General features: G+C 53.1%; 108 protein-coding genes and 1 other RNA gene (2 of these 109 cut by a window edge). 38 read left to right on the plus strand and 71 right to left on the minus strand.

Features of this window, described 5'->3' with window-relative positions; genetic code table 11:
* From C1N64_RS17735 to C1N64_RS17760, 6 genes are all read right to left on the minus strand, one after another.
* On the minus strand, positions 1-97 hold the beginning of the coding sequence (locus C1N64_RS17735; protein ID WP_033740849.1) for an ABC transporter ATP-binding protein. The gene continues 890 nt to the left of window position 1, outside the view; only the first 97 of its 987 coding nucleotides appear in the window; it begins with the start codon at positions 95-97; its stop codon lies beyond the left edge, outside the window.
* On the minus strand, positions 94-909 hold the full coding sequence (locus C1N64_RS17740; RefSeq protein ID WP_054633348.1) for an ABC transporter permease: 816 nt from the start codon (positions 907-909) through the stop codon (positions 94-96). The genes C1N64_RS17735 and C1N64_RS17740 overlap by 4 nt, the downstream gene beginning before the upstream one ends.
* Positions 906-1,787: an ABC transporter permease gene (locus C1N64_RS17745; protein WP_033740851.1), complete on the minus strand. Its 882-nt coding sequence runs from the start codon at positions 1,785-1,787 to the stop codon at positions 906-908. The genes C1N64_RS17740 and C1N64_RS17745 overlap by 4 nt, the downstream gene beginning before the upstream one ends.
* A complete protein-coding gene (locus C1N64_RS17750; RefSeq protein ID WP_039339928.1) occupies positions 1,787-2,809 on the minus strand; it encodes an ABC transporter substrate-binding protein in 1,023 nt (340 codons plus the stop codon). The genes C1N64_RS17745 and C1N64_RS17750 overlap by 1 nt, the downstream gene beginning before the upstream one ends.
* On the minus strand, positions 2,793-3,818 hold the full coding sequence (locus tag C1N64_RS17755) for a substrate-binding domain-containing protein (protein ID WP_394515045.1): 1,026 nt from the start codon (positions 3,816-3,818) through the stop codon (positions 2,793-2,795). Before C1N64_RS17755 ends, C1N64_RS17750 begins: the two co-directional genes overlap by 17 nt.
* A 124-nt stretch (positions 3,819-3,942) precedes the next feature.
* Positions 3,943-4,548 carry a DsrE family protein gene (locus tag C1N64_RS17760; RefSeq protein WP_006120453.1) on the minus strand — a complete coding sequence of 202 codons (606 nt, stop codon included), beginning with the start codon at positions 4,546-4,548 and terminating at the stop codon, positions 3,943-3,945.
* A 745-nt stretch (positions 4,549-5,293) separates the two neighbouring features.
* Here C1N64_RS17760 and C1N64_RS17765 point away from each other — a divergent pair.
* Both C1N64_RS17765 and arsC read left to right on the plus strand, forming a co-directional pair.
* Positions 5,294-6,757, plus strand: a complete 1,464-nt coding sequence (locus tag C1N64_RS17765) for a beta-barrel assembly-enhancing protease (RefSeq protein WP_394515046.1) — start codon at positions 5,294-5,296, stop codon at positions 6,755-6,757.
* A gap of 5 nt (positions 6,758-6,762) precedes the next feature.
* Entirely contained in the window at positions 6,763-7,110 is a 348-nt protein-coding gene (gene arsC, locus C1N64_RS17770; RefSeq protein ID WP_006120455.1) for an arsenate reductase (glutaredoxin), read from the plus strand.
* Here the strand turns inward: arsC and hda are convergent.
* The 3 genes from hda to upp all read right to left on the minus strand — a co-directional run bounded on the left by hda (position 7,107) and on the right by upp (position 9,981).
* The gene (gene hda / locus C1N64_RS17775) at positions 7,107-7,814 is read right to left on the minus strand and encodes a DnaA inactivator Hda (RefSeq protein ID WP_033740991.1); all 708 of its coding nucleotides are present in this window, start codon (positions 7,812-7,814) and stop codon (positions 7,107-7,109) included. The genes arsC and hda overlap by 4 nt on opposite strands.
* Positions 7,815-7,908: 94 nt before the next feature.
* Complete coding sequence (gene uraA, locus C1N64_RS17780; RefSeq protein ID WP_039339935.1) at positions 7,909-9,198, minus strand: uracil permease; 1,290 nt, start codon at positions 9,196-9,198, stop codon at positions 7,909-7,911.
* 156 nt (positions 9,199-9,354) lie between these two features.
* A complete protein-coding gene (gene upp, locus C1N64_RS17785; protein WP_013026702.1) occupies positions 9,355-9,981 on the minus strand; it encodes a uracil phosphoribosyltransferase in 627 nt (208 codons plus the stop codon).
* Positions 9,982-10,200: 219 nt separating this feature from the next.
* Here upp and purM point away from each other — a divergent pair, with 219 nt between their 5' ends.
* Together purM and purN are read left to right on the plus strand one after the other, a co-directional pair.
* Complete coding sequence (purM, locus tag C1N64_RS17790; RefSeq protein WP_394515047.1) at positions 10,201-11,241, plus strand: phosphoribosylformylglycinamidine cyclo-ligase; 1,041 nt, start codon at positions 10,201-10,203, stop codon at positions 11,239-11,241.
* Entirely contained in the window at positions 11,238-11,876 is a 639-nt protein-coding gene (gene purN, locus C1N64_RS17795; protein WP_006120462.1) for a phosphoribosylglycinamide formyltransferase, read from the plus strand. The genes purM and purN overlap by 4 nt, the downstream gene beginning before the upstream one ends.
* Before the next feature lie 28 nt (positions 11,877-11,904).
* Here purN and pstB read toward each other — a convergent pair whose 3' ends face one another.
* Genes pstB through C1N64_RS17810 form a run of 3 tightly spaced genes read right to left on the minus strand, consistent with a single transcriptional unit; the run spans position 11,905 to position 16,412 of the window.
* A complete protein-coding gene (gene pstB / locus C1N64_RS17800) occupies positions 11,905-12,672 on the minus strand; it encodes a phosphate ABC transporter ATP-binding protein PstB (protein WP_033740860.1) in 768 nt (255 codons plus the stop codon).
* Positions 12,673-12,684: 12 nt separating this feature from the next.
* Complete coding sequence (pstA, locus tag C1N64_RS17805) at positions 12,685-14,319, minus strand: phosphate ABC transporter permease PstA (RefSeq protein ID WP_375096649.1); 1,635 nt, start codon at positions 14,317-14,319, stop codon at positions 12,685-12,687.
* Positions 14,316-16,412: an ABC transporter permease subunit gene (locus tag C1N64_RS17810; protein ID WP_394515048.1), complete on the minus strand. Its 2,097-nt coding sequence runs from the start codon at positions 16,410-16,412 to the stop codon at positions 14,316-14,318. The genes pstA and C1N64_RS17810 overlap by 4 nt, the downstream gene beginning before the upstream one ends.
* Before the next feature lie 154 nt (positions 16,413-16,566).
* Between C1N64_RS17810 and ppk1 the strand changes: the two genes are divergently transcribed.
* From ppk1 to mgtE, 5 genes are all read left to right on the plus strand, one after another.
* On the plus strand, positions 16,567-18,627 hold the full coding sequence (gene ppk1, locus C1N64_RS17815; protein WP_006120467.1) for a polyphosphate kinase 1: 2,061 nt from the start codon (positions 16,567-16,569) through the stop codon (positions 18,625-18,627).
* A 5-nt stretch (positions 18,628-18,632) separates the two neighbouring features.
* Complete coding sequence (gene ppx, locus C1N64_RS17820; RefSeq protein WP_033740864.1) at positions 18,633-20,156, plus strand: exopolyphosphatase; 1,524 nt, start codon at positions 18,633-18,635, stop codon at positions 20,154-20,156.
* 2 nt (positions 20,157-20,158) lie between these two features.
* Entirely contained in the window at positions 20,159-20,797 is a 639-nt protein-coding gene (tehB, locus tag C1N64_RS17825; RefSeq protein ID WP_071988775.1) for a tellurite resistance methyltransferase TehB, read from the plus strand.
* A gap of 97 nt (positions 20,798-20,894) precedes the next feature.
* Positions 20,895-21,080 carry a YfgG family protein gene (locus C1N64_RS17830; protein WP_006120471.1) on the plus strand — a complete coding sequence of 62 codons (186 nt, stop codon included), beginning with the start codon at positions 20,895-20,897 and terminating at the stop codon, positions 21,078-21,080.
* 124 nt (positions 21,081-21,204) lie between these two features.
* On the plus strand, positions 21,205-22,638 hold the full coding sequence (mgtE, locus tag C1N64_RS17835; RefSeq protein WP_033740865.1) for a magnesium transporter: 1,434 nt from the start codon (positions 21,205-21,207) through the stop codon (positions 22,636-22,638).
* On the opposite strand, the gene C1N64_RS17840 is transcribed toward mgtE, so the two are convergent.
* Together C1N64_RS17840 and C1N64_RS17845 are read right to left on the minus strand one after the other, a co-directional pair.
* Positions 22,635-23,144 carry a helix-turn-helix transcriptional regulator gene (locus tag C1N64_RS17840; RefSeq protein WP_033740868.1) on the minus strand — a complete coding sequence of 170 codons (510 nt, stop codon included), beginning with the start codon at positions 23,142-23,144 and terminating at the stop codon, positions 22,635-22,637. The genes mgtE and C1N64_RS17840 overlap by 4 nt on opposite strands.
* Position 23,145: 1 nt before the next feature.
* Positions 23,146-23,409 carry a hypothetical protein gene (locus tag C1N64_RS17845; RefSeq protein WP_133745432.1) on the minus strand — a complete coding sequence of 88 codons (264 nt, stop codon included), beginning with the start codon at positions 23,407-23,409 and terminating at the stop codon, positions 23,146-23,148.
* A gap of 187 nt (positions 23,410-23,596) precedes the next feature.
* Here C1N64_RS17845 and C1N64_RS17850 point away from each other — a divergent pair, with 187 nt between their 5' ends.
* Positions 23,597-23,776 carry a hypothetical protein gene (locus C1N64_RS17850; protein WP_033740871.1) on the plus strand — a complete coding sequence of 60 codons (180 nt, stop codon included), beginning with the start codon at positions 23,597-23,599 and terminating at the stop codon, positions 23,774-23,776.
* A gap of 98 nt (positions 23,777-23,874) precedes the next feature.
* On the opposite strand, the gene C1N64_RS17855 is transcribed toward C1N64_RS17850, so the two are convergent.
* Positions 23,875-24,648, minus strand: coding sequence for a DUF3750 domain-containing protein (locus C1N64_RS17855; RefSeq protein WP_054633337.1), 774 nt, complete (start codon positions 24,646-24,648; stop codon positions 23,875-23,877).
* An 86-nt stretch (positions 24,649-24,734) separates the two neighbouring features.
* On the minus strand, positions 24,735-25,049 hold the full coding sequence (locus C1N64_RS17860) for a hypothetical protein (protein WP_133745433.1): 315 nt from the start codon (positions 25,047-25,049) through the stop codon (positions 24,735-24,737).
* A 499-nt stretch (positions 25,050-25,548) separates the two neighbouring features.
* Here C1N64_RS17860 and C1N64_RS17865 point away from each other — a divergent pair, with 499 nt between their 5' ends.
* The gene (locus C1N64_RS17865; protein ID WP_033740876.1) at positions 25,549-26,568 is read left to right on the plus strand and encodes an alpha/beta hydrolase; all 1,020 of its coding nucleotides are present in this window, start codon (positions 25,549-25,551) and stop codon (positions 26,566-26,568) included.
* A gap of 264 nt (positions 26,569-26,832) precedes the next feature.
* On the opposite strand, the gene guaA is transcribed toward C1N64_RS17865, so the two are convergent.
* Both guaA and guaB read right to left on the minus strand, forming a co-directional pair.
* Complete coding sequence (guaA, locus tag C1N64_RS17870) at positions 26,833-28,413, minus strand: glutamine-hydrolyzing GMP synthase (protein ID WP_006120616.1); 1,581 nt, start codon at positions 28,411-28,413, stop codon at positions 26,833-26,835.
* 72 nt (positions 28,414-28,485) lie between these two features.
* Positions 28,486-29,952, minus strand: a complete 1,467-nt coding sequence (guaB, locus tag C1N64_RS17875) for an IMP dehydrogenase (RefSeq protein WP_033740877.1) — start codon at positions 29,950-29,952, stop codon at positions 28,486-28,488.
* Positions 29,953-30,120: 168 nt separating this feature from the next.
* Between guaB and xseA the strand changes: the two genes are divergently transcribed.
* From xseA to C1N64_RS17890, 3 genes are read left to right on the plus strand one after another with little or no spacing between them, the layout of a single operon-like run.
* A complete protein-coding gene (gene xseA / locus C1N64_RS17880) occupies positions 30,121-31,494 on the plus strand; it encodes an exodeoxyribonuclease VII large subunit (protein WP_033740995.1) in 1,374 nt (457 codons plus the stop codon).
* Positions 31,495-31,534: 40 nt separating this feature from the next.
* Complete coding sequence (locus C1N64_RS17885) at positions 31,535-32,548, plus strand: M4 family metallopeptidase (RefSeq protein WP_033740879.1); 1,014 nt, start codon at positions 31,535-31,537, stop codon at positions 32,546-32,548.
* Positions 32,545-32,877, plus strand: a complete 333-nt coding sequence (locus C1N64_RS17890; protein WP_033740881.1) for a protealysin inhibitor emfourin — start codon at positions 32,545-32,547, stop codon at positions 32,875-32,877. The genes C1N64_RS17885 and C1N64_RS17890 overlap by 4 nt, the downstream gene beginning before the upstream one ends.
* 138 nt (positions 32,878-33,015) lie before the next feature.
* Here the strand turns inward: C1N64_RS17890 and C1N64_RS17895 are convergent, their stop codons facing one another.
* The 12 genes from C1N64_RS17895 to C1N64_RS17950 form a co-directional block, all read right to left on the minus strand.
* Entirely contained in the window at positions 33,016-35,457 is a 2,442-nt protein-coding gene (locus tag C1N64_RS17895; protein ID WP_033740882.1) for a glucose/quinate/shikimate family membrane-bound PQQ-dependent dehydrogenase, read from the minus strand.
* 596 nt (positions 35,458-36,053) lie between these two features.
* Entirely contained in the window at positions 36,054-37,538 is a 1,485-nt protein-coding gene (der, locus tag C1N64_RS17900) for a ribosome biogenesis GTPase Der (RefSeq protein WP_006120621.1), read from the minus strand.
* 174 nt (positions 37,539-37,712) lie between these two features.
* Entirely contained in the window at positions 37,713-38,894 is a 1,182-nt protein-coding gene (gene bamB, locus C1N64_RS17905; RefSeq protein WP_006120622.1) for an outer membrane protein assembly factor BamB, read from the minus strand.
* A 19-nt stretch (positions 38,895-38,913) separates the two neighbouring features.
* Positions 38,914-39,531 (minus strand): YfgM family protein, encoded by a 618-nt coding sequence (locus C1N64_RS17910; protein WP_006120623.1) that lies wholly within the window; start codon positions 39,529-39,531, stop codon positions 38,914-38,916.
* A 38-nt stretch (positions 39,532-39,569) separates the two neighbouring features.
* Positions 39,570-40,844 carry a histidine--tRNA ligase gene (gene hisS, locus C1N64_RS17915; protein ID WP_006120624.1) on the minus strand — a complete coding sequence of 425 codons (1,275 nt, stop codon included), beginning with the start codon at positions 40,842-40,844 and terminating at the stop codon, positions 39,570-39,572.
* A gap of 105 nt (positions 40,845-40,949) precedes the next feature.
* The gene (gene ispG, locus C1N64_RS17920; protein WP_033740886.1) at positions 40,950-42,071 is read right to left on the minus strand and encodes a flavodoxin-dependent (E)-4-hydroxy-3-methylbut-2-enyl-diphosphate synthase; all 1,122 of its coding nucleotides are present in this window, start codon (positions 42,069-42,071) and stop codon (positions 40,950-40,952) included.
* 39 nt (positions 42,072-42,110) lie between these two features.
* On the minus strand, positions 42,111-43,127 hold the full coding sequence (gene rodZ / locus C1N64_RS17925) for a cytoskeleton protein RodZ (RefSeq protein WP_039339986.1): 1,017 nt from the start codon (positions 43,125-43,127) through the stop codon (positions 42,111-42,113).
* Complete coding sequence (gene pilW / locus C1N64_RS17930; RefSeq protein ID WP_033740890.1) at positions 43,117-43,848, minus strand: type IV pilus biogenesis/stability protein PilW; 732 nt, start codon at positions 43,846-43,848, stop codon at positions 43,117-43,119. The genes rodZ and pilW overlap by 11 nt, the downstream gene beginning before the upstream one ends.
* Positions 43,849-43,929: 81 nt before the next feature.
* Complete coding sequence (locus C1N64_RS17935) at positions 43,930-45,099, minus strand: bifunctional tRNA (adenosine(37)-C2)-methyltransferase TrmG/ribosomal RNA large subunit methyltransferase RlmN (protein ID WP_033740892.1); 1,170 nt, start codon at positions 45,097-45,099, stop codon at positions 43,930-43,932.
* Positions 45,100-45,273: 174 nt separating this feature from the next.
* A complete protein-coding gene (ndk, locus tag C1N64_RS17940) occupies positions 45,274-45,705 on the minus strand; it encodes a nucleoside-diphosphate kinase (protein WP_003848684.1) in 432 nt (143 codons plus the stop codon).
* A gap of 176 nt (positions 45,706-45,881) precedes the next feature.
* Positions 45,882-48,206 carry a peptidoglycan glycosyltransferase PbpC gene (gene pbpC / locus C1N64_RS17945; RefSeq protein WP_394515049.1) on the minus strand — a complete coding sequence of 775 codons (2,325 nt, stop codon included), beginning with the start codon at positions 48,204-48,206 and terminating at the stop codon, positions 45,882-45,884.
* A gap of 12 nt (positions 48,207-48,218) precedes the next feature.
* Positions 48,219-53,114: an alpha-2-macroglobulin family protein gene (locus C1N64_RS17950; protein ID WP_394515050.1), complete on the minus strand. Its 4,896-nt coding sequence runs from the start codon at positions 53,112-53,114 to the stop codon at positions 48,219-48,221.
* Between the two features lie 145 nt (positions 53,115-53,259).
* Here C1N64_RS17950 and sseA point away from each other — a divergent pair, with 145 nt between their 5' ends.
* The gene (sseA, locus tag C1N64_RS17955) at positions 53,260-54,102 is read left to right on the plus strand and encodes a 3-mercaptopyruvate sulfurtransferase (RefSeq protein ID WP_185199099.1); all 843 of its coding nucleotides are present in this window, start codon (positions 53,260-53,262) and stop codon (positions 54,100-54,102) included.
* A gap of 35 nt (positions 54,103-54,137) precedes the next feature.
* Here the strand turns inward: sseA and sseB are convergent, their stop codons facing one another.
* From sseB to trmJ, 5 genes are all read right to left on the minus strand, one after another.
* Positions 54,138-54,902: an enhanced serine sensitivity protein SseB gene (gene sseB / locus C1N64_RS17960; protein WP_394515517.1), complete on the minus strand. Its 765-nt coding sequence runs from the start codon at positions 54,900-54,902 to the stop codon at positions 54,138-54,140.
* A gap of 52 nt (positions 54,903-54,954) precedes the next feature.
* Entirely contained in the window at positions 54,955-56,241 is a 1,287-nt protein-coding gene (gene pepB / locus C1N64_RS17965) for an aminopeptidase PepB (RefSeq protein ID WP_006120635.1), read from the minus strand.
* A 123-nt stretch (positions 56,242-56,364) separates the two neighbouring features.
* Positions 56,365-57,525 carry an IscS subfamily cysteine desulfurase gene (locus tag C1N64_RS17970; RefSeq protein WP_006120636.1) on the minus strand — a complete coding sequence of 387 codons (1,161 nt, stop codon included), beginning with the start codon at positions 57,523-57,525 and terminating at the stop codon, positions 56,365-56,367.
* A gap of 89 nt (positions 57,526-57,614) precedes the next feature.
* Positions 57,615-58,112 carry a Fe-S cluster assembly transcriptional regulator IscR gene (iscR, locus tag C1N64_RS17975; RefSeq protein WP_375093542.1) on the minus strand — a complete coding sequence of 166 codons (498 nt, stop codon included), beginning with the start codon at positions 58,110-58,112 and terminating at the stop codon, positions 57,615-57,617.
* Positions 58,113-58,245: 133 nt separating this feature from the next.
* Positions 58,246-58,995: a tRNA (cytosine(32)/uridine(32)-2'-O)-methyltransferase TrmJ gene (gene trmJ / locus C1N64_RS17980; protein ID WP_006120638.1), complete on the minus strand. Its 750-nt coding sequence runs from the start codon at positions 58,993-58,995 to the stop codon at positions 58,246-58,248.
* Between the two features lie 119 nt (positions 58,996-59,114).
* On the opposite strand from trmJ, the gene suhB reads away from it, so the two are divergent.
* Positions 59,115-59,918 carry an inositol-1-monophosphatase gene (gene suhB / locus C1N64_RS17985; RefSeq protein ID WP_006120639.1) on the plus strand — a complete coding sequence of 268 codons (804 nt, stop codon included), beginning with the start codon at positions 59,115-59,117 and terminating at the stop codon, positions 59,916-59,918.
* A 46-nt stretch (positions 59,919-59,964) separates the two neighbouring features.
* Here suhB and C1N64_RS17990 read toward each other — a convergent pair whose 3' ends face one another.
* From C1N64_RS17990 to C1N64_RS18000, 3 genes are all read right to left on the minus strand, one after another.
* A complete protein-coding gene (locus tag C1N64_RS17990) occupies positions 59,965-60,978 on the minus strand; it encodes a TIGR04086 family membrane protein (protein ID WP_367143767.1) in 1,014 nt (337 codons plus the stop codon).
* Between the two features lie 190 nt (positions 60,979-61,168).
* Positions 61,169-62,149 (minus strand): nickel/cobalt transporter, encoded by a 981-nt coding sequence (locus tag C1N64_RS17995; RefSeq protein ID WP_039340000.1) that lies wholly within the window; start codon positions 62,147-62,149, stop codon positions 61,169-61,171.
* Positions 62,140-62,766, minus strand: coding sequence for a DUF1007 family protein (locus C1N64_RS18000; RefSeq protein WP_006120642.1), 627 nt, complete (start codon positions 62,764-62,766; stop codon positions 62,140-62,142). The genes C1N64_RS17995 and C1N64_RS18000 overlap by 10 nt, the downstream gene beginning before the upstream one ends.
* Before the next feature lie 155 nt (positions 62,767-62,921).
* Here C1N64_RS18000 and csiE point away from each other — a divergent pair, with 155 nt between their 5' ends.
* On the plus strand, positions 62,922-64,190 hold the full coding sequence (gene csiE, locus C1N64_RS18005; protein ID WP_375093545.1) for a stationary phase inducible protein CsiE: 1,269 nt from the start codon (positions 62,922-62,924) through the stop codon (positions 64,188-64,190).
* Here csiE and C1N64_RS18010 read toward each other — a convergent pair.
* On the minus strand, positions 64,172-65,320 hold the full coding sequence (locus tag C1N64_RS18010; protein ID WP_110268117.1) for a 3-phenylpropionate MFS transporter: 1,149 nt from the start codon (positions 65,318-65,320) through the stop codon (positions 64,172-64,174). The two genes, csiE and C1N64_RS18010, sit on opposite strands and share 19 nt — an antisense overlap.
* Before the next feature lie 127 nt (positions 65,321-65,447).
* Positions 65,448-66,701, minus strand: coding sequence for a serine hydroxymethyltransferase (glyA, locus tag C1N64_RS18015; protein WP_033740908.1), 1,254 nt, complete (start codon positions 66,699-66,701; stop codon positions 65,448-65,450).
* 324 nt (positions 66,702-67,025) lie between these two features.
* Here glyA and hmpA point away from each other — a divergent pair, with 324 nt between their 5' ends.
* A complete protein-coding gene (hmpA, locus tag C1N64_RS18020) occupies positions 67,026-68,210 on the plus strand; it encodes an NO-inducible flavohemoprotein (protein WP_375093548.1) in 1,185 nt (394 codons plus the stop codon).
* Positions 68,211-68,254: 44 nt separating this feature from the next.
* Here hmpA and glnB read toward each other — a convergent pair whose 3' ends face one another.
* From glnB to purL, 6 genes are all read right to left on the minus strand, one after another.
* A complete protein-coding gene (glnB, locus tag C1N64_RS18025; RefSeq protein ID WP_003848647.1) occupies positions 68,255-68,593 on the minus strand; it encodes a nitrogen regulatory protein P-II in 339 nt (112 codons plus the stop codon).
* A gap of 90 nt (positions 68,594-68,683) precedes the next feature.
* Positions 68,684-70,018 carry a two-component system response regulator GlrR gene (gene glrR / locus C1N64_RS18030; protein WP_006120648.1) on the minus strand — a complete coding sequence of 445 codons (1,335 nt, stop codon included), beginning with the start codon at positions 70,016-70,018 and terminating at the stop codon, positions 68,684-68,686.
* Positions 70,018-70,689: a two-component system QseEF-associated lipoprotein QseG gene (qseG, locus tag C1N64_RS18035; RefSeq protein ID WP_033740913.1), complete on the minus strand. Its 672-nt coding sequence runs from the start codon at positions 70,687-70,689 to the stop codon at positions 70,018-70,020. Before qseG ends, glrR begins: the two co-directional genes overlap by 1 nt.
* 3 nt (positions 70,690-70,692) lie before the next feature.
* Positions 70,693-72,120, minus strand: a complete 1,428-nt coding sequence (locus C1N64_RS18040; RefSeq protein WP_185199095.1) for a sensor histidine kinase — start codon at positions 72,118-72,120, stop codon at positions 70,693-70,695.
* Positions 72,121-72,343: 223 nt separating this feature from the next.
* On the minus strand, positions 72,344-72,634 hold the full coding sequence (locus tag C1N64_RS18045) for a hypothetical protein (RefSeq protein ID WP_164482465.1): 291 nt from the start codon (positions 72,632-72,634) through the stop codon (positions 72,344-72,346).
* Positions 72,635-72,686: 52 nt separating this feature from the next.
* Complete coding sequence (gene purL / locus C1N64_RS18050) at positions 72,687-76,577, minus strand: phosphoribosylformylglycinamidine synthase (RefSeq protein ID WP_058701199.1); 3,891 nt, start codon at positions 76,575-76,577, stop codon at positions 72,687-72,689.
* Positions 76,578-76,847: 270 nt separating this feature from the next.
* On the opposite strand from purL, the gene mltF reads away from it, so the two are divergent.
* Positions 76,848-78,305 (plus strand): membrane-bound lytic murein transglycosylase MltF, encoded by a 1,458-nt coding sequence (gene mltF, locus C1N64_RS18055; RefSeq protein WP_054633320.1) that lies wholly within the window; start codon positions 76,848-76,850, stop codon positions 78,303-78,305.
* Here the strand turns inward: mltF and tadA are convergent.
* Together tadA and yfhb are read right to left on the minus strand one after the other, a co-directional pair.
* Positions 78,302-78,796, minus strand: coding sequence for a tRNA adenosine(34) deaminase TadA (gene tadA / locus C1N64_RS18060; protein WP_006120653.1), 495 nt, complete (start codon positions 78,794-78,796; stop codon positions 78,302-78,304). The two genes, mltF and tadA, sit on opposite strands and share 4 nt — an antisense overlap.
* Positions 78,797-78,868: 72 nt before the next feature.
* Positions 78,869-79,507 (minus strand): phosphatidylglycerophosphatase C, encoded by a 639-nt coding sequence (yfhb, locus tag C1N64_RS18065; protein ID WP_006120654.1) that lies wholly within the window; start codon positions 79,505-79,507, stop codon positions 78,869-78,871.
* A gap of 155 nt (positions 79,508-79,662) precedes the next feature.
* On the opposite strand from yfhb, the gene C1N64_RS18070 reads away from it, so the two are divergent.
* Positions 79,663-80,502, plus strand: a complete 840-nt coding sequence (locus C1N64_RS18070; RefSeq protein WP_006120655.1) for a MurR/RpiR family transcriptional regulator — start codon at positions 79,663-79,665, stop codon at positions 80,500-80,502.
* A gap of 113 nt (positions 80,503-80,615) precedes the next feature.
* Here the strand turns inward: C1N64_RS18070 and C1N64_RS18075 are convergent, their stop codons facing one another.
* A complete protein-coding gene (locus tag C1N64_RS18075; protein ID WP_375096664.1) occupies positions 80,616-80,993 on the minus strand; it encodes a hypothetical protein in 378 nt (125 codons plus the stop codon).
* 513 nt (positions 80,994-81,506) lie between these two features.
* On the opposite strand from C1N64_RS18075, the gene C1N64_RS18080 reads away from it, so the two are divergent.
* Positions 81,507-81,755: a YfhL family 4Fe-4S dicluster ferredoxin gene (locus C1N64_RS18080; RefSeq protein WP_033741000.1), complete on the plus strand. Its 249-nt coding sequence runs from the start codon at positions 81,507-81,509 to the stop codon at positions 81,753-81,755.
* On the opposite strand, the gene acpS is transcribed toward C1N64_RS18080, so the two are convergent.
* From acpS to rpoE, 11 genes are all read right to left on the minus strand, one after another.
* On the minus strand, positions 81,752-82,132 hold the full coding sequence (gene acpS, locus C1N64_RS18085; protein WP_006120525.1) for a holo-ACP synthase: 381 nt from the start codon (positions 82,130-82,132) through the stop codon (positions 81,752-81,754). The genes C1N64_RS18080 and acpS overlap by 4 nt on opposite strands.
* Positions 82,132-82,863 (minus strand): pyridoxine 5'-phosphate synthase, encoded by a 732-nt coding sequence (pdxJ, locus tag C1N64_RS18090; RefSeq protein ID WP_205955576.1) that lies wholly within the window; start codon positions 82,861-82,863, stop codon positions 82,132-82,134. Before pdxJ ends, acpS begins: the two co-directional genes overlap by 1 nt.
* 72 nt (positions 82,864-82,935) lie before the next feature.
* Positions 82,936-83,667, minus strand: coding sequence for a DNA repair protein RecO (gene recO, locus C1N64_RS18095; protein WP_039340024.1), 732 nt, complete (start codon positions 83,665-83,667; stop codon positions 82,936-82,938).
* A 4-nt stretch (positions 83,668-83,671) separates the two neighbouring features.
* The gene (gene era / locus C1N64_RS18100; protein WP_394515051.1) at positions 83,672-84,577 is read right to left on the minus strand and encodes a GTPase Era; all 906 of its coding nucleotides are present in this window, start codon (positions 84,575-84,577) and stop codon (positions 83,672-83,674) included.
* Positions 84,578-84,625: 48 nt separating this feature from the next.
* Positions 84,626-85,306 carry a ribonuclease III gene (rnc, locus tag C1N64_RS18105; RefSeq protein WP_006120517.1) on the minus strand — a complete coding sequence of 227 codons (681 nt, stop codon included), beginning with the start codon at positions 85,304-85,306 and terminating at the stop codon, positions 84,626-84,628.
* A 130-nt stretch (positions 85,307-85,436) separates the two neighbouring features.
* Positions 85,437-86,411 (minus strand): signal peptidase I, encoded by a 975-nt coding sequence (gene lepB, locus C1N64_RS18110; RefSeq protein ID WP_006120515.1) that lies wholly within the window; start codon positions 86,409-86,411, stop codon positions 85,437-85,439.
* 9 nt (positions 86,412-86,420) lie between these two features.
* A complete protein-coding gene (gene lepA, locus C1N64_RS18115) occupies positions 86,421-88,220 on the minus strand; it encodes a translation elongation factor 4 (protein WP_039340027.1) in 1,800 nt (599 codons plus the stop codon).
* Positions 88,221-88,439: 219 nt separating this feature from the next.
* Complete coding sequence (rseC, locus tag C1N64_RS18120) at positions 88,440-88,904, minus strand: SoxR-reducing system protein RseC (protein WP_394515052.1); 465 nt, start codon at positions 88,902-88,904, stop codon at positions 88,440-88,442.
* Positions 88,901-89,857: a sigma-E factor regulatory protein RseB gene (rseB, locus tag C1N64_RS18125; RefSeq protein ID WP_006120511.1), complete on the minus strand. Its 957-nt coding sequence runs from the start codon at positions 89,855-89,857 to the stop codon at positions 88,901-88,903. The genes rseC and rseB overlap by 4 nt, the downstream gene beginning before the upstream one ends.
* Positions 89,857-90,510 carry an anti-sigma-E factor RseA gene (gene rseA / locus C1N64_RS18130; RefSeq protein ID WP_033740931.1) on the minus strand — a complete coding sequence of 218 codons (654 nt, stop codon included), beginning with the start codon at positions 90,508-90,510 and terminating at the stop codon, positions 89,857-89,859. The genes rseB and rseA overlap by 1 nt, the downstream gene beginning before the upstream one ends.
* 26 nt (positions 90,511-90,536) lie before the next feature.
* Positions 90,537-91,115, minus strand: coding sequence for an RNA polymerase sigma factor RpoE (rpoE, locus tag C1N64_RS18135; protein ID WP_006120509.1), 579 nt, complete (start codon positions 91,113-91,115; stop codon positions 90,537-90,539).
* A 360-nt stretch (positions 91,116-91,475) separates the two neighbouring features.
* Here rpoE and nadB point away from each other — a divergent pair, with 360 nt between their 5' ends.
* Positions 91,476-93,137, plus strand: a complete 1,662-nt coding sequence (gene nadB / locus C1N64_RS18140) for an L-aspartate oxidase (RefSeq protein ID WP_394515053.1) — start codon at positions 91,476-91,478, stop codon at positions 93,135-93,137.
* On the opposite strand, the gene C1N64_RS18145 is transcribed toward nadB, so the two are convergent.
* Complete coding sequence (locus C1N64_RS18145; protein ID WP_394515054.1) at positions 93,122-93,871, minus strand: tRNA(1)(Val) (adenine(37)-N(6))-methyltransferase TrmN; 750 nt, start codon at positions 93,869-93,871, stop codon at positions 93,122-93,124. The two genes, nadB and C1N64_RS18145, sit on opposite strands and share 16 nt — an antisense overlap.
* A gap of 167 nt (positions 93,872-94,038) precedes the next feature.
* On the opposite strand from C1N64_RS18145, the gene srmB reads away from it, so the two are divergent.
* On the plus strand, positions 94,039-95,367 hold the full coding sequence (gene srmB / locus C1N64_RS18150; RefSeq protein ID WP_033740936.1) for an ATP-dependent RNA helicase SrmB: 1,329 nt from the start codon (positions 94,039-94,041) through the stop codon (positions 95,365-95,367).
* 208 nt (positions 95,368-95,575) lie between these two features.
* Here srmB and grcA read toward each other — a convergent pair whose 3' ends face one another.
* Positions 95,576-95,959 carry an autonomous glycyl radical cofactor GrcA gene (gene grcA, locus C1N64_RS18155; RefSeq protein WP_058707688.1) on the minus strand — a complete coding sequence of 128 codons (384 nt, stop codon included), beginning with the start codon at positions 95,957-95,959 and terminating at the stop codon, positions 95,576-95,578.
* A 257-nt stretch (positions 95,960-96,216) separates the two neighbouring features.
* Between grcA and ung the strand changes: the two genes are divergently transcribed.
* Entirely contained in the window at positions 96,217-96,906 is a 690-nt protein-coding gene (ung, locus tag C1N64_RS18160) for a uracil-DNA glycosylase (RefSeq protein ID WP_054633312.1), read from the plus strand.
* A 47-nt stretch (positions 96,907-96,953) separates the two neighbouring features.
* Here the strand turns inward: ung and grpE are convergent, their stop codons facing one another.
* A complete protein-coding gene (grpE, locus tag C1N64_RS18165) occupies positions 96,954-97,535 on the minus strand; it encodes a nucleotide exchange factor GrpE (RefSeq protein ID WP_164482471.1) in 582 nt (193 codons plus the stop codon).
* Between the two features lie 122 nt (positions 97,536-97,657).
* On the opposite strand from grpE, the gene nadK reads away from it, so the two are divergent.
* The 3 genes from nadK (at position 97,658) to bamE (ending at position 100,816) form a co-directional block, all read left to right on the plus strand.
* Positions 97,658-98,536, plus strand: a complete 879-nt coding sequence (nadK, locus tag C1N64_RS18170; RefSeq protein ID WP_006120497.1) for an NAD(+) kinase — start codon at positions 97,658-97,660, stop codon at positions 98,534-98,536.
* Positions 98,537-98,620: 84 nt separating this feature from the next.
* Positions 98,621-100,282: a DNA repair protein RecN gene (recN, locus tag C1N64_RS18175; protein WP_394515055.1), complete on the plus strand. Its 1,662-nt coding sequence runs from the start codon at positions 98,621-98,623 to the stop codon at positions 100,280-100,282.
* Between the two features lie 186 nt (positions 100,283-100,468).
* Positions 100,469-100,816, plus strand: coding sequence for an outer membrane protein assembly factor BamE (gene bamE / locus C1N64_RS18180; RefSeq protein ID WP_033740942.1), 348 nt, complete (start codon positions 100,469-100,471; stop codon positions 100,814-100,816).
* A gap of 97 nt (positions 100,817-100,913) precedes the next feature.
* Here bamE and C1N64_RS18185 read toward each other — a convergent pair whose 3' ends face one another.
* A complete protein-coding gene (locus tag C1N64_RS18185) occupies positions 100,914-101,207 on the minus strand; it encodes an RnfH family protein (protein WP_006120493.1) in 294 nt (97 codons plus the stop codon).
* Positions 101,200-101,634: a type II toxin-antitoxin system RatA family toxin gene (locus tag C1N64_RS18190; protein ID WP_006120491.1), complete on the minus strand. Its 435-nt coding sequence runs from the start codon at positions 101,632-101,634 to the stop codon at positions 101,200-101,202. Before C1N64_RS18190 ends, C1N64_RS18185 begins: the two co-directional genes overlap by 8 nt.
* Positions 101,635-101,792: 158 nt before the next feature.
* On the opposite strand from C1N64_RS18190, the gene smpB reads away from it, so the two are divergent.
* The 6 genes from smpB to C1N64_RS18220 all read left to right on the plus strand — a co-directional run bounded on the left by smpB (position 101,793) and on the right by C1N64_RS18220 (position 106,972).
* Positions 101,793-102,275 (plus strand): SsrA-binding protein SmpB, encoded by a 483-nt coding sequence (gene smpB / locus C1N64_RS18195; protein WP_033740943.1) that lies wholly within the window; start codon positions 101,793-101,795, stop codon positions 102,273-102,275.
* Between the two features lie 43 nt (positions 102,276-102,318).
* Positions 102,319-102,681, plus strand: a transfer-messenger RNA (tmRNA) gene (gene ssrA, locus C1N64_RS18200).
* Positions 102,682-102,857: 176 nt separating this feature from the next.
* Complete coding sequence (locus C1N64_RS18205; RefSeq protein WP_394515056.1) at positions 102,858-104,075, plus strand: integrase arm-type DNA-binding domain-containing protein; 1,218 nt, start codon at positions 102,858-102,860, stop codon at positions 104,073-104,075.
* Between the two features lie 261 nt (positions 104,076-104,336).
* Complete coding sequence (locus C1N64_RS18210; RefSeq protein WP_394515057.1) at positions 104,337-104,603, plus strand: type II toxin-antitoxin system HigB family toxin; 267 nt, start codon at positions 104,337-104,339, stop codon at positions 104,601-104,603.
* The gene (locus tag C1N64_RS18215) at positions 104,596-105,825 is read left to right on the plus strand and encodes an ImmA/IrrE family metallo-endopeptidase (protein WP_394515058.1); all 1,230 of its coding nucleotides are present in this window, start codon (positions 104,596-104,598) and stop codon (positions 105,823-105,825) included. The genes C1N64_RS18210 and C1N64_RS18215 overlap by 8 nt, the downstream gene beginning before the upstream one ends.
* Before the next feature lie 13 nt (positions 105,826-105,838).
* On the plus strand, positions 105,839-106,972 hold the full coding sequence (locus C1N64_RS18220) for a beta family protein (protein ID WP_394515059.1): 1,134 nt from the start codon (positions 105,839-105,841) through the stop codon (positions 106,970-106,972).
* 239 nt (positions 106,973-107,211) lie between these two features.
* Here C1N64_RS18220 and C1N64_RS18225 read toward each other — a convergent pair whose 3' ends face one another.
* From C1N64_RS18225 to C1N64_RS18240, 4 genes are all read right to left on the minus strand, one after another.
* Positions 107,212-107,409 carry a hypothetical protein gene (locus C1N64_RS18225; protein WP_394515060.1) on the minus strand — a complete coding sequence of 66 codons (198 nt, stop codon included), beginning with the start codon at positions 107,407-107,409 and terminating at the stop codon, positions 107,212-107,214.
* A 29-nt stretch (positions 107,410-107,438) separates the two neighbouring features.
* The gene (locus tag C1N64_RS18230) at positions 107,439-109,094 is read right to left on the minus strand and encodes a patatin-like phospholipase family protein (RefSeq protein WP_394515061.1); all 1,656 of its coding nucleotides are present in this window, start codon (positions 109,092-109,094) and stop codon (positions 107,439-107,441) included.
* A gap of 139 nt (positions 109,095-109,233) precedes the next feature.
* Positions 109,234-110,430, minus strand: a complete 1,197-nt coding sequence (locus C1N64_RS18235) for a hypothetical protein (protein ID WP_394515062.1) — start codon at positions 110,428-110,430, stop codon at positions 109,234-109,236.
* Positions 110,423-110,824, minus strand: coding sequence for a hypothetical protein (locus C1N64_RS18240; RefSeq protein ID WP_394515063.1), 402 nt, complete (start codon positions 110,822-110,824; stop codon positions 110,423-110,425). The genes C1N64_RS18235 and C1N64_RS18240 overlap by 8 nt, the downstream gene beginning before the upstream one ends.
* A 164-nt stretch (positions 110,825-110,988) precedes the next feature.
* On the opposite strand from C1N64_RS18240, the gene C1N64_RS18245 reads away from it, so the two are divergent.
* The 4 genes from C1N64_RS18245 (at position 110,989) to C1N64_RS18260 (ending at position 113,858) form a co-directional block, all read left to right on the plus strand.
* Entirely contained in the window at positions 110,989-111,423 is a 435-nt protein-coding gene (locus tag C1N64_RS18245; protein ID WP_394515064.1) for a hypothetical protein, read from the plus strand.
* Positions 111,392-112,630 (plus strand): relaxase/mobilization nuclease domain-containing protein, encoded by a 1,239-nt coding sequence (locus tag C1N64_RS18250; protein ID WP_394515065.1) that lies wholly within the window; start codon positions 111,392-111,394, stop codon positions 112,628-112,630. Before C1N64_RS18245 ends, C1N64_RS18250 begins: the two co-directional genes overlap by 32 nt.
* A 225-nt stretch (positions 112,631-112,855) precedes the next feature.
* Positions 112,856-113,497 (plus strand): DUF4755 domain-containing protein, encoded by a 642-nt coding sequence (locus C1N64_RS18255; protein ID WP_394515066.1) that lies wholly within the window; start codon positions 112,856-112,858, stop codon positions 113,495-113,497.
* Between the two features lie 28 nt (positions 113,498-113,525).
* Positions 113,526-113,858 carry a hypothetical protein gene (locus C1N64_RS18260; protein WP_394515067.1) on the plus strand — a complete coding sequence of 111 codons (333 nt, stop codon included), beginning with the start codon at positions 113,526-113,528 and terminating at the stop codon, positions 113,856-113,858.
* A 238-nt stretch (positions 113,859-114,096) separates the two neighbouring features.
* Here C1N64_RS18260 and C1N64_RS18265 read toward each other — a convergent pair whose 3' ends face one another.
* Positions 114,097-114,912: a serine protease gene (locus C1N64_RS18265; protein ID WP_394515068.1), complete on the minus strand. Its 816-nt coding sequence runs from the start codon at positions 114,910-114,912 to the stop codon at positions 114,097-114,099.
* 61 nt (positions 114,913-114,973) lie between these two features.
* Here C1N64_RS18265 and C1N64_RS18270 point away from each other — a divergent pair, with 61 nt between their 5' ends.
* Positions 114,974-115,321, plus strand: a complete 348-nt coding sequence (locus C1N64_RS18270) for a hypothetical protein (protein WP_394515069.1) — start codon at positions 114,974-114,976, stop codon at positions 115,319-115,321.
* Between the two features lies 1 nt (position 115,322).
* Here C1N64_RS18270 and C1N64_RS18275 read toward each other — a convergent pair whose 3' ends face one another.
* Positions 115,323-115,343 carry the end of a DUF4225 domain-containing protein gene (locus tag C1N64_RS18275; RefSeq protein ID WP_394515070.1) on the minus strand. It continues 768 nt past the right edge of the window, so only the last 21 of its 789 coding nucleotides appear in the window; its start codon lies off the right edge, out of view; the stop codon is at positions 115,323-115,325.

Genomic DNA, 115,343 nt, shown 5'->3' on the forward strand with positions numbered 1-115,343 from the left:
CAGCGTGCACGCTGAGATCCAGAGGATGCAGCGCCTGGTGATGCGCAAAACGGCGCGCGCAGCCGCGCAACGTAACGTTAACAGCATCGTTATTCATGCCTTTTCCTCGCTGAGTGGCTGACGTGACTGACGTTCAAGCCAGTGATTACAGGCGTTAAGCATCAGCAGCAGGGGTAAAATCATTAAAATGAAGATCAAGGTGTACGCCGAGCCGACTTCCAGCCGCATGGAGGCATAGCTGTCGGCCAGGCCCACAGGCAGCGTTTTGGTCAGCGGTGTATGTAACATCCAGGTAATATTGAATTCGCCGACCGACAGCGTTGTCACCATAAAAGCCCCGGCAAGAATGCCGTTACGGCAGTTGGGAACCACCACGGTGAAAAAACGCTGCCAGAAGCCTGCCCCCAGGCTGGCGGCTGCCTCTTCCAGTCGGGGCAACTGGATAGCCTGCATCACGGCCAGAACCGGGCGAATCATAAACGGCAGCGTAAACAGCACATGGCCAATCAGGATAAAGACCCAACTGTCGCGCAGGCCGGAAAACTGGCCGTACAGCAGGATAATCCCCAGCGCCGTCGCCAGGCCCGGTAGCGCCACGGGCAGCATCAGGCACTCTTCAATACGTGACGACCAGCGCGATGGCGACTTGAGTAATCCCCAGGCGGCGGGCACGCCGACAACCATCGTGACAAGCAAACAGCTCACCGCGATCATCAGCGACAGCCAAAACGTGTCGCTGTACATGTCCCACACCTGTTCAACCCACTTCAACGTCAGCCCGCTACGCAGGCCGACAAAGTAGTTTTGCGTGACGCCCGCCAGCATGGATAACACCACCGGCACAATCATGAACAGGGCGGTCAGCGTCGTGATCGCGATTTGCAGCCAGAACAGTCCACGCCGTTTCATGAGGTCTTCTCCTCCCGGGATTGGGTCAGTACACGTGCCAGCATCAATCCCAGCCAGGCCACCGCGCCCATGACCACCGACAGCGCCGCCGCCGTGGCGAAGTTGGCATAGTTAGTAAACTCGCCGTAAATCGTGAGTGGCAGTACGCTCAGGTCGGTGCCCAGCGTAAAGGCGGTGCCGAATGCGCCCATACTGGTGGCAAAACACAGTGCACCGCTGGAGAGCAGTGCCGGTTTCAGACCCGGCACAATCACGTCACAAATAATGCGCCACTGGCTGGCGCCCAATGAGCGAGCGGCCTCCTCCAGCGAACGATCCAGTTTTTCACTGGCGGCGACCAGCGTGACAATGGCGCGGGGCAGTGAAAAGTAGAGATAGCCAATAAACAGCCCCGTAAGCGAGTAGGCCAGCGTCCAGCGTTCATGAACCAGTTGCATACTGATCTGCGCCAGCACGCCCTGCCGTCCCGCCAGCATCACCACTAAAAACCCGACCACCACGCCGGGGAACGCCAGGGGGAACGTGAGCAATGCCAGTAAGGTACCGCGCCCGGCGAAGCGCTGGCGAGCCAGAAAACAGCCCACCACGCTGGCAATCGCCAGCGTGACCAGTGTGACCGCCAGCGACAACAGGACGGTGTTAAACAGGCTTTGCAGATACTGGGGCTGGGTAATCACTGTCCAGTAACCACTGTGCCGGGTGCTGCGATCCGGCGTCATGCCCATCTGTAATAAACGGGCAAAAGGCAACAGCCAGAAGGCGGCAAAAAACAGTAAGGCCGGCAGCAGCATCCATGGCCAGTTGGCCCCCTGCTCACGTCGGCGAGACCGGTGGCGCGAGGCCACCGGTAAACCGCTGCGGGCATTCGACAAGGCCATTACCGAATCTCACTCAAATAACGGGCAGAGAAGGCTTTCTGTGCATCAGCCATCTGCTGGTAGTCAACAGTATGGGCGCGCGCGTAATCGCTGTCGGGCAGGAAGCGCTTTTTAGCCTCTGCGGACATCGCAGAAGGCCGCACCGGGCGCAGATAGGCGTTAGCCCAAATCGCCTGCCCTTTATCCGACAGCACGTAGTCCATCACTTTCTTGCCATTGGCAGCATGAGGGGCGTTTTTTACCAGACTGATGACGTAAGGCACCGTCACCGTGCCTTCCTGAGGAATGACAAAGACGACGTTGGCGTGATCTTTATACTTCGCGCGATAGGCATTGAAGTCGTAATCCAGCAAAATCGGGATTTCGCCAGAGATAAGGCGGGCATAGGCGGTTTGTTTAGGCACAATCGGCTTGTTGGCCTGCAGCTTTTTGAACCACGTCAGCGCGGGGGTAAAATCCTGCATCGTGCCCCCTTTCGCCTGGTTCACCGCCACGGCGGCGACATAGCCGACAAACGCACTGGCGGGATCCAGATAACCCACCATGCCTTTGTATTCTGGCTTCAGCAGGTCGTCCCAGGACGTCGGCACCGGCGCGCCGCCCAGGGCATCGACGTTAACCATAAACCCCATGGTGCCAGAGTGCAGCGCGACCCACTTACCCTGCGGGTCTTTCATCCCTGCCGGAACCTGATCCCAGTTGGCGGGTTTGTAGTCGGTCACCACGCCTGCCTGTGCCGCCTGAATCCCAAAACTGACACCGTAATACACCACATCGGCGACGGGGTTATTTTTTTCGGCGACGAGCTGCGCCAGGGCCTGGCCGGAGTTTTTATTATCCTGCGGCACGACAATACCGGTGTCTTTTTTGATCGCCTGGAGCTGTGTCGCCCAGTCCGCCCATTCCGGTGGGCAGTTGTAGCAAATCGCATTCTCCTCGGCCTGCGCCAGCGGGCTGGATAATGCACAGGCGGTAAGCAACGCCGCGCTGGCAAACAGCGCAATTTTATTGTGTGTAGACATGATGTTTTCCTGATGTTGAAGAATGAAAAATTGCTGCGATGCTCTCGCCTGAACGCAGGTGGTGGTCCAGTAAGCGCGAAGCCTCAGCAGACGAATCGAGAAGCATATCGATGGCGCAGGCACCCAACCGCTCGCTGGGCTGCACCACGCTGGCCAGTGAAGGCGAAAGCTGTTCACCGATGGCAATACCATCGAAGCCCATAACAGACAGCTGTTGCGGTACGTTAATGCCTGCACGCGCGGCCGCCCCCATCAGGCTGATGGCCAGGAGGTCGTTACTGCAAATTACGGCGGTCAGCGGATCGCTGCCCGTCATCAACGGTAAAAAGGGATCGAACAGGGCGTGAATGTGGCTGGGCATATCAACCAGCGCGCTGGGCGTAAAGCCTGCCTGCTGCATCGCATCGCAATAGCCGAGGTAGCGCTGACGTGCACGGTCAGACTGCAACATCGGCCCTGCCGCCATGACAATATGCCGATGGCCCAGCGCGATCAGGTGCGCAGTGGCTTCTGCCATTGCCCGGCGGTTATCCACACAGACGCTGCGCCAGGCGGTGTTCTGCGGCATGTTATGCGCCAGAATGAAAGGCATGCGGGCTTCAGCCAGGGTGGGTAATACGGCGCTGCTGTCAGCATCTGACACGGTCAGGACCATCCCTGCTACGCGCTGACGCAGCATGTGTTCAACGATCGCCGCCTCACGTTCTGGCTGATAATCCGTTGTCGCGACCAGCAGGCCATAACCCGCCAGCCGGGCCTGGTGCTCCATCGCCTGAAGCTGTAACGCAAACACCGGGTTACTGAGTGATGGCAGCAGTACGCCCAGAGTGGTCGAACTCTGGGTACGGAGCTGGCGTGCAATATGGTTGGGGCGAAAACCCAGTGCTTCCGAGGCATCCAGCACCTTTTTCAGCGTGCCGGGTTTAAGCAGATGGGGATCGGAAAAGGCACGTGCGGCGGTGGCGCGCGAAACCCCAGCCCGTTCTGCCACACGAATTAAGTCACTCATTTCACCCTCGTCAGTCGCCAATGAGATCGATCTCATTGGCGCTTACACTAAAGGCGTTTTATGACATGCACATCGCGGAAAGATGACGTTAAGGTGACAGCGGCGCGCACCGCCATCGCGAGACTTACAGCATCAAAAAGGCATAACCCTGGTTTTGCAGCGTGGCAACGGTGGTGCCGCTGGAGATCGTGTGGGTGACGCGCGTATCAATCCAGTCACGCTCGAAATGGTGAAACGCCACTGACTGATCGCAAATGGACACTTTCACGCCCGCCTTTTCCAGTGCGCTAATTAACTGGAGGTTAGGATTATCCACCCCGTATGCTTTATGAAACTGTTCATTATTCAGTGCGGCGGGAACGGCATCACTGTTAATTGACACGACGAAATTCAGTTTATCTAACGGTACACCCGCGGCGTAATAGAGATTCGTGACGCGTGCCACGCGCTCCAGCCCCAGATTAGGCCGACGAATATCGCCTTCACTGCGATTAATTTGAAAAACAATTTTATTACTGAGATCCGCTACCGTGCCGGGTTTATACGCGGGTGTATCCACATAATGTATTTTTCCATAGCCCTGAATGGCCGGAGTGCTCCAGTAATCACTGGGTTCTGTTTTACTGGCAAATTTACCGCTGACCTTGTCGACTAATACTGGCAACTGCATAACATTCCCGCCAATAAATCCCGCTACCGCCGCTACCACAATAAAGGCTGCTGGTCGCATCACTCACTCTCCTGCTGTTTAAATCTGATGTATACCGTGCTACCGCAACGTCGGCGGCTCCTGAAGATGACGGCGGCTTATCTATATCACAGTGGTACAGCGCGGAGAGCAGCTGAAATTCTTAATAGCATTTTGTCGGGACGGCCATAAAATAAAAACGGAGCGTGATAAAAAGTATTTTTTATCGACCGTGTTTTTCCTTTCTTATTTAAGATGGTTCATAAAGCGTGTCACGGTTCCTGATTGGATAACGCGATTTCCTGGCGCTTCCTTGCCAGCCATAAATAGCCTGTCGGCAATAAAGGCATTTTCACCATCAATATTTTTAATTTACCTTTCTGATAATCGTTACGGTACAGGGCCTTTTTTTCAGAGAATACCTGGGAAAATGGCCAGTATGTTCAGTTTTTTTGTTGCTTTTCAGCGCGTCCGCCTTGTGGCTACCCGGCCCGCATGTCAGTCCGCGTGTATCTTTGTATTCGGCCCTTGCGTTTATGCCAACGTTGTCGGCCATTTTCATCCGGACAGGCTGTTATTCAGGCGCTTTGCAGATCATTGTACCGTCAAATTTTTTCGTCAGGTTTGAAGCATTATCACAATCCTGCCGCGCAGTGCGCGCGACAACGTCATTTCATTCTTCATGCCCTGTGGTTAAGATACGCAGGACGCCTCGCTATTCGTGGGTAAAACAGAACATATTAGCGGCTTACCTGTCCCATTCAGGGATTCATTACAGGATTCAGGCATGTTGAACCGGTTAAAAAAAACGCTGATTGCTGCGCTACTCCCTGCACTCACGTTATCCTGTCCGCTGACCTCGCAGGCGGATATCAGCGACTCCCTGCCGGATATGGGCACGACCGCAGGCTCTACGCTGTCGATTAATCAGGAGTTGCAGATGGGGGATTTCTATGTGCGGCAACTACGTGCCAGCGCCCCGCTGATTAACGATCCCCTGCTAAATCAGTACATCAATCAGCTCGGTCAACGGCTGGTTTCTCACGCGGACGCGGTTAAAACGCCTTTCCACTTTTTCCTGATTCAAAATGATGAACTTAACGCCTTTGCGTTTTTTGGTGGCAATGTGGTGTTGCACGCCGCGCTATTCCGCTTCACCGATACTGAAAGCCAGCTGGCCTCGGTGATGGCGCACGAGATCTCCCACGTGACGCAGCGCCATCTGGCGCGGGCGATGGAAGATCAAAAGCGCAATGCCCCGCTGACCTGGGTAGGGGCTTTGGGATCGATCCTGCTGGCGATGGCCAGCCCACAGGCGGGCATGGCCGCCTTAACCGGTACACTGGCGGGTACCCAGCAGGGCATCATCAGTTTTACGCAGAATAACGAACAGGAAGCCGACCGCATTGGTATTCAGGTTTTGCAGCGCGCGGGCTTTAACCCGCAGGCCATGCCGGACTTTCTGCAAAAACTGGCCGATCAGAGCCGGTTTTCTTCCAAACCGCCTGAAATTCTGCTGACTCACCCCTTACCAGACAGCCGTCTCGCCGATGCGCGCAACCGGGCAAACCAGATGCGCGCGGTGGTAGTCCAGTCTTCTCAGGACTTTTATCTGGCAAAGGTGCGCACGTTGGGCATGTATCCGACCGGCCGTAATCAACTGACCGATGAGTTACTGAACCAGTATGCCAACGGTAATGCACGCGAGCAGCTGGCTTCCCGGTACGGTAAGGCGGTGCAGTTTTTGCAGGCCAAAAACTATGGCGAAGCCAAAAGGATTGTGACGCCACTTTTGGCTAAGCAGCGTGAGAACGTCTGGCTGCTTGACCTGATGACGGATATTGATATCGGCCTGAATCAGCCACAGCAGGCCATTGCACTGTTGACCGCGACGCAGGCGGCTAAAACCAGCCCGGTCGTTCAGCTCAACCTGGCGAACGCTTATGTTGAAGCGAAGCAACCCGCCAATGCCAGCCGCATTCTGAACCGCTATACATGGACACACAAAGATGACACCAACGGATGGGATTTGCTGGCTCAGGCTTCAGCACAGCAGGGCCATACCGACGAAGAGCTGTTTGCCCGTGCCGAAAGTCTGGCCTTAAATGGTCAGATCGCTCAGGCCATCAGTGCCCTGAGCCAGGCCAGTGCCCAGGTGCCGCTGGGGAGCCTGAAACAGGCGCGTTATGATGCGCGCATCGATCAGTTGCGCCAGTTGCAGCAACGCTTTAAGCAATATCAGAAAGGATAAGCAGTATGGTGACGCTTTATCATAATCCCCGTTGCAGTAAGAGTCGGGAAACTCTGGCACTGCTGGAGCAGCGTGGCATCCAGCCGGTGATTGTGCGCTATCTGGAGACGCCGCCCGACAAAGCGACGTTGCAGATTCTGCTGCAGAAACTGGGCATGGAGAGCGCGCGTCAGTTGATGCGCCGCAACGAACCGACCTATACCGCCCTGGCGCTGGATCAGGCAGCGTTAAGCGAAAGCGCTTTGCTGGACGCGATGGTGGAAAATCCCATTCTGATTGAGCGGCCCATTGTGATCAATGGCGATCGGGCCCGCTTAGGCCGTCCGCCCGAGGCGGTACTGGCGATTCTTTAAAGTCCAAGCGTTTCTTTAACAAACGGGATCGTGAGTTTGCGTTGCGCACTGATAGAGGCGCTATCCAGACGATCCAGCGTATCAAACAGCGTGCGCATCTCCCGATCCAGCCGCTTCAGTAAAAACCGGCCGACGTCTTCAGGCAGTTCGAACCCACGCAGTCCGGCGCGAAGCTGTAAAGCCTGTAACTTATCTTCATCGGAGAGCGGCTGCAGACGGTAGATTTGCCCCCAGTCGAGCCGTGATGCCAGATCGGGTAAATGCAGGTTCAGCTGACGCGGGGGACGATCGCCGGTAATAAAGAGCCGGGTATTGCCGGTTTCCAGGATGCGGTTATAGAGATTAAAAATCGCCATTTCCCAGGCTTCTTCTCCCGCGATGCATTCGATATTGTCGATGCAAACCAGCGGCAGTTGTTCCATGCCGTCCAGCACCTCTGGAACAAACCAGGTGCGCTTATCCAGCGGTACATAGCCCACGGCTTCACCACGCGCGGACATTTCAGCGCAGGCAGCGTGCAGCAGATGGCTGCGCCCTCCTCCTTCGCGAGACCAGAAGTAGAGATAGCTGCCATGTTGTTGGCTTAGCGCCCCCTTGATCGCAGCGATCAGCGAGGGGTTTTCCCCCGGCCAGAAGCTGGCAAAGGTTTCGTTGTCAGGTAGATAGAGTGGCAATGACAATTGTGCCGGCGTGTTCAGAAGCACCTCAGCAAGCGAACAGGCAAAAATCGGGGGCAGTCTATCATAGTTTTTGCGAAGAGATGAATCGGGCGTCCCTGCCCGCGTCTTCAGGGCTTCATCATGACGATGTGTCGCGTGTCTCTTCTGCATCAAGCACCACTTCTTCCGGGCGCAGCAGGGAAATGACGCGGAAAATCAACGCCAGCGCAACGCCAACCAGCGTCGCCAGCGCCATCCCTTTCAGCTCGGCGGCACCGATGTGCACTTTCGCGCCGCTGACGCCAATGATCAGGATCACGGAGGTCAGAATCAGGTTTTGCGCTTTGTTGTAGTCCACTTTAGATTCGATCAGGACACGAATACCGGAGGCACCGATGACGCCGTACAGCAGCAAGGAGACGCCGCCCATGACCGGCACCGGGATCGCCTGTATAGCCGCTGCCAGTTTACCCACGCAGGAGAGCAAAATCGCGAAAATGGCCGCGCCGCCAATCACCCAGGTGCTGTACACGCGGGTAATGGCCATTACGCCGATGTTTTCACCATAGGTGGTGTTTGGCGTGGATCCAAAGAAACCCGAAATGACGGTCGATAAACCGTTGGCGAACATGGAACGATGCAGGCCGGGATCACGGACCAGATCACGCTTAACAATATTGGCCGTGACCACCAGGTGGCCCACATGTTCGGCGATCACCACCAGCGCGGCGGGCAGGATCGTTAACATCGCCACCCATTCAAAACGCGGCGTATAAAACGTCGGTAATGCAAACCACGGCGCACTTTCCACGCCGCGCCAGTCCACAATGCCCATAAAAGCGGAAAGCGCGTAGCCCACCAGCACGCCGATCAAAATCGGGATAATGGCCATAAAGCCACGAAATAACACCGAGCCAAAAACGGTGACGGCCAGGGTGACCAGCGAAATCAGCACGGTTGTCCCGTCAGGCGCATGACCTTCAGCAGGGAGCAGGCCTGCCATGTTTGCTGCGACGCCCGCCAGCTCCAGACCAATGACCGCCACAATAGCGCCCATTGCTGCAGGCGGAAACATCACATCCAGCCAGCCGGTACCGGCTTTTTTGACGATCAACGCGACCAGACAGAACAGCACGCCGCAGAGAATAAATCCCCCCAGCGCCACTTCGTAACCCAGCGGCAGCAGGAGTAAAACAGGTGAAATAAAGGCAAAACTGGATCCCAGATAAGCGGGGATCTTACCTTTACAGATAAACAGATACAGCAGCGTCCCGACACCGTTAAACAGCAGTACCGTAGCCGGGTTGATATGAAAGAGGATGGGTACCAGCACCGTTGCGCCGAACATGGCGAACAGATGTTGCAGGCTGAGCGGAATCGTTTGCAGTAATGGCGGCCGTTCGCTAACGCCGATAGCGCGACGAGTCATTAAAAGTCCCCTTGAGTTGATAGTCTGTTTTTGGTCAAAAAAAAGCCGACTCTCTGGTCGGCTGATGAAGGTTATTGGCTGTTGCGAAAAAAAGCGGCTCGGCCTGCGCCTGCAGGCTGACAGCAAGGTGCTGCATGAAGCCGCCTGAACAGGTCACTATTTGGTGCCGAAAATCTTATCGCCCGCGTCACCCAGGCCCGGAATGATGTAACCCTTGTCGTTCAGGCCCTGGTCCACGGAGGCGGTGTACAGCTCCACGTCCGGGTGCGCTTTCTCCAGTGCGGCAATGCCTTCTGGCGCAGCGACCAGCACCAGCACTTTAATGCTGCTGCAGCCGGCTTTTTTCAGGAGATCGATAGTGGCGATCATGGAGCCGCCCGTCGCCAGCATCGGATCGACCACCAGCGCCAGGCGCTCTTCAATGTTGGACACCAGCTTCTGGAAATAAGGTACAGGCTCCAGCGTTTCTTCGTCACGGTACACGCCTACCACGCTGATGCGCGCGCTGGGCACGTGCTCCAGTACGCCTTCCATCATGCCCAGGCCGGCACGCAGGATGGGCACAACGGTGATTTTTTTGCCTTTAATTTGATCAACCTGAACCGGGCCATTCCAGCCCTCAATGGTGACCTTTTCGGTTTCCAGATCGGCCGTGGCTTCATAGGTCAGCAGACTGCCCACTTCAGAGGCCAGCTCACGGAAACGCTTCGTACTGATATCATGCTCACGCATCAGTCCCAGTTTATGTTTGACCAGCGGGTGTTTAACTTCCACGATCTTCATTGTTGTTCTCCCGGAGTGAGTTGAGCTAAAAAAAAATCGCGGGATTATACCGCCTTTTTAGCATCGCGCCACATGTGCTTGCGCAATCCACCGCATAAAATAAGGATTGATGAAAATTGTCGGGGACGCAATCTGAGACTCGCAAACGTTTGCCTGCGCTGATAGAATTGCCGCGCTTTATATTAAACCACCAACCGCAACTCGCGTGGGGACCTCGCAGTGACCGATAAGACCTCTCTCAGCTACAAAGACGCCGGTGTTGATATTGATGCTGGTAACGCTCTGGTTGACCGTATTAAAAGCGTAGTGAAAAAGACGCGTCGCCCGGAAGTCATGGGTGGACTAGGCGGCTTCGGTGCGCTTTGTGCGCTGCCGCAAAAATACCGTGAGCCTGTGCTGGTCTCCGGCACCGATGGCGTGGGCACCAAGCTGCGTCTGGCGATGGATCTCAAACGTCACGATGCCATTGGTATCGATCTGGTTGCTATGTGTGTTAACGACCTGGTGGTACAGGGCGCGGAGCCTCTCTTCTTCCTGGATTACTACGCGACCGGCAAGCTGGATGTGGACACCGCATCGGCGGTCATCACCGGTATCGCCGAAGGTTGTCTGCAGTCAGGCTGTGCGCTGGTGGGCGGCGAAACCGCTGAAATGCCGGGCATGTATCATGGCGAAGATTACGATGTCGCGGGCTTTTGCGTCGGTGTGGTTGAAAAGTCAGAAATCATTGACGGTAGCAAGGTTCAGGACGGTGATGTGCTGATCGCCCTGGGCTCAAGCGGCCCGCACTCGAATGGCTATTCCCTGGTGCGTAAGATTCTGGAAGTCAGCGGCACCGATCCGTTGGTTGAGCAACTGGAAGGAAAACCGCTGGCCGATCACTTACTGGCGCCGACGCGCATTTACGTCAAAAACATCCTCAGCCTGATTGAGCAGGTGGATGTGCACGCGATTGCTCATCTCACCGGCGGCGGTTTCTGGGAAAACATTCCGCGTGTCCTGCCCGACAATACTCAGGCGGTGATTGACGAGAAAAGCTGGCAGTGGCCTGCGGTGTTCGGCTGGATGCAGCAGGCGGGCAATGTCAGTCGTCATGAGATGTATCGCACCTTCAACTGCGGCGTGGGCATGATCATCGCGCTGAGCCCGGCTGACGCGGATAAGGCCGTTGACCTGATGCGTGCTGCCGGGGAAAACGCCTGGAAAATTGGTGTGATTAACGCCTCAGACTCGGAAGAGCGTGTGGTTATTCATTCATGAAAAAGCTGGTTGTACTGATTTCGGGTAACGGAAGTAACCTTCAGTCCATCCTCGACGCCTGTGCAAACGGGCGTATTCACGGCAGCGTCGCTGCCGTGTTCAGTAACAAAGCCTCCGCCTATGGTTTAGTTCGCGCGCAGGAGGCCGGGATCCCGGCAAAAGCGCTGGATGCACGTGACTTTAACGATCGCGACAGTTTTGATCGGCAGCTGATGCGTGAGATCGATGCGTATGCACCGGATCTGGTGGTGCTGGCGGGTTATATGCGCATTCTGAGTCCGGGCTTCGTGGCGCATTACTCTGACCGTCTGCTGAACATTCATCCGTCGCTGCTGCCGAAATATCCCGGTCTGCATACGCACCGCCAGGCGCTGGAAAACGGCGATAAGGAGCACGGTACATCCGTGCACTTCGTGACCGATGAACTGGATGGTGGCCCGGTCATTTTGCAGGCCAGGGTGCCGGTGTTTGCTGAAGACAGCGAGGCCGAGATTACCGAACGCGTTCAGCATCAGGAACATGCCATCTACCCACTGGTAATTAACTGGTTTACCGAAGGCCGACTGACCATGCGTGAGGGAAAAGCCTGGCTGGATGGTCATCCCTTACCCGCTCAGGGCTACGCCCACGATTAATGCTCAGGGAGCCAGGCTCCCTGCCCTTTCAACCGTAACGCCCGGTGATGTAATCTTCCGTCCGGCGCACCTGTGGTGTGGTGAAAATCCTGTCTGTGGTGTCAAACTCCACCAGCGATCCCTGATGCATAAAGGCTGTGTAATCCGACACACGTGAAGCCTGCTGCATGTTGTGGGTGACCAGCACCAGCGTGAAATGCTGCCTGAGCGTACTCATCAGTTCTTCGATCACCAGGGTAGAAATCGGGTCCAGCGCGGATGTTGGCTCATCAAGTAACAGGACGTCCGGCTCAATCGCAATAGCGCGGGCGATAACCAGCCTTTGTTGTTGCCCCGTGGAAAGCGTCAGCGCATTCTGTGCCAGCTGATCTTTCACCTCGCCCCACAGCGCCGCCGCCCGGAGTGCCCGTTCACAGGCTTCATTCAGTACGCGCTTATCGCGCACCCCTTGCAGCCGCAGTCCGTACACCACATTTTCGTAAACCGATTTAGGAAACGGATTGGGCCGCTGAAACACCATCCCGACCCGGCGACGCAGCGCAGAGACATCCTGAGCAGGTCGCATAATCGACTGCTGATCCAGCAGAATGTCCCCTTCAATGCGGCAGCGATCAATCACGTCGTTCATACGATTAAAGCAGCGCAGCAGCGTTGATTTGCCGCAGCCGGACGGGCCAATCAATGCGGTGATGCGATTTTTGGGCAATTGCAGCGAGACATCCTGAAGCACCTGGCGCTCACCGTACCAGAGCGACAGATGATCAACGGTTAGCGCAATATCAGTTTCGGGCATCATAGTCATCGTCAGTTATTGAGTCATCAGGCGATAGCGTTCACGCAGGCGGTGACGCAGGCCCATAGCTAACAGGTTCAGCAACAGAATAATGAGCACCAGAAGCAGCGCCGTGGCGAAAACCAGAGGCCGGTCGGCTTCGGTATTAGGGCTCTGAAAGGCGAGATCATAGATCTGAAAGCCCAGATGCATAAATTTTCTGTCGAGGTGCAGGTAAGGGAACACCGCATCTACCGGCAGTTCCGGCACCATTTTAACCACGCCCACCAGCATCAGAGGCGCGGTCTCGCCTGCGGCACGTGCCACGGCCAGAATCAGTCCGGTTAACATGGCCGGAACGGCCATAGGCAATACCACGTTCCAGAGCGTTTCGGCCTGGGTCGCCCCCAGCGCCAGCGAGCCCTGCCGAAGACTATCGGGAATGCGGGAAAGCCCTTCTTCCGTCGCGACAATCACCACCGGCAAGGTCAGCAGGGCCAGTGTCAGCGACGCCCACAGCAAACCGGGCGTACCAAATGTCGGGGCGGGCAAGGTGCTGCTGTAAAACAGCTGGTCCACCGTGCCGCCCACCAGCCAGACAAAAAAGCCCAGCCCAAATACGCCATACACAATCGAGGGCACGCCCGCCAGGTTGACCACGGCGATGCGTACCAGACGGGTCAACGCGTTGCGTTCCGCATATTCATGTAGCCACAGCGCCGCGATAACGCCCAGCGGCATCACAACTACAGACATCAGCAGCACCATGAGCACCGTGCCAAATATCGCCGGAAACACGCCAAACTCGCTTTCTCCTTCGGCAGGCGAATCGCTAATAAAGCGCCACACCTGCTGGCAGAAATGCCCCATTTTTTGCGTCAGGCTCATCGCGTTGGGTTGCCAGGCTTCCACAATCTGCGACAGAGGGATGCGGTGATCAGTGCCGTTCACATCGCGCAGAATCAGCGCATCACGCTGGCTTTCCGCTTGCAGACTGTTCAGCCTGTCATTCAGCTGAAGTAGGCGGCGTTGCAGCGCCGCCTGGTTGGCCTCGTATTCTGACTGCGCCTGCAAATCGAACTGCTTTGCCGCGCGCTGATGCTCAGCCTGATCGTCCAACTGGTCCAGTTGTTCATTCAACCGGGCAATATCGACCCGACGCATCTCGCTGGCCTGCTGCTCGATAAGCTTTACCTGTTCAAGGCGCTGTTGCAGAAGCGCCATAATGTCTTTTGCCGTAAGAACATCATTCTCTTCCCGCAGGCCGACAAACCAGCCATAGGCATTCCCCTGACTGCGGCGCTGCAGCACCATCACGTCGTCCGGCTGGCTGACAATCGGTGCCTGCTGACTCAGCACCGCCCGAAAGTCAGGCGCGGCCCAGTCCCGGTTGCCTGTCTTAATCAGATAGCGATGTACGTCGCCCGGTTTGCCGTCTGACGCGGCGTCAGGCGCCGGATAATGCGATTGCCGCTCAAGCGTTTCGCCCAGTACACGGGTTTTGCTGCCATCAGGCAGTGTGAACTGATAGAGATCGACGGGATGGGGCCAGAACGCGCGCAGCCCCTGCCATCCCAGCAGCGCGATCAACAGGGTAAAGGCCAGTAAACAGACCGTCACGGCACCCGCCGTAAGCCAACGCCAGCGATCGTTTTGTCGTATCGCCTTCATGCCTGCTCCTTATACTGGCTAAAACGCAGGCGCAGACGCTGGCGGATAAGCTCGGCAACCGTATTGATCATCAACGTGAAGACCAGCAGCACCAGCGCACTTAAAAACAGAATCCGGTAATGTGCGCTGCCAACGGCCGCCTCAGGCATTTCAATCGCGATATTGGCTGACAGCGTGCGCAGGCCACTGAACAGGTCGCCTTCAGTTTGCGGCGTGTTCCCGGTGGCCATTAAGAGAATCATGGTTTCGCCTACGGCCCGTCCGAAACCAATCATCAACGCGGCAAAAATGCCGGCCGACGCTCCCGGCAGCACGACCCGCGTCAGGGTTTGCCACGGCGTGGCGCCCAGCGCCAGTGAGCCCTGCCCCAGCGACGCCGGAACGCTGAACAGCGCATCTTCCGCCAGCGTAAAAATCATCGGCACCAGCGCAAACCCCATCGCCAGCGCCGCTATCAGCAGATTACGCTGCGCGTAATGCGGCAGCCAGTCACCGGCATCCGGCACGATAAGCGTGGGTAGCCAGAGCGTTAACGCCGCGACAATAAGCAGCACGGGCAGCAGCAGGATAACCTCATGGCCCGGCTGCCGCCAGCGGGCCGGTAAGCGGCGGGCCAGAATACCGCAGCCAAGCAGACTGCCCGCCAGCGTGACCGGCAGCAACAGAATTCCTGTTAATGCCTGACCGACATGGGGCGCTAACCATAATCCGGCAATCAACCCAATCACCACACTGGGCAACGCCCCCATCATCTCTATCGCAGGCTTCACCCAACGACGTAAACCGGGTGCCATAAACCAGGCGGTGTACATCGCGGCCGCCAGGGCAAGCGGCGTGGCAAAAAGCAGCGCCATACTGGCCGCTTTCAGCGTGCCCACCACCATCGGAATTAAACTGAACTTCGCCTGATAGCTGTCTCCGGCATTGGTGGACTGCCAGACCCAGTCGGCTTTGGGATAGTTTTCATACCAGATTTTTTGCCAGAAGTTACGCCAGGTCACATCCGGCCAGGGATTGGTCAGTTTAAGGGTTTCCCAACCTGACGATCGCTCCAGCAACAGGCTGTCACCCTGCGGCGAAAACTGCGCCTGCAGGATGCCGGGTGCTAACTGGTGTTGCAGAATGGGCCCATCCTGTTTGCTGGCAAAGACCTTAAGCAGGCCGGTTTGATCAAAGGTAGCGAAAACCCGGCGCTGCGCCTCACTGACGATCAGACCCTGTCCGGCGCTGTGTGCGAACGTGCGGATGGCGTGCAGGCGCAGGCCGTTATCGCCAGCAATGGAAAACCACTGCGTAATACCGTGACTGTCCTGAATTAACAGCGTTTGGCCTCCGGCCAGTAACTGCATATGTTGGGGCGCTTCCGGCAGCATCTGCGTTTCCCGCAGCCAGGCCCGCCCGTCATCGATTTGCCAGACCCGCAGCAGGCGGCCTTCGGTGGTGTACAGCAGGTCGCCTTTAGGCGAAAGCACCAGATGCGCAGGCTGCAGACCCGGCAGCTGGATGAGCGCAGCCTGGCGGTTAGTCTCCAGCGTTAACAGACTGACGCCCGCGTCAGTGAGCGCTGCAATCCGCCATTGATCGGGACGAAGTGTGGCGACAGCCATTTCTTTTACGTCGGCCTGGGGCAGACGAAAGCCGCTATCGCCCAACGGAAAATGCCATTCGCCTTCGCCTTTGCTTATCACCGGCTGCAACAGGGTTAAACTGCCCTGTGCGTTGAGCAGCACCGTATTGCCATCGGCGCTCGTTACCACCTGTTGCGGCGCGGGCGTCAGCATCAGCGCGGGCTCAGGCGGTTGGCCATTCAGCGGTATAAATCGTGCCTTGCCATCACGACTGATACGCCAGCCAACGCTGCCTTTATTACCAATGGCCAGTGCGGGCGATGCATCCCAGAGCCGCTGATGACTGAGACTGTGCACACCCGGTGCGCTAAACAACGGCAGGACCACCCAGAGCAACCAAAAGAACAGCAGCATCATCAGTAACAGAATAGCGACCCCGCAGCACGTGACGAGGCGCCGCGTGTAACGGTCAATAGCACGACGTCGGCGATCGCTAAACTGGACGGGAATATGGTTTACGCTCATGCGGCCCTGATTATGCGGCGAAAATGAGTCGCTATGTTGCCCGTAGCGGCTTGATAAGACAACTTTTGCTGTTGGACAAGCCTGCCATACTCTCGCCATAATGCTGATGGATACTGTAGCGTCGTCAGTCCTGCAACCGTCATACGGAGTGAGAATGGGTCAGGTAAAGCTTTATATTGAAAAAGAAATGAGCTGGTTGTGCTTTAACGAACGTGTTTTGCAGGAAGCGGCAGACAAAAGTAATCCGCTGATTGAACGTATGCGTTTCTTAGGTATTTACTCAAATAACCTCGACGAATTTTACAAGGTCCGGTTTGCCGACCTGAAACGACGCATCCTGATTGGCGAAGAGCAAGGCTCCGCCAGCACACCGCGCCACCTGTTGAAGAAGATTCAGCAGCGCGTCCTGAAATCGGATCAGGAATTCGATGCGCTCTACAACGACCTGTTGCTGGAAATGGCGCGCAATCAAATCTTTCTGATTAACGAACGTCAGCTTTCACCTAATCAGCAAAGCTGGCTGCGTCACTACTTTAAGCATGAACTGCGTCAGCACATCACGCCGATCCTGATTACCCATGAAACCGACCTGACGGAGTTTCTGAAAGACGATTACACCTATCTGGCGGTCGAGATCATTCGCGGCAGCGATATTCAGTACGCGTTGCTGGAAATCCCGTCAGACAAGGTCCCGCGTTTTATTAACCTGCCTGCGGAGCCGCCGCGCCGCCGCAAGCCGATGATCCTGTTAGATAATATCCTGCGCTACTGCCTGGATGATATTTTCAAAGGTTTCTACGATTACGACACGCTGAACGCCTATTCAATGAAAATGACGCGCGATGCGGAGTACGATCTGGTCACCGAAATGGAGTCCAGCCTGCTGGAACTGATGTCCTCCAGCCTGAAACAGCGTCTGACGGCAGAACCTGTGCGTTTTGTCTATCAGCGCGATATGCCGGATTCTATGGTGGCGCTGCTGTGCGACAAGCTGTCGATTTCCAACTACGACTCCGTGCTGGCAGGCGGACGCTATCACAACTTCAAAGACTTTATCGGGTTTCCTAACGTCGGGAAAAACAACCTGATTAACCGTCCGATGCCGCAGATTCGCCACATTGGTTTTGACGGCTTCCGCAACGGTTTTGACGCCATTCGTAATCGCGACGTCCTGCTTTATTATCCGTATCACACGTTCGAGCATGTGCTTGAACTGCTACGCCAGGCATCATTCGACCCCAGCGTGCTGGCGATTAAAATTAATATTTACCGCGTCGCCAAGCATTCCCGCATCATGGATGCGATGATTCACGCCGCCTATAACGGTAAGAAAGTGACGGTGGTCGTCGAACTTCAGGCGCGTTTCGATGAAGAAGCCAATATTTACTGGGCTAAGCGCCTGACAGAAGCCGGTGTTCACGTTATTTTCTCGGCGCCTGGCCTGAAAATTCACGCCAAACTGTTCCTGATTTCCCGTCGTGAAGGCGAAGAAATCGTGCGCTATGCCCACATCGGCACCGGTAACTTTAATGAGAAAACCGCGCGTCTGTACACGGACTACTCGCTGCTGACCGCCGATGCGCGGATCACCAATGAAGTGCGCCGGGTCTTTAACTTTATCGAAAACCCGTACCGCCCGGTGACGTTTGATCACCTGATGGTTTCTCCGCAAAACTCACGTCGGATGCTGTATGATTTGATCGATAACGAGATTGCGAATGCCCAACAAAAGCGCCCCAGTGGCATAACTCTTAAAATTAACAACCTGGTGGACAAAGGGCTGGTAGACAGGCTTTATACGGCCTCCAGCGTTGGCGTAAATGTTAATTTACTGGTTCGTGGGATGTGCTCATTGATTCCGGACTTGCCTGGGATCAGTGAAAATATTCGTGTGATCAGTATCGTTGATCGCTTCCTGGAACATGACCGCGTTTATATCTTTGAAAACGGTGGAGACAAGAAAGTGTTTCTCTCCTCGGCTGACTGGATGACGCGTAACATTGATTACCGTATCGAAGTGGCCGTGGCTATCCTGGATCCACAAATAAAGCAGCGCATTCTGGACATCATTGCCATTCAGCTCAGCGACACGGTTAAAGCGCGCGTGGTGGATAAAGAGCTGAGCAACCAATACGTTCAGCGCGGCAATCGTCGTAAGGTGCGGTCGCAAATGGCGATTTACGAATACATTAAGAAGCTGGAACAACCTGAATAACGCCTATGCCAATATCCCAAAAAAGTACGCCGAAACCTCAAGAGTTTGCGGCCATCGATCTCGGTTCAAACAGTTTCCACATGGTCATTGCCCGTGTGGTGGATGGGGCTTTGCAGGTATTGGGGCGACTGAAGCAGCGCGTGCATCTTGCTGATGGCCTGGATGCCAAAAATTACCTGAGCGAAGACGCCATGGAGCGCGGTCTGAACTGCCTGGCACTGTTTGCCGAACGCCTGCAGGGCTTTAATGCCAGCAACGTGACGATTGTCGGCACACATACGCTGCGTCAGGCGGTTAACGCTGAGACGTTTTTACAGCGCGCGGCAGAGGTCATTCCTTATCCAATAGAGGTGATTTCCGGTCACGAAGAAGCGCGCCTGATCTTTATGGGCGTCGAACATACGCAACCGGAAAAAGGACGCAAGCTGGTGATTGATATCGGTGGCGGCTCGACAGAGCTCGTCATCGGTGAAGATTTTGAGCCTCAGCTGGTCGAAAGCCGCCGCATGGGCTGCGTCAGCTTTGCCCAGCTTTACTTCCCTGGCGGCGAAATCAGCGTTGAAAACTTCCGTCGCGCCCGACTGGCCGCCACGCAGAAGCTGGAAACCCTGGCGTGGCAATATCGTCTGCACGGCTGGCAATATGCCCTTGGTGCTTCCGGCACCATCAAAGCGGCCTGCGAAGTGCTGCTGGCGATGGGCGAGAAAGAGAAGCTGATTACGCCAGAGCGACTGACAAAGCTTTATGATGAAGTGATCAAGCATAAATCGTTCGCTGCGCTGAGTCTGCCAGGCCTGTCTGAAGAGCGCAAAAGCGTATTTGTTCCGGGGCTGGCGATTCTTTGCGGCGTGTTTGATGCGCTGGCGATTCGTGAACTGACCCTGAGCGATGGCGCGCTGCGTGAAGGCGTACTTTATGAGATGGAAGGCCGTTTCCGCCATCGGGATATTCGCAGCCGCACCGCTCAGAGCCTGGCGAATCACTATGCCATCGACAGCGACCAGGCGCGTCGAGTGCTGGAAACCACCGAGCAGCTCTATCTGCAATGGCGCGACCAGAATCCCAAACTCGCGAATCCTCAGCTGGCGGCGCTATTGAAATGGGCGGCGATGCTGCACGAAGTCGGCTTGACGATCAACCACAGCGGCATGCAACGCCACTCAGCCTATATTTTGCAGAACACCAACCTGCCGGGGTTCAACCAGGATCAGCAGATGCTGCTGGCAGCACTGGTCAGATTCCACCGTAAAGCCGTCAAAGTGGATGAACTGCCTCGCGTCACGCTGTTTAAGAAAAAACAGTTTCTGCCGCTGATATTCCTGCTGCGCCTTGGCACCTTACTGAACAACCAGCGCCAGGCGACTACACGTCCTGACGCGTTAACGCTGACCTGTGATGAGGGCCACTGGACGCTTACCTTCCCGGCGGGCTATTTCAGTCAAAATAACCTGGTCCAGCTCGATCTGGAGCGTGAGCAAAACTACTGGAATGAGGTCACCGGCTGGAAGCTGATTCTGGCAGAAGCCTGATTGTGCGGGCACTTGCTGCCCGCATTACCGAACGGATAATCATGACATTGCGAACCGATAACTATTTTTCAGAAACCTATGGCTTAACCCCTGTGCACTCGGAGGTGGCCGAGGCGCTGCCTAAACTGACACCAGGAAAAGCGCTTGATCTGGGGTGCGGAAGTGGACGTAATACGCTGTTCCTTAACCAACATGGTTTTGACGTGACGGCCTGGGATCACAATCCCGCCAGTCTGGAACGGCTCAATCAGATCATCGCCGCTGAAGGGCTGACCGGCATTCATACGGCGCTGCAGGATTTAAATCAGGTGCGTTTTAACGGGGCCTGGCAGGTGGTCATCTCGACGGTGGTCATGATGTTTTTGCAACCGGCCACCATTCCCCAGCTCATCGCGGATATGCAAGCCTGTACCGTGAAAAATGGCTTTAACCTGATTGTGGCCGCGATGAATACCGAGGATGCGCCCTGTCCGTCTGACTTCCCTTTCGCGTTTAAATCCGGTGAGTTAAGCCATTACTACCGCAACTGGCACATTGTGAAATACAACGAAAACTGGGGACAGCTACATCGCAAAGATGAAAACGGCAACCGGATTAACTGCCGTTTTGCGACCCTGCTGGCCCAGAAAGCCAGCTATTGACCCGTTGTGTTTTTTTTAAACAGCGGTTGATTTACCCGGGCGACTGTGACTAAATATTGCTGTCGCCCGGTCTGGGTTATTACAGGAATTTCTTTGCGTGAACAGCGCCCTTTCTCCCCGAAGACGTAAAAAAAGCGTCAGCATGACGCGGGTTGTTTTACTCATCAGTTTTATCATTCTGTTTAGCCGTCTCGTTTTTATCCTGCCTGCGGCCTTCGAGCATCATCAGCAAAAGCAAACTGAATCCGCGCCTGCTATCCCGACGCTTTCCAGCAGTCGTTAATCCCTTACAGGCTTTTCGCTGACACATCCGCGCGCATTCCCGCCTGCGGGACGATTTTTTGCCTCCCTTTTTCAGTCAAAACGCTACACTTCGTGCAGGTGCTTTCAGACTAAAGGGATGCAATGTGTCTGCCTCACACACTCAACGTTTAAATGAAATTCGTCATCGTATTCTGACGCTGCTGCTCAATGAGCAGGGTCTCAGCGAGACACTACGGAATAAAGCCGGTCATCTCTCGCCTGAGCAGCAACGTGAAAATGTGATACATCGGGAAATTCTGCAACAAGACATCGACCAGCTCCATGCGGCTGACCTGGCCGACATCCTTGAAGCGTTGCCTGAAGAAGCCCGCCTGGCGCTCTGGAGCCTGGTGCCGCCGGAAAAACGCGGCCATGTGCTGGTTGAAGCGTCAGAAACCGTCTGGGACAGCCTGACCGACGAGATGAGCGACCGCGATATTCTCCAGGCTATCGCGCCGCTGGATATTGACGACCAGGCCTGGCTGGTGCGCTATCTGCCGCGCGGCCTCACCGGGCGCTTACTGACCTCCCTGGAGCCCAAACTACGGGCGCGTATTCTGAGCGTGATGAAGTTTGACCGCGATCGCGTGGGTCGGGTGATGGACTTCAATATCCTCACTGTACGCGAGGACGTCACGCTGGCGACCGTGCAACGGTTTTTACGCAAAGGCAAAAGCATGCCCGATGGCACGGACAAAATCTTCATTACCAATGAACAGAATCAGCTGCTCGGCGAACTGCTGTTGACGGATATCCTGCTGAATAAACCCAAAACCCTGGTGAGCGAGGTGATGAATCCCCATCCCACCACCTTTCAACTGGACGATAAAGCCGAAGACGCCGCCAGTGCCTTTGAACGCTATAACCTGATTTCCGCAGCGGTGACGGACGCCCAGGGCAAGCTCATTGGCCGTATCACGATTGAAGATGTGGTCGACCTGGTAAACAAAGAAAACGAAAGCAACATCCGCAAAATGGGCGGGATCAGCCAGGAAGAGGATGTCTTTGCTCCGGTCCGTAAGTCGGTGCGAAATCGCTGGGCCTGGCTGGCCATCAACCTCTGCACAGCCTTTATCGCTTCCCGCGTGATTGGGCTGTTTGAGGGCACTATCTCACAGATTGTCGCACTTGCGACTTTAATGCCGATTATCGCCGGCATCGGCGGCAATACCGGTAACCAGACCATTACCATGATTGTCCGCGCCCTGGCGCTGCATCAGGTTGAACCGGGCAACTTCTCGTTTCTGTTTAAGCGAGAAATTGGCGTCGCCCTGATTAACGGCCTGTTCTGGGGCGGGATTATGGGTGCCATCACCTGGCTCATGTACAGCAATATGGCACTAGGCGGCGTGATGATGCTGGCGATGGTGTTGAATCTTTTGCTGGCAGCCATCATGGGCGTGATGGTGCCGCTGGTAATGACCAAAATGAAACGCGATCCCGCCGTGGGCTCCAGCGTTCTGATTACGGCCATTACCGATACCGGTGGCTTTTTTATTTTCCTGGGCCTGGCGACGCTTTTCCTGTTGCCGCACTAGGGCTTAGTTTTTTGGTAACCGTAGCGCTGCACGGAACCCAACACGTTAAGCCGACGGGTTACCTGCGCCAGTTCGCAGGTGACCGCGGGTAGCTGGTAGTGATTGCGCTGCCCCAGCCACTCCAGCACGTCGGCTAAATGCCAGATAGCAGTTTTGCCATCATGCACCGGCAGCGGAAACTGTTTGCTGTGCGTCAGCATCAGTTTGCGCATATTTTGACGCGACACGCCAATAAGGTCAGCCACATCGGTTAAGCCGACAAAGTCCGGTGCCGCTTCGATCATGACCGCGCCAGGAATGGCAACCTGTACATCCCGGATCGCACTGTCGATCGCATCGCTGGCCGACATCGCCTGGCGGGTAAACTCCAGCGCCAGCTTGCCAGCGGTTCCCGCGCCCACCAGCGCATCATCGCATCCTGCCTCGGCCAGTTTTTCCAGTAGTGTATCAATGGATGCTGGCGTTTCAGGCAGTGCAAACCGCAAGGTGAAACAGTATTCCGTCATGTTAATGCCCTCGCTTGCGTTTTTTTATCTCACTACAGTTATCTACGACGCGCCGCAATGCTTTTGCATGGTTCGTCGCGCTTTTTGGTGTGTGCCAGATACAGGTCAGACAAAATTCCCCACACCGGCATGTCTCAAGATTTGAGGGGCAATACAGCTTTCCCCATGCATGATGACCGGAGGCAATAACCCGCCATCCGTAAGATTCTGCGTAACGTAATGCTGCCTCAATCTCTTTATTCGGGTGCCGCTTTCTGTCCACCATGGCGCGTAGCATTCCTTATATTTTTACGGTTGTCAACTGACAACCTTGCGGTATTTTTGTGATGTGTGGACAGGATGCGAGCAGTCGGACGGCAGGTAAAACGGGTTGTGTCTAAAATGGAAAAGGCCGCGCAAAAAATGCGAGGCTGCGATGCCAGACATAACCATCAGAAAACAACGGAGGAAATATGTTTAACCCTGATGACCTGGTTCAGTCGAAAACGGGCGGTCCTAAAATGGTCGTGCTGCGTGCAGAAGGCGACACGCTTTGGTGCGCGCGCGTAGATGATGCCAGCAAAAAGGAAATTGAAATTAAAGCAGACAGCGTGAATCTTTATCACGAAGATGGTGATTTCGGCGTCTGCTGACCGTTTCTGCCGGGACGCGCTAACCTGTGGGCCGTTAGCGCGTCAGGGTAGACGAGGGCAGGACGTCAATGCGCCCGACGCCTCACCCTGGCCGGCAATCAGGGATGATCATGTTGCAGGTTGTTATGCCCTACACCGCCGATAAAAGGCAGGCGCAGCTGAAACGGCGCAAATCCGACGCCAGCACTCAGCCCTAACAGATTAAACTCAACGCCCTCTTGCACGCCGATCGTTACGCCCGCCACGCCAAGCAGGGACAGTTGAACCCCGCGACCTGAAGGCGGTAAGCCAACCGGACGCCATAATGGCCGATAGTCTTTCCCCAGAGCGTTAGCAGGCAGATTCAGTTTCAGCGCGGGCACATTGCGCCCAATGTGCGCCATAAAAGTATTACTGTTCGGTCCGGGCCAGGCATGATAGGTCGTGGGCCAGGGATAGGTTTTGATGGCGGCTTCAATCTGCGGAATCAGGTTCTGCGCTTCAGGGCCACGGTGCTCCACCAGCAAACGCGGTTTTGCACCGTACCAGTAACCATCTGGCAAAGAGGCATTGCGCCTTACCTTATCGCCACTGCCCCAACTGATGACTTCATAACGCGTATAGCGGGTTTCACCTGCGCGTTTAAAAATAATCCACGGATGCACCGCAACGGCACCCTTCCAGCCATAGGTCGGCGCGGCATAAACCTGAATGATGGCCTGACTGGCGTTAACATGCGGATCGGGAGCGAGCCCTGCCGAATCCCGCCGGGCAGTCGCCCAGCCGCCCTGATTCAGGGCATCAGCGCCGCGCGTCGCCTGCGCCAGACTGGCCGCGAGCGACAGCACAATGACGGTAAGAAAGCAGAGACAAAAAATTTTCAGGGTCAGCATGAGGGTTCCCGGGGATCAGAGACAGGCTGTTATAGTGCAATAAAGCACCGGCTTTGACTTCACTTCGCCTGCGGCGGCATGACACGTTAGCTGCCCCTGGCACGGTAATGTGAATACAGTTGCCTAAAGAAGGCTGCGGTGCGTAGCATCATGAGCATCGCCCCCAGCGGCAGGCTATACAGACTGAACCAGCCTGAAACGCCCATCCTGTAAAGGAGCTGGCCGGTATCGTATCCCAGAATAAAGCAGGGATACGCGCGGCTCTCATTCAGCGGACAACCGGCCACACTGGCAACCTGCCCTGCCGTAAGCGCGATGATCAGCGGCGAGCATCCCATTAACGCATAAATCAGCATTTCTGCGCTGAAACGCATGGCAAGGTGACGCAAAGGTTTTTGCACGGTTTTCCTCCCCGGTTACGCCAGTGCGCTAAGGGGACTGACCGCTAGCCTGATCCGCAATGCGCTGCAACCAGTCCCGGTAGCGCGGTTGTGCTTCTGGCAAAAGCAGTTTACCGAGCGCGTCAGCCTCCCCCTCGACACCGAACATTTTCCATATCAGCAGCGCAAGCGCGGCTGTTGCACTGCCCTGATTTAACTCGGCTCGATCAAGACGTACCAATAATGGATAGCCTGTTCGCGAACGTAGCGGCTTCAACATGAGTGTAGCGCGCAAAAAAAGCAGGTGTTAAATTATCACCCACCGTTTTAAGCCACTAATAAACAGAGTTATTTTTTATTCCGCCCCCGCTATTTGGCGCTGTTTTGGCGCGTTCATCCCACCGTGAGACAGTAAAAATTTAGATCGCTCACTATTTAGTTGTTTACAAGATGATAATTCACTGGCATTGTAGCCAAACTAAATAGCACACTACTTAATAGCAAACACAAGGAAACCCCAATGAAAGTGAAACTCACCGCAGGTGCTTTACTGTTAGCCAGCCAGATGACATCAGCATGGGCCAGTCCGGTCGAAAACGCACCGGAGCCCACCGTTGGCGTGGCGGCATTTCTTCACGCGCTTAACAGTAGCGGCGGAAAACCGATTGAAACCTTATCCCCTAAAGAAGCCCGTGCGGTACTTACAGGGGCGCAGAAAGGTGCCACGCTGCCGCCTGCACAGATTTCTGAAAAGACCATTACGGCACTGGGTAAACCGCTGACGCTGACAATAGTCAAACCAGCCCATGCCGCTGGCGTACTGCCTGTGTTTATGTTTTTCCACGGCGGTGGCTGGGTGCTGGGTGATTTTCCGACACATGAACGTCTGGTACGCGATCTCGTGAATGAATCCGGTGCTGCGGCCGTGTTTGTAAACTACACGCCTTCGCCGGAAGCGCACTATCCGGTCGCCATTACCCAGGCTTACGAGGCAACAAAATGGGTAGCCGAACACGGCGCTGAAATTGGGGTGGACGGTAAGCGCCTGGCTCTGGTGGGGAACAGCGTAGGCGGAAATATGGTTGCCGCCGTTGCGCTGCAGGCTAAGCAGAATAAAACCCCGGCTATTCGCTACGATGTAATGCTGTGGCCTGTCACCGATGCAAACTTTGACGATGCTTCTTATAAGCAGTTTGCCAATGGCTACTTCCTGACCCGTAACATGATGAAGTGGTTCTGGGACAACTACACCACCTCAGAAAAAGATCGGAACAGCATTCTGGCCTCGCCGCTGCGCGCAACCAAAGAAGAACTGGCGGGTTTACCGCCGACGCTGATTCAGACCGCCGAACTGGATGTCCTGCGCGACGAAGGGGAAGCGTTTGGCCGTAAACTGGACGCGGCCGGCGTGCCGGTAACCGTTACCCGCTACAACGGCATGATCCACGACTTTGGTTTGCTGAATGCCCTGAGTAAAGAGCCAACGGTACGCACAGCGATAAGCCAGGCGTCCGTGGAGCTGAAGGAACATCTTAAGTAAGCATTGCCCGACCGGGGAGGTGCGTCTCCTTCTCTCCGGCAGAAATACTGTTAATAAAATCAGCCGGATAACGCCGGCTGATTTTTTTGCCTTATATGTCGACCTGGTGCCCCGCGTTACCCTTTTCCGCATCAGCAGAGGCTGTGCCTTATGGGTTTCGACAGGGTCTCGCAAGACAGCCGAAGGACGGAGAATAAAAAAGCCCGCAATCATGCGGGCTTCGTGCTTGATATAACCGACTGTCAGGCTATGCCGGAAGCGGGATTACTCCCACTCAATCGTCGCCGGTGGCTTACCGGAAATGTCATAGACCACGCGGGAAATGCCGTTCACTTCGTTAATGATACGATTGGACACGCGGCCCAGGAAATCATACGGCAGGTGCGCCCAGTGGGCAGTCATGAAGTCGATGGTTTCGACCGCACGCAGTGAAACGACCCAGTCGTATTTACGGCCATCGCCCATTACGCCCACGGAACGGACGGGCAGGAACACCGTAAAGGCCTGGCTGACTTTATTGTAGAGATCGGCTTTATGCAGCTCTTCAATAAAGATGGCATCCGCACGGCGCAGCAGGTCACAGTACTCTTTCTTCACCTCACCCAGTACGCGTACGCCCAGACCCGGGCCCGGGAACGGATGGCGATAGAGCATATCGTACGGCAGGCCCAGTTCCAGACCGATCTTACGCACTTCGTCTTTAAACAGCTCACGTAATGGCTCGACCAGGCCCATCTTCATCTCTTTTGGCAGGCCGCCGACGTTGTGGTGCGATTTGATGACGTGGGCTTTACCGGTGGCAGAGGCAGCGGATTCAATCACATCCGGATAGATGGTGCCCTGTGCCAGCCACTTCACGTCTTCCAGGCGCAGCGCCTGCTCGTCAAAGACTTCGACGAAAACGCGGCCAATGATTTTACGCTTCGCTTCAGGGTCACTTTCTCCGGCCAGCGCATCCAGGAAGCGCGCTTCACCATCGACGTGAACAATGTTCAGACCAAAGTGATCGCCAAACATATCCAGCACCTGCTGCGCTTCGTTCAGACGCAACAGACCGTTATCCACGAAAACGCAGGTCAGATTTTTACCAATCGCACGGTGCAGCAACATCGCGGTCACAGAGGAATCGACACCACCGGACAAGCCCAGAATGACTTTGTCGTCGCCCACCTGTGCACGCAGGCGCTCAACGGCATCCTCAATGATTTTGGCCGGTGTCCAGAGCGCTTCACACTGGCAGATATCGATAACGAAACGCTCCAGCATGCGCAGGCCCTGGCGCGTATGGGTGACTTCCGGGTGGAACTGCACGCCATAGAAGCGCTTCTCTTCGTTCGCCATAATCGCAAACGGACAGGTTTCCGTGCTGGCAACGGTGACGAAGTCAGCCGGAATCGCGGTCACCTTGTCACCGTGACTCATCCAGACATCCAGCAACGGTTTGCCTGATGCGCTGATAGCATCCTCGATATCGCGAATCAGTGCGCTGGCGGTGTTCACCTCTACCTGCGCATAGCCAAATTCACGCTCGTTAGAGCCTTCGACCTTACCACCCAGCTGCATAGCCATGGTTTGCATGCCATAACAGACGCCCAGCACGGGCACGCCAGCCGTGAAAACGTAGTCAGGTGCGCGCGGACTGTCGTGTTCGGTGGTGCTTTCCGGGCCACCCGACAGGATGATACCGCTGGGATTGAACTCGCGAATCTGCGCTTCGGTAACGTCCCAGGCCCAGAGTTCACAGTACACGCCAAGCTCACGGACGCGACGCGCCACCAGTTGCGTGTATTGAGAACCAAAATCGAGAATCAGAATGCGGTGCTTATGGATATTTTCCGTCGTCATTGAGGGTTTTCCAAAACGGTGACTTGATAAAGTAAAGCGCCCGGCTGTCGCCGGGCGGGAAATCTTGCGGGGTTATGAACCCATGCGGTAGTTCGGCGACTCTTTGGTGATGGTCACATCGTGCACGTGGCTCTCATTGATGCCCGCACCGCTGATACGGACGAATTCTGCTTTAGTGCGCAGATCGTCAATGGTCGGGCAACCGGTCAGACCCATACATGAACGCAGACCGCCCATTTGCTGATGCACGATCTCTTTCAGGCGGCCTTTATAGGCTACACGGCCTTCGATGCCTTCCGGCACCAGCTTGTCAGCGGCGTTGTCGGTCTGGAAATAACGGTCTGATGAACCTTTAGACATCGCACCCAGTGACCCCATCCCACGATAGGATTTAAAGGCACGGCCCTGGTAAAGTTCGATTTCACCCGGCGATTCTTCTGTACCTGCCAGCATAGAACCTACCATGACACAGGAAGCACCTGCCGCGATGGCTTTGGCGATATCACCTGAGAAACGGATACCGCCGTCAGCGATAACAGGGATGCCCGTGCCTTCCAGCGCCGCAACAGCGTCAGAAACAGCGGTGATCTGCGGAACACCGACACCGGTAACGATACGGGTCGTACAGATGGATCCCGGACCGATGCCCACTTTAACGGCGCTTACGCCCGCTTCAACCAGCGCCAGCGCACCCGCGCCAGTCGCCACGTTGCCGCCGACGATTTCGAGATCAGGGTATTTCGCGCGGGTTTCCCGGATGCGCTGCAGTACACCTTCAGAGTGGCCATGAGAAGAGTCGATCAGTAAGACGTCAACACCGGCAGCCACCAGTGCATCCACGCGCTCTTCGTTGCCCGCACCGGCACCGACAGCAGCACCCACACGCAGACGGCCCTGCGCATCTTTACAGGCATTAGGCTTACGTTCGGCTTTCTGGAAATCTTTTACGGTGATCATGCCCAGCAAATGGAAGCTGTCGTCCACGACCAGGGCTTTCTCGACGCGTTTTTCGTGCATTCTTTGCAGAACGACGTCGCGGGCTTCGCCTTCTTTCACCGTCACCAGACGCTCTTTCGGCGTCATCACGGCAGTGACAGGCTGGTTCAGATCGGTCACAAAGCGCACATCGCGACCGGTGATGATGCCCACCAGTTCGTTTTTCGCGTTCACCACAGGGTAACCGGCAAAACCGTTGCGCTCGGTCAGCGCTTTAACTTCGGCCAGTGTGGTGGTGGGCAGTACGGTCTGTGGTTCGGTAACCACGCCGCTTTCATGTTTTTTGACTTTACGGACTTCGTCTGCCTGGCGTTCAATTGACATGTTTTTATGAATGAAGCCCAGACCGCCTTCCTGTGCCAGCGCAATCGCCAGGCCCGCTTCGGTCACGGTATCCATCGCAGCAGAAAGCATGGGAATGTTCAGGCGAATATTTTTGGTCAGTTGCGTGCTGAGGTCGGCCGTATTAGGCAGGACGGTGGAGTGAGCAGGAACGAGCAGGACGTCGTCGAAAGTGAGTGCTTCTTTAGCGATTCTTAACATGGCAATACTCCACCTCGGGTGCGTGAGAATAGATAAAATATTGCCGCGGCATTATACAGGGCGTAATCGATTGCCTCCACTAGTTTTTTAGAAAAAGTCTTGATCCGCGCAACAGGGCCTGTAGTATCGACTAATTAACCTACTGATTTGGAATTTGATCTTCGTCACATGTCGCTGCCACCGAACGCCAATATTTTTACCGTAAGTCGTCTCAATACCACAGTGCGTCAGCTGCTGGAAAATGAGATGGGCTTGGTGTGGCTGAGTGCCGAAATCTCTAATTTTACCCAGCCGGCTTCTGGCCACTGGTACTTCACGCTGAAAGATGATGGTGCACAGGTGCGCTGCGCGATGTTTCGCAACAGCAACCGTCGTGTGACCTTTCGCCCGCAACATGGTCAGCAGATCTTAGTTCGCGCCAATATTACGCTGTATGAACCGCGCGGCGATTATCAGCTGATTATTGAAAGCATGCATCCCGCCGGTGAAGGCCTGCTCCAGCAGCAGTTCGAACAGTTGAAAGCAAAGCTGGCGCAGGAAGGCCTGTTCGCACCAGAACATAAGAAGCCCTTGCCGCAACCGGCAAAGCAGGTCGGCGTCATAACGTCTGCTACCGGCGCGGCGCTGCACGATGTACTGCGCGTGCTTCACCGTCGCGATCCTTCACTACCGGTCGTGATTTATCCCACCGCCGTACAGGGCGTAGATGCGCCTGCCGCGATCGTACGTGCGATTGAAATCGCTAACCTGCGGGCAGAGTGCGACGTGTTAATCGTGGGACGCGGCGGCGGTTCGCTGGAAGATCTGTGGAGCTTTAATGACGAGCGCGTGGCGCGCGCTATCTTTGCCAGCCACATTCCCGTGGTCAGTGCTGTCGGGCATGAAACTGACGTCACGATTGCTGATTTTGTCGCTGACCTGCGCGCCCCAACGCCATCGGCTGCGGCCGAAATTGTCAGCCGTAATCAGCTTGAGCTGTTGCGTCAACTTCAGTCACAACAGCAGCGGCTGGAAATGGCAATGGATTACTATCTGGCGCGTCAGCAGCGTCTGTTCAGCCGTTTAGACCATCGCCTGCAGCAGCAACATCCGCAGTTGCGCCTCGCGCGCCAGCAGACCCTGCTGTTCCGGCTACAACAGCGCCTGGGCGATGCGATGGAAACACGGCTTCGCCACGCCAGCCGTCAGCAGGATCGCCTGGCACAGCGGCTGGCCCAACAGCAGCCACAAGAACGCCTGTATCAGGCACAAAAAAGTCTGCAGAACTGGCACTATCGTCTGCAGCAGGCCATGGAAAAAATGCTTAACCGCGATAAACAACGTTTTGGTCAGCTTGCCGCGCAACTGGAAGGCGTCAGCCCGCTCGCCACGCTGGCGCGGGGTTTCAGCGTTACGACGGATACCCATGGACAGGTCGTGAAAAAAACTGGTCAGTTGAATAAGGGCGATCGGTTACGCACCCGCCTTGATGATGGCTGGGTTGAAAGCCAGGTCACGCAACTTATTCCTGAAAAACCGAGACGAAAGAAAAGCATTTCTTAACTATACTTCCTGGTACATCCCTCATGCCAAGGAGTCTCAAATGGCTTTCAGCGTTATTCCTCCCTATATTCTTCGCAAGATTATCGATCACGGCACCGGCCACCAGCAGGAGCAGGCACGTCGTACACTGACCCATGTTCAGCACCTGATGGCTGAACACTGGAAAAAGACGGCAGCGCCAAAAACCACGCAGGCCGGGAAGATTGAGCGTGAAATCTATGATGCCAAAAACCAGGAAACATTACCTGGCACGCTGGTGCGTAAAGAAGGCCAGTCTTCAAATGGTGACGTTGCTGCCGACGAAGCCTGGAACTATCTTGGTGTCACACACGACTTTTTCTGGCAAATCTATAAACGAAATTCTCTGGATAATCACGGTCTGAAACTAGCTGGGACGGTTCACTACGGTGAGAAGTACCAAAACGCGTTCTGGAACGGTCAGCAAATGGTGTTTGGCGACGGTGATGGCGAAATCTTTAACCGCTTCACGATTGCGATTGATGTGGTGGCGCATGAGTTGTCGCACGGCGTCACAGAAACCGAAGCCGGTTTGATCTATTTTGAACAGGCCGGTGCGTTGAACGAGTCCATGTCTGATGTGTTTGGTTCGCTGGTGAAACAGTTTAGTCTGAAACAGACAGCCGATAAGGCCGACTGGATCATCGGTGAAGGGCTGCTGGCAAAAGGCATCAATGGTAAAGGTCTGCGGTCAATGTCACATCCCGGCACCGCTTACGATGACCCGATGCTGGGGAAAGATCCTCAGCCAGGCCACATGAAGGACTATATTAAAACACGTGAGGATAACGGCGGTGTGCACCTGAACTCCGGGATCCCTAATCGTGCCTTTTATCTGGCCGCAAAAGCCCTGGGCGGATATGCCTGGGAGCGAGCGGGTCAGGCGTGGTACGACACGCTGTGCGATAAAGATTTACATCAGGATGCTGACTTCAAAGCCTTTGCACAGCTCACCGTGCAGCATGGTAAAAAGCGCTTCGACACCACGGTGGCGAGCGCAATTGAACAAGCGTGGAAAGAGGTAGGCGTGTTATGAGTCAACTCCCCGAGCTCACCGATGACGCAACGATTGTGGTAACGCAAGAAGGCGGCTTTGCTTTTATTCCTGGCTTACGGAATGAGCGTCGATTTCCGTTGGGCGAACTTCCGCCTCCCGAAAAAGCGCACGTCTGTCAGGTACTGGAACGGGCGATGCCTTTGGGCGAACCCGAGGAAAAAGCAGCAGAGGTGGGACGCGGGGATCAACGTTACTTCCGCATCCAGATTCAATATGCCACGCGCCAGCAGTCCGGCACGGTCGTCATACTGGTTCCCGAGCAACAGGCGCCGCCAGAACTCAAGTCGCTGTTGCGCGACGGTAAGTAACAAAGCCGCCTTCTCAGAAGGCGGCTTCGGGTTTGCCCTGCGGCACGTCTTATGAACCCGCAGCTTATCCTGTCGGGAAAACGGGTTTTCCGTTACGCAAAAAAAAGGGCCACGATGGCCCTTTTGTTTTATCGTCGCTTATTTGCTGTCTGGCAGCGCATAAGCAATCACATAGTCACCACGATCCGGCGACTGGCGTGCGCCGCCGGCGGAAATCACGATGTACTGTTTACCGGTTTTCGGTGAGACATAACTCATCGGTCCACCCTGACTGCCGACAGGTAAACGGGCTTTCCAGACTTCTTTACCGGTGGCGCTATCGAACGCGCGCAGGTAGTAGTCCTGAGTACCGGCAATAAACACCAGTCCACCCTGCGTCGCCAGCGTACCGCCCAGCGTCGGCATGCCAATAGGCATTTTCGCGCGCATTTTGATGCCGAACGGACCGGTATCTTCTACCGTACCTACCGGCACCTGCCAGACGATTTTCTGGGTTTTCATGTCAATCGCAGACAGGGTACCAAACGGTGGCGCCTGACAAGGAATACCCAACGGTGACATAAAACGGTTTTTGTTCACGGCATAAGGCGTGCCTTTCAACGGAACCGCGCCCATACCGGTATTGATGGCTTCCCCCCCGTTGCTGCCGCGTGAAATTTTGCTGGTATCAACCGGGATCATCTGTACCCACAATCCTAAACGCATGTCGTTAACAAACAACAGGTTGTTATTCGGATCGGTGGACATACTGCCCCAGTTCATCCCGCCCAGTGAACCCGGGAAACTCAGCGACTTATCAGTGCCAGGTACGGTAAACAGGCCGTTGTAGCGCATTGACTTAAACGCGATACGGCAGGCCAGCTGATCGAACGGGGTTGCGCCCCACATATCCGACTCTTTCAGCGTCTGATTACCAATCATCGGCATACCGGTCGAATGCGGCTGGGTTTTTGTATATTGCTCGTTCGGGATGTCACCCTGCGGCATCGGCAGCTCTTCAACCTTGGTGAGCGGCTTACCGGTCAGACGATCCAGCACAAAAATCATGCCGGTTTTACCGCCGATGACGACCGCAGGTTTGGTGCTGCCATCCTTCATCGGGAAGTCGATCAGGCTGGGCTGCATCGGCAGGTCAAAGTCCCACAGATCGTTATGAACGGTCTGATAAACCCACTTCTCTTTACCGGTTGTCGCGTCCAGCGCGAGTACCGAGGCTCCATATTTATGGTCCAGCGCGGTACGATTGGCTCCCCACAGGTCAACGGAGGAGCTGCCCATAGGAATGAACACGGTGTTCATGGCCGCATCGTACGACATCGGCGCCCAGGAGTTCGGCGTACTGCGCGTATAGTCCTTGCCAGGCATCAGGATGGCATTAGGATCGACATTGCCCGGGTCAAACGCCCAGCGCATTTTACCGGTGATCACATCAAAACCACGCAACACGCCGCCAGGCATGTCGGTTTTCACGTTATCCGCCACGCGGCCGCCCACGACCACCGTGGTTCCGGCAAGCGTTGGGGCTGAAGTCAGCTGATAAAGCGGATCCGGCGCATCACCTAAGCCCGCTTTCAGATCGACGATGCCATGGTTACCGAAGTCTTCACAGAATTCACCGTTGTCGGCGTTGATCGCAATCAGGCGCGCATCGATAGTATTCATCAGAATACGGCGCTGACAGCTGTCTCCTGCCGCCAGCGTTACGGCCGGTACTGGCGTTGAGCCGGGCTGCGTTGGCTGGTTCAGCGGTTTCGTCGCGTCGAAATAGGCCAGACCACGGCAGCGCGGCCAGACTTCAGCCTGTGCGTTGATTTCACGCTTCCAGATCTGCTTTCCACTGTCAGCTTCGACGGCGATGACATTATTGTGCGGCGTGCACAGGTAAAGTGTATTACCGACCTGCAACGGCGTTTCCTGATCTTCCGCACCGTTACCGGTTGGGCTTTCGGGAATGTCGCCCGTACGGTAAGTCCAGGCAACCTGCAGATCCTTCACGTTGTCACGGGTAATCTGATCGAGCGCGACAAAACGGCTGCCGCCAGCGGTATTACCGTAGTTATCCCAGTTTTGCTGTTGCTTCGATTTCTCTACCGGAATCAGCGGCAGTTCAGGACCCGTTGCCGCCACGGTTGGATGCGGCTGGAACATCTGGACTAATGTAGCCACCATACCCACGGCGATGACGGCAGACAGCGCATAAGAGAGTTTTGCCAGCGAAGGTTTATTCTCGCGCTTGCGTAAGGCGGGCCAGGTAAGGAAGGCCAGAATCATTAAACCGGCGGGCACCATCAGGCGAGAAACCAGTGGCCAGAAGACCAGGCCAGCGTCCATCACCGCCCAGACTAAAGTCCCTACAAATACCAGCAGGAAAAGCACAACCGCTGAGGATTTTGCCCGGAAAAACTGAATGGCTGACAGCACGATAACGATGCCCGCAACCAGGAAATACCAACTGCCGCCAAGCGTTGCGAGTTGTCCCCCGCCAACAGCAAAGAACAGGCCGGTTGCCAGTAGCACCAGCCCGAGCAGCACAGACCATATTCTCAATCCTTTACCGGATCGAGAGGATGTTTCAGCCATAACACTTACTCTCCTGATAAACAAAGTCCGCTCTTTCGCCCGCCGCTTTTCGCGCGTATCGCGGTTAACGTTGCAGGTTAATGAGACAGCGTTGTTTTAATTCCAATTAAATCAGACCTGCGTCCATGAAATGAATGATATGTTTCCGGAGGAAGCCAGAGCAGGCGATACTCCGTCATGACGCGGCGAAATTGTACCACCTGGTACGTTATGCAGTGAAGTTTTAAACCTGTTTGTTACTAAGCAATAGCATTTTCGCTACAAATTTTTACGCTGGATAAGGCCACGCCGATCCAGAGAGTAGCCCAGCGGACAACTAAAGTGATGTTTTGAGCTTTTAAGGGGGCAAGGATATATATCGGGAAAGTAAACCCGCATGCTGGCAGACGTCATCGGTCACCTCGCCTCAGTCACGTAAGGGTTGATGACAATCGGGACAGACAGGCGCCCTGTGACAGCGGATATCCCATCCTGTGCAGTGGACCTTGCCGCTGTCGGGGACGAAATGTCCACAGTTCTGGCGCAGCGTTTTTCACCATTGTGTAAATAAGCACAATGCCAGGGCAAAAAAAGAGGGCCATCTGGCCCTCGATTAGTTAACGCTTATTTTTCTTCATGTGCGCCATCAGACGCTTACGCTTACGCTGTTGCGTTGGCGTTAACAGGTTACGCTTGCCTTCATACGGGTTTTCACCCTCTTTAAACTGAATGCGGATTGGCGTGCCCATTACGTTCAGAGAACGACGGAAATAGTTCATCAGGTAACGCTTGTAGGAGTCCGGTAAATCTTTCACCTGGTTGCCGTGAATCACCACAATCGGTGGGTTATAGCCACCCGCGTGGGCGTACTTCAGCTTAACGCGGCGACCACGCACCAGCGGTGGCTGATGGTCTTCTGCCGCCATGTTCATGATGCGCGTCAGCAGCGAGGTGTTTACACGCTTCGTTGAGCAGTCGTACGCTTCCGTTACCGATTCAAACAGGTTGCCTACACCGCTGCCATGCAGCGCAGAAATAAAGTGCACGCGCGCAAAGTCGATGAAGCCCAGACGGAAGTCCAGCGTCTCTTTGACTTCATCACGCACTTCCTGCGACAGACCATCCCACTTGTTCACCACGATCACCAGTGAGCGGCCGCTGTTCAGGATAAAGCCGAGCAGTGACAAATCCTGATCGGAAATACCGGCGCGCGCATCGATCACCAGCATCACCACGTTAGCGTCTTCAATCGCCTGCAGGGTTTTGATGACCGAGAATTTCTCAACCGTATCGGTGATTTTGCCGCGCTTACGCACCCCGGCGGTATCGATCAGCACATATTCACGATCGTCACGTTCCATCGGGATGTAGATACTGTCGCGCGTGGTGCCTGGCATGTCATAAACGACCACGCGATCTTCACCCAGAATGCGGTTAGTCAGCGTAGACTTACCGACGTTTGGACGTCCGACAATCGCCAGCTTGATCGGCAGTGTGGTCGGGTCGAAATCGTCCTCTTCTTCCTCTTCCTCACCGTTCTCTTCTGCGGCTAACGCGGCCCAGTAGGCTTCGTTTTCATCTTCTTCGGTGACTTCTACGGGATCAACCTTTTCCATCCACGGCAGCAGCGCCGTCTCCAGCAGGCTGGTCACACCACGGCCATGGGACGCGGCGATAGCGTAAATCTCCCCCAGACCCAGTGAATAGAAATCCACAATGGCCTGATCCGGATCGAGCCCGTCCGTTTTATTCGCGACCAGGAATGTCGCTTTTTGACGCGCGCGCAGATGTTTTGCAATTTGCTGATCGGCGGGCATCATGCCTGCACGGGCATCCACCATAAACAGCACCACGTCGGCTTCTTCAATCGCCAGCAGCGACTGTTCCGCCATACGCGTTTCAACACCGTCTTCGGTGCCATCAATACCGCCGGTATCGATAACAATGAATTCGCGCCCTTCCACTTCGGCGCGACCATATTTGCGATCGCGAGTCAGTCCAGGAAAATCCGCTACCAGCGCATCTCGTGTGCGAGTTAAACGGTTAAACAGCGTAGATTTTCCCACATTGGGACGCCCAACCAGCGCGACCACAGGTACCATAACAATGCCTCAATAATGTATTAATTCGCCCGAATGGCGTGATTATAACGGCTTTAGCCGTTCAGTTCAGGCTTACGGCGCAAAGGATACCATGCCTGACTAAAAACGAAACGGCCCCTGATGAAATCAGGAGCCGCTGTGCCGGAAGGATAACCCTGCCTGACAACTTACCCGTTAGCGGGTAATGGCATAAACTTCACCATCTTTCGACTGAATCAGCAGCTTGTCGCTGGCGACAACAGGCTCAGTCTGGAAGCCCGAGCTGTCCAGTTTTTGCTGAGCAACAAAGCGGCCATCCGTGGTGTTCAGCCAGTGCAGGTAGCCTTCGCCGTCACCGACGACGATGTAGCCATTATACAGCACCGGTGAGGTCAGATTACGATGCAGCAGCTCGCTTTGACGCCAGATAGCGACACCGCCATCCGCATTCAGGGCAATCACACGATCGTCCTGATCCACCAGGTAGATACGCCCGGCATCGACAATCAGATCTTTCACGCCGCCAATTTCACGTTTCCACAAAATCTGCCCTGAACGCAGATCCAGTGCGGAAAGGTTGCCATTGTACGCCAGCGCGTAAACCACACCATTTACAATAATCGGCGTGGTATCCACGTCGCTCAGGCGGTCGATTTCCGTCGCCCCGCTCGGCTGTGAAATACGCTGCTGCCAAATCAACTGGCCCTGATTCATGATCACGGCGCTGACGCGTCCGTTGTCGCCACCCACAATCGCGCCACCAAAGGCAACTGACGGGGCTGATTCACCGCGCAGCGACAGCGCAGGCATGTCCAGGTTCACGGTCCACTTCACCGCCCCGGTCGCCTGATCCAGACCCTGCAACATACCGTTACTGGTATGAATCAGCACCAGGCCATCGCTGACCACAGGACGCGACAGCGCTTCGCCAGCCGCTTTGGCTTGCCATACAATCGAACCATCACTGGTGTTCAGGGCATAAACCTGACCGCGCTCACTGCCGATATACAGGCGATCGCCGCTGACGGTAATACCACCGGACAGCATGGCAGACAGGTTTTTAGAGAAGAAGCCGGTTTTCTCAGAGAGGTCGACTTTCCATTTTTCTTTGCCATCCGCTGCATCGAGCGCTTTTACGATACCAAAGCGGTCAGCCGCATAAACGGTGCCGTCTTGCCAGGTCGGATGCAGGTTGGAATAGAAATCGCCAATCCCGTCGCCCACGCCTGTACTCCATACTGTCTTCGGCGTGAACTGGTTTTCCACTTTCGGCAATGGGGCCATTTTCACTACATCTTCTTCGCCGCTGAACAGCGAGCAACCGCTGAGCAGGGTGACTGAAATCAGCCCCGGCAGCAGGTATTTACGTAATTCCATGCGCTCTCTCTTGACTGGCTTAGCTTAAGTTATTCATCTTCATCTGCATCATTTGCTTCAGCGCCGGAGACGCGTCAGATTCGACGCCTTTGCTCCATGCATCGCGCGCGCCCTGCTTATCGCCTTTGCTCAGCAGCGCTTCGCCGCGGATGTCAGCCACAATGGCTGTCCAGCCATCACCCTTCACACCGTCAAGGGTTTTAAGTGCCGCATCAGCCTGATTCTGTTGCAGTTGAATGCGTGCCAGGCGCAGGTTAATTACCGCCTGCAGATTGGCATCTTTGGTGTCTTTTAATCCGTTTTGCAGCAGGCTCTCGGCCTTGTCCAGCTGATTGCTGTCGACATACTGCTTCGCCAGATCCAGCGCCGCCAGGGCACCATAGGTATTGCTGTTTTCGCGGGCAAACGTGTTAACGGCTTCCAGCGTTTCAGGCTTGCTGACCTGCATGGCGCTGGTGAGTTTCTGGTACTCAGCCGACACGGTTTTAGCAGAGTCCTGCTCATGGCTCGACCAGTAACGCCAGCCACCTAATGCAGCAATACCGATAACCACACCAATGGCTAATGCTTTACCGTTGTTGGCGAAAAAGCGACGCAGCGCATCAACCTGTTCGTTCTCATTGCTATACACTTCCACGCAATCCCTCTCCTTTCAATGGTTGTGCCATAACGCGCTTACTGTAACAGCGTGCGCAGTGCAGCCGCAGCATCCGCCTGCGCCAGCGTTTGCTGTTCGCCATTGCGCAGATCTTTAATCACGACCTGGCCGGCTTTCTGTTCATCTTCACCCAGCACCAGCGCCACGCGAGCGCCCCACTTATCTGCGCGTGCAAATTGCTTCTTGAAGTTCCCGCCGCCGAAGTTAGTCATCAGCTTCATGTCGGGCAGCTGATCACGCAATTTTTCGGCCAGCTGCATTGCCGCTGACTGAACGCCCTGACCTGAGGCGATAACATAGACATCGACATTACGCGCGGGTTCAAATTCTGGGTTCACCGCCTGCACTAACAACACCAGACGCTCCATGCCCATGGCAAAACCGACACCTGGCGTCGCACGTCCGCCCAGTTGTTCGACCAGGCCATCGTAACGTCCGCCGCCGCACACGGTGCCCTGCGAGCCGAGGCTGTCGGTGACCCATTCAATCACCGTGCGGTTGTAGTAATCGAGCCCACGTACCAGGCGCTGATTCACCGTGTAAGCGATACCGGCATCATCTAACAGCGCACGCAGGCCATCGAAGTGGGCACGTGATTCTTCATCGAGGAAGTCACCAAGCTGAGGCGCATCGTTCAGCAGCGTCTGAATATCCGGGTTTTTACTGTCAAGCACGCGCATTGGGTTGCTGTACATGCGGCGTTTGCAGTCCTCGTCCAGCGCCTCTTTATGCTGTTCCAGAAAGGCAACCAGCGCCTCGCGGTAACTGGCGCGCGCGTCAAGTGAACCGATAGAGTTCAGTTCAAGGCGCACATGGTCGGCGATACCTAACGCTTTCCACCAGCGGGCGTTCAGCATAATCAGCTCGGCATCAATATCCGGCCCCTGCAGGCCAAAGACTTCCACACCAATCTGGTGGAACTGGCGATAGCGCCCTTTTTGCGGACGCTCGTAGCGAAACATAGGGCCCATGTACCACAGGCGCTGTTCCTGATTGTAAAGCAAGCCGTGTTCGATACCGGCACGCACGCAGCCTGCCGTCCCTTCCGGACGAAGCGTCAGGCTTTCGCCATTACGATCGTCAAAGGTGTACATCTCTTTTTCAACCACATCGGTGACTTCACCGATTGCACGTTTGAACAGGGGAGTTTGCTCTACAATAGGTAAGCGAATTTCGCTGTAACCATAACTCGCCAGCACGGACTTCAGGACATCTTCAACTCGTTGCCAGATGGCCGTATCCGCAGGCAGAAAATCGTTCATCCCGCGAATCGCTTGAATATTCTTCGCCACGTTAAAATCTCTTAATGCAAAAAAACCTGTCCGGCATCATACCTCATGAGGATGAAACCGCACAGGCTCAGCTAAAAAAGTCGTGCATGCCGTACGCGCAAAGGATTATTTTTCCAGTTGCTGTACGTCGATACGACGGGTTTCATCCAGCATCGCCGCTTTGGCGCGAATGCGTGCTTCCAGTTGATCGATCATATTGTCATTGTCGAGACGATCGCGCTGACGGACACCGTCTTCGTAGAAACCGCTTTTCTTGTTGCTGCCGGTCACGCCCAGCGTGGACACTGTCGCTTCGCCCGGGCCATTCACCACACAGCCAATGATAGAGACATCCATCGGCGTGATAATGTCTTCCAGTCGCTGCTCCAGCGCGTTTACCGTGCCAATCACGTCAAACTCCTGACGAGAACAGGTCGGGCAGGCAATGAAGTTAATGCCGCGTGAACGGATACGCAGCGACTTCAGGATATCAAAGCCCACTTTGACTTCTTCTACCGGGTCAGCGGCCAGCGAGATACGCAGTGTGTCGCCGATGCCTTCTGAAAGCAGTAATCCCAGACCAATGGCGGATTTTACTGCCCCCGCGCGTGCGCCGCCCGCTTCGGTGATCCCCAGGTGCAGCGGCTGCTCAATTTGTTTGGCCAGCAGACGATAGGACTCAACGGCCAGGAACACATCCGAGGCTTTTACGCTGACTTTAAACTGATCGAAGTTGAGGCGATCCAGATGATCGACGTGACGCATGGCCGATTCCAGCAGAGCCTGCGGCGTAGGTTCGCCGTATTTTTCCTGCAGATCTTTTTCCAGCGATCCGGCGTTAACCCCGATGCGGATGGGAATATTTTTATCGCGGGCACAGTCGACAACAGAGCGGATACGCTCGTTGTTACCAATGTTGCCGGGGTTGATGCGCAGGCAATCCACACCGTACTCCGCCACTTTCAGCGCGATACGGTAGTCAAAATGGATATCGGCGACCAGCGGGACATTGACCTGCTGCTTAATCAGTTTAAACGCTTCGGCGGCATCCATCGTGGGCACCGACACGCGAACGATATCCACCCCCACGCGCTCAAGGGCTTTGATCTGACTGACCGTCGCGGCCACATCGGTGGTGCGGGTGTTCGTCATTGACTGAACGGCGATGGGCGCACCATCGCCAATCGGCACCTGGCCGACGTAAATACGTTTGGACTTACGGCGGATAATGGGTGCTTGGTTATGCATATTTCTTCTCCACAATTGCCCGGAACACGCGTTACGCTGTTATTGCGCACCCAACGTCAGGCGAGCAACCTGGTTATTACGGATAAAGCGACTTAAATCAACGGGTTTATTCTGATATTCGACATGAACAGCTGCCGGCGCACCAATTTTCAGACGATACGGGGCCGTTCCTGACAGACTCAGTTTACCGCCACTGCGCTGAATACCGCTAAACAGTTTTTTGCCCGTCGCATCGCTGACTTCCAGCCAGCAATCAGCCGTGAAAGTCATCACCACCGCATTCGGATCGGCGGCAGGTTCGCTGACGGCCGCTGCGCCCACAGGCATGGGCTGCGTAGCGTTCGACGACGTCGGTGCGGTAGTGTTCTCTACGGGTGCCTGACTGGGTGAAACCACGGCATTGTTCTCTGCCGAAGAGGAGGTGGCTGCATTTGCGTTGTCGTTTTCAGCGGGCGTGCTGGCCGCTGTGCCGCTGTTAGCAGGAGCAGGGTTCGCCGCGCTGTTTCCACTGGTTAACGGCACGCTGGTACTGTTATCCGCTGGCGCGGAGGACGAACCACTGTTTTGCCCTAAGGGAATCGACTGGCTGTTGTCACCGCTGCTGCCGTTTTGGTCGGCCATCGACACCAGTTCATCCTGAGAGGCTTTATGGTTTTGCCACCACCAGGCCCCCGTCAGACCAACGACAACAAAGACCACCAGCCAGGTGAAGATCATTAACCAGCCGTCCCGCTTCTTGCGGCGTTTACCCAATGAGAAGCTTTGCATCGGTTCGATTTTGGCTGCCCGCACTGGCGTCTGTTTTGCCATCATCGGCAGCAGTTCCTCTTCAGGAATATGCACCAGACGCGCATAGGAACGAATATAACCGCGCAGGAAGGTAGAGGCTAAATCCGCAGGTGACTTGTCTTCTTCAATATCACGCACGGTAGAAAGTTTAAGGCACAGGCGTTCAGCGACATTTTGCTGCGTAAGTCCCATTTGCTCACGGGCGATACGCAGGCGGGCACCTGTGGAATGAACTGCAGAATTTTCTTGAGTGGCTTCAGTATTCATTAGCTAAATAACGCTGGTACTGTATCGATTGCGGAAAACGTCGCGCTAACTGGTCGCCATAACGTGAAACGTCTGCGTGATTTCCCTGTTGCGCGGCGAAACGTATGTGTAACGCCAGGCTGCGTGCCGTCTCCGGCAGCGGCTGGTAAAGCTCTAACAATAGCGCCAGGTTAGCCCATTGGTCATGTTCGACCGCTCTTTCAGCTTCAGCCAGCAGCGATTCTCCCTTACTTCTGTCCGCATCACGCGCATAAGACAATGCTGCTCGCGCTGATTGTCTGTCCCCTGCCCGCAGATAACAATATCCCGACAGTTCGTACGCATCGATGCGGGCGTCTCCTTCCTGCGCATCTTTTGCCCGGATAAACTGTTGATGCGCTTCATCATACTGCCCTAAAGTGCAAAGAAACGCACCGTAATTGTTAGCGATGTAACCATTATATGGGGCAATTTGCTGCGCCTGTAAAAAATGAAGATGCGCAGCAGAAGTTTGCCCTTGACGCTGAGCGAGCCTGGCAAAGGCCAGCTGCACCCGATAATCCTTTGGCGCTGCCGCCTGCGCGCGAAGGAAATTACGGCGCGCCGCACTGTAATCGTTTACGGCAAGGTAATGCATACCCAGCTGTAAACGCAATTCTGCGGCCCCGGGTTGCGACGGTGAACTGACACAACCGCTTACAACAAAAACGGCCAGTAATCGCGCGCCTGCTCCTTTGCGCATAAGGTTTCCTCCCTGTCATCCGTGTGGTGGGCAGCAGCCTGCCACGCCGGTAACCGATCAGAAACCCTGTTCGTCCGCCTTTCAGATCGCCTTCACAGATATGGCTTCACCGGCCATCTTCTTACGCAGGGTACGTTTGGTGCGGTCGATGACTTCACCCGCCAGCTGACCACAGGCGGCATCAATATCGTCCCCGCGGGTTTTACGCACAATGGTGGTAAAGCCATAGTCCATTAGCACCTTAGCGAAGCGGTCAATGCGGCTGTTTGAGCTGCGACCATAAGGTGCGCCCGGGAAGGGGTTCCAGGGGATCAGGTTAATTTTGCACGGTGTTTCTTTGAGCAGTGCCGCCAGCTCATGCGCATCATCGGTGCTGTCGTTCACGTGGTCCAGCAGCACATACTCAATCGTGACACGTCCCTGGTTGGCGTTGGATTTACCAATATAGCGTTTGACTGCCGCCAGGAAGGTTTCGATGTTGTACTTCTTGTTAATCGGCACGATGTCATCGCGCAGTTTATCATTGGGCGCATGCAGCGAGATAGCCAGCGCCACGTCAATCATGTCACCCAGCTTGTCGAGAGCCGGAACCACGCCCGAGGTCGACAGCGTCACACGGCGTTTTGATAAACCGAAACCGAAGTCATCCAGCATGATTTCCATTGCCGGGACGACGTTATTCAGGTTGAGCAGAGGTTCGCCCATGCCCATCATCACGACGTTAGTGATAGGACGCTGGCCGGTCAGTTTGGCTGCACCGACAATTTTTGCCGCACGCCAGACCTGGCCGATAATTTCGGAGACGCGCAGATTGCGGTTAAAGCCCTGTTGCGCCGTTGAGCAGAATTTACATTCCAGTGCACAGCCCACCTGGGAGGACACGCACAACGTGGCACGGTCGCCTTCCGGGATATATACCGTTTCCACCAGTTGATCGCCCACGCGAATAGCCCACTTAATGGTGCCGTCCGTTGAACGCATCTCTTCGGCCACTTCCGGCGCGCGAATTTCGGTGAGTTCCATTAAGCGGTTACGCAGCTTTTTATTGATGTCGGTCATCTGCTCGAAATCGTCGCAGCAGTAGTGGTAAATCCACTTCATCACCTGATCGGCACGGAACGGTTTTTCACCCAGGGACACAAAGAATTCGCGCATCTGCTGACGGTTAAGATCCAGCAGGTTAATTTTTTGGCTTTTGGGCGAAACGGAAAGCGGTGAGGTGGACGCGGGCGTCACAATCTGTTCGGACATAGTGTTCTCTGGCCTCGTTGTTACACGTTATGGCGCGGTTGGGAAAAGAAAAAATTACGCCTTCACTAAGCTGGCTCAATGAAGGCGCAATATTGTACAACATCTGCTGCCCGATAACAGGTGCGAGTGACCGCGGGTCAGCAGATTTTTGTAAAGCCGTGTACGCGTCAGTAATTAACGGGTACGTGGACAGATTTCGTTTTCGCCGAAGAAGTACGCGATTTCACGGGCTGCAGACTCTGCAGAGTCAGAACCGTGAGTAGCGTTTTCGGTGAAGCTGTCAGCATAGTCAGCACGCAGTGTACCGGCCAGTGCGTTGGCTGGGTTAGTTGCACCCATCAGGTCACGGTGACGCTGAACGGCATTTTCGCCTTCCAGTACAGAAACCACAACCGGGCCAGAGGTCATGAATTCAACCAGACCGTCGAAGAACGGCTTGCCCTGGTGCTCTGCGTAGAAACCTTCAGCCTGCTCTTTGCTCAGCTGCAGCATTTTTGCGCCAACGATTTTGAAGCCTGCGCTTTCAAAACGGTTGTAGATAGCACCGATCACGTTTTTCGCGACGGCGTTTGGCTTGATGATAGAAAAAGTACGTTCGATTGCCATGATGACCTCTGTCTTGACGTTCTGAAGAAACCGAGGGCGCACGCCCCGGCTAAGAAACGGCGCCGATTATAGGGGTTGAGTGTGACGTTGCCTATCACAGAACCCATAATTTCTTGAAAAATCTTGATCTGTGTCGATGCGGAAGGCTTTCAAATCTGATTTAGCGCAAAAAACCATCATCCCCGTGTGAAGTTAACGGTCGCAAGCTGCCCGGCTTCATCCATCACCACCAGTTGATAGTCACCTGAGCGATCAAGACGCAGCGACAGCGTGCCGCTCTGGTTTTCCGCCGTCACGGGTTCACCGTTCAAAAACCACCAGCGCTGATTACCCTGCCCGCCCTGTGCCGCAACCGGCATGACCAGGGTGGAATTACCCGGCAACGGCTGCACCCGTTGCCCGTCAATGACGCCTGTGACAATCAGCGGCGCACTGCTGCCCTGCGTGAGTGGCGGGCACTGACTGTCGATAGCCGGTAACCGCTGACGCCGTCGCTCCTGCAACGGTAGCCAGGCTTCCAGCGGTAAGGGCCACAGTAAACGATCGTGGCTGACAGCGTGCGGACAGTCAGCCGCCACGCGGCGGCCCTGGTCATTTAGCCAGTAGCGCAACCGTAAACCGCTGAGGCTTTCCTGGCCCGATGCCAGCAAAGTGGGCGGCAATGTGTCATTCAACACCCAGCTCTGGCGGCGCTGGCGGCAGTTTTCATCGCCCACAGGCAGCGGTTGTCCGCCCGGCCAGCAGATGCTGGCCACCGTAACCGATGCGGGACGAGGATCAACGGGCACCTCCTGTCCGGCTAAACGGTTCATCAGTACGCTGTTTACCTGATTCATCACGGGAACGGCAGACGCAAAACCAAACTGCCCTGCGACGGGCGTTGCATCGGGACGGCCAACCCAGACGCCGATCAGATAGCGGGGATTCATGCCCACCGCCCAGGCATCGCGATAGCCATAGCTGGTGCCGGTTTTCCACGCCAGCGGTACAACCGCAGGCAGGTTCCCTTTGCCCGCAGGCTGCGCTTCACCCGCCAGGACACGGCGGATAATCCACGCCGCGCCGGGCGAAAGCAGAGGCCGCTGCTGCAACGGTTGATCGGGCATCCAGCGCAGTTGCGCGGCGTTGCCCCGACGCACGAAAGCGCTGTACGCCGCAACGATCTCGTCCATGCGCGCGCCGGTGCCCCCCAGGATCAATGACAAATTCGGCTCGGCGCCGGGCGGAAAGCGCAGGTTAAGCCCGACATTGCGCAGGCGGGCCGCGACATTTTTGGGACCCAGCGCTTCCAGCACCTGCACCGCAGGCAGATTAAGGGAACGCACCAGCGCTTCGCTGGCGCTGACCGGCCCATGAAAACCGGTATCGAAGTTACCCGGACGGTAGTCGCCAAAACGGCGCGGCACATCCTGCAGCAGCGACTCGGCATGAATCAGCCCGTCATCCAGCGCCATGCCATAAACAAAGGGTTTTAAGATCGATCCCGGTGAGCGTACGCTGGCAATCATATCGACATGCCCGAAGCGGTTGTCGTCAGCAAAGTCAACGGAACCAACATACCCACGTACGGCCATGGTGGTGTGATCGACCACCAGAATGGCCAGCGAGGTGCGCGGCGGCAGCTGATTTTTGATGTTCAGCGTCATACTTTCCAGCTCACGCTGCAGCGACGGGTCCAGCGTTGAGACGATTTTTTCGTGAGTGCTGATCGACAACAGCCGCCGGGCCAGCAAGGGTGCCATCTGCGGCATTTGCCGTGGTGGCAGCCAGACCGGTTCCTGGCGGATCTCGGCCACCTGACGCGCAGACCAGACGTGATATTGCGCCAGACGGTCCAGCACTTTATTACGTGCCGCCTCAGCCCGTTCCGGCCAGCGGTCGGGCCGCAGGCGGCTGGGTGACTGCGGCAGCACGGCCAGCAAGGCGGCTTCCCCGCGGGTTAACTGCGACGGGGATTTGCCCAGCCAGCTCCAGCTGGCTGCGCCAATACCTTCCAGCGTGCCGCCAAAGGGCGCGCGATTAAGATAAAGCGTCAGGATGTCGCGTTTTGACAGGTGCCACTCCAGTTGGAGGGCACGCCATGTCTGAATCAGCTTGCCGCGCAGCGTCCGCGGCTGCGGGTCGATAAGCCGTGCCACCTGCATCGTTAAAGTGCTGCCACCGGAAATCACACTACGATAGCGAAGATTCTGCCAGGCGGCCCGCAGCACAGACAGCGGATTAATACCAGGGTGATACCAGAACCAGCGATCTTCATAGGTCAGCAACGCCTGGATATAGGCGGGCGAAACCTCTTCCGGCGTGACCGGATAGCGCCAGATCCCCTGACTGTCGGCAAATCGCCACAACGGCGTACCGTCCTCCGCAACCACCACTCGCGCAGGCTGGACCGCTTTAAGCGGCAGTGGTGACAGCCGGTCCAGTATCAGCAGCGCAAGCAGCAGCCCCAGAACACAAAGCGGCAGCGCCAGCAGCCACCGCTTTCTGATGTGCCTGATCACGCACGCACCCGATTACTGTACATGCAGCTGCTGCGGTGTGCTGCCAATGGCGCGCCATTCGGGCACGTACATGGATTCCACCTGCGGCGGGGGCAATTGATAGCGCCCCGGTGTAACTGCCCGCGCCAGATAAATCAGCGTGGTGGGACGATACGTATCGACGGCCAGAGCGGCAACAAAGCGGTCATCACGGAACTCAATATGCCTGATGCTGGCCTGTTGCATATCCATCATGCTCTCTTTTAAGGCATCGGCGCTGTCCCCCAGACTGGCACTGCTGTCCGCCAGGTTCTGATTTTCCAGCTCCAGACCGGCGGGCAATAAATCCACCACCAGCGCATCGCTAATGCTGCGTTTGGCTGAGACCGTCAGGCGCACCACCAGCAGTTCTCCGCTGCGCAGATTATTCAAATCGGCAGCCTGCCCATCCAGCGTAAAGTACTCGCGTTTAATCGCCATCATATGGCTGACTGGCGCAGGTGGACTCAGCGGATAGCCGACCACGTTCAGACTGGCGTACAGCGGCGTGCTGCCGACATTACGTACGTCAACGCCCTGAGTCAGTTGCTGATGATCCAGTCCTTTATTTAGCGGCGCATCTCCGCTCACAGGCTGATCGCTACCCGAAAGTTGCGCCTGCCAGCGTTGCCCGTTGGCGGTTTGCAGCGTCCGGGCCGCCAGGTAAAGGGCATTATTCTCCTGAGTAGAGAACCAGCGCTTGCCCGTCACCTCTTTAGACAGTGACAGCAGCAGGCTGTTTTGCAGGTCCGGCTGCAGCTGATTTTCAGCCAGCAGCGCAATCATCATGCCCTGATCGCGCACGGTACTGCCGTAGTCGCCAAACCAGCGGTTCTCAGCGCGTGGCAGCGTTGCCCCCTGCATCACCGCCAGTTGCGCACGCTGTTCATCACCCATTAACTTCAGCGCAATGCCCAACTGCATCAGCGCCAGGCCCGACTGGGCCTTGTCACGCTTTTCATACAGCGCACGTAAGGCACCCAGCGGTGCCCGCTGCTGGCGCGCCAGCACCAGTCCGGCATAAGCCTGCACGCTGAAACGTAACGCTTCGAGGTGCTGGCTGCCGCCTCCGGTGATCTGCGCCGGGTCCTGAAGATAACGCAGCAGGCGCGCGTTCGCCCGGCTGACGACCTCATCAGGCAACGCATAGCCCGCCTCACTGGCGCGCAGTAAGAAATCCGTTACGTAAGGCGTTAACCAGAATTCTTCTTCGCTCTGTTTGCCCCATAAACCAAAGCTGCCGTCCGCGCGCTGCATGCCCGCCAACCGGGCAATACCGGTTTCCACCGCTGCCCGGCGAACCTCATCAGAGCTGGTTTTGATACCCATGGCGGTAAGTTGCGCCTGGCTGGTGTACAACGATGGCCACAGCCCGCTCGCCGTTTGCTCCAGACAACCGTAGGGATAGGCATAAAGCGCACTGATATAGCGCGCAATATTCAACGGTGGGCGATTACTCAGCGTCAGTTGTCCACTGAGCGTAGCCGCGTCCAGGCCGGCAAAGGCTGCCGCCGTCACCTGCCACGGCTGCTCGCCGTTGATCACCGCGTCAAAACTGAGCGTCTGGGCCGGATAAGGGGGCCTGACGCCAATCTTCCACTGCTGCTGGCTGGGCCGCACCTGCTCACCCGGCAGATTCAGGCCTGAAATCGTGACCTGAACGTCACCGTCACCAAAACCATTTTGCGCGGTGACCGGCACCTGTAGCGTTTTCCGCTCACCTTTGGCCAGCGTCACGTTTTGCGTGGCCGCGCCGGACAGCGCAATAAGCCCCCGGGCTGCGAGATCCACCTTCAGCGTTTGCGGTAAATCAGTCAGGTTGGTGATATCCAGCGCCAGCGATGCGCTGTCGCCGCTGGCCAGGAAGCGCGGCGTGGCCAGTTCACTGACCAGCGGCGCCGCCACAACCAGCTTGCGCTCTGCCGCGCCAAAGCTGTCATCGCTCCAGACCTGCGTCATCAGGCGCAGTTCACCGTTAAATGCCGGGACAGGGAGCGTGATCGAGCCCTTGCCGTTTTTATCCAGCGTAACAGCCTGTAGCTGCTGCGCCACAATGTTGACGTGGGTAACGGGTTTCTTGCCGCCGCGCGTCAGCGTGTCGTCTTCGCCGTCGCCGCCAAAGCGCAGCGCTGCAAGGCGTCCGCCGCCTTCAATCAACTGCCCAAACACATCGTACTGGTCGACGTTATAACGTTTACGGCCGAAAAAGGCCTGCCAGGGATCCGGGGTTTTGTAATCCGTCACGCTCAAAACCCCGCTGTCCACCGCCGACAGCAGCACATGCACCTTATCCGGCAGCGGGCCGCCTTCACGACTGGCCTGCACATTGACCGTCAGGTTCTGCTCAGGGCGAACCTTTTCGGGCGCATCCAGCGTCAGGGTCAGGCGGCGCGCGTCGGTCGCCATCGGCAGATGTAGCAGTCCGACGGCACGTTTTGGCGTAGCGCCACTGGTTTTGTCCCCTTCCCGTACGACGATGGCACTAAAATAGAGATCGTGACGCTGCCAGCTGTTGGCAATCGGCACATCCACCGTCGTCCCGCCCTGCGGAACGGTCAGCGGCTGCCACCACAGCGTGCCGCTGCTGGACTCAACCATCAGATAGCCCTTGCCGGCCGTGGGCGATTCCACCTGCAGATGCACGGTTTCTCCGGGCTGATAAGCGGCTTTGTCTAAGCGGAGTTTGACCTGATCCGGGCGCAGAGCGCCCGTACCATTGGTATTATCCTGCCAGTCATAGCCCGCCTGAAAACGCACGCTGCTGACAATTTTTTCACCCGCCTGCACTTCCAGTCGGTAGCTGCCCCACTCGACCGGGAAGCTGACTTTGGTACTGCCCTCAGCGGGCACCGTAATCGATCGCTCATCTTCCTGCAGATCTTTCGCGTCGTAGCGTGACTGCCAGCCTTCACTGTCAGAGAAGCTCCAGTAGTAATCACGACGTTCGCGAATCAAGCGCACATTCAGCTTTTCTGCCGCCAGCTTTTCGCCCTGACTGTTGGCGTAAACAATGTCGAAATCGGCCAGGCTGTTTTCCGGCACGGTCGGCTCATCGCGATAACTGTCAGTGCGGTAATCGTAGATCGACTTGTTGCCGAACAGGGGACGAATGCCCGGCAGCGCCTCCGCGGGCCAGATCGCCTGAGTGGCACGTCGGGTCACAGGCCGTCCACCCGTTTCCAGCAGGCTGGCCTGTAAAATCAGGTTTAGCGGCGAGTGAAGCTGGTCCCACTGATTCTCGACGGTTAGCTGGGCTTTGCCGTTCGCATCCAGTTTGATATCCACATCACCCAGGCTGCGTTTGACGCCCTCCTCAGTGATATCCCCAAACTGATAGCCAGGCAGCGCTGCCACCGCGTCCCGGGCAGGACGTAGATAGAGCTGCCCCTGCAGCGCATTCCCCGCCGCAGGCGCACCATAGAGATAACGCCCCTCAACGTTAAAGGTGATATCCGCATCGGCAGGCTGAGGTTGCTCATCGTTTTTCAGCGTCAGCGCCATGCGCTCTGGCAGGAAATCTTCGACGCGGAAATGCCACTGACGCGGCAGGTTATCACCGGTGTTAAGTCGCAGCATCCAGCCACCGGTCATGGCGGTCGTGGGCAGGCTGAATCGCTGCTGATACAACCCGTCCTGCGGTTGCCAGACAAAGGTGCGCACCACTTCACCGTCGGGCTGTACCACTTCGGCTTTAACCGGCTGGGCCGGTAACGGTTTGCCATCAGCATCACGCAGCAGCGCATTGGCGATCACCGTTTCGCCGGGACGGTAGATATCGCGCGGGCCAAACACGAACAGCTGCTTGTCATAGCCCTCCGGTCCCGCCACGGGAAATTCGGCTAAATCTAATGCCGGGCGAGCCAGATCGATGAGGGAGGTTTGATCGCCCTGTATTGCCAACAGGAACTTGCCCTTGTCTTCGGCTTTCAGACGCACATGCCCGCTGCTGTCGCTGGTGCCGTTTTGCAGGACCTGCCCTTTATCGTTCAGGACTCTGACATTGACGCCTGAGAGCGGATCGCCGTTTTCCAGACTCTGGGCAAACAGCTCAAACTGGCCCGGAAAACGGTGCAGTGACAGGCCGATATCGCTCAGGGTGAAGAGCGTGGCTGGCATACTGTAATGATACGTGCCGGCCTGTTTCATCACGGCCAGATAAACGCCCGGTTGCTGAAGCGGCTTGATGTCTTTTAGCGGCAGCTGCAGTTTTTCCCGCGTATTGCGTGCCGGGTTAAGCTCAAAGCGGCCGCTGTAAACCAGCTCGCTGGTTTTAAGCAGCTCCTGAGATTGCCAGGTTGAGAGATTACTCCCGTTATTCCACTGGGACAGGAATTGCGCCAGGCCCGCGTTTTTAATCCTGAAAAAATCGACATCCACCTGATCGACATTCAAGGCCAGCACCGGCAGGCCCTGCGCAATACGCAATGGCAGCAAAGAACCGCGACTGGCGAAGCCCACCATCGGCTCAATGTCGCGCGTGGTGATTTTTTGGCTGTAAGCCGCGGTCAGCGTTTCACCACTGGCGGCGCGCAAGCCCGGATCGACGGTCACAGTAAAGTGCCGTGAGGGTTCAGGATGGCGAAAACGCAGCGCCTTGCGATTCCCGGACAGCTCCCAACCGCCATCCACCTTGCCGCGCTGATCGTCCGTCAGCCGGACTTTTTTGGCCACGTCCTGCTTATCATCAAGCGGCTGATTGAACGTTAACACCAGTGCGGCGGCACCATCGAGCTGGAGCTCGGAGAGGTCGATAATGCTCAGCGGCTTACTGACCTGCGCACTGGCGGCAGGCGTTTCTGCGCTGACGGAAAAAGCAGGTAACGTGGCGGCATACAGCAGCGCGCCGCCGATCAGCATGCTGAACAGCAGCCGGTTAATGCGTTGTTTCATGGTAAATCCTTCACCGTGCCCCAGGGGAATTGTTTTATAATGCTGCACGATTTCACATCAACCTTCGCATTTAATCAACGCTTCTCTTGAGATGGTGGGCACATTGCCCGACACTGGCATCACAGATTGCAAAGAAGAGGTTGTTATGACGACGCCACTGTTTGTGTCCGCCGACTGGTTACAAGAACATTTTAATGACGGCACGCTCCAGGTTCTGGATGCGCGTATGCTGCCGCCGGGCATGGAAGCCACGCGCGATATTCAAAAAGAATATCTGGCGGAGCATTTGCCTGGTGCACCTTTTTTCAATATTGAAACGCTTTCCGATCACACCAGCCCTTATCCCCACATGTTACCCCGGGCCGAAAGCTTCGCGGTGGCGATGCGCGAACTGGGCATCAACAGTGATAAGCATTTGATTGTTTATGATGAAGGCAATCTGTTTTCTGCGCCCCGCGCGTGGTGGATGCTGCGCGCCTTTGGCGTGGCACAGGTCTCCATTCTGGCTGGCGGTCTGCAGGGCTGGAAAACGGCGGGTTATGCGCTGGCTGAGGGCGAGGTCAGTCTGCCGGAAGGTGAGTTTGATGCACAGTTCGATGAAGGCCTGGTGAAACGCCTGACGGATGTCTTGCTGATTAGCCATGAAGGCGGCGCGCAAATTGTCGATGCGCGCGCGGCGAACCGTTTTAATGCTGAGGTCGATGAACCCCGTCCGGGATTGCACCGTGGGCACATTCCCAACAGCCTTAATCTGCCCTGGAATAGCCTGGTCGAGCAGGGCGCACTCAAGCCGGAAGCCGAACTGCGTTCACGCTTTGCGGAAGCCGGTGTGGATATCAGCAAACCCATCGTAGCCAGCTGTGGCTCTGGCGTGACTGCGGTGGTGTTGATTCTGGCGCTGACGGCTCTGGGTGCAAGGGAAGTGACGCTGTATGACGGATCCTGGTCCGAATGGGGCAGCCGGGATGATTTGCCGATTGCGAAGTAACGGTAAACGCGCGGCCGAACAGGCCGCGCAGTGTGTCAGATGATCCGCTGACCACCTTTGAACTCACGCAGGAAACTGCCCCAGCGGCGTTCATAAAAGGGCGTAATGTGCGCGGTAAAGAAGTGACTGATTCCGCGGTCCTCTGCCGTAATCTCACACACATCAATGGGTGCATCATCCAGTAATGTATCGGTGGCTACGCTGCCGGCCGCCTGAATAATTGCCTCAATATCGCTGTCCGCTTCAATACCAATCAACAGATTAGGCACATCATCCGCCTGTTCACGAATGCTGGCAATGAAAGCGCGTTTAACCTGCTTGTATTTGCTGAACAACTGCGTCAGCGAGTCGATCATCTGCGCGGGCGGTTCCGCGATTTCTGACAGCAGCAGTGACTGACCGCCTTTCAGCACCGTTTGCTGCATCAGGGCACTGCCCTCTTCCCCCAGCAGATGACTGATTTCCGCCGCAGAAAACTCTTTGCCCGTGGGCAACTTTGGATTAAGAAACAGCGTTTCGCCACGGGTCATTTCAAACAGCGTACGTACCGGCAGCCGCACATAAGGCTGCTCATCGTTAATCGCCTCGCTCATCGCCTGTTCGGAGGTAAAAAACGGGATCACACTGCTGCCATCTTCTTTTTCCCAGTGCTGCAGGTCGACAGGCGTGCTGGCATCCAACTGCTGCTGGGTGCTTTCCCCCGGCACCCATGCATCCGCCTCCAGCAGTAGCTGAAAAAACTCAGGACGATGGGCAGGCTCCGTGGCGGCCAGCTTCAGCACCTCTTCAAGACGGTTCATCATTCACTTCTACCTTCAAAAAGCGGTGACCAGGTCACCGCGGAGATTGCATTTATTTGAGTAACAGGTTGGCGATAGTGCGCACGCCCAGGCCGGTTGCGCCTGCCGACCATTGATCGACCGCGCTCTTACGGTACGTCGCTGAGCAGTCGATATGTAACCAGCCTTGCTGATAGTGGCTGACGAAATAGGACAGGAACGCCGCCGCGCTGCTGGCACCGGCAGAATGTGCCGGGCTGGCGATGTTATTCAGATCGGCAAAGTTTGACGGCAGATGACTGCGATGGAACTCTGCCAGCGGCAAACGCCAGAACGGTTCGTTTTCACTGACCGCACTGCCCATCACCGACTGCGCCAGCACATCGTCGAAGGTAAACAAGGCGTGATAATCATTGCCCACCGCCGTTTTCGCGGCACCGGTCAGCGTTGCCGCATCGATCAGCAGCGTCGGATTCTGCTCGCTGGCATCGATCAGACCATCTGCCAGGACCAGACGACCTTCCGCATCGGTGTTCATCACTTCTACCGACTTGCCATTGCGATAACGAATGATGTCACCCAGCTTAAAGGCGTTGCTGCTGACCATGTTATCCGCGCAGCACAGGTAAAGTTTGACGCGCTTTTTCAGTCCGCGCGCGATGGCCATGGCCAGTGCACCGGTCACCGTCGCGGCACCGCCCATATCTGACTTCATGGAGTCCATGGTGGCACTGGTTTTGAGGCTGTAGCCACCGGTATCGAAGGTAATCCCTTTACCGACCAGGCAGGCGTAAACCGGCGCTTCGCTGTCGCCGGTGGGGTTAAAATCCAGTGCCAGGAAAACCGGCGGACGGTTTGAGCCCCGTCCTACCGTGTGCAGGCCCATATAGCCTTGCTCACGTAAATCATCGCCTTTGGTTATGCGATAGCTGACCGCTTCGCCACCTAACTCGCTCAGTAAATCTACGGCACTGTGTGCCAGCGTCTCTGGCCCTAAATCATCTGCAGGCAGGTTAATCGTATCGCGCACCCAGCCTACGATCTTACGGCGGCGATCAAATTCCGCCTGTTCATGTTCACCCAACTGCGGCCAGTCAACGCTGTTTTTGGCTTTCGGGCTGCGATAGCCCTGCCAGAAGGCCCAGCACTGCTCCAGATGCCAGCCTTCGCCCGTCAGGGCAACATGACGAATGCCCTGCCCATCCAGCTTACGCGCGGCACGCTGGATGCTCATCAACGCATCGGCTTCACGCAGGTGCACGGTCATACCGTTTTCATTGCTGCTTAACAGTGCTTTGTCACCCCAGCGCGCATCGGCGGGCTGGTTGCTGAGCGTGATATTCATCGGTTGTGTACTCATTGTAGGGCTCCGTATTCGTTATTCGTTTCATCCAGCCTGTTTTAGCGACGGCTTTTCATACAGATGTTACGCCGCACACCGCAGGCGTTGCCGGTGCGCAGTGGTCAGCCTCTTCAGGCCTGATTATGACTTCATGAGTTCACGCAGGCGCGTCACGGACTTCTGCACCAGCGCAATGGCATAATCGATCTCTTCTTCAGTGGTGAACCGCCCCAGTGAGAAGCGAAGTGAACTGTGGGCCAGTTCTTCGTTCAGACCGAGTGCGCGCAGAACATAGGAAGGTTCCAGACTGGCGGAAGTACAGGCCGATCCGGACGACAGCGCAAGATCTTTCAGCGCCATGATCAACGACTCACCTTCAACATCAGCAAAACTGACGTTAAGTATGTTGGCGCAGCTGTGTTGCAAATCACCATTCACCGTTACGCCGCCTGTCTCACGGATGCCGTGCCACAGTTTGTCACGCAACAGCGACAAGCGGGCCATCTCTTCTTCACGCACCGTTTTGGCAATGCGGTAAGCCTCACCCATGCCGACAATCTGGTGCACCGGTAAGGTGCCCGATCGCATATTGCGCTCGTGACCGCCGCCGTGGATCTGCGCATCAATCTGGATACGCGGCTTACGACGGACATAGAGCGCGCCAATGCCTTTAGGACCATAAACTTTATGACCGGAAAACGACATCAGATCAACAGGCAGTTCAGCGAGATCGATAGCCAGTTTCCCGACGCTTTGCGTCGCATCGACGTGGAACAGGATGCCCCGCTCCCGGCACAGGGCGCCCAGCGCAGCGATATCCTGAATCACACCGATTTCGTTATTCACGTGCATGATGGAAACCAGCACCGTGTCGTCACGTAGCGCGGCGCGCAGGTCGTCAGGCGCGATCAGGCCATTCGCTGCTGGCGTCAGCCAGGTGATCTCAAAGCCTTCACGTTCAAGTTGCAGGCAGGTATCAATGACCGCTTTATGTTCGGTTACGCTGGTGACGATGTGTTTACCACGCGACTGGTGGAAATGGGCTGCGCCTTTAATGGCGAGATTGTCGGATTCGGTGGCCCCGGAGGTGAAGACGATTTCACGTGGGTCAGCATTGACCAGCTCCGCGACCTGATTGCGCGCAACGTCCACCGCCTCTTCTGCCTGCCAGCCGAAACGGTGCGAACGGGAGGCCGGGTTACCAAACGTGCCATCCAGCGTCAGGAATTGCATCATTTTGCTGGCCACACGCGGATCGGCCGGCGTCGTGGCGGCATAATCCAGGTAAATCGGTAATTTCATTGCGCTACAGCTCCGTATAAAAAATCATACGTATTTATAGCAGATTCAGCCCCTGCCGCGTTAGCAGTAAGGGCCGGAGAAGCAGAGGATTAGGAGGCGCGGAGGTTAACGTTGATTTCCTGTGCGCGGGCGTGCTGGAAACGACGATTGTCGTTAGCATTCTGGCGGTCGGCCACATCCAGGATTTCCTGATTATTCACCAGCTCAGCCAGCGTAATGTTGTTCAGGAATTCGCTAATACGGACGCTCAGGTCACGCCACAACACATGGGTCAGACAGCGCTCGCCACCCTGACAGCCTTCTTTGCCCTGGCATTTGGTGGCGTCCACAGATTCATCAACCGCGGAGATCACTTCACCCACCGCAATCGCGCTGGCTTCTTTGCCCAGCAGATAACCGCCACCCGGACCACGAACGCTGGATACCAGATTGTGCTTACGTAACCGCGAGAACAGCTGCTCCAGATAAGAGAGCGATATACCCTGGCGTTCAGAGATGTCAGCCAGTGGAACAGGGCCCTGGTGAGAATGCAGGGCAACGTCCAGCATAGCGGTAACAGCGTAACGTCCTTTGGATGTCAGTCTCATAGCATACAACCTCAATAGCGTCCGGTTATCGGAGGATTAGCGAAGATGACGGCAAGTCTGACATTCCCGAGTAATTTGGTCAACTATTTAACCAAGTAATTTACTCAACTATTTAACCTGGCGTTTTACTCAACTATTCAGGGCCGTTTTGTTTCGGTCCTTTACGCTTCTCGAACGAGGCGAGCATCCCGCGCAGAATATTGAGTTCGTCGCGCTCAGGACGGGCACGCGTATACAGACGACGCAGCTTGCTCATTACCTGGCCGGGATTGGCTTCACGGATAAATCCGCTTTCCAGCATCATCTGTTCCATGTGCTGGTAGAAACGCTCCAGGTCGTCAACCAGCGGATAAGGTGATTCCTCGTACTGCGGTTTGGGACTGGCGTTGTCCTGCGCCTGCAGCCAGGCCATGCGGACTTCATAGGCAATGATCTGCACCGCCATCGCCAGGTTAAGCGAGCTGTATTCCGGGTTCGCCTGGATGGCCACATGATAATGGCACTTTTGCAATTCATCGTTAGTCAGCCCGACACGCTCACGACCAAACACCAGGGCGACGGGGGCCTGCCGGGCCTCTTCAATACTTTTCAGGCCACATTCACGTGAATCCAGCATCGGCCACGGCAGCGAGCGGGAACGTGCACTGGTGCCGACCACCAGACTGCATCCGGCAATCGCGTCATCCAGTGAGTCGACAATTTTCGCCTCGCCAATCACGTCACTGGCCCCGGCAGCCAGCGAGATAGCCTGTGAATCCGGCTTCACTAACGGATTGACCAAATAGAGGTTAGTTAAGCCCATAGTTTTCATCGCGCGCGCGACGGAGCCCATGTTGCCGGTGTGAGAAGTTTCTACCAGTACGATACGAATATTTTGCAACATAATTGGGATCGGTCAGAAAATGATGACGCGTACTCTAACATAAAGCAGGACATTTACCGAACACCCTGCTATACTCCGCGCCGTTTTCCCCGTTCTTTAACATCCAGCGAGAGATACCGATGCATCCAATGCTCAACATTGCCGTGCGCGCAGCGCGCAAGGCCGGAAATTTAATTGCCAAGAATTATGAAACCCCGGACGCCGTCGAAGCCAGCCAGAAAGGCAGTAACGACTTCGTAACCAATGTTGACCGCGACGCAGAACGCCTGATTATCGAAGTGATTCGTAAATCCTACCCGAAGCACACCATTATTACTGAAGAGAGTGGTGAACTTGAAGGTGAAGATCAGGACATTCAATGGGTAATCGATCCGCTGGATGGCACGACCAACTTTATCAAACGCCTGCCCCACTTCTCTGTTTCTATCGCCGTACGCATTAAAGGCCGTACTGAAGTGGCGGTGGTATATGATCCTATGCGTAATGAACTGTTCAGTGCCGTACGTGGCCAGGGCGCGCAGCTTAACGGCTACCGTCTGCGCGGCAGCATCGCTCGCGATCTGGATGGCACCATTCTGGCGACCGGTTTCCCGTTCAAGCTAAAACAGCACGCGCCGGCTTACATGAACATCATGACCAAACTGTTCACACAGTGTGCGGACTTCCGTCGTACCGGCTCTGCCGCACTGGACCTGGCCTATGTTGCCGCAGGTCGTGTGGATGGCTATTTTGAAATCGGTCTGAAACCGTGGGATTTTGCCGCGGGTGAACTGCTGGTGCGTGAAGCGGGCGGACTGGTTACTGACTTCACCGGCAATCATGGTTACCTGCATTCAGGTAACATTGTGGCCGGTAATCCTCGTGTGGTTAAAGCGCTGCTGTCGTCCATGCGCGATGAACTGAGCGAAGCGCTGAAGCGCTAAAGAAAAAGGCGGCACATTCTGTGCCGCCTTTTTTAACGTCTTTCGGTTAGCGACGTTCGTTCGCCAACACCTGACGTGGCTGAGTACGACGTCCCACCATGCCCATCACGCCTGCCAGGACTGCTTCAATAATCAGGATAAAGAAGGCGTACCAGCTGGCTTTCGCTGTCGCTTTAGCCGCCTGCTCACCGGCTTCACGGGCTTTCTGCTCAGCCTGCTGTTTCAGCTCCTGATATTTCTGCATAGCCTGCTGATAGCTCTGCTCTGCCTGATTAACGATCTGCTCTGCTTCCTGATCGCTTTTGCCGGTGCGCGCTTTAATAATATTTTTCAACGCCTCACGATCGGCTGCCTGTAATGTATCAGCATGACGATCAATAACGCCTTTAAACCAGTTAGCTAAATCCGTGTCTGCGGTTTGCGGATGATTAGCGGTGTTATTTGCCTGGTTCTCTGCATTCTGCGCTTCATTATTCGCATCCTGCTTCAGTTTTTCAGGTTGTAATTCAGGCTTGCCTGTTTGACGCAGCGTCGTTTCCAGCTCACGCTGCATGTCATTTAAATTAATATTGTTTTCCTGCAGCTTGTCTTTTGCCATTTGGGTAACAGATGGCGCAGCGGCTGAAATACCCTGACCGACAGCCTGGAAGCCCGTGCCCAGAATGTTCATCGCACCGCCTAATACGCTACTGGCAAGACTGACGGCTAAATAAATCGTTATCACCGTGCTGATGCCAAACATCAGTAACCCATGCAGCGCGCCTTCGCGCTGTGCCAGACGTCCGGCAACATAGGCGCCCGCGACGATGGCGAGAAGCATTTCAATCGCCGTCCACACCAGCGCACCGGTGCCCAGATGTTTAAACGGATTGCCTTCCTGCAGGGGATCAATAGTCGTCGCGCCGATAGCTGTTCCCAGCAGAGTTAATAATATGTGAATTATCAGTGCGCAAATAACACCGGCAAAAACGGCACTCCATGAAATACGTTTTAGGGGCAAACCCGCTGTTCCAGTTACCAGCGGATCGGTGTTGCCATTATTAATACGGGTATCAGCCATGAGATATTTTCCTCGCAAAGCACGGAATCGTTCCGTTTTTATTCATCCCATTATTGGGAGGTGATTTAACTATTAACAGCGTAGACAGTGAAAACAAATTTCACCACTAAACAGTCAGCAGAAAAATAAAAAATAGTGAGGAATATATTGCAGAATGAGCAGCGAAAAACGCTTTTCGCTGCTATAGAAATCAGAAAGGCCGGATGCCGCCCGCCAACCCCGGCTGAGCAGATTGCCATAACGCACAGCCCGCAACGATTAACATGACGCTTCCCAGCAAAGCCAACAGAGGCAACAGACTGCGTGCGCGATCGCTTATGTGGCTGTTTGCACTCAGCCGTTGCGCCAGCGAACGCGATCGCTGCACCAGCAGACCAATCGCCGAAATGGTCAGGGCCGTTCCCATCGCCATCACCGCCGCCGAGAGGACGCCCCAGAGGTAAACGCCAATCACCTTAGCAAACAGCAGCATCATGATGGCTCCTGAACAGGGCCGCAGCCCCATCGACAGCACCACCAGTAACTGGGTTTTCACGTTAACGGCACCGGCTACCTGCTGTGCACTGGGCAGATGAGCATGACCGCAGCCGCACTGATCATCATGATGATGGTGTGGATGCAGAGCACGAATGTTCATCGCCGGTTTCGGTCGGAACAGTCGCCACAGAGAGTTGACCGCCCGATAACCTGTCCAGATTCCCAGGGCAATCACCAGAAGATAACTGCCCTTCTCCAGCCAGAAACTGCTCAGATGCAACTGGCGTGATGAGGTGTGCAATACCACCAGCATCAGGGTTACCAGAACAATCGCGACCGAACCCTGTAACAGCGATGCCAGCAGCGTCAGCTTCATGCTGGTTTTCAGTTTTGCCGGATGAGTGGCCAGGAAAGTGGTGATAACAACCTTACCGTGCCCAGGTCCTAACGCATGCAGGATGCCGTACACCAGACTAAACGCCAGTAATGACAGGCCAGCCCGGTGCGGATGTTCGGCAACCTGTTGCAGGAGCTGCGTCATCTCGCGGTTGAGGATTTTTTGCCAGAGCACACTTTGCAGCAGAATTTGCGGCCAGTACAGCCAGATCGCGCTGACCGCCGTCACCAGCCCGACCATGAATACTGCCAGTGGCCACAGCCGTTTTTTGGGCCGCGCTATGGTCGTCAGTGACATGTCAGAATCACCGTTTGCGCGAACTGCCTGCCCAGATCCATCTCTTCGGGTGGCGCATCGGCCTTGTCGAGCGATAAGGCATACTGCTTCAACGAGTCATTCGGCTTTGGCGTATGCAAGGTGAAGGCGCAGCGTGACTGCAACGCTGGCGGCACGGTTAAGGCGTCAGGCTTGTCATAGAACATGTCGACGAAATATGTGGGATCGAAGGTGAGAATCTCAAAGCGCTGACCGGTTAATGTAGGTGGCTCGGCCAGCGGCAACACAAACTCCAGCACCGCTTTGTTGCCACTGCGTGACAGATTGTATTCTTTTGGTAGATTCAAGAACTTCACCCGCTGCTTGTTATGCCAGATTTCAGAAAAATAATGTTGTCCCAGCACATTCGCCATTACGCCGGCTGCCAGTTTTTTCCAGACCACGGTGCCCGGTTTCGCATCGCTCGCGTCGTAAAGAAGATCGGCGGAGGTAATCTCATCCATGGTCCAGATCATTTTCAAGCCCGTAAACCGATCGCCGTCAGCAACCAGTTCCGTTTTCATATCAATAAAGCTGTGAGGATGTGCCAGTGCTGACGAACTTATCAGGGTTAGCAGTGCGAAAAACATGCGTTTCATAATGTTATAAAGTAACGTTCCTGATAAAAAGGTTTCATAAGTAACAAAATTTTGTGACCCGCCTTAAACCTCTGAACAAAAAACCGGGTAAACCCTTCACCGGTCAGGGCAGTTGACTATTCTTAGCTAAAAATAGCCAGCGGGAATATTGATTGATGAGTTCTGCTACATCTTCAGCACCACTCTTCACCGTTTCTCAGCGCCGCTGCAACCTGTTGTTATTGCTGTTTCTGCCCACTCCCGTGCTGACGCTCACGCGGTTAAGCCTGCTTAACGGCGTGGATGCTGCCACCGCCAGGCAAGATATTGCCGCCGTGGGTGATGAGATACAGCGCTATCATCAACTGGAACTTCACCAAATGGTGGATGGCAGCTTGCGCATTCATGGTACAGAGCTGGACAGACGAATTTGTCTTATACATAACCTGCGGCGCAGTTTGCGTCTGTCGCAGACGTTTGTCTGTGAGCATTTTGCGACACCGCTTCGCCAGCGCCTTAAGCAAATGAAAATTGAGAAGGCGCTCTACGATGAAACCAATCTACAGGCACTCATCCAGCACTGCAGCCTGTGCCTTGATCGCCCTTTCAGTACACGCGATCAACTCTTTTTACAAATATTTATGAAATACGGCCTGTGCCAGCGCCAGCCTGCCCTCTTTACTGCACAACAGCAGGCCTGGCTGGCGATGAAGGCGGAGCGCCGCGCGGCCACTGATGTCATTCGTCACTGGAAAAAACGGTGCCATCTCGCACCGGATGCGAGTGAAACCGACTTCTGGACATTACTGTTCAGCCTCATCCACGCGCCGCATCCGGACGGCATCCGTCACGCCAGTGAACAGCGGCTCATGCGCGCCACGCATCAGCTGATCGATGACTTCGAGGCTTCGTCAGGCACCCCTTTTCCTGAACGTGCCGAACTCCAGCAGCAACTGTATACGCACCTGGCGCAGGCGCTGGATCGCACTTACTTTACTATTGGCATTGATGACAGTGTGGCACAAGACGTAACCAGGCTTTATCCGCGCCTGCTGCGAACCACTCAGCAGGCGCTGGTGGCGTTTGAGCAGGAATACGCGATTTGTTTTAAACCGGAAGAAGTCAGTCTGATAACCATTATTTTTGGTGCCTGGCTGATGCAGAGCAGCGCCCTTCAGGAAAAACAGGTGCTGCTCCTGACCGGTGACGATCCGGCGCTGGAACAGGACGTTGAGCAGCAGATCCGGGAAATCACCTTATTACCCGTTAATATCACCTATCAGCATGTGGATGACTTTCAGCGCGACGGCGCGCCGCGCGAAGTTGATTTGATTATCTCGCCTTATGTCACCTCCCTGCCGCTGTTTTCGCCCCCGCTGATCCATGCAGAATTGCCGTTGACCGAATATCATCAGCAACGCATTCGCTATTTGCTGGAGTCCTGACGCGGGCGCAGAAACAGCGCAGGCAGCGCCACCAGCGCCATCACCCAAAACAGCTGTCCATGAAGATGGGTAAACAGCACGCCACAAATCATCGTCATCACGGCGATACCGCCGCCCATCGCCAGCGCCGAATAGAGCGACTGCAACCGAATCACCTCCGCACCCTGCCGTGAAGCAATGAAACGCATGGCTGCAAGGTGGCAGACCGTAAACGTACCGCAGTGGAGAATTTGCGCCACAATCAACACCGGCAGTGCCGTGCTGGCCCCCAGCAGGCTCCAGCGAATTAACGCGCAAACGCCGGACAGCAGCAGTAAATCGCGCGCCTGCCAGCGGTGAAACAGACGGTGACTCAGCGCAAAGATCACAATTTCTGCCACCACGCCAAGCGACCACAGATAACCAATGCACGAGGCGGAATAGCCACTTTCCTGCCACCAGATCGCGCTGAAGCCGTAATAGGCCGCATGCGCTCCCTGCAGCAGGGTGACGCACACCATGAAACGCCAGACCGCGTTTTCCCGTATCAGATCGCGCCAGGCCTGCCAGCCACCGCTGACGTTGCTCTTGCGTTCGCTGCCCTGAGGGTGTGTTTGCGGCGTCAGCAACATGCCCGCCAGCATACTTATGACGCCCGCTGACAGCAGCATTAAAATCGCCTGGGATGAAAAAGCCGTCACCAGCATACCGGTCAACGACGAACTGATGACGAAGGCCAGAGAACCCCAGAGGCGCACCGGCCCGTAGGCCAGACCAATTTGTTGCGTCCAGGTCGCCGCCAGCGCATCACTTAAAGGCACCAGCGGGGAGAAAAACAGATTAAAGCCGGTCATCACTAACAGCAGCCACAACCACTGTTGTCCAGTCCAGTATCCCACGGCAAAAAGACAGGTCAGCAGCGCCAGCAGCCGCAACGCCGTAATCAGTTGAGAAGGATGTTTAACCTGCGAGGCGATGAACAAACTGCCTACAAAACGCGCCACCATGCCGCAGCCAAGCAGCAGGCCAATTTGTTCGGGGTTCAGTCCCACGCCTTTTAGCCAGACGCCCCAGAAAGGCAGGTAAATACCGTAACAAAAAAAGTAGGTGAAATAGCTTAATCCAAGCCATCTGGCGGAGCCGATTGCCATGTTCCCTCCAGCAATAGTGTGACCGGTCGTGTTAAGAGGTCGATACTTTGTCAGAGCCACGTGAGACGGGCAATAAAAAAGGATGGCCGGGGCCATCCTTTTTCCACCGTTGACTCACCTGACGGGATCAGGCGTAAACCGGCAGGCGCGCACAGATATCCAGCACTTTTTGCTTCGTGCGTTCAATCGTGGCTTCGTCGTTCACATCGTCCAGCACGTCAGCAATCCAGCCGGCCAGTTCACGCACGTCCGCTTCTTTAAAGCCACGACGTGTGACCGCTGGGGTACCGATACGTACACCGGAGGTGACAAACGGGCTTTTCGGATCGTTCGGCACGCTGTTTTTGTTCACGGTGATATTGGCACGGCCCAGTGCCGCATCCGCTTCTTTACCGGTCAGGTTTTTGCTCACCAGATCAATCAGGAACAGGTGGTTGTAAGTGCCGCCTGACACGATGTTATAACCGCGTTCCAGTAAGACCTCGACCATCGCTTTCGCGTTTTTTGCCACCTGCTGCTGGTAGGTTTTGAACTCGGGTTCCATCGCTTCTTTGAACGCCACGGCTTTACCCGCAATGACGTGCATCAGCGGGCCGCCCTGGCCGCCAGGGAAAACCGCAGAGTTAAGCTTTTTGTACAGTTCTTCGTCGCCACCTTTCGCCAGAATGATGCCGCCACGCGGACCGGCCAGCGTTTTGTGGGTTGTAGAAGTCACAACGTGCGCGTGCGGTAAAGGGTTCGGGTAAACGTCAGCCGCAATCAGACCAGCAACGTGCGCCATATCCACAAACAACCAGGCACCAACGCTGTCTGCGATTTCGCGCATTTTGGCCCAGTCGCAAATACCCGAGTACGCAGAGAAACCGCCAATGATCATCTTAGGCTGGTGCGTTTTTGCCAGCTCAGCCAGTTCGTTGTAGTCAATTTTACCGGTTTCATCGATACCATAAGGCACGACATTGTAGAGTTTGCCCGACAGGTTAACAGGCGAACCGTGCGTCAGATGACCACCGTGCGCGAGGTTCATACCCAGAATGGTATCGCCTGGCTGCAGCAGGGCGGTAAACACAGCAAAGTTAGCCTGTGAACCTGAGTGCGGCTGTACGTTGGCATAATCTGCACCAAACAGCGCTTTCGCACGATCGATAGCCAGCTGCTCAACAATATCTACATACTCGCAGCCGCCGTAATAACGTTTGCCAGGATAGCCTTCAGCATATTTGTTGGTGAGCTGTGAACCTTGCGCCTGCATTACACGCGGGCTGGTGTAGTTTTCAGAAGCAATCAGTTCAATGTGCTCTTCCTGACGCACTTTCTCTTGCTCCATCGCCTGCCACAACTCGGCATCATAATCGGCAATGTTCATTTCACGCTTTAACATCCGCATCTCCTGACTGGCTATCTTTAAATCGGCAAATTACGCCCCCAAAGGGCGAAGGCAGACAGTGTAAACCCTTTTACCAGGGGACGGTAGGGCCAATCCCCTCTTTTTACGCAAACGTTTGGCTTCGCATTGGCGATGTGTTTTTGGCTCGATTTGCAAGCGGTTTTCCGCTGTTTTTCCCCGCACCCTGTAACGGAAATTTTCCATTTCTCCGTCTGAAAATTTGCCGCTCAGTCTTCCTGTAAACCACAACGCTATTTACAGAACAAAACGCCCGGCTATAAGATGCATTTAAAATGCAACTTTAAGTAAGGTATTGCCATGCTTGATGCCCAGACGATTCACATTGTGAAATCCACCCTTCCCGCGATTGCGGCATGCGGCCCCGATCTGACGGCCCATTTTTACGGTCAGATGCTCTCTCATCATCCAGAGTTAAAGCATGTCTTTAACAGGGCCAACCAGCGCAATGGCGCACAGCGTGAAGCGCTGTTTAATGCGATTTGCGCCTACGGGGTCAATCTGGACAATCTGACGGCGCTACGGCCAGCCGTCGAAAAAATTGCCCAAAAGCACGCCAGCCTGACTATCCAGCCTGAGCAATATAAAATTGTGGGTGAGTATTTACTCGCCTCTATCGACGCCATGCTGAATCCTGGCGAAGCGGTGCTCGCCGCCTGGAGACGCGCCTACACAGTGCTGGCCGATATCTTTATCCAGCGTGAAGAAGCCCTTTATCAGGCATCGGCACACCAGCAAGGCGGCTGGCGCGGCACGAGAGCCTTCTTCATCAGCGCGATTGAGCAACAAAGTGACGTGATCAAAAGCGTTACCCTCGCTCCTGTTGATGGTAAACCCATTGCGTCCTTCAGGCCGGGGCAGTATGTGTCACTGCATCTGCAGCCAGCGGGCTTCCGCTATCAGCAAATTCGTCAGTACTCACTCACCACCGTCAGCGATGCGCAGACCTACCGAATTGCGGTAAAACAGGAAGCCGGGGGAACAGTCTCAGGCTGGCTGCATCAACAGGCCAAAGCAGGCGATGAGATTCAGCTGACGCCTCCACACGGGGATTTTTTTCTCCAGGCAAGTCCGACGACGCCGGTCACATTGATTTCAGCGGGCGTAGGGCAAACGCCGATGCTGGCCATGCTGCATGCGCTGGCTACCCGGCAGCACCCGGCAGCGGTCAACTGGTTACATGCCGCTGAAAACGGCCAGCAGCATGCCTTTGCAGATGAAGTGCGCGCGGCCGGTGACCTGTTGCCTGATTTTGCCCAACATATCTGGTATCGCGAGCCAAATCAGGGTGATGCAGGTCGTTATGATGCGCAAGGCCTTATGGATCTGGCGAGCGTTTCACCACGTCTGCAGGAGGTGAATACCCACTTCTATCTTTGTGGGCCGCTGGGCTTTATGCAGTTCGTCGTTCAGCAGCTGCTGGCGGTCGGCGTGACGGCGGACAGGATTTACTATGAGGTGTTTGGTCCGCATAAGGTGATGTAATAATAAAAAAGCCCGCGACAGGCGGGCTTTCGACAAGGACACGATTAAATCGCTTCCTCGTCTTCTTCACCGGTACGGATACGCACCACGCGAGCGACATCGAAAACAAAGATTTTGCCGTCGCCAATTTTGCCGGTTTGCGCGGTGCGCATGATGGTTTCGACGCAGGTGTCCACGATATCATCGCCTACCACCATTTCAATTTTTACCTTCGGCAGAAAGTCCACCATATACTCTGCCCCACGGTAGAGTTCCGTGTGCCCTTTCTGACGGCCAAAGCCTTTCACTTCGCTTACGGTCATCCCGGTGATGCCGACTTCAGCAAGCGCTTCGCGCACATCATCAAGTTTGAATGGTTTAATTATTGCATCGATCTTTTTCATGTCAGACCCTTTCCTCGCGCCCTCCGTGGTCAGAGGGATTTTTTAAGTATAAATGTCGCTGGCCATGCTGCAGGCTGGTGCGGCAGAAAATTACTCTTTAAAGTCACTGGCGTCCAGTTCGTGACGTGACAGCAGCTTATAGAATTCAGTACGGTTACGTCCAGCCAGACGCGCCGCGTTGGTCACATTTCCTTTGGTCATCTGCAACAGCTTGCGCAGGTAATTGAGTTCAAACTGATTACGCGCCTCGACAAAGGTTGGTAATGCGCTGTTTTCGCCGCTCAGTGCCTGCTCTACCAGCGCATCGCTGATCACCGGCGAGGAACTGAGCGCCACGCACTGTTCAATCACATTCACTAACTGACGCACGTTACCGGGCCAGCTGGCAGAGATCAGGCGCTTCATCGCATCCACCGAAAAACTGCGCACCTGCGGTTTGTGACGGTCCGCGGCCTGGCGCAGCAGATGATTAGCCAGCAGCGGAATATCCTCGGTACGTTGATGCAGCGCCGGTATTTTCAGGTTAACGACGTTCAGGCGATAAAAGAGATCTTCACGGAATTCGTTTTTCTCCATCGCTTTCGGCAAATCCCGGTGCGTGGCGGAGATAATCCGCACATTGATATCAATATCGTTGTTGCTGCCAAGCGGCCGGACTTTACGCTCCTGTATGACCCGCAGCAGTTTCACCTGCAGCGCGGGCGGCATATCGCCAATTTCGTCCAGAAACAGCGTCCCGCCTTCGGCCGCTTTAAACAGGCCGTCGCGCGCGCTGACCGCACCGGTAAAGGCACCTTTCGCGTGACCAAATAACTCCGATTCCAGCAACTGCTCGGGCAAGGCACCACAGTTGATCGCGATGAACGGCTTGTCGGCGCGCGGACTGGCCGCATGGATAGCCTGCGCCAGCACCTCTTTACCCGTCCCGCTTTGCCCGTTGATCAGCACGCTGACATCCGACTGAGCAACCATGTGCGCCTGTTCAAGTAAGCGCAGCATCTGAGGATTGCGTGTTACGATGGCTTCCCGCCAGCGGTCGTCGCTGACCGGGACGCGCTGCGCGAGCGCTTCATCGATTGCCTTATAAAGCGCATCGCGATCGACCGGTTTGGTTAAAAAGCTAAATACGCCCTGCTGGGTTGCCGCGACGGCCTCTGGAATCGAACCGTGTGCGGTTAAAATGATGACCGGCAAGCCCATATGGCGTTTCTGGATTTCGCCAAAAAGCGCCAGGCCGTCCATCTCATCCATGCGCAAATCGCTTATCACCAGATCGATTTTCTCTTTCTGCAACAGCCGAAGCGCGTCAGGCCCACTGGCTGCGGTGGTCACCTGATAGCCTTCGCTGCTCAGCCGCATCCCTAACAGTTTCAGCAGGCTGGGATCATCATCCACCAGCAGCAGATGTGCCGCATGTTTTATCATTACTGCTCTTCCTCTTGTGGCAACGCCGTTCCATGACTGCCTTCTGGCATCTCTGAGGTTTTGCGCGACGAAAGCTGGCGTTCGATATCGGTTAACCGCTCCAGCTTGCTTTGCGTATCGCTTAACTGCTGCCGTAATTTTATCTGCTGCTGACGCAGCGCATCCGTCTGCGCATCGCTGCTCTGCTGCAGATGGACGTACCGCGAACGTAGCGCACTTAAATCCAGCTGTGCCGCCTGGTTACTGCGCCAGAGCTGGATGAGTGCCCGCAGGTTTTGCGGGAACTGCTCACTGTAGCTGTCCAGCTCGGTGATATAGTCGCGCCGTTCCAGTGGCGTTACGTTGCCATTTGCCATGAGTACGCCCTGTTTAAAGGCTCGCGACCAGCTGTCTACTGGCCAGCGGTGCGCCTCGGCGCGGGCTTCCGCGGGCGAAAGTCGTTCGGCGCAGTCAATACTGCGCATCCAGTAAAGGGGATTGGCAAGCGCGGCAGTGTTTTCAATATGCCAGATATCGCTACAGCGGGTTGTCAGATAATCCACCAGGCGCGTTTCAGGCACCGCGACAGAGTTTGGTGCGGGCTGGGATGCCGAGGTCGCCGGTGAGGAGGCACAGCCGCTGAGCATCAGGGTGCTCAGTGCGCTTATAAGAATCGCGGCAAAAAATTTCATACTTCAGACTTTCCCGGCGGTGGTATTCAGTTCAATGCGAAAACAAACATCCGCGTCATCGCGGCTGACCAGTTGCAGGTTGCCGTGCATGCGGCGCAGACAATCCTTTGCGATACTTAACCCCAGCCCACTGCCTTTAACCGGCCCTTTGCGCTGATGGCTACCCTGAAAAAAGGGCTCAAAAATCATTGCCTGCTCATGCTCGGGAATGGGCGTACCGCTGTTAGCGACCTCAATGATGACTGTATCGCCCTGCTGCTGGCTACGAAGCCAGATGTTACCGGATTCATTGCCATAGTTCACGGCGTTAGAGTAGAGGTTATCAATTACGCTCATTAATAGCATAGGCTCAGCCAGGCAATCTGTGGCCTTCAGATCGATCTCAACATGCATCTGTTTGTTACGCGCCGAAAGGGCGTGGGCATTTACAACGTCATGCACGATATCGTCCAGTTTGACCGCCTCAAGCGTGATTGGCCCATCAGCGAGCCTGCGGTTGTAGTCGAGCAATTGTTCAATCAGGTGCTGCAAATGACGGCTGCTGGTATCGAGTATGGAGACGATTTCTTTCTGCTCCGGATTTAGCACGCCCGCGACTTCATCCGCCAGAAGCGCCGTACCTTCACGCAAACTGGCCAGCGGGGTTTTCAGTTCGTGTGAAAGGTGGCGTAAAAATTCGTGTCGCTGAGATTCAAGCCAGTGCAGCCGCTCGCTCAGCCAGACAATACGTTGCCCCAGCGAACGCAATTCCCGTGGCCCCCGAAACACCATGCTGCTGCCCAGTTCCCGCCCTTCGCCAAGGCGGTTAATCATCCGTTCGACACTTTTGACCGGACCGATGATCATGCGGGTAAACAGCAGCGTGAGTGTCAGGCTGATAATGAACAGAATCAGCGCCTGCCAGCCAAAGAACTGACCGCGATCGGCGATTTCGCGCTGAAGCTGTAAGCCGCGGGCGAATACCACCTCCCGCGTGTCGTGCACCAGTTGTGCGTTGGTTGCGGAAAAACGGTCAAGCGCCTGCGCAGCACTGCCCATCGGATTACCGTTCTGGCACTGCAGGGTTTCCAACAGCGGCAGCGTGTCCCGTAGCGTCTTAAAAGCCGGTAAATCGGGCAGATTATCAGCATGGGAGCTGAGCATCTGGCTGTAACGAATCCGCTGCGTCTGATACAGCTTCGCCAGCGAGGCATCACCCAGTACGCAATACTGACGATAGCTGCGCTCCAGCTCAATGGCGGTTCGTGCCATGGCTTCGCTGCGCCGGACATCGGTAAAGGTGTTGCGGTTAGTGTCCGCCGCCTGATTGCTGAGTGCGGAGAGGCTTTCCCATGCCTGCCAGGCCAGTACCAGTAAGGGCAGGAGCACCAGCAAAAAGGCCATCAGCACCAGCTGACGCAGAGATTGGGGGAAAAAACGCCATTTTTTCACGCGACGGCTTCCATAAAGATACGCTTACCGGATGCTAGCGGAGTCGGCCCGGAGAAGGAAGAGGCAGAAAAGAAAACGGCAGACCATCTGGCCTGCCGCAGACGCGCCGCCTTAGCCGCGCGTGAGAATGGGTGGAGCCTAACTCAACGTTACGTCCGATGCTTGATAACGATGCAATGCATACGATTATCGGTGTGGTGGACGGCAGGCTCCGTTTGGTGCGTCATTCGGGCTTTATGAGCTCTGACCGCAGTGCGGTGGCATTCATAAACAAGTGAATGAGCAGCGCGATAATTATAGCAAAGATCATGCCAATATTAAAAGCCCCTTTCTGTTCAGGCTCTTGCAGGTAAGCGAGCAGTGAAAACGGCCCGTTCAGACCATCTGGTCTGGCAAATGTGTCGCCAAATGCCAACACATTTTCATCGTACCTCTGCCGTATAATAAAATCATAGAGATAGATGTCACCAATCAGCGACAACAAAAGGTGACGGCTGTCTCCTTTTGCCAACATCTCGTGCCCATAAAAAAAGGGAGGCACCTGGCCTCCCCATTTTTTACGGCAATTAACCCAGTTGTTTGCGCGCGTTACGGAAAATGCGCATCCATGGGCTGTCTTCCCCCCACTCCGCCGGATGCCAGGAGTTGCTGACCGTACGGAAAACACGCTCAGGATGCGGCATCATAATGGTGACGCGCCCACTTTCGTTGGTCACGGCAGTGATGCCATTTGGCGAACCGTTCGGGTTGGCCGGATAGGTTTCCGTCACCTTACCGCTATTGTCCACAAAGCGCAGCGCCACCAGCCCTTTGGATTCCAGCGCCGCCAGGTGAGTACCATCGCGCACTTCTACAAAACCTTCTCCGTGTGATACCGCAACAGGCATCCGCGAACCCGCCATGCCATCCAGCAGTAATGACGGGCTGGCGGCCACTTCAACCAGGCTGAAGCGCGCTTCAAAGCGCTCAGACTGATTACGCACGAAGCGCGGCCACAGTTCGCTGCCAGGAATCAGCTCGCGCAGGTTGGACATCATCTGGCAACCGTTGCAAACACCCAGCGCCAGCGTTTGCGGACGATGGAAGAAGGCTTCGAACTGATCGCGCACACGCGGGTTGAACAGGATAGATTTCGCCCAGCCCTCACCGGCTCCCAGTACGTCACCGTAAGAGAAGCCACCACAGGCCACTAACGCCTGGAAACGTTCCAGATCGATGCGTCCTGCCAGCAGATCGCTCATATGAACGTCCACGGCGGTAAAGCCTGCGCGGTCAAAGGCTGCGGCCATTTCCACATGAGAGTTAACACCCTGCTCACGCAACACGGCCACGCGCGGACGGGCACCTGTCGCAATCATCGGCGCGGCAACGTCCTCTTCCGGCCTGAAGGTCAGGCTGACGTTAAGACCCGGATCGTTGTCGTCCTGTTTTGCCTGATGTTCCTGATCAGCACAGGCCGGGTTATCACGCAGACGCTGCATCTGCCAGGTGGTTTCCGCCCACCAGGTACGCAGCGTGGTGCGACTTTCGCTGTACACAGCACTGTCGCCTGAACGAATCACGAAGCGATCGCCCGGCTGTGCGCTGCCCAGCACATGACTGCACTGCGCCAGTCCATGTTGAGCCAGAATCTGCTCGACACCTTCACGATCGGCGGCCTTGATCTGAATGACTGCGCCCAGTTCCTCAGTAAACAACGCCGCCAGCGCATCACTGCCCAGCGCCGCGATATCAACATCTACACCGCAGTGACCGGTAAAGGCCATTTCTGCCAGCGTGACCAGCAGGCCCCCATCGGAACGGTCATGGTAGGCCAATAGTTTCTGTTGGCTGACCAGCGCCTGCATCGCATTAAAGAAGCCTGCCAGCTGCTGTGCATCACGTACATCGGCAGGCTTGTCGCCCAGTTGACGATACACCTGCGCCAGCGCGGTTGCGCCCAGAGTATTGGCACCGTTACCCAGATCGATCAGCAGAAGCAGGTTGTCCTGATCCGCCATCAGTTGAGGCGTCACGTTGCGACGAACATCTTCGACACGCGCAAAGGCGGTAATCACCAGCGACAGCGGCGACGTCATTTCGCGTTGTTCAGTGCCTTCCTGCCAGCGGGTTTTCATCGACATGGAGTCTTTACCCACCGGGATAGTAATGCCCAGTGCCGGACACAGCTCCTCACCGACAGCTTTCACGGCGTCATACAGGCCCGCATCTTCGCCCGGATGACCCGCGGCTGACATCCAGTTTGCCGAGAGTTTTACACGCTTCAATGACCCCACGGGCGTGGCGGCAAGGTTTGTCAGCGCTTCACCAACCGCCAGTCGTGCTGAGGCGGCAAAGTCGAGCAGCGCCACCGGCGCGCGTTCACCCAGAGCGAACGCTTCACCATGATAGCTGTCGAGGCTGGCGGTCGTGACCGCACAATTGGCTACAGGGATCTGCCAGGGTCCTACCATCTGATCCCGTGCCACCATGCCGGTCACACTGCGATCGCCGATGGTGATCAGAAAGGTTTTTTCCGCCACGGTCGGTAAGTGCAGAACGCGATTCACCGCCTCCGTTAAGACGATGCCATCACGGTGTAACGGTGTGCCCTGCGCCTGCTGTTTGACGACATCGCGCGTCATTTTCGGGGTTTTCCCCAACAGCACATCCAGCGGCATATCAATTGGGCTGTTATCAAAGTGGCTGTCGTTGAGCGTCAGATGCTGCTCTTCTGTGGCTTCACCGATAACCGCAAAAGGCGCGCGCTCACGCTCGCAAATCGCCGCAAATTCAGCCAGCTTTTCGGGTGCCACCGCCATGACGTAACGCTCTTGCGATTCATTACACCAGACTTCCAGCGGGCTCATCCCTGGCTCATCGCTGAGGATATCACGCAGGTTGAAACGTCCACCGCGACCGCCATCGCTGACCAGCTCAGGCATGGCGTTCGACAGCCCGCCCGCACCGACATCGTGGATAAACAGAATCGGGTTGTCGTCGCCTAACTGCCAGCAGCGGTCAATCACTTCCTGGCAACGCCGTTCCATTTCCGGGTTATCACGCTGTACGGAGGCAAAGTCGAGATCAGCGTCAGACTGGCCCGACGCCATAGATGAGGCCGCCCCGCCGCCCAGACCGATATTCATTGCCGGGCCGCCCAGTACGATCAGCTTTGCCCCGACAGTAATCTCGCCTTTCTGGACGTGATCGGCACGGATGTTCCCGATGCCACCCGCCAGCATAATCGGCTTGTGGTAACCGCGCAGTTCGGTGCCGTTGTGGCTGTTGACCTGTTCTTCATAGGTACGGAAATAGCCATTCAATGCAGGACGGCCAAACTCGTTGTTAAACGCCGCGCCGCCCAGAGGGCCTTCAGTCATAATGTCCAGTGCGCTGACGATGCGCGCGGGCTTGCCAAAATCCTCTTCCCACGGCTGCTCAAAGCCCGGAATACGCAGGTTCGACACCGAGAAGCCGACCAGACCGGCTTTCGGCTTCGCGCCCCGTCCGGTCGCCCCTTCGTCACGAATTTCGCCGCCGGAGCCGGTTGCCGCGCCAGGCCACGGCGAAATCGCCGTAGGATGGTTATGCGTTTCGACCTTCATCAGAATATGCGCCGCCTCCTGGTGGTAGCCATATTCCCCGTTTTCGGCATCCGCAAAGAAGCGTCCTACTTCAGAGCCTTCCATCACCGCCGCATTGTCTTTATAAGCCGACAGGACATAATCCGGCGTTTGCTCAAAGGTGTTCTTAATCATTTTAAACAGCGATTTCGGCTGTTTTTCGCCGTCAATAATCCAGTCGGCGTTAAAAATCTTGTGACGACAGTGCTCGGAGTTCGCCTGAGCAAACATATAGAGTTCGATGTCGTTAGGGTTACGGCCCAGCTTCGTAAAGGCTGCCAGCAGGTAGTCAATTTCGTCGTCTGCCAGCGCCAGGCCCAGCGATGTATTGGCATGAACCAGTGCCTGACGGCCTTCACCCAACACATCAACGCTTTTGACCGGCTGAGGTTCGTGGTGGGCAAACAGTTGTTCGGCCTGATGGAGGTCGCTGTACACCGTTTCCATCATGCGGTCATGCAGCAGCGCTGACAGCGTTTGCCACTGGGTTTCCGTCAACTGGGGTGCCTGAACATAAAACGCCAGACCGCGCTCCAGTCGACGGACCTGTGACAGATCGCAGTTATGCGCAATATCTGTCGCTTTTGAAGACCATGGCGAAATGGTGCCTGGACGTGGCGTGACCAGCAGCAAACGCCCTTGTGGCGCATGTTCAGCGAGAGAAGGACCGTACTTGAGCAGGCGCTGCAGACGGGATTTTTCATCCTCACTCAACGGCGCGCTGACATCGGCAAAATGGACGTACTCAGCGTAAATATCACTCACCGGCAGATGAGCGTCCTGAAAGCGGGCCAGCAGTTTGTTTACACGAAATGCCGACAGGGCGGGCGAACCACGCAGAATTTCCATCATAAGATCTCTCGTCTTTGAAACGCCGGGTGCGACGCTTCATTGGGCGCAACAGGGGGAAAACGGGGCGTATTATAGAGAAAGCCACTCCGCGACGAAACCGTTTGCGCAAAATTTATGGCCAACAAGATTTGGCTGATAATTGCGCAAAAATTGCTTTATAAGTTGCTCTGCCTAAGTTTGTTGCGCAAAATGCCCCTCGCTCTGGGAGTTAAAACAAGATCAATACTGCCTTAAAAGACAGAGGCCTTGGAGCCATCGAGAGATAACTATTTGAAACGCCTGAAATTAAACTATCTGTTTATCGGTCTGCTCACCGTGCTGTTAGCGCTGGCACTGTGGCCATCCATTCCCTGGCATGGGAGCGGGCAGGATACGATTTCACAGATTAAAGCACGGGGAGTGCTACGGGTCAGTACCGTAAACTCACCGTTGACTTACTACACCGTGAATAAAGCACCGGCCGGGATGGATTACGAGCTGGCGAAGCGTTTCGCCCGTTATTTGGGCGTCAGGCTGGAAATCACGGTGCGCGCGAATATCAGCGACCTGTTTGATGCGCTTGACGACGGCAAAGCCGATTTGCTGGCCGCAGGCCTTATCTATAATAATGAGCGACTGAACCGCTATCAGACGGGCCCCAGCTATTACAGCGTTTCCCAGCAGTTGGTTTATCGTGTGGATAAAACTCGCCCGAAAAACCTGGGCGATTTAAAGGGACGGCTCGTCGTTGCCTCCGGATCGGCTTATCTGTCTACACTTAAGAGCGCCAGAGCGGATCACTATCCCGACCTTGACTGGGCTATCTCGACCGATCAAAGCCCGAAAGCGCTACTTGAGGCCGTCGCCGAGGGCAAGCTGGATTATACGATTGGCGATTCCGTCACCATCGCACTGCTTCAGCGCATCCATCCACAACTGGCGGTCGCCTTTGACGTCACGGATGAAGAGCCGGTGACGTGGTATATGCCCCGCGAAAGCGACGACAGCCTGAACGCGGCCATGCTGGATTTCTTTAATGGCATGGGCGAAGAAGGCGCAATGGCGCGGCTGGAAGAGAAATACCTCGGGCACGTTGGCACCTTTGATTATGTGGATACGCGCACCTTCCTGCGTGCGATTGATACGGTTCTGCCTGATATCAAACCGTTATTCGAGAAATACGCCAGTAATATCGACTGGCGTTTGCTGGCCGCTATCTCTTATCAGGAATCACACTGGAATCCGCAGGCGACATCACCGACCGGCGTACGTGGCATGATGATGCTGACGCGCAATACCGCCGACAGCGTGGAAGTGGGCGATCGAACCGATCCTGAGCAAAGTATTCGCGGCGGCAGCCAGTATCTGCAAAATATGATGGATAAAGTCCCGCAGTCCATTCCGGAAGACGAACGTATCTGGTTTGCGCTGGCCGCCTACAACATGGGTTATGCTCATATGCTGGATGCCCGTAAGCTCACGGCAAAACAGGGTGGCAACCCGGACAGTTGGGCTGATGTGAAACTGCGCCTGCCGATGCTGAGCCAGAAGCGTTATTACGCGCAAACGACCTACGGCTACGCGCGGGGCCAGGAAGCGTATAACTACGTGGAAAATATTCGTAAATATGAGATTAGCCTGGTGGGCTATTTGCAGGAGCAGGAAAAGCGCCTTGCCCAGCAGGCCGCGCTGGAAGCGGAGATGGGCAAAGGCTATCCTGCCGTTTCGCCACAAGTGGCAATGAATTAGCTTTCGCGCTGCGCCTGTCGCAGCGCTTTTTGTTGCTGACGACGCATGCGGAAAAAGTCGCTCAGCAGCGCCGCGCACGCGTCTTCCAGCACGCCGTGATCTAACCTTACCTGATGGTTCATCCCCGGATGGCCCAGCACGTCAATCAGCGAACCGGCTGCGCCGGTTTTCACATCGTGCGCGCCATAAACCAGACGACCTATCCGGCTATGCACCATCGCGCCGGCGCACATGACGCACGGCTCCAGCGTCACATAAAGCGTGGTATCCAGCAGACGGTAATTTTCCAGTACTTTCCCGCCCTGACGAAGCGCCATAATCTCTGCGTGCGCGGTGGGATCATGCTGACCGATAGGCCGGTTCCAGCCTTCGCCAATGACGCGGTCGCCGTGAACCAGGACGGCGCCTACCGGCACCTCGCCCTCATCCCATGCGCGTTGCGCCAGCGTCAGCGCCCGGCGCATCCAGTATTCATCTTGTTCTTGTGTCACACGAACCACTCCCGGCAGCAAAAAGCGGCGCATTATACCGGGCATGCCGGCAAAACCGAAGCTCAGTACAGGTTATTCTAACTGCTGCAATTCACCTGCCGGCGTGACGCGCCAGCGATGCTGACAAAAGAACAATAACGGGTTGTCCTGCTTGCTGTCGCTGTAACCACTATAGAGTTGCAGTGGTGTGCCGATTTGCTCTTCTAACTGCACCACTTTTTCGTGGCCCAGACAGCGCAATTTCAGCACGCGCCCCCCCAGACCGCGCTGCATCTGGCTGGCAATCAACTTTACTCTGGGCAGAAACGCCGAATCGTAATAGACCTGCTCCACCAGCGACTGCGGCGAGCCCGTAATCAGCCACACATCCGCATCATCGCTGCTGAGGTACTCGCTGAGACGCTTCTGCACCACCGGAAACGCTTTCACGCGCTGGCGAAACCACTGAGCAAACTCGGCCTCCAGTCGTAACAGGGTGGTTTCAGATCGGCCAAAAGTGATTGACCAGAGTAACAGGCTCATCGGCCAGCGGGCCGCACGCCCTTTGAACAGCAGCCCTGCGCCGACGACGGGCAGCAAAGGCACGACCAGTAGCAGATTCAGGGGTTTACGGCGCAGCAAATAGCGCATGAAAGTGCCAAACATATCCTGTTGGTGCAATGTGCCATCAAGGTCGAAAAACACCACGCGACGTTGTCTCTCGTTGGTCAAACAACTCTCCTTTTTAACGAATATGCATCAACAGCCTCTATTGTAGTCATCTTCGCGCAGCGAGGCGATGACTGTCATTTTTTATTCCAGTGGCTACAATGCTTTTAGAATCATTTATTCCTTGCGGACGCACCGCTACATCATGAGGACTGAGCATGAGTTCATTGCTGCGCATTCGCCAGCTTTATCCTTCACTGGCGCTGAACGAACGCCGGCTGGCGGATTTTTTACTGTCACAACCGGATCGGGCACGGCATTTAAGTTCACAAAAGCTGGCAGAAGAAGCTGGCGTCAGTCAGTCCAGCGTCGTTAAGTTTGCGCAAAAACTGGGATATAAAGGTTTTCCGGCACTCAAGCTGGCACTGAGCGAATCGCTGGCCGATAAAGATGCCATCACCGTGCATAATCAGATCCTCAGTGACGATCCCCTTAAGGCTGTGGGTGAAAAATTACTGACAGAAAAGCTGTCGGCCATTCGCGCGACCCTGGATATTAACAGCGAAGAGAAGCTGAATGCCGTCTTGCAGCTGCTTAAGCGCGCACGCCGTATTTTATTGGTCGGAATCGGCGCATCCGGCCTGGTGGCAAAGGATTTTTCCTGGAAGCTAATGAAGATTGGCATCAATGCCGTCGCGGAGCAGGACATGCACGCGCTGCTGGCCAGCGTACAGGCCATGTCATCCGGCGATGTGCTGCTGGCGATCTCTTACACGGGTGAACGTCGTGAGATTAACCTGGCCGCGCAGGAAGCAGTGCGGGTGGGCGCGGACGTGCTGGCCTTTACCGGCTTTACGCCTAACACTTTGCAGCAGTGCGCCACGCACTGCCTGTACACTGTTGCAGAAGAACAGAGTACGCGCAGCGCCGCGATCTCCTCGACTACCGCCCAGTTGGCGTTAACGGACCTGCTCTTTATGGCGCTGGTACAGAACGATCCTGAGCGCGCGTCCAGCCATATTCGCCACAGCGAGGCGCTGGTGAAGAAGCTGATTTAGGAAGAAGGGAAAACGCATCTGATATTGCGATTGTTGTAAAGTACAATGAAGGAAGCCAGCGATATCGCTGGCTTCTAAAACTGAATTGAGTATTAGCTGTGTATTAAGGCCGACTAACTACTGCTTATATCTTGCGTAGAAATAGGCAAATATTGCCCCATACCTGTGCTGGCTGAGTCGACTGCAGCCTGATTTTTTGCAACGAGATAAAAGGTATCAACAGATTTTTTTGTTGCATGCTCAGCGGAGTAGAGAGCGAATTTAACCACTTTCTTGCCACCGTCATACTTACATTCCATGTCCCAGCTCATTGCCGTTCCGGGCGCGGCTTTACATTTACCCTTACCATAGCTGTATTGCAGGAAGTTATTCGTTTTATTTTCTGCTGCTGTAACGAAATCAGGCCGAGATCCACCCGCGGATAAGCTTCCATAAGCGGTTGTTGCAGCCAGAACAGCCACGCCGGCTATCAAAAAAATTCTTTTTTTCACCTGACACAATCCATCGATATTATTGATGAATGCATATTATCGGAAAACTCTTAATCACGCACCTGATCTCTGTCATTTTTATGACAAAATATTTCTATCACCCCTTTTTTCTGCATAATCCTTACAATTCTCGCTGTGGTGGTTTTTTCTACACGCGGCGCTGTCCCCGCACGTGTATCGCTGAATTTGCTAAAAGTTATACTTTTATGCTTACTCTCCATGAAGACTATATAGAGTTAAATTATCGAATAATCAGTAAGTAACGAACATTAATGGTGCGTATCACTTTTTTTAGTTATTCGCATCATGTTTGACGTTGAAAGAATATGCTACTGTCAGCCGACTCCGCATGACCTTTAACATTCCAACTTTATGTTAATGACCAGCCAGGCTTGCAATTTGAAAGTTACAAAAGTCGTCTAAGGGTTCGACATATCTCATCAGGAATATTTACTACCGCAACAGATTATGTCGCCAAAACGACAAAAAGTATTTATCGATTGGGAAACCGCGATGTCTTTACTGATTACAGAACGATGCATTAACTGCGATATGTGTGAACCCGAATGCCCGAACCAGGCTATTTCGATGGGTGAGATGATTTATGAGATTGAGGTGAGCCGCTGTACCGAATGTGTGGGACATTATGATGTGCCGACCTGCCAGCGGGTTTGCCCTATTGATAACACCATTGTGACGGATCCCCAGCACATCGAATCACGCGATGCGCTGTGGGATAAGTTTGTTGCCCTGCACGGTTAGCTTTCGATAATGACCGTAGCACAGGCATAGTGGCGCTCGTCGGCCAGGGTGACATGGACATGCTGTACACCCAGCCGCTGCGCCACCTCAGCAGCATGATCGAAAAAACGCAGGAGCGGTTTACCCAGCGCATCGTTGTAAACTTCAAACTGATTGAATGCCAGTCCGCCGCGAATGCCGGTGCCAAAGGCTTTGGCTGCCGCTTCTTTAACGGCGAAACGTTTAGCCAGAAAACGCACCGGCTGACGATGCTGCTGATACTGCTGCCATTCGGCCTCACTCAGCACGCGACGCGCCAGTCGATCGCCAGAGCGAGAAATCACATCGGCAATCCGCTCTATTTCGACGATATCGCTGCCCAGTCCCAGAATAGCCATTAGCGACGCGCTTCTCGCAGCAGCTGTTTCATGGCTCTGACGGCGTCAGGCAGGCCGCTCATCACCGCCCGACCAATGATCGCATGACCGATGTTCAGCTCATGCATTTCCGGCAGCGCGGCAATCGGCAGGACGTTGTGGTAAGTCAGACCGTGACCGGCGTTAACTTTTAATCCGCGGCTGGCCGCAAAGGTGGCCGCCTGACGAATCCGGGCCAGCTCAGCGTCGCGCGCCGGGCCTTCAGGGGCTTCAGCATAGGCACCGGTATGAATTTCAATATAAGGTGCGCCGCTGGTGACAGCCGCTTCGATTTGCCGGTGATCGGGATCGATAAACAGGGATACCAAAATGCCCGCCTCACTGAGTTTTTTTACCGCGGCGTTAAGTTTTTCCTGTTGTCCGGCGACATCCAGTCCGCCTTCGGTGGTCACTTCCTCACGCTTTTCCGGCACCAGGCAGCAGAAGTGCGGTTTGATATCACACGCGATGTTCAGCATCTCATCGGTGACCGCCATTTCGAGATTCATCCGCGTTTCGATGGTATCACGCAGAATACGCACGTCGCGGTCGGTAATGTGGCGGCGATCTTCCCGCAGGTGCACCGTGATCCCATCCGCGCCCGCCTGTTCGGCGATAAAGGCCGCCTGGACCGGATCAGGGTAATGGGTGCCACGCGCGTTGCGGACGGTAGCAATGTGGTCGATGTTAACGCCTAACAGTAACTCAGCCATGACAATCCTCGGTTCATTATGGTCATTGTATGGAGTGTAACGCGCCGTGATGCGATTCCGCTACGACCCGCATCAGGGCTCGCCGGCAATATCGGGCTTTTTTTTCGGTGTAAACTGACGGAAAAGCTCCTGACTTTTTAACGGTTTGCCCCCCAGATAGGGTTTCAGCGCCATGCGGGTAAAGCGCTTCGCCGCGCGCAGGGCATCCGCATCGGGAAATTCACGCGTGGAGAGCGCCTGCAGGTGTTTACCTGTAAAGCTGCGCTGATTGAGCACCAGACTGGCGATGAAGCCCTTCTCTTCCCGGTAGCTGTAGGTCATGTCTTCACTGACCGGTTCACCACTGCCTGCGCAGTGCAGGAAATCCACGCCATAGCCAAGGTGCCCCAACAGCGCCAGCTCGAAACGACGCAGTGCAGGTTCGGGTGAACCCTCGGCGGCGGCCAGCGTCTGGATACATTGCAGATAGTCAAAAAACAGGTCGGAAAAGGGGATGTGCTGTTCCAGTACCCGAGACAACAGCTCGTTGACGTACAGGCCGCAGTAAAGCGTGATACCACTGAGGGGGAGAGCAAGCGAAACCGCTTCGGCATTGCGCAGCGTTTTCACCTCACCACGACCGCTCCAGCGCACCAGCAGCGGGGTAAAAGGCTGAAGCGTGCCTTTTAACTGAGAACGCCGTGATCGTGCTCCTTTTGCCAGGACACGAACACGGCCTTCACTTTCACTAAACAGGTCAAGCAGCAGACTGGTTTCGCTGAAAGGACGACTATGCAGCACAAAGGCGCGTTGCCAGCCTTCCATTTATTCAGAGATCGTCTGTGTAACCCAGACTACGCAGCGCACGTTCGTCATCTGCCCAGCCGGATTTAACTTTAACCCACAGTTCGAGATGCACTTTGGCATCGAACATCTCTTCCATGTCCTTACGCGCTTCAATACCAATGGTTTTGATTTTGGCGCCTTTATTGCCAATCACCATTTTTTTCTGCCCTTCGCGCTCGACCAGAATCAAACCGTTGATGTCATAACCGCCGCGCGCGTTAGACACAAACTGTTCGATTTCGACTGTGACCGAGTAAGGCAGTTCCGCACCGAGGAAACGCATCAGCTTTTCACGGATAATTTCGGATGCCATAAAGCGCTGTGAGCGATCGGTAATGTAATCTTCCGGGAAGTGATGGTCAGATTCCGGCAGATGCTTGCGGGAGATGGCGGCGATGGTGTCGACATTTTTACCGCTTTCGGCCGAAACCGGCACGATATCAATAAAGTTCATCTGCTCGCTGAGGAACTGCAGGTGCGGTAACAGGACGCTTTTATCCTGGATGTTGTCGATTTTATTGATCGCCAGCAGAACCGGCACTTTGCCATCGCGCAACTTGTTTAACACCATCTCGTCGTCGGGCGTCCAGCGCGTGCCTTCAACCACAAAGATGATCAGTTCAACGTCACCGATAGAACTGCTGGCCGCACGGTTCATCAGGCGGTTGATCGCCCGCTTCTCTTCCATATGCAGGCCGGGCGTATCCACGTAAATCGCCTGATAAGCGCCTTCCGTATGGATGCCCATAATGCGGTGACGGGTGGTTTGCGGCTTACGAGACGTAATTGAAACCTTCTGCCCCAGTAACTGGTTCAGTAAGGTGGATTTACCGACGTTAGGCCGGCCAACTATCGCGACAAAGCCGCTGTATGTAACATTTTCGCTCATTCGAGTCCTGAGGTTTTCAGCGCCGGTTGCGGCGCCGGGATAATACTGTTATTCCAGACCAAGTTTAATCAGCGCCTGTTCAGCCGCTGCTTGTTCAGCTTTACGGCGGCTGGAGCCCACGCCCACCACCGGTTCTGCCATGCCACTCACCTGACAGTGAATGGTAAATTCCTGATCGTGGGCTTCGCCACGAACCTGCACCACTAAGTAACTTGGCAGCGGCAGATGACGGCCCTGCAGGTATTCCTGCAGGCGCGTTTTCGGATCTTTTTGTTTATCACCCGGACTGATTTCGTCCAGGCGCGTCTGATACCAGTCAAGGATCAGCTTTTCGACCGTCTGAATATTACTGTCGAGGAAGACACCACCAATCAGCGCTTCCACGGTGTCCGCCAGAATAGATTCACGACGGAAGCCGCCGCTTTTTAATTCGCCGGGCCCCAGACGCAGGCATTCACCCAAATCGAATTCACGCGCCATCTCTGCCAGCGTATTACCGCGCACCAGCGTCGCGCGCATGCGGCTCATATCGCCCTCATCCACACGCGGAAAACGGTGGTAGAGCGCATTTGCAATTACGTAGCTCAGAATCGAATCGCCTAAAAACTCCAGGCGTTCGTTATGCTTGCTACTGGCGCTGCGATGCGTCAACGCCTGCTGTAAAAGTTCAGAATGTGTAAAAGTGTAGCCCAGTTTGCGCTGAAGCTTGTTAATCAGGATGGGGTTCATGCGATTCCAGTTCTGTTTTGCGTCTGTCACTCTGCATACCAAACAGGGCTGAGAATCCAACACATTCTGTTTGGTGTGCAGTGGCCCCCATGACGGAGGCCACCCTATTTTGCCTGACTCTCAGGCTGGCTTAATGGATACCGCCGATACGACTCAGTCGTACGCCGGTTGGCCACTGGCCTTCTTGTTTTTCAAAGCTCATCCAGATGGCGACCGCTTTACCGACCAGATTGCGCTCGGGAACAAAGCCCCAGTAGCGACTGTCGGCGCTGTTGTCACGGTTATCACCCATCATGAAATACTGCCCCTGCGGCACAACCCAGCTCGCCTGCGGCTGGCCGGGCTGCTGATAGTACATGCTCGCCTGGCTTTGTGCTTCCGTCACCAACAGAATGTCATGCGTCACATTGCCCAGCGTTTCTTTGCGCGTGGCCAGACGTAATCCACCGCGCATGGTTTCATTCAGCGGCACCTGGTAGAACCCGTTACCGGCTTCGTTACCATCAAACCCGCTAAACGTCTGAACAAACTTGCTTGGCTCAATGTTGCTGTAGGTGACGGGCAACGCTTTGCTGCAAGGCTTGCCATTATCGCAGGCCGGATTAATAGTCAGCGTTTTACTGTAGGGATCATAGGTTACACGATCGCCCGGCAGGCCAATCACGCGCTTGATGTAGTCCAGGCTGGGATCTTTTGGGTATTTAAAGACCGCAATATCGCCACGCTTAGGATGCCCGGTAGGAATCAGCGTGGTTTGCGTAATCGGATCTTTAATGCCGTAAGCAAACTTCTCGACCAGAATAAAGTCACCAATCAGCAGCGTGGGCATCATCGATCCTGACGGGATCTGGAAAGGCTCATACACAAATGAGCGCACAAAGAATACCACGGCCAGCACCGGAAATACGGAGGCAGCGGTTTCAATCCAGCCCGGCTTAGGTGCCATTTTTGCCAGCGTTTTTTTATCGAGCGTGCCGCCTGACTGCGCCTGTGCCGCCGCCTGCAGCGCCCGGCGCTGTGGTGCCCACTTGATACGATCGATCACCCAGAGAATACCAGTAATCAATGTCGCTATCGCCAGGACTAGCGCGAACATATTAGCCATTTAAGATCCTTATTTGCTGTCTTTTCCGACATGCAGAATGGCGAGGAATGCTTCCTGCGGCAGTTCAACGTTACCGACCTGCTTCATTCGCTTCTTACCCTCTTTCTGCTTCTGCAACAGCTTTTTCTTACGACTGACGTCACCGCCGTAACACTTGGCAAGGACGTTCTTACGCAGCTGTTTGACGGTTGAGCGAGCGATAATGTGGTTGCCGATTGCCGCCTGAATCGCAATATCAAATTGTTGACGTGGGATGAGGTCTTTCATTTTCTCAACCAGCTCACGTCCACGATAAGGTGCGTTATCACGGTGGGTAATCAGCGCCAGCGCATCAACGCGTTCTGAGTTAATCAGCACGTCGACGCGCACCATGTCAGAGGCCTGAAAACGTTTAAAATTGTAGTCCAGTGAAGCATAGCCGCGCGATGTTGATTTCAAACGGTCAAAGAAGTCGAGCACCACTTCAGCCATTGGAATCTCATAGGTCAGCGCAACCTGATTGCCGTGGTAAACCATATTTGTCTGAACGCCACGTTTCTCGATGCACAGCGTAATGACGTTGCCCAGGTATTCCTGCGGCAGCAGCATGTGACACTCCGCAATCGGTTCACGCAACTCTTCAATGTTATTGAGCGGTGGCAGCTTCGAGGGGCTGTCCACATAAATGACTTCGCCGCCCGTGGTTTCCACTTCGTACACCACCGTCGGTGCGGTCGTGATCAGATCGAGATCGTACTCACGTTCCAGACGTTCCTGAATGATCTCCATGTGCAGCAGACCCAGGAAGCCGCAACGGAAGCCAAAGCCCAGCGCGGTTGAACTCTCTGGCTCGTAGAACAGAGAAGCATCGTTCAGGCTCAGCTTGCCCAGCGCATCACGAAACGCTTCGTAGTCATCAGAACTAATTGGGAACAGACCGGCGTAAACCTGCGGCTTCACTTTTTTAAAGCCAGGCAGCGCTTTGTCCGCCGGGTTACGTGCTGTTGTCAGGGTATCGCCCACCGGCGCGCCCAGAATGTCTTTAATGGCGCAGACCAGCCAGCCGACTTCGCCACAGTTCAGTTCAGTGCGGTCAACCTGCTTCGGCGTGAAAATGCCCAGTCGATCGGCGTTATAAACCTGGCCGGTACTCAGTACCTTGATTTTATCGCCTTTACGCATGGTGCCGTTTTTCACACGAACCAGCGAGACAACACCCAGGTAGTTATCGAACCAGGAGTCGATAATCAGTGCCTGCAGCGGCCCTTCCGGATCGCCTTCTGGCGGCGGAATATCGCGCACCAGGCGCTCCAGCACTTCAGGTACGCCGACACCGGTTTTCGCCGAGCAACGCACGGCATCGGTGGCATCAATACCGACAATATCTTCGATTTCCTGTGCAGCACGTTCAGGATCGGCGGCAGGCAAATCGATTTTATTCAGCACCGGCACGACTTCCAGATCCATCTCAATCGCGGTGTAGCAGTTAGCCAGGGTTTGCGCTTCAACGCCCTGTCCGGCATCCACCACCAGCAGCGCACCCTCACAGGCGGCCAGTGAGCGGGAAACTTCGTATGAGAAGTCAACGTGTCCCGGCGTGTCGATAAAATTGAGCTGGTAAGTTTCACCGTCTTGGGCTTTGTAATCGAGCGTCACGCTCTGTGCTTTGATGGTAATACCACGTTCACGCTCAAGGTCCATTGAGTCCAGAACCTGCGCGGCCATCTCGCGGTCAGTTAATCCGCCACAGATCTGAATCAAGCGGTCAGAGAGCGTGGATTTACCGTGGTCAATGTGGGCGATGATGGAGAAATTTCTTATGTGCTTCATTTATAGAGATATCTTCACGTAGAGAATCAGTTAGAAACCTGAGCACAGACACATTCAGGAAGATCGCTCTTAACCCACAATCCTGTCAGCCTCATTAATGACGACGCATATTACACTGTTAAGGCCGCGCATAAAAGAATGGAACGTCGTGGAAACGAAACAGTTTTTTGCACGTCAGGCTTAAGACAAAAGCCGCAACAAGTGCGGCTTAAGCAGGGGTCAGGCTTCGCTTTCAACACGAAGCGCATCTGGGGGCAAGGCGATATTAAGGATAACCGGCTGGAAGGCCTCACTATCGCCAAATTTCATGGAAATGCCTTTGGCGACGATAAAGCCGCCAACTCCGCCTAACAGCGCGCCGCAGGCGGCGGCCAGGTCGCTGCCGAACAGGGCCTGGAACAGACCTGCGAACAGAAACAGGCCAAACAGCGGCGTCATGTATACCAGCAGTGCCGAACCGAGCAGGCTGCTCTCTTTGATGCCCAGTTCGACACGTTGGCCCGGAGCCAGGGGCTTGCTGCTGACGATTTGCATCACATGCGCATTCTTTGGCCCCAGCTTATTCAGCATATGGCTGCCACAGCCTTTGCGTGCCTGGCAGCTGTTGCAGGAGGTTTTGGCTTCGGTATGCAGTGTGGCGATACCATCCTGCCATGCCACCACGGTGGCCCATTCTCTCATCATTTTTTTGCCCCAGGATTAACACTGTCCGCGATACGTTTGGCCGTCGCAGGCGGTAACTCGCCAACGACCGTAATTTCGTAATTATCGCGTATTACGGTTTCCACCGTACGACGTCCCGTGCGCAATGTCTGTGCGACGCTGTTTTTATCTGCCGGCGTAACGTTTACAGCAAAGCTAAACAGACCATCGCTGTACAGCCGGGATTCAAGGGATTTATTTAACGCGGGAAGCATACGCCGGCTTTGGGAAACGAGCGTCATCCCTGCGGGAAGCCAGGCGGGCTCCCAGTCCAGCGTCGCGTTGTCTGATTTGGTTAATGAGAGCGACGGCGGCAGATTGGCTTTTTCAAGGCCCTGCATCAGGTTGCGTACGCCATCATCCACCGCGAAGCTGATCACGCGAAACTGTTCCATCGTTTCACCGTCACGATCCAGCAGATCTACGCGCAGCGGCAGCTTGGTATCCACATCCAGCCATACAACATAGCTGTAGCGCGTGCCATCGCGCGACACTACGCGCACCACATCACACATCTGATCGGCAATGCGGGAACGGCCGACGGTAATAAAGTCATAAGCCGCATCAAGCTTGGCAAAGTCGGCGTAGATAATCGATGGCAACGCATCGACGATGTGATTGCCGGGAAGCGAGAAAGGCTCAATACCCGGTTCGAAATAGCTGATGTCGTTGCCGCGCTGAATGACTTCGCGACGCGGACCGTCCATCTGCAGAATCTGTGCATAGACGCGATCGTCGATTACTGCGTGACGATAACGGAGCGATTCCATACCAAGACGGGAAACGTTGATGTAGGCGAATTCGTAGTTGAGCGTCTGACTTGCCTGCTCCATCTGCTGTAATAACGCCCCAGACGCAGAAACCTGCGCTGGGGCGGCAGTGGACCACAACAGGCTGCCCGTCAGAAGACTAACGGCATACCATAGCGGCTTCATTACTGCTGCTGCATTCCTAATGACTGATTACCCGGTACATTGGCCTGCGCTTGTTTTGGCGCATTGGTTTCGAACTGCAGCTGATCGGCGTGCAGACGACGCTGAAGTTCGTAGTCCTGCAGCATGGCGTTCACGCGGCGACGCTGGTCCTGCACCTGTTGTGAGGCATTGCCTGAACCAAACATATCCGAAGGGACACCCAGACTGACAGGTGACGCTTTGCCCATCACTGGCAAGGTGTTGAATACCGGTGAGTCAGAGCTTTCCACGCTGCCGTTGGTGGGTTGGTTATAGTGCTGAACACCCACAATTACCGCCAGGGAAACACAGGCGGCGACGCCGACCTGCGTAATCTGGGCCGCCCAGGGGCGAACTTTGTGCCAGAACGGCATTTTTTCCCAGCGAGAAGGCTCGGGCTGTGCTTCAGGAATCAGGGACGTCACATTACGCTGTGGCTCGTTTTCGATGGCAGCGGCAACGCGAGCAGAAATATCAAAATGCAGGTGTTCACCAACATCGCCGCGCATGGTATCGCGAATCAGATGGTAGCGTTCCCAGCTTTTTTGTAGATCTGCATCCTTAGACAGGGCTGAAATCAGCGCGTTATCTAAAGCCTCACCATCCATTAAAGCGGAAAGTTTTTCTTTCTGCATGCCTAATACCCTTCCAGTAGCCGTTATCACTGACGTTGGATAAGCGGTTGAACTTTATTATCAATGGCCTCACGTGCACGGAAAATACGTGACCTTACCGTGCCCACCGGGCAATCCATAATGACGGCGATCTCTTCATAGCTCAGACCGTCAAGTTCCCTGAGGGTAATTGCCATTCGCAAGTCCTCAGGAAGCGCCTCGATGGTACGAAAGACGATTTGTTTCAGTTCATCAGACAACATTAAGTTCTCAGGGTTCGAAATTTCTTTTAACGCACCCGCACTTTCGAAATTTTCCGCATCAATTGCATCAACATCGCTGGAAGGCGGACGGCGTCCCTGAGCAACCAGATAGTTTTTGGCTGTATTCACGGCAATCCGATACAGCCAGGTGTAAAACGCGCTATCGCCACGGAAAGAATCCAGTGCCCGATACGCCTTAATAAATGATTCCTGAACGACGTCAGGCACATCGCCTGAAGGCACATACCGTGAGACCAGGCTCGCGACTTTATGCTGGTAACGGATCACCAGTAAGTTGAAAGCTTTTTGATCCCCCTTCTGAACCCGTTCAACCAGAACCTGGTCCGCTAACTGCTCGCTCATCCGAGGTAAAGTCTCCCCAAATACTTTCTTATGCGTTAAGGAACTGCCAGCACACAGCTATTGAGCAAGCATGCGCTTTGAGTCATTACGTGGCGAAAAGTTCATTTTCGGCCGCTTTGCTGCAGGATTACACAGTTTGTTGATTTTCGTTCAATGTAACACGCGCAAATCGCAGGCAGAGTAACCTATGACAGCCGCTTTTTCATCTTTAAATCCTTGTATTCGATTAAGTTTGGTATGAAAAACAGATTTTAAACGGTTAAATGACTAACCATTTGATATATCTCATAAATTAGATTTAGTCCGCTATTACGCCTGCTTGCGTGTTCAAAATACTTCACAAAAAACCATCAAAGGCTTATGCTCGGGTCATTCTTGTTTAGTAAATTAAACGCTATGACAACATTCTCCCCCTCAGATTATCAGTGTGATGTGCTTATTGTGGGCAGCGGTGCGGCGGGACTGTCACTGGCGTTGCGGCTGGCCTCGCATTACCGGGTCACTGTGCTCAGTAAAGCGCAGGTTAATGAAGGCTCAACGCTGTATGCGCAGGGCGGCATTGCGGCAGTGTTTGATGAAACTGACAGCGTGGATTCTCACGTTGAAGACACGCTGATTGCCGGGGCGGGCTTGTGCGATCGTGAGGCTGTTTCATTTGTCGCCAGCAATGCGCGGCACTGCGTGCAGTGGCTGATCGATCATGGCGTGGCGTTTGATACCGATCCTCAGGCCGGCGGTGAAATGCGTTACCACCTGACGCGAGAAGGCGGCCACAGCCATCGCCGTATTCTGCACAGCGCCGACGCCACCGGCCGGGAAGTGGAAACCACGCTGGTCGGCCAGGCGTTGCGTCATCCGAATATCCGCATCCTGGAACGCACTAACGCGGTGGATCTGATCCTGTCAGACAAACTGGGCTTACCGGGCCCCCGCCGGGTAATGGGGGCCTGGATCTGGAACCGCAATCGCGAACGGGTCGAAACCTGCCAGGCGCGCGCCGTCGTGCTCGCCACGGGCGGCGCGGCCAAAGTTTATCAGTACACCACGAATCCTGATGTCGCCTCTGGTGACGGCATTGCGATGGCCTGGCGAGCAGGATGCCGGGTCGCTAACCTGGAATTTAACCAGTTTCACCCTACCTGCCTGTTTCATCCGCAGGCGCAAAACTTTCTGCTGACGGAAGCCCTGCGCGGCGAAGGCGCCTGGCTGGTGCGGCCCGATGGTTCGCGGTTTATGCCTGACTTCGACGAACGCGCGGAGCTGGCCCCGCGCGATATCGTCGCCCGCGCCATCGATCATGAAATGAAACGGCTGGGCGTAGACTGCATGTATCTGGATATCAGCCACCAGCCGCCGGCCTTCATCCGTTCCCACTTCCCGATGATTTACGAAAAACTGCTGACCTTTGGCTTTGATCTGACAAAGGACAGAATCCCTGTGGTGCCCGCCGCGCATTACACCTGTGGTGGCGTGGTCGTCGATCGGCATGGCCGCACCGACATCGATTGTTTATATGCAATCGGTGAAGTCAGTTATACCGGGCTGCACGGTGCCAACCGCCTCGCCTCAAATTCTGTCCTGGAGTGTCTGGTATATGGCTGGTCTGCCGCGGAGGATCTGATGCGGATCTTACCTGAAACGGAGACCGTAGATCGTTTACCGGCCTGGGATGAAAGCCAGGTGGATGATGCCGATGAGCGCGTGGTCATTCAGCATAACTGGCATGAACTACGGCTGTTTATGTGGGATTATGTCGGCATTGTCCGTACCACTAAGCGGCTGGAACGCGCGTTGCGCCGCATCAGCCTGCTTCAACGGGAAATCGACGAGTACTATCGCCACTTCCGGCTGTCAAACAACCTGCTGGAACTGCGCAACCTGGTACAGGTGGCAGAGCTGATGGTGCGTTGTGCGCTGCAACGCAAAGAGAGCCGCGGGCTGCATTTTATTCGCGACTATCCCGATACGCTGGCGGAAGCGCAACCGACCGTCCTGCAGCCCGGCGATCACATAAATAAATAGAAGTCACGCGTCAGGCTTTGCCAGGCGTCAGAATACTGCCGGTCGGCATCGCGGATAGCCAGGCGTTCAAACAGGGTTTCACCCGGACTGGGTGAAAACCCCAGCAATACACGATGCGGCGGACGGTGAGCATATTCCGCCACATCGAAGCGAAAGCGCAGATGCCAGCCCTCCGATTGTGCCTGCGCAATCACCTCCTGCCCTGTCGTCTCAGGCAATATCACACAAAAGAAGCCCTCTTCTTCTATGAGCAACGCTGCGCAACGTAATAAGGTCTGATGGTTTAAGGTACCGGTCGCGCGTGCGCTGTCGCGTGCCGACGTTGAGCAAGCCACGCCAGGTGCAAAGTAAGGCGGATTACTGACGATCAGTGAATAGCGCGTATTGCTGTTTTCCGCCCACTGCGCAATATCCTGTTGATGAACATGAATACGCGCAGCCCAGGGTGACTGACAGGCATTCTCGCTGGCCTGTTGCGCAGCGTCGGCATCGAACTCCACCGCATCGATGACCACATCAGAATGCGTTCGCTGTGCCAGCATCAGCGCAATCAGGCCCGAACCGGTACCGATATCAAGGATGCGCTTTACCCCGGCGACCGGTGCCCACGCGCCTAGCAGAATGCCATCAGTACCGACCTTCATTGCACAGCGGTCGTGTGCGACAAAAAACTGCTTGAAGGTAAACCCGTTCTTTTTTAACTGCGGCCGCGCCTGCGGCTTGTCCTGCATCATACTCAGCGACCATTCACCTGTTTTTCTGCCGTATAGCTGGCGCCAAGTGTAACGTGCCAGGTTGGGGAATTCACGCCGTTGACGTAATCTGACGCAGTCAATACCGATAAACAGATGAAGATTATGTCCGATCTGTCTATAATCAGCGCCCCAAACTGAGGTAGAACATGACCGTAACCACATTTTCCGAACTTGAACTCGACGAAAGCCTGCTTGAAGCGCTGCAGGAGAAAGGCTATACGCGCCCGACAGCAATTCAGGCTGCTGCCATTCCCCCCGCGCTGGAGGGCCGCGACGTTCTGGGTTCGGCACCTACCGGGACCGGGAAAACCGCCGCGTATTTATTACCGGCGTTGCAGCACCTGCTCGATTTTCCACGCAAGAAGTCTGGCCCGCCACGTATTTTAATTTTAACGCCCACCCGTGAACTGGCGATGCAGGTTGCCGACCAGGCGCGGGAACTGGCGAAACATACGCATCTGGATATCGCCACTATCACCGGCGGCGTGGCCTTTATGAACCACGCCGAAGTGTTCAGCGAAAATCAGGACGTTGTGGTTGCCACCACCGGCCGTCTGCTGCAGTACATCAAAGAAGAAAACTTTGACTGCCGCGCAGTGGAAACGCTGATCCTGGATGAAGCAGACCGCATGCTGGACATGGGCTTTGCCCAGGATATCGAAACCATCGCGGGTGAAACGCGCTGGCGTAAACAGACGATGCTGTTCTCCGCTACGCTGGAAGGCGAGCATATTAAAGATTTTGCCGAGCGCCTGCTGAACGAACCGGTTGAACTGGAAGCCGATCCCAGCCGTCGCGAGCGTAAGAAAATTCAGCAGTGGTATCACCGCGCCGACGATCTTGAGCACAAAACCAAACTGCTGGTTCACCTGTTAAAGCAGCCGGAAGTGACCCGATCCATTGTGTTTGTGCGTAAACGTGAACGCCTGCATGAACTGGTCAGCTGGCTGCATGATGCCGGAATCCGCACCAGCTACCTGGAAGGGGAAATGGTCCAGGCTAAACGCAATGAGGCGATTAAACGTCTGGTGGAAGGTCGGGTAAACGTGCTGGTCGCCACCGATATCGCCGCACGCGGGATTGACGTGGAGGATGTGAGCCACGTGATTAACTTCGATATGCCACGCACGGCGGATACCTATCTGCACCGCATCGGCCGTACGGGCCGTGCCGGTCGTAAAGGCATCGCCATTTCGCTGGTCGAAGCCCATGACCATCTGCTGCTGGGTAAAGTCAGCCGCTACGTTGACGAGCCGATTAAAGCACGGGTGATTGACGAGCTGCGTCCGGTCACGCGTGCGCCTTCGCCAAAAACTACCGGAAAACCGTCGAAAAAGGCGCTTGCGAAGCGTGCAGAGCGAAAAGCCAAAGAAGAAGAGAAACCGCGGGTGAAAAAACGCCATCGCGATCTTAAAAATGTCGGTAAACGCCGCAAGCCAAGTGGCAGCTCATCCGGCAGTGAGAATGCGGAATAAAACAGCACGCTTCTAAAAAAATCGCCTCCTGAGAGGCGATTTTTCATTGTTCAGGTGGGTAAAGCCCGGTTTCGTCTCCATTCAGCATCAAACATCATAAAGCCGCCCGGCTGGATATTTCACCCGACGACAGTCATGTTCTATCTGTCTGTTAACGCGTAGAAATTTGTCCTTCTGGCGCTGCGTTTTATTTCAGCACACAGGCAGTTTATAAACTTTCCGTAAAGGTACGGGCAATGACGTCACGCTGTTGTTCAGGCGTCAGCGAATTAAAGCGCACGGCATACCCGGAAACACGAATGGTCAGCTGCGGATACTTCTCAGGATGTTTCACGGCGTCTTCCAGCGTTTCACGGCGCAGGACGTTAACGTTTAAGTGCTGCCCGCCTTCCACGCGCACCCGGGGTTTAATCTCGACCGGTACTTCACGGTAAGCCATGTCCCCTAACTCACCAATCGCGACAATCTGATCGTCCTGATAGCCCGCTACGGCACACAGACAACGTGCCTGAGCGGTTTCTTCATCTAACAGCCAGAACGAATTCACTAAGGCCGGATTGTGTGACTGGGTAATTTGAATACCTGTGATCATCTCAGTTTCTCCTGCAAGGCATTGGCTGGACCAATACCGTCAATAAATCAATGATGAGCAACTGGTATATCACTCGCTCATGACGTTAGTTTTGACCTGAATCAAGTACAATCGGGCACTTTTTGGCCACATTACTAAGCGATTGATTTTTAAAACGTAGCGGGACTATATTTTATTGAATTTTTAAAATAATTTTAGGCTTCATGTCTGGATACTGAACAGCTAAGCTTAGCGTTCAGAATACAAGGGAGTTGATTATGGCTGCAAAGCTGACCTGGCACGATGTGCTGGCTGAAGAGAAAGAGAAGCCCTATTTCATTGAAACCCTGAAACAGGTCGCCAACCAGCGGGCTGCAGGCGTGACCGTTTATCCGCCGCAAAAAGACGTGTTTAATGCCTTTCGCTTAACGGAGTTAGGCGATGTGAAAGTGGTGATTTTGGGTCAGGATCCTTATCACGGGCCGAATCAGGCACATGGTCTGGCTTTTTCTGTATTACCGGGCGTGCCCATTCCGCCTTCCCTTCAGAACATGTATAAAGAGCTGCAGCAGGATATTCCGGGCTTTGAGAAACCCAGTCATGGCTATCTGGCCAGTTGGGCAGAGCAAGGCGTGCTGTTGCTGAATACCGTGTTAACGGTGGAAGCGGGCAAAGCGCATTCTCATGCCCGGCTGGGCTGGGAAACCTTTACCGACAGGGTGATTGACGCGATTAACGCGCAGCGTGAAGGGGTAATCTTTTTACTGTGGGGTTCGCATGCGCAGAAGAAAGGCAGCATCATTGATCGCCAGCGCCATCATGTGTTGCAGGCGCCGCATCCTTCTCCCCTTTCGGCACACCGCGGCTTTTTTGGCTGCCAGCATTTCTCAAAAACTAACGCCCTGTTAAAAGAAAGCGGCAGAGATCCTGTTGACTGGACACCGGTTTTACCTGACCCGGCAGCCTGAACACAACGGCCGCGTCAGTGCGCGGCCGTTGTGAGATGAGGCTACAATCAGGCTTTCGCCTTGGCCACTGCAACCATGGCCGGACGCAGTAGACGCCCATTCAGGGTATAACCGCGTTGCATCACCATCATCACGTGGTTAGGCTCGACATCGTCAGATTCCATCATCGACATCGCCTGATGGACTTCAGGGTTGAACGGCACGCCGGTTTCACCGACCACTTCAACACCGAATTTACGCACTGCGCCCAGCAGCGATTTCAGCGTCAGCTCAATGCCTTCCACCATCGAAGCGGATTTCTCATCTTCTTTGTTCGCCAGCTCCAGCGCACGCTCCAGGCTGTCAATCACCGGAAGCAGCTCGTTGGCAAACTTCTCCAGCGCAAATTTGTGCGCTTTTTCAATGTCCATCTCGGTACGACGACGCACATTTTCAATCTCTGCCTGTGCACGCAGCTGCGCGTCACGCACGCCGTTCTGCAACTGCGCCAACTCAGCTTCGAGCTGAGCAATGCGCTCATCACGCGGATCCACCTCACCTGCTGTCTCCGCGTCCTGAGGTTGCTGTTGTTCCTGTTGAATTTCGTCTGAGACTTGCTCGTTTGGGGTGTTCTGTTCTTTACTACTCATGAATTTCTCCGCGTTTTGCACATTCACTTCGCTGGTTGGCTTATTATGGGGATTGGTTTGGCGGTTTCAAGGGAACACGTCACATCATCGTGCCGATTTGGCTTATGAGGAAGACCCACTCGATGAACAAACACTTTAACTGCATTGGAATTGTGGGCCATCCACGCCATCCCACCGCGCTCACCACGCATGAAATGCTGTGCCGCTGGCTGACCGGTAAGGGCTACCGTGTCATTGTCGAACAGCAGATTGCGCAGGAACTCTCACTGGACGATGTCCAGACTGGCACGCTGGCAGAAATTGGCCAGCAGGCGGATTTAGCCGTCGTGGTCGGCGGCGACGGTAATATGTTAGGCGCAGCCAGAGTACTGGCGCGGTATGACATAAAAGTGATTGGCATCAACCGCGGCAATCTGGGATTTCTGACGGATCTGGATCCGGATAACGCGCACCATCAGCTTGATGACGTGCTGAACGGCAATTATTTTGTGGAAAGCCGCTTTCTGCTGGAAGCGCAGGTCTGCAAAACCGACTGCTCACCCCGCATCGGCAGCGCGATTAATGAAGTGGTACTCCATCCGGGCAAAGTCGCCCACATGATCGAGTTTGAAGTGTACATTGATGAGGTGTTTGCCTTTTCACAGCGCTCAGACGGCCTGATCATTTCTACGCCGACCGGATCTACAGCCTATTCCCTGTCCGCAGGGGGCCCGATCTTAACGCCGTCGCTGGACGCGATAACGATTGTGCCGATGTTTCCGCACACCTTATCGGCCCGGCCTCTGGTGATTAACAGCAGCAGCACCATTCGCCTGCGCTTTTCGGCCCGCCGCAACGACCTGGAAATCAGCTGCGACAGCCAGATTGCGCTGCCTATTCAGGAAGGGGAAGATGTGCTGGTCCGCCGCAGCGAAAACCATCTCAATCTTATCCATCCCAAAAACTACAGCTATTTCAACACGCTGAGTTCCAAACTGGGCTGGTCAAAAAAATTGTTCTGAAAGTGAGCGCGCCCTCTTTACTGGATAAAAAACCAGTTTATACTGTATGAAAAACCATATGTGTTTATTCATACAGGTGACGCTATGCTGGCACAACTGACCATCAGCAATTTCGCTATCGTTCGTGAGCTCGACATTGATTTTCAACGTGGCATGACGGCCATTACCGGTGAAACCGGTGCCGGTAAATCTATTGCTATCGATGCGCTCGGATTGTGCCTTGGCGGTCGCGCGGATGCCGATATGGTGCGTCAGGGTGCCAACCGCGCAGATTTATGCGCGCGCTTTCAAATCAAAGCCTCGCCTTCCGCTCAGCGCTGGCTCAGCGACAATCAACTGGATGATGGCAATGAGTGCCTGTTGCGCCGCGTGATCAGTGCCGATGGCCGCTCACGCGGTTTTATTAACGGCACGGCGGTTCCGCTTTCACAGCTTCGCGATTTAGGCCAGTTGCTGATTCAGATTCATGGCCAGCACGCGCACCAGTTGCTGCTCAAGCCCGACCATCAAAAACACCTGCTGGATGCCTATGCCGGGCATGACGCGCTGCTGGTTGAGATGCGTGCGGCGTATCAGACCTGGCATCAGAGCTGCCGTACCCTGGCGCAGCATCAGCAGCAGGCGCAGGAACGTGAATCCCGTCGCGAATTACTGCAGTACCAGCTCAAAGAACTGAACGAGTTTGCCCCGCAGGCAGGTGAGTTCGAGCAGATCGACGAAGAGTACAAACGCCTGGCCAACAGCGGACAGCTGCTTTCAACCAGCCAGCAGGCACTTCAGCTTCTGGCGGACAGCGATGACACCAACCTCAACAGTATGCTGTACAGCGCACGCCAGATGCTGTCAGAGCTTACCGCACTGGATGACAAGGTCAGCGGGGTTTATAACCTGCTGGAAGAAGCGGCCATTCAGTTGAGCGAAGCCAGCGACGAACTGCGTCACTACTGCGACAGCCTCGATCTGGATCCCAATCGCCTTTATGAACTGGAACAGCGTATCTCGCGGCAAATCGCGCTGGCGCGTAAGCACCATGTCACGCCAGAAGGCTTACCCGCTCTCCATCAGCAATTGCTGGATGAAGCAGAGTTGTTATCCCATCAGGAAAGCGATCAGGAAAGTCTGCAAACGTTGGTCACCGAACATTATCAGGCGGCCTTACAGTGCGCGGAACGACTGCACGAACAACGTAGCCGCTTTGCGGATGAGCTTCAGCAGTTAATTACCCAGAGCATGCATTTGCTTTCGATGCCGCACGGCCGCTTTGCCATCGACCTGGTGTTTAATCCCGATCAGTTAACGGCGGATGGCGCAAGCCGCATTGATTTCCAGGTGACGACCAACCCCGGGCAGCCTTTACAGCCGTTGGGCAAAGTTGCTTCCGGCGGTGAGCTGTCACGTATTGCGCTGGCCATTCAGGTGATTACGGCCCGCAAGATGGAAACCCCGGCGATGATCTTTGACGAAGTTGATGTGGGCATCAGCGGCCCTACCGCCGCCGTCGTCGGCAAGATGTTGCGCCAGTTGGGCGAATCAACACAGGTGATGTGCGTTACGCACCTGCCGCAGGTCGCCGGTTGCGGACATCAGCACTTCTTTGTCAGCAAAGAGACTGACGGCGAAATGACGGAAACCCATATGCAGCCGCTGGACAAGCGCGCACGTTTGCAGGAACTGGCGCGTTTACTGGGCGGCAGCGAGGTCACCCGCAACACGCTGGCTAATGCTAAAGAACTTTTAGCCGCCTGATATGCACTTTTTTAACACAGCGTGGTCATATGCATGCTCTGTAGAGGTTTCCAATAGCGAAAAGGTTTATTATCATCGACAGCTATTGTCGCCTGAATAATAAAGCCTGCCGCAGGCAGAGTTCAGAATTTGATGGCAGAAGAACAGCCTGTAAAAGGCGTTTGGCCCCAGAAAAGGAATGTATAGATGCGCTGTAAAACGCTGACTGCCGCGGCAGTGGTAATGTTGATGATGACCGCCGGATGCTCCACTTTAGAGCGCGTGGTTTATCGTCCCGATATCAATCAGGGAAACTATCTGGTTGCCAATGATGTTGCCAAGATTCATACCGGCATGACTCAGCAGCAGGTGGCCTATACACTGGGTACGCCGATGATGAAAGATCCGTTTGGTAGCAATGTCTGGTACTACGTATTCCGTCAGGAACCTGGCCATGAGAAGGTCAAACAGCAGACACTGACGTTGACCTTCGACCGCAGCGGTGTGCTGACCAACATCGACAATAAACCTGCCCTGTCCTCGCAAGAAGGCTAACGGTTGATTCTGACCGTCGCTATCGCGGCGGTGATTAACCCGCAGAAAGCCAAAAGGCGCTCATCAGCGCCTTTTTCATGTTCTTCGATCTGACCAGTTATTTCTTGCTGCTGGCCGCGCGTTCTGCGCGTTGACGACGCAGTTCTTTCGGGTCGGCAATCAGCGGGCGGTAGATCTCAACCCGATCGCCTTCCTGCACGATATCCGTCAGTTTCACCGGGTGGCTGTAAATGCCCACTTTATTGCTGGCAAGGTCGATATCAGGCCGCAGCTCAAGCAAACCCGATTTTTTGATGGCCTGCTCGACCGTACTGCCCTCTTCCAGCTTTACGTACTGCTGATACTGTTTTTCAGGCAGGGCGTACACCACCTCAACCGAGATATCAGGCACTGTAAACCTCTTTGGCGCGTTGCGTGAACGCCTGCACCATGCTGTTGGCCAGTTCTTTGAAGATGCGACCGAATGCCATTTCAACCAGCATATTGGTGAACTCAAACTCCAGGCTAAGTTCGACCTTACAGGCATCATCGCCGAGATCGATAAAGCGCCATCCGCCGGTCAGCTTGCGGAACGGGCCGTCGACCAGCTGCATATGAATGCTCTGGTTGTCGGTCAGCGTATTACGGGTAGTAAAGGTTTTACTGATGCCCGCTTTAGACACGTCGACTGACGCCGTCATCTGATTTTCAGAGGCATCCAGCACGCGGCTACCGGTGCAGCCCGGCAGAAACTGCGGATAGGCATCGACATCGTTTACGAGTTGGTACATTTGTCCGGCGCTAAAGGGGACCAGCGCCGAACGACTAATCTGAGCCATAATGGTTCCTGTTCGTCACAAAACCGCTAAATAATAGCATTTTCAGCGATTAAACAAAAATTCCTCATTGTCATGGTGTGCTAGAATACCCTGTTTCCTGCTGCCCCGCTGGACTGGGGATGCGATAACCGACCAAGTGATGTAAAATACGCGGCATTATGACAAAGAAAAAAGCACACAAACCCGGTTCTGCCACCATTGCCATGAACAAGCGCGCCCGCCACGAATACTTCATTGAAGAAGAGTTCGAAGCCGGTTTGTCGCTACAGGGATGGGAAGTTAAATCACTCCGTGCAGGTAAAGCGAACATCAGCGACAGCTACATTTTGCTGCGCGATGGCGAAGCCTATCTGTTCGGTTCAACCTTCCAGCCGCTCGCCGTGGCTTCAACGCACGTAGTCTGCGATCCTACCCGCAGCCGTAAACTGCTGTTGAAAAAGCGTGAGCTGGATTCACTGTATGGCCGCGTTAATCGCGAGGGCTATACCGTTGTTGCGCTGTCGCTCTACTGGAAAAACGCCTGGTGTAAGTTAAAAATCGGCGTGGCTCGCGGTAAGAAAGAACACGACAAGCGTAACGACATCAAAGATCGTGAATGGCAAATGGACAAAGCGCGTATTATGAAGAATGCCAATCGTTAAATACTGGAATTCGATACGCTTTTTTGCTAGTATTTGAAGTTCTGGGGCTGATTCTGGATTCGACGGGATTGTGAAGCCTTAGGAGCATGCCGAGGGGCGGTTGGCCTCGTAAAAAGCCGCAAAAAAATAGTCGCAAACGACGAAAACTACGCTTTAGCAGCTTAATAACCTGCTGAGAGCCCTCTCTCCCTAGCCTCCGCTCTTAGGACGGGGATCAAGAGAGGTCAAACCCAAAAGAGATCGCGTGGATGCCCTGCCTGGGGTTGAAGCGTTAAACTTAATCAGGCTAGTCTGTCAGTGGCGTGTCCGTCCGCAGCTGACCGGCGAATGTAAAGACTGGACTAAGCATGTAGTGCCGACGGTGTAGTAATTTCGGACGCGGGTTCAACTCCCGCCAGCTCCACCAAAATTCTTTCGCGGCGATACCAGAATTGTCCGCTGAAGTCCTGATAGCCCGCACGGCACAAGCCCTGCGGGCTTTTTTGTGTCCATAGCCGTCCACCGAGAGTTGCTAGAATCCACGCCATGTGACACCCTGTTTTGGACCCAACGCCCAAGGGTCCAAAATCTGAGGGTCCAAACATGCCGAAAGTCATCACTAAACTCAACGATACTCAAATCAAAAACACTAAGCCTGGCGAGAAGGAAGTGAACCTCTTCGATGGTGACGGCTTGTTTTTGCGCATATCGCCGACCGCGAAAGGTGGCAAGAAAAACTGGTACTTCAGGTATGCGGTTCCCGTGACTAAGAAAAGAACGAAAATGAGTTTGGGAACTTACCCTCACCTTACCCTCGCGCAAGCTCGCTCTCTCAGAGATCAGTACCTCGCCCTACTCGCCCAGCAGATTGATCCGCAAACCCATAAAGCCGATAAAGTAAATGCACTAAAAGCGGCCACTGAACACACATTGCAGGTGGTGGCAAGAAAATGGCTCGAAGAGAAGAAAAGAACGTCAGGGATTTCAGAAGATCATGCAGCAGATATCTGGCGTAGCCTTGAACGTAACATCTTCCCTGGCTTGGGTAATGTTCCGATAAAAGAGATTCGTCCCAAACTCTTGAAACAACAACTCGACCCAATTGAACAACGTGGGGTTCTTGAAACCCTGAGGCGCATTATCTCCCGGCTAAACGAAATTTTTCGCTGGGCGGCTACTGAAGAACTCATTGAGTTCAATCCAGCTGATAACCTTGCCCAGCGGTTTAAAAAGCCTAAAAAGCAGAATATGCCAGCACTACCTCCTTCTGAATTACCGCGCTTTCTGGCTACGTTGAACAATGCTTCTGTACGTATGGAGACAAGACTATTGATTGAATGGCAATTGTTAACTTGGGTTCGTCCAGGTGAAGCCGTTCGTGCAAGGTGGGCTGACATTGATACAGCCAATGGCATTTGGACCATTCCTGCAGATTTTATGAAAATGAGAAAAATTCACAAAGTTCCACTAAGCAGGGAAGCTTTGAGTATCCTCGAAGCAATGAAACCAGTAAGTGGGCACAGAGAGTGGATTTTCCCCAGTATAAAGTCCCCTCTAAGTCATATGCATGAACAAACAGCCAATGCCGCAATTATTCGAATGGGCTTCGGAGGTGAGCTTGTAGCTCACGGTATGCGTTCTATTGCGAGAACAGCCGCAGAAGAATCTGGCAAGTTCAGAACTGAAGTTCTCGAAGCAGCACTCGCTCACTCAAAGAAGGACGAGATCGTAGCAGCATACAACCGTGCTGAATATCTAGCTGAACGTGTGGTACTTATGCATTGGTGGGGTGATTACTTACAAGTTCAAAAAAATCATTAAAGTAATTGATTCAATTACGCCAGTCTTAAATTAAATATATCTGAACTATATATATAAAATTTGACTTATCTAAAAAAACCTCCAAGGTTAACCATATGATATATTAGACATTTTATATTGACACCCATTTTTTTATTGATCGTAAATGCTTAACAATCATAAAGTAATAAAAAACAGTGGTGTTTATGTTCCATTTTTGGGAACATTTTATTGACACTTACAATTACTACACATACTATAGTTCCCATATGGAGAACATCTATGCGACTTATAGGTAAGCATCGGCTTCAATCGCTTTTGAAGACCAACCCAGAAACTGAAATCTGGCTATCGGCTTGGGTGGCAGAATTAACCAACGCTTATTGGAAAGATGCTAAGGGAGTATTAGATGCTTTTCCCAGAGCAGAGCAAATTGATAAATTTTGCTATGTGTTCTTCGTTAAAGGCATTAAATCACGTGGCATTAAAGTAACCTTTGAGTTTGAAAGGAGCATTGCAGTGATCAATCAGGTAATTTTCAATGAGTAAAATAACTGAAGTTCGGGTAATCCGAACCGAAGAACAATATCATTTGGCTCTTTCGGAAGTAGAGAGATTGTTAAGATTGGAACTGCCTGCTGGCTCTGAAGACTCAGAACGGCTTGAATTACTTACACTAGTTATAGAAAATTACGAAAATTCCAACTATCCAATAACTCCAGTTGATCCAATTGAAGCCATTAAATTTAGAATGGAGGAATCGGGACTACGCCAAGCAGATCTGACCCCATATTTTGGTACTAAAAGCCGTGTATCTGAGGTTTTATCAGGGAAAAGACCTTTAACTGTTGCCATGATTAAAGCATTATCGATAGGCTTAGGGATGTCTCCACAGACGTTATTGGGCTTAGAAACAGAAACAGGATATGCCGATCGCTCCCCAGCTGAAGAAGTAAATTGGTCAAAATTTCCTATTAAAGAAATGCTTTCCAAAGGTTGGATTGAAAATATTGCTTCTCAAACGAAGTTAAGTACTGAAGAAAAAGTTAAAAATTTCATTGAGAGACTTGGGACTAATTTATCTACTGCAGCCTTTAAACGGACGCTTAATGGTGAAGCATACTCACCAACTACTGTTTATAAACTACATGCATGGATTGCAAGAGTTGTTCATAAGGCTAGAGAAAAAAACCTTAAAGCAACCTTTCATAAGGATTTAATAACCAAAGAATTTTTGAAAGAAATTGCCCATTTAAGCTGGTCAGAATATGGCCCTTTATTAGCTGTTGAATTTCTAGAAAAAAATGGCATATGTGTAGTAATTGAACCATGTTTAACTGGCACATCTGTAGATGGAGCTGCACTGAAGGATAATGACGGAAGACCGATCATTGCTCTCACTCTTAGACAGGATCGTTTAGATAATTTCTGGTTTACGCTCATGCATGAATTAGTTCATATATGGAAGCATACTGACTCTAATAATACCTTTGTAGATGATCTTGAAACTCTTAAGAATAGTACGGATAAAATGGAAGCTGAAGCAAATCGAATAGCGCGGGATACTCTTATTCCGCGTGTTATCTGGAAGCGAAGTTCAGCCTACTTAACACCTAATATTTCAACAATAGAAGAGCTTTCCAGAGAATTAAGAATTCATCCCGCTATTATTGCGGGGAGAATTAGAAGAGAAAGCGGAAAATATAATCAATTTTCTGAATTAGTAGGTCAGGGTGAAGTAAGAAAGCATTTTCCTAATCATATATGGTAAAAGAGGTTCCTACATGTATCCAAAATATATGCCTATTTTGAAGGCTAAGAAAGGCGAGTTAGAAGCTATAGAGGCTCTACTTCCTTATCCACACGTATTGAAAGAGATGCTTCCTGTATTTGAAATCCCATTCCTTACTAAAAAGCAAAGGTTGACAAAAAAATATTCAAGCATTTCAAATCCTATTGAATTTTTTCTAGATAACAAGGCTTTGAATTTATCCGAAAAAATGAAAAAATATCCAATGGGAATCGATATAAGCAGATGGCCTCCGAATTCTGTACTTGAGTCGGGCGAACATATTCTAAGCCATATTATCACCACCTTAAATAATAATGGTTGCAATGTTTTTCCTGTCATTGGTTACGACCGCTGGGAAGATGAAGAGTATGCTACTACCTTACAGAAAATGAGCGCTAGTCAAAATGAGTTCATAATCAGGCTCAACTCGTTTGCATTCGAAGATTTAATTGAGGAAGAGCCATTCTATGAAACATTAGATGATATTCTGTCCTCTTTATCAATTATGCCCGAACACTGCTCTATCATAATTGATTTCGAAGATATCACAAAAACTTCAATTGTAGAAATGAATGAGAAAGTACACGAAACTTTAAATGCACTTAATAAATATAAATTCAAATTCATTTCAATTGCAGGAAGCTCCATAACAAGTGATATAAATGGAATGGTTCCTAACCATAACTCAGAAGGAATAGTGATACGTAAGGAACTGAAAGTTTGGAAAGCATTTAAGAAATTTCAACCTGAATTAATTTTTGTATTTGGCGATTATGGTGTAGTAAACCCTTCAGTTGGTGAAGATATTATTGCACCTGACGCTAATGGCAAAATAAGGTATACAATTGATGACAGTCTTTATGTGGTGAGAGGTTATTCCAGAGCAACAGGGAAAAAAGGTGCTCAAATGCAAGATCTTAGTAAAAGATTAGTGTCTTCTCCCCATTATAAAGGAACAAGGTTTAGCTGGGGGGATAAGAAAATTAACGATTGCGCTCAAGAAGAATATATAGGCAGCACAACAAACTGGGTTTCAATTGATACAACTCATCATATAACACATGTTGTAGTTGAAGTCAGAGAATTCGAACTGCTTATTGAACAACAAAAAGAATTTCAAAACTGATACTTAGAACACATTGCATGCCACAATGTGTTCTAAGAAGATTATTCTGTGCGCTGCATCATTGCACATGTAATGAAATGTTAGATTTTAATGAAATATAACAAATAAATAATATGTTGAATATTTTAAAAACCGCTAAAGTTTTTTAAATAAACATAGGTATTACTTTTTTAAGAAAAATAATCCTTAGAGTGCTATATACACAATAAAACCTAAATCCAAAAGCACATTGAAAATTTTTACGCTTTAGCCTTTTTCGCCGCACCAGGATGATGATATTCAACAATATTGGGATTTTGAGACTCTACCCACGCTTTAATCAATTTTTTTCTTGCAGAATTCATAACCTCTGCATCATTTTGAGAAAAAAACACATCTCTATCTTGTTGTTTGTCATACTGTTTACCACTAAGGATAAAGATAGTATCTGAAGACATATGCAACCCCCTGTATTCTGTTCAATATGTTAATGCAAACTGTCTTGAAAGATTACTTGGTGCCCATACATAGCATACCTTACAAGCGTAGTTAGCTGCTCTATAATTATACCAACACTCTCATCAATGTCAACCCCGACAAGTTTGTTATTTATAATTTTCTTTTTAATCCAACCGCATTTATTAACTGGTAAAGCGGAAGATATACACAATAAGGAAATCAAAATCTCACCATTATTGCTACTAATAGGTATACAAATTCGAGTTTGCCTATGATCGAAGCTAATAGTGGGTGCTTTTTTAAACCAAGTCGTTACACAATAATTAGTATTCTTTCTTTCATCAATACCGACAAGAGAAAAACAGTGATCAGATACTGAACCATATTTAAAGAAGTAGGGCACATTATATTTTCTTGGGTTAGCTACAATAATAGTTGCTTTGTTAAAAGAAAATATAGGTTTAGATGTCTTTGCTATTGATATAATTTCATGATCATTCGCATTAATACTTGTATAAAGCCATGCTTTTGTTGTAGCACCATAGTTTGGCAGATAGGACAAGAAAAGATCAAGTAAGTTATCATACTTGCCATATAGTAACTTTCCAACATCATGCTTATTTGTCACCTTTAAAAAATAATTAGTTATCTTGTGGTTAACAAAAAAAGCTTTTGTACTGTTATAGCCAGAATCATATAGCTTATTTAATTTATCAGTACTTAGATCAAATTTTAATGTTGTAATCCCTAATGGTACTGGAATTGGTACCGAAATCCCCCCAACCACATTTGATATTATATTATTACTTGCATCAAGACCTGCACTAAGTAAATTACTTAAGTGCGATTGAATATTGTAGCCACTCAAACTTACATTTTTTTCAGCTGTATTGATAAGGTCAAATGCGTATACGGGTAATCTTTTATGTTTTTTCTTGTGAAAAACATAAGTAGGCAAATTACAAGAAAGACCACCATCTACTAAATAATAGCTTTTATAACTTGATGGTTCAAAAAATATTGGATACGATGAAGATGCAGCCAGTGCTTGAAAAACACATGCATCAGGAGTTTCATCATACGAAAATTCAACAACTCTACCAGTTAAAACATCAGTAGCTATGACTTTCAATTCTTTTTTAGTTACCATATACAACTCTTTGAAAGTTATTGACGGAAAAAGCTTACCGTCAATAGTGAACTTTTCTTTTAAATCCACCTTTACTTCAGCAAGTTTGGCTAATAAGTAGATTAACCTTGATTTATCATAAAGCCCTCTATCATTATCAAGTTTTTTATATATATAAAATAAATCAGAGATCATTTTTCTAACTGGGACGTATGACTTCACCTTTAAGCCATAATGTATTTTTGGTAGAATCCCACGCTGAGGATTTACCATATCTATTTTTGACACATCCGTTATTATTCTTTTAACATTATGAATTTTTTGCTTAACATCTCCAGTAGCAAACTTATCGAAATCTAAATTTTTAACTTCGTCAAATATTTCTTTTCCAGAATATCCAAGAGAAGCTAAGAAAGCAATAACGGCTCCTGCAGAAGCTCCAGCATACCCAACAAATTTAATTCCTGCATTTTCTGCAGCTTCAAGAGCTCCAGCAAAAGCAAGCCCCTTAATACCGCCACCCTCAAAAACAGCGTAACACTCAATATGCTCCATATTATTCCTTTACACAGTATTCGATAAAGTAAAGCAAGGGCTAACCCACCGAAGCTTTGCTTCAATGGGTGCCCTCGCTTTCTAACTCGCATTGCTCATTAAAAAGAAAGTGTAATCATTGAGAAAAAAGCAGCTGGTTTTAACTATGTTTTTTTAAATATGAACTAAATGGGTCATTTATTTTTAAATCAAAAATCATAATTTTTATTCGGTCATCTTTAACGATATGTAACTGATTACAATGTTTCTTAGCCCTTGGGAACACTCTCCAGTTGACAATATCATCGTCAATCATAATTAAATTATCATCACTCAATGCAAGAAGTTTATTATCACTTTCTAGGTAAGTGCCACAACCTGAAGTTCTGACTTTATCAATTTTTTTATCAAGAGCATATGTAAAAGCTTTCGTTTTCAATAACTCGGTATCTTTAAAAACATCAACTCTCAAATGCTCGTCTAAGAAAAAATTATAATCACCTGAAGTCCATGAATATGCGTATTTCTTTTGCGTTTTCATTTCCTCAGGCTTCATAGAAACTATTATATTTTTAATTTCTTTTATAATATTTTTAGGCATTGGAAACTCTGACTTTAAAGCCAGGAAATACTCTTCATTAATTTCATTATTTTCTTTAAGTATATTAAATAACTTATCTTTATGATTAATGAAATCAAGATCATTAGGCTGTTGTTTAAACTTATTCACTATAACATTTTTATCAATATTATTTATCATCAAATAATTATCAATCCATTCTATATCGATAGAATCTTTATTTGAAATTTGTCGAAAGTCTTTGCCCTTGCGTGAATCTGAAAAATAACCAGCATCACATGTTAAAACGCCTTCACTTCCTGCTGCCAATGCAAGACGGTCTAGTGTATTAGGTGATATAGAGAAACATCTAGTATCAAATATTTTTTTAGGCTTACGGTCTTGAACCCCACCATCCTCATGTTTCAATTCGGTATAAAACACACCCTTTTCATGAGCGTAGTAAACTTTCTTCGAATAAATGTAAATATCAGAAGGATAAAATCCTATTGTATGCGTATTACATTTGAATGTTTTTAATTCGTCTTGTTTTAAAAATGTATCTATCGGGGTGTGTTTTTTATGAGATAAGACTCTCCCATTTTTTGAATAAGAGATAACAGACTCAGCGTTTCTTTTATCAATAAATCCATTCCTGCCGAGAATATAGTCACAAACTTCATCCCATTGATATGAAGAGATATTTAAATTAAAGTCAACTAAAAACAAAACCCCCATATAGATAAAAGAATCTATGTAATCACCTTCTATTTCAAGATTCATCGCTAAATTAAACATACCCCATCCTTTTAGCAATATTCCTTATGTATTTTTTTTTGACAATTCCACTGTTACCCCAGCTTGTCAAAATAGTGCTATCAGGAATATCTCCCTCTCTCTTTCCCGTAACAGGATAACCATGCCAAGTGGCATTATTATCGACAACAAATTTTGCAATATAAGCATTATCTAAATCAGTTTTTCCAAGCCTTTCACATGTTTCTTTGTCGACGATCCACCAGTAACATGTTGAATTACATAGATAATTATGTATTACTGAGTGTTCAAAACAAAGTAACTCATCATCAGTAGTGATAGTCCACTGTGTACAGTCTGCTTTAGCAAAATTTTGCCTATGCTTTGGGTTGATTACATACTTCAAAGAATGAATTAAATGCTCTTTTATAATCATATAACAACTTTTCCTTAAGTTATGAAAAGCACAAACCCAACTTAAAACATAAAAATTCTTAACCCTTTGGTACAAAAAGTCAACAGCTAAATATGCGATTACACACTTGACATATTTTAAAATCCATGATTTAAAAAAGCATGACGATCTGAAAAGGAGTTCATATGAATATCAAAGACTTGTATAATAATGTTGCTTTAAGTAGCAAGCGCATTAAAGGTGGAAAGTTGCTCTCAAAAAATAATATTTTGAGAACAAATTGTATTAGCGTCAGATTAAATAGTGCTGAACTTTTCACACTAAATGAACAGCGAAGAGAGTTTGCCAAGGGCGAATGGCTTCGAATGTGCTTCATGAACAATCAACCTGTTGTCGTTCCTGAGATCAACAGAGCTGCATGGAAAATGTTTGGCGAGATAAATCAAAGACTCAATGAGATTGTTAATCACCTGAACGCAAAGCAGTCGTGTAACCCTCTTACCAAGACAGAACTGTTCGCCGTAAAGCGGCAAATCAGTGAGCTTCGCTCTCGCCTCCTTACCACTGATCTTTTGAGTATCCCCTCTAATGAAGGGCATGCAGCAGATCAAACGAGGTAAGAGCTTCGCAGGTGTTGTCCTATACGCATTGAAACCCGGAACACATCATAAAACTGATCCCGTAGTCATTGGCGGGAACATGTTGGGCGCTTCAGCACATGAACTGATTACTGAGTTCAACGCTTCTGCTTCACTTCGGGCAGACGTTGCAAAACCTGTATGGCACAACTCGCTTCGCCTACCTATCGGTGAATCACTCACAGCGAAGCAATGGGTTTCATTTGCCGACGACTATATGAATCGCATGGGGTTTAGTGAGACGCACCTGCGCTGCTATGTCATACATGACGACGAGGCAGGTCAGCACATTCATATTATTGCGAGCAGAGTAGACGTTATTGGAGGGAAGCTTTATCTGGGAAGGAACGAAAACTTTGCGAGTACCCGCATAATCCAGGAACTTGAAAAAGACCATTGCCTGACAAGAACTAAAGGCCCCTCTCCTTCGCATAGCCCTTCCCCTTTCAGAGACCGCAAGAAGCTATCACGTGGCGAGCAGCAGAAGGAGAAGCGTGAATTTCAGCCAACGGCCAAGACATTCTTACAAAACACTATCGACGAGATCCTTACAAGTGCCAATGATATTCCTCGCTTCATTGAAGCACTTCGCGAACACGGCATAACGCCCTTATCAAACATTTCCTCCACGGGTCGTATGAATGGTTTCTCCTTCGAATACTCAGGTATAGCTTTCAAAGCTTCGCAACTCGGTAAAGGGTATTCGTGGGCAACACTGCAAGATAAGCTTCGCTACGAACACGAACGTGACAATCCTCTGCTCTTAACTTTGAAAGCTTCGGCTATGGGAGGTGATGAGACGAGTGATTCAGATATAGAAGCTACTAAGGTAGCTATTACACCTTCATTACCAGTTGCTTTGGAATTCGTAGGTACGCCTCCTCCTATGTATGAACATAGAGCTAGAGCGTCAGAGATAACTGAAGCTCAAACTCCCCTCAGCATTACACGTATGGCATGCGAGCAAACCAGCAGTGCTGACTACTTCATGACTAGGGTATTGAAGTGGCTACTGAGCATTCCTTACCTAGCCACTTTCACAGACCTGCTCAAAAAGGCAGGTAAGACGTTTCTCCACCAAAAATCGTCATTTTCGACAATTCATACGGTCCTCTTAGCTGAGCCTGAGTTATCTGAGCCATTAGGCAGCGGCGAAATACTGACTGAACGCACAGCAGTGCACTTTTGATAACCTCATGCCTCAACACAATTTTCAAGCTTAAGTCCTTATTTGAATAAACAATTGATCGTTTTTACAGATCGATAATCTATATATGATAACTAACACCTATCAAATGGGGATCATCGATCGGTACAAGTGATTTGCTTAAGTTTTGAACTCGTTCAAAAATGCGTCGTAAAAGCAGTTACCAATCAGCTAGTTATGAGCGACTTTAAATTAAAGGTGCATAAAATGGACACAGCGGCTTTGAATGACCAGAAAGTACGTAAACCTTCGTTCTTCCGTTCAATCCGATTCTGGATTGTTGTACTAGTGATTGTCTGGATACTGGCTGATTCAAATCCCAAGGACACAGCAGGATTTTTGTTCATGTGGACGTTACCTGCATTCTTCTTACTCCTCACCGCATATGTGTCATACACACATAAAAGAGCTAACGCCTCGACGATTGATCTGTTGAACGTCAACAATAGCGGGATCTGGAGTCATGAATTCCAAGACAGCAAAATGACCATTGATAAGAATCGTGAGTTGTTAACTCTCGAGGCAGGTAAGCGTAAAAAGGCTTACAAGTTCAGTGACGTCAAAGGCTGGAGATACCACCTGGCTAATGGAGGGGAAATCGTAGCTTTTGATTTGGTGGGTATGGCAGGGGCTAAAGGTCACAACAATCTCACTCGCCTTAAAAACTTCGAGAACTCAGGATTCTTTATCCAGGTAAGAGACATTGAATTCCCTGAATGGCAGATCAAATTTCACCCCCGTAAAGGCCGCTTCCACCATGAACGCGGGATCCGCGATACAGAAATTCAGTTGAAGCAGTGGTGTGAAATTTTTGACCAGACACTCAACAAAACCACACCAACACAATAATTATCAATATCAAATAAGGGATTGAGAAATGAATAAACTTTCAACAGTTGCAGTCCTGTCCTTGGCGGCTTTACTTACAGGCTGCGATAGCGAACCCTCGTCTTCCGAAATCCAGAAAGCTATGCAGGACAACATTGACCACACAAACCAGCAAGCCAGACAGCGGTTCGGTGAGAACAGCAAAGACATGCTCACGACTCTGAACAAAGCTGAGAAGGTTTCCTGTAAGGAATCAGAGGCCAAAGGTACATACCTCTGCAAAGTGAATACCGATATAACACTACCATTCATGGGCGAAAAGCAAACCGTAGCTGAATTCAAATTCACTAAAAACGATGGTAACTGGAAAGTGTCACCGTAATCAAACGCATTGATCTACATCATAAATTCCTATAATAACTCCGAAGTAAATATATTTTATAAAATTTATCACCAGGGAATCTATCAAAAAAAATTCCTCACACCATCATCATCATCATCATCAGTGTTATTTGAGGGGTGAGTAACATTCACTATTAATTTATAAAAAGTAATGAATGAATTTTGAACTCTACTTAAAGGTGCGAGAAAGTATAAAAATCATATTTTCCAAAATATATCTAAGTCTCGTCATTATTTAAGCATGAATTAAGATCATCCGCAAAATCAATAAAGGTAGAACCTACCAGAAAATTACCTCTTTTAGGTCGATGCTCTTTGAATATACCAATAGCTTTTAAAGATACTCCCCCATCGAATTTATTAATTATCAACTGAGCAATTACGCTCCCACTCATGCCTGCAAGCGAAGTAACGGTTTTATTAGTACTGGCACCCTCAAAACAGATGTTTTTTTCTTTGCCGTCAGCAATAAAATGAAAATAAATATCTTCGGCTTTTCTTTCATAGAAAAAGCTGTGAAAATTAATATTAAAAGGCGACAAGCCTTTCTCAGGGTGCATTTTATGTAACTTGTTAACTTTTGATGGATATCCCATAATCACAAATGAAGAGGTTTTCTCAAAAAATTCGTTATTACCTTTAGTATCAAAAAGCACGCTATTTGGTATTGCCTCCATAATTTTTTCAGGCATTGGAATAATAGCGTAATCTTGTTCATCATTAAAAAATATTTCCAGATGCTGGAACTTGAATTGTTTTCCGTCAATGGATATGAACGGTAATTCACTTTTTTGCATCTCTTTAATTACATGGGAAGCAGTAACAATACAAGGCATATGGTCACCTAATAGATAGATAAAACCGCTTCCTATCAAAAAGGCCTCTTGTTTTCGGTGAGGTTGAGTTATAAAAAAAGATACTAATGAACTCTGCCATTCCAAAGCTAATTCAGTAGTTTTGCTCTCATCAATCCACGTTGGGGAATAGTGTATAATTGAAAGATGCGGATAAATTAACTTTGAATCCTCTAACATTTCCATCTCCTTTTTCAATGACGATATAAATTTTTCTGGTAAATTATTAGCAATGTGAGTTATGATTAATATAAATCTACAATTTGGTGATAATATGAACACATTTGAAATCGAAAAAAAACTTGCTCAGCGCGGTTTCAGTGCAAAAGATATTGCAGCTTTAAGAATCCAAGCCGAAAAAAGTGGGACTACTTATCCAGCTTTGCTTAAAGAGCTTAGCATTCGTTTTATTGCTGCCTTAATACTTGTAATCATCCTGGCGATTGTATGGGTATACACCTTCATATATAAAGACAGCCTAGCAATTACTTCATACTCGATAACAATGATAATTATAGCCCCAATTTTCTACATTTTCACACCGATGAAGTTAGGCTATAAAGCATTCCAATACTCGAGAAGAAAATGATTTATTTTTTATTATCGTATAT

This window comes from Pantoea sp. SGAir0215 (genome assembly GCF_043543215.1).

Excerpts from the sequence above, each read along its gene's own strand:
- C1N64_RS17740 (WP_054633348.1), bottom strand. The coding sequence starts at position 909 with ATGAAACGGCGTGGACTGTTCTGGCTGCAAATCGCGATCACGACGCTG.
- C1N64_RS17745 (WP_033740851.1), bottom strand. The coding sequence starts at position 1,787 with ATGGCCTTGTCGAATGCCCGCAGCGGTTTACCGGTGGCCTCGCGCCAC.
- C1N64_RS17750 (WP_039339928.1), bottom strand. The coding sequence starts at position 2,809 with ATGTCTACACACAATAAAATTGCGCTGTTTGCCAGCGCGGCGTTGCTT.
- C1N64_RS17755 (WP_394515045.1), bottom strand. The coding sequence starts at position 3,818 with ATGAGTGACTTAATTCGTGTGGCAGAACGGGCTGGGGTTTCGCGCGCC.
- C1N64_RS17760 (WP_006120453.1), bottom strand. The coding sequence starts at position 4,548 with ATGCGACCAGCAGCCTTTATTGTGGTAGCGGCGGTAGCGGGATTTATT.
- C1N64_RS17765 (WP_394515046.1), top strand. The coding sequence starts at position 5,294 with ATGTTGAACCGGTTAAAAAAAACGCTGATTGCTGCGCTACTCCCTGCA.
- arsC (WP_006120455.1), top strand. The coding sequence starts at position 6,763 with ATGGTGACGCTTTATCATAATCCCCGTTGCAGTAAGAGTCGGGAAACT.
- uraA (WP_039339935.1), bottom strand. The coding sequence starts at position 9,198 with ATGACTCGTCGCGCTATCGGCGTTAGCGAACGGCCGCCATTACTGCAA.
- upp (WP_013026702.1), bottom strand. The coding sequence starts at position 9,981 with ATGAAGATCGTGGAAGTTAAACACCCGCTGGTCAAACATAAACTGGGA.
- purN (WP_006120462.1), top strand. The coding sequence starts at position 11,238 with ATGAAAAAGCTGGTTGTACTGATTTCGGGTAACGGAAGTAACCTTCAG.
- pstB (WP_033740860.1), bottom strand. The coding sequence starts at position 12,672 with ATGATGCCCGAAACTGATATTGCGCTAACCGTTGATCATCTGTCGCTC.
- pstA (WP_375096649.1), bottom strand. The coding sequence starts at position 14,319 with ATGAAGGCGATACGACAAAACGATCGCTGGCGTTGGCTTACGGCGGGT.
- C1N64_RS17810 (WP_394515048.1), bottom strand. The coding sequence starts at position 16,412 with ATGAGCGTAAACCATATTCCCGTCCAGTTTAGCGATCGCCGACGTCGT.
- ppk1 (WP_006120467.1), top strand. The coding sequence starts at position 16,567 with ATGGGTCAGGTAAAGCTTTATATTGAAAAAGAAATGAGCTGGTTGTGC.
- ppx (WP_033740864.1), top strand. The coding sequence starts at position 18,633 with ATGCCAATATCCCAAAAAAGTACGCCGAAACCTCAAGAGTTTGCGGCC.
- C1N64_RS17840 (WP_033740868.1), bottom strand. The coding sequence starts at position 23,144 with ATGACGGAATACTGTTTCACCTTGCGGTTTGCACTGCCTGAAACGCCA.
- C1N64_RS17845 (WP_133745432.1), bottom strand. The coding sequence starts at position 23,409 with ATGGTGGACAGAAAGCGGCACCCGAATAAAGAGATTGAGGCAGCATTA.
- C1N64_RS17850 (WP_033740871.1), top strand. The coding sequence starts at position 23,597 with ATGTTTAACCCTGATGACCTGGTTCAGTCGAAAACGGGCGGTCCTAAA.
- C1N64_RS17855 (WP_054633337.1), bottom strand. The coding sequence starts at position 24,648 with ATGCTGACCCTGAAAATTTTTTGTCTCTGCTTTCTTACCGTCATTGTG.
- C1N64_RS17865 (WP_033740876.1), top strand. The coding sequence starts at position 25,549 with ATGAAAGTGAAACTCACCGCAGGTGCTTTACTGTTAGCCAGCCAGATG.
- guaA (WP_006120616.1), bottom strand. The coding sequence starts at position 28,413 with ATGACGACGGAAAATATCCATAAGCACCGCATTCTGATTCTCGATTTT.
- guaB (WP_033740877.1), bottom strand. The coding sequence starts at position 29,952 with ATGTTAAGAATCGCTAAAGAAGCACTCACTTTCGACGACGTCCTGCTC.
- xseA (WP_033740995.1), top strand. The coding sequence starts at position 30,121 with ATGTCGCTGCCACCGAACGCCAATATTTTTACCGTAAGTCGTCTCAAT.
- C1N64_RS17885 (WP_033740879.1), top strand. The coding sequence starts at position 31,535 with ATGGCTTTCAGCGTTATTCCTCCCTATATTCTTCGCAAGATTATCGAT.
- C1N64_RS17890 (WP_033740881.1), top strand. The coding sequence starts at position 32,545 with ATGAGTCAACTCCCCGAGCTCACCGATGACGCAACGATTGTGGTAACG.
- C1N64_RS17895 (WP_033740882.1), bottom strand. The coding sequence starts at position 35,457 with ATGGCTGAAACATCCTCTCGATCCGGTAAAGGATTGAGAATATGGTCT.
- der (WP_006120621.1), bottom strand. The coding sequence starts at position 37,538 with ATGGTACCTGTGGTCGCGCTGGTTGGGCGTCCCAATGTGGGAAAATCT.
- bamB (WP_006120622.1), bottom strand. The coding sequence starts at position 38,894 with ATGGAATTACGTAAATACCTGCTGCCGGGGCTGATTTCAGTCACCCTG.
- ispG (WP_033740886.1), bottom strand. The coding sequence starts at position 42,071 with ATGCATAACCAAGCACCCATTATCCGCCGTAAGTCCAAACGTATTTAC.
- rodZ (WP_039339986.1), bottom strand. The coding sequence starts at position 43,127 with ATGAATACTGAAGCCACTCAAGAAAATTCTGCAGTTCATTCCACAGGT.
- pilW (WP_033740890.1), bottom strand. The coding sequence starts at position 43,848 with ATGCGCAAAGGAGCAGGCGCGCGATTACTGGCCGTTTTTGTTGTAAGC.
- C1N64_RS17935 (WP_033740892.1), bottom strand. The coding sequence starts at position 45,099 with ATGTCCGAACAGATTGTGACGCCCGCGTCCACCTCACCGCTTTCCGTT.
- ndk (WP_003848684.1), bottom strand. The coding sequence starts at position 45,705 with ATGGCAATCGAACGTACTTTTTCTATCATCAAGCCAAACGCCGTCGCG.
- C1N64_RS17950 (WP_394515050.1), bottom strand. The coding sequence starts at position 53,114 with ATGAAACAACGCATTAACCGGCTGCTGTTCAGCATGCTGATCGGCGGC.
- sseA (WP_185199099.1), top strand. The coding sequence starts at position 53,260 with ATGACGACGCCACTGTTTGTGTCCGCCGACTGGTTACAAGAACATTTT.
- sseB (WP_394515517.1), bottom strand. The coding sequence starts at position 54,902 with ATGAACCGTCTTGAAGAGGTGCTGAAGCTGGCCGCCACGGAGCCTGCC.
- pepB (WP_006120635.1), bottom strand. The coding sequence starts at position 56,241 with ATGAGTACACAACCGATGAATATCACGCTCAGCAACCAGCCCGCCGAT.
- C1N64_RS17970 (WP_006120636.1), bottom strand. The coding sequence starts at position 57,525 with ATGAAATTACCGATTTACCTGGATTATGCCGCCACGACGCCGGCCGAT.
- iscR (WP_375093542.1), bottom strand. The coding sequence starts at position 58,112 with ATGAGACTGACATCCAAAGGACGTTACGCTGTTACCGCTATGCTGGAC.
- trmJ (WP_006120638.1), bottom strand. The coding sequence starts at position 58,995 with ATGTTGCAAAATATTCGTATCGTACTGGTAGAAACTTCTCACACCGGC.
- suhB (WP_006120639.1), top strand. The coding sequence starts at position 59,115 with ATGCATCCAATGCTCAACATTGCCGTGCGCGCAGCGCGCAAGGCCGGA.
- C1N64_RS17990 (WP_367143767.1), bottom strand. The coding sequence starts at position 60,978 with ATGGCTGATACCCGTATTAATAATGGCAACACCGATCCGCTGGTAACT.
- C1N64_RS17995 (WP_039340000.1), bottom strand. The coding sequence starts at position 62,149 with ATGTCACTGACGACCATAGCGCGGCCCAAAAAACGGCTGTGGCCACTG.
- C1N64_RS18000 (WP_006120642.1), bottom strand. The coding sequence starts at position 62,766 with ATGAAACGCATGTTTTTCGCACTGCTAACCCTGATAAGTTCGTCAGCA.
- csiE (WP_375093545.1), top strand. The coding sequence starts at position 62,922 with ATGAGTTCTGCTACATCTTCAGCACCACTCTTCACCGTTTCTCAGCGC.
- C1N64_RS18010 (WP_110268117.1), bottom strand. The coding sequence starts at position 65,320 with ATGGCAATCGGCTCCGCCAGATGGCTTGGATTAAGCTATTTCACCTAC.
- glyA (WP_033740908.1), bottom strand. The coding sequence starts at position 66,701 with ATGTTAAAGCGTGAAATGAACATTGCCGATTATGATGCCGAGTTGTGG.
- hmpA (WP_375093548.1), top strand. The coding sequence starts at position 67,026 with ATGCTTGATGCCCAGACGATTCACATTGTGAAATCCACCCTTCCCGCG.
- glnB (WP_003848647.1), bottom strand. The coding sequence starts at position 68,593 with ATGAAAAAGATCGATGCAATAATTAAACCATTCAAACTTGATGATGTG.
- glrR (WP_006120648.1), bottom strand. The coding sequence starts at position 70,018 with ATGATAAAACATGCGGCACATCTGCTGCTGGTGGATGATGATCCCAGC.
- qseG (WP_033740913.1), bottom strand. The coding sequence starts at position 70,689 with ATGAAATTTTTTGCCGCGATTCTTATAAGCGCACTGAGCACCCTGATG.
- C1N64_RS18045 (WP_164482465.1), bottom strand. The coding sequence starts at position 72,634 with ATGTTGGCAAAAGGAGACAGCCGTCACCTTTTGTTGTCGCTGATTGGT.
- purL (WP_058701199.1), bottom strand. The coding sequence starts at position 76,577 with ATGATGGAAATTCTGCGTGGTTCGCCCGCCCTGTCGGCATTTCGTGTA.
- C1N64_RS18070 (WP_006120655.1), top strand. The coding sequence starts at position 79,663 with ATGAGTTCATTGCTGCGCATTCGCCAGCTTTATCCTTCACTGGCGCTG.
- C1N64_RS18080 (WP_033741000.1), top strand. The coding sequence starts at position 81,507 with ATGTCTTTACTGATTACAGAACGATGCATTAACTGCGATATGTGTGAA.
- acpS (WP_006120525.1), bottom strand. The coding sequence starts at position 82,132 with ATGGCTATTCTGGGACTGGGCAGCGATATCGTCGAAATAGAGCGGATT.
- pdxJ (WP_205955576.1), bottom strand. The coding sequence starts at position 82,863 with ATGGCTGAGTTACTGTTAGGCGTTAACATCGACCACATTGCTACCGTC.
- recO (WP_039340024.1), bottom strand. The coding sequence starts at position 83,667 with ATGGAAGGCTGGCAACGCGCCTTTGTGCTGCATAGTCGTCCTTTCAGC.
- era (WP_394515051.1), bottom strand. The coding sequence starts at position 84,577 with ATGAGCGAAAATGTTACATACAGCGGCTTTGTCGCGATAGTTGGCCGG.
- rnc (WP_006120517.1), bottom strand. The coding sequence starts at position 85,306 with ATGAACCCCATCCTGATTAACAAGCTTCAGCGCAAACTGGGCTACACT.
- lepB (WP_006120515.1), bottom strand. The coding sequence starts at position 86,411 with ATGGCTAATATGTTCGCGCTAGTCCTGGCGATAGCGACATTGATTACT.
- lepA (WP_039340027.1), bottom strand. The coding sequence starts at position 88,220 with ATGAAGCACATAAGAAATTTCTCCATCATCGCCCACATTGACCACGGT.
- rseC (WP_394515052.1), bottom strand. The coding sequence starts at position 88,904 with ATGATGAGAGAATGGGCCACCGTGGTGGCATGGCAGGATGGTATCGCC.
- rseB (WP_006120511.1), bottom strand. The coding sequence starts at position 89,857 with ATGAAGCCGCTATGGTATGCCGTTAGTCTTCTGACGGGCAGCCTGTTG.
- rseA (WP_033740931.1), bottom strand. The coding sequence starts at position 90,510 with ATGCAGAAAGAAAAACTTTCCGCTTTAATGGATGGTGAGGCTTTAGAT.
- rpoE (WP_006120509.1), bottom strand. The coding sequence starts at position 91,115 with ATGAGCGAGCAGTTAGCGGACCAGGTTCTGGTTGAACGGGTTCAGAAG.
- nadB (WP_394515053.1), top strand. The coding sequence starts at position 91,476 with ATGCTCGGGTCATTCTTGTTTAGTAAATTAAACGCTATGACAACATTC.
- C1N64_RS18145 (WP_394515054.1), bottom strand. The coding sequence starts at position 93,871 with ATGATGCAGGACAAGCCGCAGGCGCGGCCGCAGTTAAAAAAGAACGGG.
- srmB (WP_033740936.1), top strand. The coding sequence starts at position 94,039 with ATGACCGTAACCACATTTTCCGAACTTGAACTCGACGAAAGCCTGCTT.
- grcA (WP_058707688.1), bottom strand. The coding sequence starts at position 95,959 with ATGATCACAGGTATTCAAATTACCCAGTCACACAATCCGGCCTTAGTG.
- ung (WP_054633312.1), top strand. The coding sequence starts at position 96,217 with ATGGCTGCAAAGCTGACCTGGCACGATGTGCTGGCTGAAGAGAAAGAG.
- grpE (WP_164482471.1), bottom strand. The coding sequence starts at position 97,535 with ATGAGTAGTAAAGAACAGAACACCCCAAACGAGCAAGTCTCAGACGAA.
- nadK (WP_006120497.1), top strand. The coding sequence starts at position 97,658 with ATGAACAAACACTTTAACTGCATTGGAATTGTGGGCCATCCACGCCAT.
- recN (WP_394515055.1), top strand. The coding sequence starts at position 98,621 with ATGCTGGCACAACTGACCATCAGCAATTTCGCTATCGTTCGTGAGCTC.
- bamE (WP_033740942.1), top strand. The coding sequence starts at position 100,469 with ATGCGCTGTAAAACGCTGACTGCCGCGGCAGTGGTAATGTTGATGATG.
- C1N64_RS18190 (WP_006120491.1), bottom strand. The coding sequence starts at position 101,634 with ATGGCTCAGATTAGTCGTTCGGCGCTGGTCCCCTTTAGCGCCGGACAA.
- smpB (WP_033740943.1), top strand. The coding sequence starts at position 101,793 with ATGACAAAGAAAAAAGCACACAAACCCGGTTCTGCCACCATTGCCATG.
- C1N64_RS18205 (WP_394515056.1), top strand. The coding sequence starts at position 102,858 with ATGCCGAAAGTCATCACTAAACTCAACGATACTCAAATCAAAAACACT.
- C1N64_RS18210 (WP_394515057.1), top strand. The coding sequence starts at position 104,337 with ATGCGACTTATAGGTAAGCATCGGCTTCAATCGCTTTTGAAGACCAAC.
- C1N64_RS18215 (WP_394515058.1), top strand. The coding sequence starts at position 104,596 with ATGAGTAAAATAACTGAAGTTCGGGTAATCCGAACCGAAGAACAATAT.
- C1N64_RS18220 (WP_394515059.1), top strand. The coding sequence starts at position 105,839 with ATGTATCCAAAATATATGCCTATTTTGAAGGCTAAGAAAGGCGAGTTA.
- C1N64_RS18225 (WP_394515060.1), bottom strand. The coding sequence starts at position 107,409 with ATGTCTTCAGATACTATCTTTATCCTTAGTGGTAAACAGTATGACAAA.
- C1N64_RS18230 (WP_394515061.1), bottom strand. The coding sequence starts at position 109,094 with ATGGAGCATATTGAGTGTTACGCTGTTTTTGAGGGTGGCGGTATTAAG.
- C1N64_RS18235 (WP_394515062.1), bottom strand. The coding sequence starts at position 110,430 with ATGTTTAATTTAGCGATGAATCTTGAAATAGAAGGTGATTACATAGAT.
- C1N64_RS18240 (WP_394515063.1), bottom strand. The coding sequence starts at position 110,824 with ATGATTATAAAAGAGCATTTAATTCATTCTTTGAAGTATGTAATCAAC.
- C1N64_RS18245 (WP_394515064.1), top strand. The coding sequence starts at position 110,989 with ATGAATATCAAAGACTTGTATAATAATGTTGCTTTAAGTAGCAAGCGC.
- C1N64_RS18250 (WP_394515065.1), top strand. The coding sequence starts at position 111,392 with ATGAAGGGCATGCAGCAGATCAAACGAGGTAAGAGCTTCGCAGGTGTT.
- C1N64_RS18255 (WP_394515066.1), top strand. The coding sequence starts at position 112,856 with ATGGACACAGCGGCTTTGAATGACCAGAAAGTACGTAAACCTTCGTTC.
- C1N64_RS18260 (WP_394515067.1), top strand. The coding sequence starts at position 113,526 with ATGAATAAACTTTCAACAGTTGCAGTCCTGTCCTTGGCGGCTTTACTT.
- C1N64_RS18265 (WP_394515068.1), bottom strand. The coding sequence starts at position 114,912 with ATGTTAGAGGATTCAAAGTTAATTTATCCGCATCTTTCAATTATACAC.
- C1N64_RS18270 (WP_394515069.1), top strand. The coding sequence starts at position 114,974 with ATGATTAATATAAATCTACAATTTGGTGATAATATGAACACATTTGAA.